Below are 92,571 nucleotides of genomic sequence, written 5' to 3'. Positions count from 1 at the left end.
CCCGGTGCAATACCGGACCCAGACCCTCGCGGCCTAGGCTCTTATCCAACCAGTCCAACTTCCGGGGACCAGTTCAATGAGCCGGGGCCTTTCAGGTGGTGCTGGGTCAGTGCTTGGTGATCTGCTCGCGCGCCGTCTCGTCGTCGGTCTCGACGGTGCCGGTGAGGCCGGGGACCTCGGCGCTGTGGCCGAGCTCCTCGTGGTCGTCGTGACCGTGACCGTGCGCGTGGGCCTCCTCGATCTCCGTCGCGGTCGGCTTCTGCACCGAGTCCGCGAAGTAGAAGCGGGACAGCGCCGCGCGGACCCGGGTGAGTCCGCGGTGCGGAGCCGCTACGCCGTTCTCGTCCGTCTCGGGGCCGACCTCGAGGGGCAGCGTCCGGTCGCGGGCGGTCAGGGAGTAGGCCTCGTAGTTCGAGATCGGGGCGTGCTTCTCGGTGTACTCGCCGTCGGGCGACCGCATGATGACGCCGGTCTCCAGGCCGTGCAGCAGCCGGTCGTTGTCGGCGCGCTGCAGCGAGATCGCGATCCGCCGGGTCGCCCAGAAGGCGAACACCGGGCCGAGGAACACCGCGAACCGCAGGAACCAGGTGACCGAGTTGAGCGAGATCCCGAAGTGCGTCGCGACCAGGTCGTTGCCGCCACCGATCCACAGCAGGCCGTAGAAGGTGATGAACGCGGCGCCGATCCCGGTCCGGGTCGGCTGGTTGCGCGGCCGGTCGAGCAGGTGGTGCTCCCGCTTGTCGCCGGTGATCCACTGCTCGATGAACGGGTACAGAGCGACCAGGGTGACGAACGCCGGCGGGATGATCAGCGCCGGTATCAGCAGGTTCCAGCTCAGCGTCACGCCCCAGAAGTGGGACTCGAAGCCGGGCATGATGCGGACCGAGCCTTCCAGCCAGCCCATGTACCAGTCGGGCTGGGAGCCCGCCGTCACCTCGGCGGGGTTGTACGGGCCGTACAGCCAGACCGGGTTGATCTGCAGCAGCGCGCCCATCAGGGCGGTGATGCCGAACACGACGAAGAAGAAGCCGCCCGCCTTGGCCATGTAGACCGGCATCAGCGGGTAGCCGACGACGTTCTTCTCGGTCCGGCCGGGGCCCGGGTACTGGGTGTGCTTGTGGTACACGACGAGCATCAGGTGCGCGGTGACGAGCGCCAGGATCAGACCTGGGATCAGCAGCACGTGCACGGTGAAGAACCGGGAGACGAAGTCGTCGCCGGGGAACTCGCCGCCGAAGATGAAGAAGCTCAGCCAGGTCCCGATCACCGGTGAGGCCTGGATCATGCCCTGGGTGATGCGAAGCCCCGTACCGGACAGCAGGTCGTCGGGCAGGCCGTAGCCGATGAAGCCCTCGATGATGCCGAGGAACAGCATCCCGAAGCCGATCACCCAGTTGAGCTCACGGGGCTTGCGGAACGCGCCGGTGAAGAAGATCCGGAGCAGGTGGACCATCATCGAGGCGACGAACAGCACGGCCGCCCAGTGGTGGATCTGCCGCATCAGCAGACCGCCGCGGATGTCGAACGAGATGTCGAGGGTCGAGGCGTAGGCCTCGGACATGTGCAGGCCCTTGAGCAGGCTGTACGAGCCCTGGTACTCGACCTCGGCCATCGACGGCTTGAACCAGAAGGTCAGGAAGACACCGGTCAGCAGCAGGATGATGAAGCTGTAGAGGGCGATCTCACCGAGCATGAACGACCAGTGGTCGGGGAAGACCTTGCGCAGGTTCTTCTTGCCGAGCTTGGCGATGCCGATCCGGTCGTCGACCCAGGCGACCGGCGGGGGAAGTTCTTTCGTGGCCACTGTTGTCACCCTCGTTCCCAGAAGCTCGGGCCGACCGGTTCGGTGAAGCCGCTCTGCGCGACCAGGTAGCCCTCAGCGTCCACGGCCAAGGGTAGCTGAGGCAGCGGACGGGCGGCGGGGCCGAAGATGACCTTCGCTCCGTCGGCCAGGTCGAACGTCGACTGGTGGCACGGGCAGAGCACGTGGTGCGTGGTCTGCTCGTACAGCGAGATCGGGCACCCGACGTGGGTGCAGATCTTGGAGTAGCACAGGATGCCGTCGATGCCCCAGTTCTCGCGGCCGGCCGGCGGGCGGATCTCGCTCGGTGCGATCCGCACCACGATCACGGCCGCCTTGGCCTTGGCGTTCTGGTACTCGACGCCGCTCTCCTCCTGGATCGGAGCGAGGTTCGCGGGGGCCGCGTTGACCAGCTGACCGACCACCAGGTCGGACGGCTTGATCGGGCGCAGCGTGACGTCGTTGACGACCCGGATGCCCTGGGCCCAGATGGTGTCGTACAGCTTGCGGCCCGGCGAGGGGCCGAGGTCGCGCAGCATCACGATGGCCGGCAGGCCGAGCAGCGCCATCGCGCCGATCAGCGAGCGGCGGATCAGCTTGCGGCGGCCGAAGCCGGACTCCGCGGCGCCGGTCTGGAACCCCTCGATGATGTCCGCGCGCTGCTCCGGGGAGGCGCTTGCGTCGTGGCGCAGCTCGACGATCTCGGTGTCGACCATCAGCTTCTTGGCCCACTGGATCGCGCCGGCGCCGATCAGGAACAGCGCCACGCCCAGGCACAGGCCGAGCGTCATGTTGTTCGCGTTGCCCGACAGCGGGCCGAACTCCAGGACGGCGTCGCGCGGGATCGCGAAGTACCCCACGCAGGACCCGACCGCGAGCAGCCCGGCCAGTGTGAACATCGTCGCGACCTGCCGCTCGACACGGTCGGCGGCCTTCGGGTCGATGTCGGTGATCCGGTGCTCGTGCGGCTCGACGCCCGGATCGGCGATCGGCTCGGCCAGCTCCACGGCTCCGTGGGCGTGCTCGTCCCCGGTTACCGCGGGGAGGTTCTTGTCACTCATTCGGCCTTCGCTCCCTTGGCCCTGACGCCCTTGGCGCCGATCCAGACCGCTACGCAGACCAGCAGGCCGATCCCGACCAGCCAGCCCCACAGACCCTCGGAGACCGGGCCGAGACGGCCGAGCCCGAAGCCACCCGGGTCCTTCTGCTCCTGCAACGCGTTCAGGTACGCGATGACGTCGCGCTTGTCCTCGGCCTGCAGCACCTGGTCGGAGAAGACCGGCATCTGCTGCGGGCCGGTCAGCATCGCCTCGTAGATGTGCTTGGGGTCCACGCCCATCAGCGACGGGGCGTAGCGGCCGTTCGGCAGCGCTCCACCCTTGCCGGCGAAGTTGTGGCAGGCGGTGCAGTTGGTCCGGAACAGCTCGCCACCGCGGGTGACCTGCTCGTCGGTGGCCTTGCTGATGTCGTAGGAGTCCGACGCCGGCACCGCCGGGCCGGGCGCCAGCGACGCGACGTACGCGGCCAGGGCCTCGATCTCCTCCGGCGTGTACGCCGGGGTCTTGCGCGGGATCTGGGCGCCGGGCTGCATGGCCGGCATCCGGCCGGTGCCGACCTGGAAGTCGACGGCGGCCGCGCCGACGCCGATCAGCGACGGGCCGGCGAACTTGCCCTCGCCGTTGCCCGCGCCCTCGGCGTTCAAGCCGTGGCAGCTGGCACAGCCGACCGCGAAGAGCTTCTTGCCCTCTTCGATCTGCTGGGACTGGGCCGAGTTGTCGGCGACCGCGTTGTCAGGGGCGAAGGCGGCGTACGCCGAACCCACTGCCAGGAGGCCGAACAGGAGCACGACGAGGCCGGCTGACCGGTGCCGTCGTCGCGCAGACAAAAAGCGCGCCGGTGACAAGGAAAGTCTCTTCTCACTCATTTGAGCAGGTAGATGGTCGCGAACAGGGCGATCCAGACCACGTCGACGAAGTGCCAGTAGTAGGACACGACGATCGCCGAGACGGCCTGTTCGTGGGTGAACTTACGAGCCATGTACGTCCGTGCGAGCACGTACACGAAAGCGATGAGACCGCCGGTCACGTGCAGACCGTGGAACCCGGTGGTCAGGTAGAAGACCGATCCGTACGGCGACGAGGCGATCGTCACACCCTCGTGGATCAGCGTGGCGTACTCGGTCACCTGGCCGGCGATGAAGACCGCGCCCATCACGTACGTGAGGATGAACCACTCACGCATGCCCCAGGACCGGACGTTCAGCACCGAGCCGGTCCGGCCGACCCGGCCGTGCTCGGCCGCGAAGACGCCGAACTGGCAGGTGAACGACGACAGCACCAGGATCGTGGTGTTGACCGCCGCGAACGGGATGTTCAGAAGCGCTGTGGAGGCGTCCCACAGGGTCTCCGTTCCCGGTGCCGCGGCGGCGGTCGTCACCGACCGGATCGTGAAGTACGCCGCGAACAGGGCGGCGAAGAACATCAGTTCGCTCGAGAGCCAGACGATCGTGCCGACACTGACCATGCTGGGACGGTCGTGGTGTCCGTGTTCACGGGACGCTGGGAGTGCGGTTGCAGTGGCCACGCGGTCATTATGTCGGTCGAGGTTCCTGACAGCACGCCCACCCCCATGCATGTCGGCCCTTTGTTGTTTCTACTGTGGGAGAGTGCTTCCCCTCCACGCCGGACCCGGCGATCAGATCGAGCCGATCACGCCGCTGCGGCTGCTGACCGCCTGGACCTTCGAACCGGTGCTGCTGGCGGTCATCCTGGCCGTCGGCGCCATCTACCTGTACGGCGTGCACCGCCTGCGCGCGCGAGGCGACAAGTGGTCGCGCGGCCGGACGTTCTCGTTCATCGGGGTCGGTCTGGGCAGTGCGGTGATCGCGACGCAGTCGGTGCTCGGTGCCTACGACACCGTGCTGATCAGCGTGCACATGGCCCAGCACATGGTGCTGTCGATGCTCACCCCGCTGGCGATGGCGCTCGGCGCGCCGGTGACGCTTGCTCTGCGCACCCTTCCGCGGAAGCCGCGCGGATGGTTGCTCGCCGTACTGCACTCGCGGTTCGCGAAGGTGATCTGCTTCCCGCTGATCGGGTTCACCCTGTTCGTGCTGAGCCCGTGGGCCCTGTACTTCAGCGGCTGGTACGACGCGACGCTGCGCTCGACGATGCTGCACGACCTGCTGCACCTGCACTTCATCGCGGTCGGCGCCCTGTTCTTCTGGCCGCTGCTCGGCCTCGACCCGGTGCCCGGCCGGGTGATCTACCCGTTCCGGCTGATCCTGACCTTCCTGACGCTGCCGTTCCACGCGTTCCTCGGGATCACGATCATGTCCGCGAACACGCTGATCGCCGAGGACTGGTACACCTCGTTCGCCCGCTCCTGGCCGCCGTCACCGCTGCGTGACCAGTACATCGCGGGCGGCCTGCTCTGGGGCTCCGGCGACATCGTCGGACTGATCTTCTTCGGCGTGCTGTTCGTCCAGTGGGTGCGCCAGTCGCAGCGCGAAGCCAAGCGTGAGGACCGGCGACTCGACCGGTTGGAGGAACAGGCGCGCAGAGCCGGGCAGGCACCCCGGTAGCATGCGCGGTGTTATCTGCCTGTCCACACACAGCTTGGGATGAAGCGATGAGTTCAGAGCGTCCGCTGAAGGTGCTGGTCTACAGCGACGACCGTACGACGCGGGAGTCGGTCCGCCTCGCCCTGGGCAAGCGGCCCGCCGCCGACCTGCCCGAGCTCGAGTACTTCGAGTGCGCGACCGAGCCGGCCGTGATCAAGACCATGGACAAGGGCGGCATCGACCTGGCCATCCTGGACGGCGAGGCCGTCCCGGCCGGCGGCATGGGGATCGCCCGGCAGCTCAAGGACGAGATCTTCCGCTGCCCGCCGGTCCTGGTGATCACCGGCCGTCCGCAGGACGCCTGGCTGGCGACCTGGTCGCGCGCCGAGGCCGCGGTCTCGCACCCGATCGACCCGGTCCGGCTCGCCGAGGTGACCGCCGAGCTGCTGCGGCAGCGGGTCGAGTCGCTGCCCGCGACGACCTGATCCGGCGATGACCGCCGCTTTCACCTGGCCGCAGGTGCTCAACCCGCTGCTGCGGCACGAGAACCTCGACGCCGCCGCCACCGGCTGGGCGATGGAGCAGATCCTGTCCGGCGCGGCCTCACCGGCCCAGCTGGCCGGGTTCGTGATCGCGCTGCGGTCCAAGGGCGAGACGGTCGTCGAGGTCGAGGGACTCGTCACCACGATGCGCGACTTCGCCACCCGGCTGGAGGTGTCCGGCCGCACGCTGGACGTCGTCGGCACCGGAGGTGACCAAGCGCACACGGTGAACATCTCTACCATGTCGGCGATCGTCGCGGCCGGCGCCGGGGCGAAGATCCTCAAGCACGGCAACCGCGCGGCCTCGTCGGCGTGCGGGGCGGCCGACGTACTGGAAGAGCTCGGGATCCCGCTCGACCTGACCGCGGACCAGGTGGCCGCGGTGGGGGAGCGGGCCGGGATCACGTTCTGCTTCGCGCCCGCGTTCCACCCGGCGCTGCGGCACGCGGCCGTGCCGCGGCGCGAGCTCGGCGTACCGACGACGTTCAACTTCCTCGGCCCGCTCGCGAACCCGGGCAACCCGTCGGCCCAGGCCGTCGGCGTCGGGGACTCGCGGGTCGCGGGGCTGATGGCCGGCGTGCTGGCCCGGCGGGGCATCGACGCGCTGGTCTTCCACGGCGACGACGGGCTCGACGAGCTGACCACGATGACGACGTCGCAGGTCTGGTCGGTCGGCGGCGGGTCCGTCGAGGGGCCGGTGACGCTGGACCCGCGGGAGCTGGGGATCGAGCCGGTACCGACCGGGGCGCTGCGGGGCGGCGACGCGCCGTACAACGCGAAGGTCGTGCGGGCGCTGCTGGACGGCGAGACCGGGCCGGTGCGGGACGTCGTACTGCTCAACGCGGGGGCGGCTCTGGCGGCGTACGACGCTCAGCCGGGGACCGTGCCGACGCGGATCCGGGCCGGGATGGACCGGGCCGCCGAGGCGATCGACTCGGGTGCGGCCAAGGACGTGCTGGAGCGGTGGATCACGATCTGCCGGGAAGTCCGCGGCTGACTGCTTTGCAAGGCGCCCGCTTCTCTTGGTGAGGAGCGGGCGCCTTTGCTAGTTGCTGAACTTGATCTGGGAGACGTTGGTGCGCCAGACCGGCAGCCACTGCGCGGTGGAGCCTGAGATGTCGGCGACCGAGACGACCGCCGTACCGTCACCGCGGTCGACCACCGCGACCATCACGGTCGAGAACGTCTCGGGCAGCTTCGGCTTGCGGACGTCGACCTTGATCGTCAGCTCGTGACCCGCGTGCCCGTCGACGGTCAGCGGCCGGTGCGTGGCCTTGCCGATCAGCTTCACGTTCGGGTCGTAGAGGCGGACCAGCGCGGCGGTCGCGGCCTTGATCGTCGCGTCCTTGAGCCCGGCCGGGGTGTTGGTGAACGGGATGTCCTTGCTCAGGCCGCCGAAGGAGACGTAGTTGACCCAGTTCTCCTTGCCGTCGTACTTGGTGTGCACGCTCAGGACGCTGCCCATCCCGGCGTACAGACCGGTACGGTCGGCCTCTGACGACCAGGCCGACGACATCATCGGCATGGTGTCGTTCAGGCCGTTGTAGAACAGCCCGCCGATCACGCGCCCTTCCGGCGTCGGCGTCGGTGACGGCTTCACGGACGGGCTGATCGTCTTCACGTCACCCGCGTTCCCCGCCGGCACGTCGACCGGCGAGACGGCCTGCGCGTTGGTCCAGAGCCAGGACACGCTGAACACGGTCGTCAGCACGGCCACCAGTACGAGCGCCAACGCGCCGATCAGCCGGGCCCGGTGAACGCTGCCGCCGGACGGCCGGTCCACCACGCCGTAGTCGTCGTCCCCGCCGTCATCGGGCGGACTGCCGACCTCTTGGTCCTGCCAGCCGCCACGGGTCGCTGCTCGCCGGGCTTGGGAGCCCTGTGGTGCTTCTTGGCGGGCTTGGGAGCCTTGTGCTTCTTGGCGGGTTTGCGCTGTGGGGCCTAGGGGTTGTTGGCCCTGGGGGCCGGGGCCTGGTGGCACCTGCTCGAGGGAGCCCATCCGCTGCGGCGGGTGGGCTGTGGGACGTGGTGCATCCTGAGGTCCGGGTGTTGGCCGTTGCGTGGTCGGCCCCTGACCATAGGCCGCAGGTCCCTGCGGTCCACTCAGCCCGGGGCCCTGCGGACTACCGGTCCGCGGTCCTTGCGGCCCACTGGCCTCAGATCCGTGCGGCCTGCTGGCCCCTGGGCCTTGCGGTCGACTAGTCCCAGGTCCTTGCGGTCCACTGGCCCCTAGGCCCTGCGGTCCACCGAGTCCGGGTCCCTGCGGCCCGCGCCGCTGGTCCTGCTGTGGGCCCTGCCCATACGGCACAGCAACCCCAGGCGCCGGCGCCCGACCAGGTTCCCCAGGCCCGACAGGCCCACGGGCTCCCTGCGATTCCCCAGACTGCACACTCCATTGCTGCCCAGCCGGCCCCTGCGGGCCTCCAGGCTGAGTGCGCCTCTGCCCGCTCGACCCTTGCCGCCCACCGGATCCTTGCCCGTGTTGCCCTGGCGCCTGCTGCTGAGGCTGTCCGTACGGCGACTGCTGCACCGCAGGACGAACCCCCGGCCCACCCGGCTGCTGAGTCGGAGACGTAGGCCGCCCCGGCTGCTGTTGAGTCGACGGCAGCCCACCCGGGTGCTGCTGAGCCGACGGCAGCCCACCCGGCTGCTGCCCTGCAGGCCTGTCCGGCTGCTGAGCCGGGCCGCCCGCGCGCTGAGCGGGCCCGCCTGGCTGCTGCTGAGGCCGAGCCTCTGGTCCAGCTGGCTGCTGCCCAGCAAACCAACCCGCCTGCTGAGCCGGTCCGCCAGTCTGCTGTGCCGGACCACCAGTGTGCTGCGCCGGGCTGCCCGGGTGTTGTGTCGGCCCGCCAGCCTGCTGAGCCGGACCACCAGTGTGCTGCGCCGGGCTGCCCGAGGGCTGTGTCGGCCCGCCAGCCTGCTGGGCCGGGCCACCGGTCTGCTGCGCTGGCTCTCCCGCGTGCGGTGCGGGCCCGCCCGCGTGCCGCGTCGGCACGCCGGCCTGTTGGGCTGGGCCTCCGGCGTGCTGCGCAGGCCCGCTGGCCTGCCGCGACGCCTCGTTCGGCTGTTGCTGACCGCCAACCGGCGGAGTTTGCTGCGCCGACGGACCATTCGGCGGTTGCTGGTCCGGACGACCAGATGCCTGCTGCTGTTGGCCTCCGCCAACCGGCCCCTGAGCAGTGCGAGGGCGCGGGGGAGGCGGCGGTGGGGGAGCCGGTGCCGGCGACTGACCGAACAACGGATCAGACCCCGCACCCAGCGAATCCGAGCTCCCGCTCAGCGAGTTGGAGGACCCACTCAGCGGACCCGGTTGGTTGCTCGGCACACCGTCTCCTTGAGGTCGTTCGGCGGAACGCTCGCCCGGGGCGTGCCCGGCGGACAGACGGTCGTCCGGCATACGGCCGCCGAGGGGATCCTCGGCGATCCGGCGGTCGTTCGGCGCGCGATCGCCAGGGCCGTTCCCGGCAGACAGACGGTCGTCCGTCGTGCGGTCGCCCGGGGTGTGCCCGATCAGACGGTCGTTCGGCGTGGGCTCGCCGAGGGGGTGTTCGGCGATCCGGCGGTCGTCCGTCGTGCGGTCGCCCGGCTGCTCGCCCAGTGCGTCCGGGGGTAGCCCCGGCCGCCCCGGGGGAGTTGGCGGCGGGGGCGCGCTGTGGCGGGGCGGGTTCTCGTTCTCAGCCAACGTTGATTCCCTTGTAGAGCTGGGCTTCGGCCGTCCTCAGATCCGGCCGGGTGGTCGGGATGTCGCTGATGTAGGCGACGGCGGTGCCGTCGCCCAGATCGAACACCGCGACCGTCAGGGTCAGGGCCCGGGCGGCGATCTTCGGGTTCGCCGCCGTGACGGACTGCTGGTAGTACCAGCCGTTCTTCCCGGAGCGCTTCACCGCGCCGTTGCGCAGATCCGCGAACTTCACCGGGATGTCGCCGTACAGGGTGCTGCGCAGCTGCCCGGACAGGTCCGCGGCGGTCGCCTTCACGTCGCCGTTGAACAGCACCGACGTACCGAGCGAACCGACGAACGCGTCGGCGTACCAGCTGTTCTTGCCGTCGAACTTCTCCTGCAGCAGCACGTACTGCCCGCTGGAGTTCACCAGCTGCGGGACGAGCCGCTTGCGGTCCGACCACGGCGGTCGCTGCCGCGGGAACGAGATCGCTTCGGAGGCGATCCGGCCGCCCTCGTGCAGCTTGGGGTCCTTCGACTGACCGGGCCGTACGGTGCTCTGGCTGCCCGGCGGTGTCGTCGGCTGGCTCGTCGGCGCGGACGGCGTGCCGCTCGGGCTGTTCGTCGGGACGCTACTGGTCGGCTCAGGCTCGGCCTGCTTGTCGTCGCGGTTGACGACGAAGAACACCCCGGCGACGACGATCAGCACGAGTCCGACCGCGCCGGCGACAATCAGCAAGGTCTTCGGCGGACCGCCTGGCTTGTCCCCACCGGGCGACTTCTGCCGGGTGCCACCGCCAGTCGGCCCAGCCGGTGCTCCCTGCCACTGACCCTGGCCGCTTTGCTGAGGTCCCCACCCAGCGGCACCGCTCTGCTCCGCCCCGACCTGCTGGGTCTGGGCCCCGTGCCACGGGTCGTTCTGCTGCCCCTCGGTCTGCCAGCCGGTCGGGCCATGCTGACCGTCAGGCTGCCACTCGGGCTGCTGCCCAGCGGTCTGCCAACTGGCCGCGCCCTCCTGCTGCCCGTTGCTCTGCCATCCGGGCTGCTGGCCGTCGCCCGGCTGCCCGCTGCCCTGCCACCCAGGAGTGCTCTGCTGCTCGCCGGTCTGCCAGTTCGGGCTGGTCTGCTGGTCAGCCCACTGCCCCTGCTCACCAGCCTGCCCCTGCTCGCCAGCTTGCCCCCACTGCGGCGTGGCCGGCTGCTCGTCGTTCGTCCGCCAGTGGTCCGGGAAGTCGTCGTCGCCCGGCGTCTCGTCAGGCACCTGCCACAGCTGAGGCTTCTCGTCCCCCCGCGGACCGCCATCGGCGTCCTCCGCGGCACCGACATCCGCCCCCGGACCAGCGTCCGTCGTACTCGTCGGGTCTGTTGCCAAGGACAACGTCCACTCACCCTGCGCCACCGGCTCGGCGTCGCCGGTGACAGTCGCGGGGTTTGGCCCGGTGGTCTGGTCGCTCGCATCAGGCGCTGCCTGCTGAGTCCAGTGCCCGGAGTTGGTCGGCCCGACGGCCTTCTGCGTCCAGGTCGCCCGGGCCTTCTCCGCAGCACTCAACGCCGCGGTATCAGCAGCACTGTCGCCAGAAACTTCCTGTACGTCGCCCTGCTGGTCACCCGCCGCGACCGCGCCAACCTCACCCCAGCCACCCGTCCCCGAGCCGCCGGCGCTGACCCCACCAGCCGCCGCGCCTCCACCAGAGGCACCAGCCGTGTCCAGGTCGTCAGAACCCCAAGCCCCAGCCCCACTGGCCGTCGGAGTCCACCCACCAGCAGACGCCGTACCGGCTGAAGTTGCACCAGCATCTGCCGCATCAGCAGCTGCGGCCGTACCAGCCGCAGCTCCACCGCCCCATGCCGTACCGCCCGCAGCCCCACCGGCCCCGGCCGAACCGCCGGATCCCGTCGTGCCGTCGGCAGCTCCACCGCCCCATGCCGCGCTGCCCGCAGCCCCACCGGCCCCGGCCGTACCGCCCACAGCCCCACCGGCTCCGGCCGAACCGCCCGCGAAGCCGCCGGCGCCCGCCGTGCCGTCGGTGAAGCCGCCCGCTCCCGCCGTACCGGCGTCAGCTCCGCCGCCCCACGGCGAACCGGTGCTCGGCTCCTCGGCGCGCGGCTCATCGGCGGGCGTGCTCGACCAGCCCGACGTGCTCTCCGGGCTGAACTCCTGGGTCTCGGCCTCCGGCTCGGCGGTGGGCTCGTCCGGCGTCTCGCGCTCGGTCTTGTTGGTCCACTGCGTCCCGTTCCACCAGCGGATGGTGTCCGGCTGGCCGGTGGGGTCCGGATACCAGCCGGCGGGAGGGTTGCTCATGGGTTCACCGTAACTTCAGCGGGGTGTCAGTCAGGCCACGCGATCCAGCCTCAGAGACCGTCCTCCTGGCCCAGGCTGAAGGCCGCCTCGAGGTCGTGCGTCGAGTACGTCCGGAAGGCGATGTGCGTCTCGGTGCTCTGCACCCCCGGGACCCGGTTCACGTGGTCGGGAATGACCGTCGCCAGGTCGTCGTGGTGGGCCACCCGCACCATCGCGATCAGATCCAGCCCGCCGGTCACCGAGTACACCTCGCTGACCCCGTCGATCGCCGCCACCTGCTCGGCCACCTCAGGAATCCGAGCCACATCCGCCTTGATGAACACGATCGCCGTGACCATGACGTCCTCTCCGTAGTCCCCGCAACCCCCTACCGCGCTGAAGCATAGTTCCGCCGGCCCCTCACCCGCCGCCCGGACAGCCACCACCTGTGGACAACCAGCCCCGCACGCCGCCGGTCAACCTGGCACCAACCCTGCAGATCCGCCACCGCGCACCCGCCAGCCCCACGCAGTCGACGTCCGTCCACCCAACGCGCAGCTCGAGCGATCCCAGGGTCGACTGATCCCTAGTACGACGACTGACGCGGTGTACGGCGCTAGTCGACGTATAAGGGAGCAGTCGAGCTGAGCATGAGCGGGGCACCGCGAGTGGATCCGCGGGGGCCACTTTGAGCACGGCCCAGCCGGATTCGTCGCGAGACAACGGCTGGGTGGTGCTCAAGGTGCGAGCGCCGGGCCGCGGCGCGGGAGCCCAGTCGCGCTGGGTGAACATCCATCGCGGGAAGGCGGGAAGGCGGGAAGGCGGGGGCGGGGGTGGGGGTGGGCCGGGTCGAGCACGGGTGGTTCGGCGAGGAGATTTCGTCAGCCGGTCAGCCGGTCAGCGGTCAGTCCGGTCGGCCGGTGAGGACAGCTGGCTCAGAGATCGTCGGCCGGGGCTGCGGCATGGTGCTCGCGCCGAGCCCGGCTTCGGTGATGCTGTACGGCGCCGCGCGGAGCAACAGCTGGATCCGCCGCCAGCTGGGTCGGCTCCAGCGCGGGTCGAGGGCTGGTTGGGTCAAAGGCCGACCCGAGCTGGGTCTACCCGGAACAGCACCCGACGCGAGACCCGGGTCAGCTGGACTCAGGCGGACCCTGCCGGGGCCGGCGCCCGACTGGAGACCGGGGTTCAGCGCTGGACTCAGGCGGGCCCTGCCAGGGCCGGCGCCCGACGCGAGACCGGGGCCACCGCCCGACTCAGGCTGGCCCAACCGAGGTCACAGCCCCACGCGTGCCGGTCCCACCGGGCGCATCGAGCGGCGGCGGCGTTCTGACGGGTGGTGGTGGTCTTCGGAGCGGGGCGGATCCAAGCGCCGCAAATGGCGCCCCGCGCCGCCGATCGGGCAGGTCCAGGTGCCGTTCATCTCGACCAGGCGGATGCCGGGCTCGTCGAGCCAGCGGAGGACGAGCTCGATCTCCTCGGGGGAGGCGGTGGCGACGGGGCCGATGCCGGGGAGGACGGTTTCGGCCGACGCGCGGAGCATGTCGAGGTACTTGCGGGGGTCAGTGCCGCGGGCGGCGATGCCGGCGGCGGCCAGGCGGCCGTGACGGATGACGTGCAGCTCCCAGCCGCCGTCATCGGTACGTCGGGCGGCGCAGATCTCCGGGCAGCTGGTGACCGCGGCCATCCGCTGCATCTTGGCGCTGCTGCGGACGAACGCCCCCAGCCGGTCCCGGTGCACGGCGGCGTCCTCGAAGCGCTCGTCCGCGGACAGTACGTCGATCCGCCGCGTCAGCGCGTCGATCACCGGGCTCGGGTCGGACACCAGCGCCGCGCGCAGCCCTTCCACGAACTCGCCGTACGCGTCCATGTCGATCCGGCCGTCGCACGGCGCGACGCAGCGGCCCATCTCGGCCAGCACGCACGGCGACATCCGCGGCGAGCGCGACATCCGGGGCGTGCACTGCCGGATCGGGAACGCCTCGTGCAGCGCGGCCATCGCGCGCTCGGCGGTCTTGCGCGAGCTGAACGGACCGAGGTACCCCGCGTCGTCGTCCTTGAGCTGCTTGACCAGCGACAGCCGGGGGAACGGCTCGACGGTGACCTTCAGCCAGTGCTGCCTTTCGGGGAACTTCGACCTCCGGTTGTACCGCGGTTTGTGCTCCGCGATCAGCCGCAGCTCCCGCACCTCGGCCTCGAGCGACGTCCCGCACTCGATCCCGCGCACGCCGGACGCGATCCCGATCATCTCGCCGATCCGCGTCCGCGTCTCCGAGGCGGTGAAGTACGACCGGACCCGGGTCCGCAGGTCCTTCGACTTGCCGACGTACAGGACCTCGCCGCGGTCGTCGGTGAACAGGTACACACCAGGGGCGTGCGGCAACGACTCGGCCAGGTGCCGCTTCTTCCGTACGGCGGGCGCGACGCGCGACGAGAACGTCTGCAGGTCCTCCAGCGTCTGCACGCCGAGCGACCCGACCCGCTCGAACAGCCCGTGCAGCACGTCGACCGTCGCGCGCGCGTCGGACAGCGCCCGGTGGTTGGGCGTCGTCGTGGTGCGGAACAGCTTGGCCAGCGTGCCGAGCTTGCAGTTGGGCACCTCGTCCGGTGTGAGCACGCGACGCGCGAGCAGCGCGGTGTCGACGACCGGGAAGTCGGGCCAGTCGTACCCGTGCACCTGGCTGTCGTGCTTGAGGAAACCCACGTCGAACGGCGCGTTGTGCGCGACCAGCACGCAGCCGCGGGCGAACTCCAGGAAGGCCGGCAGCGCCGCGCCGATCCGGGGTGACGAGGCAACCATCCCGTCGGTGATCCCGGTCAGCACGGCGATGAACGGCGGGATCGGCTCGGCCGGGTTGACCAGCGTCTGGAACTCGCCGACCAGCTCGCCGGCCCGGACCTTGACCGCGCCGATCTCGGTGATGCCGGAGCTGCCCGGCGCGCCGCCGGTGGTCTCCAGGTCGACCACGCAGAAGGTGACGTCGCGCAGCGGCGTCCCGAGGTCGTCGAAACTCGGCTGCACGCCACGGATCGGCGCGAGCGGTCCGGGCGCCGGGGCAGCGGCGGGATCCGGCGAGGCGATGGACATGACCACGACGCTAGAAGCCCCCACCGACAATTCCTGCGCTGACACGCGGCCTGACCGACTACGCTGCCCGTATGCGTATCCAAGCGATCACCGCGTTGACGGGCCCCGGGCCCGGCGGCTGTGGTCTGCATCACTGGCTGAGCCAGACCTCCGTCCGGGCCGGACTGCGGACCGGTGACTGAGGCAGGCACCGCCGCCGGCTCCGCTACCACCGCTTTGCCCGAACCGGTCCGGCAACGGGTTCTCGCGCTCGCCGCCCAGGCCCTCGGTCAGCTGCCCGCGACCGACATCCCGGCGCCGCTGCGGCGGTTCGCCAGCTTCGCCCCGGCCAAGCGGGCCAAGCTGTCGGCGTCCGTGCTGGGTCCGATCCTCGCGACCGACGAGCACTTCCGCCGCCTGATCGCCTTCGAGGTACGCCGGGAGCACCCGGAGCTCGGCGACGCGGTCGCCGACGGTGTGCCGGTCCCGGCCGCCGAGCCGGTCGAGGTGGCCGCCCTGGCGTACCTGCTGCGCCCGGACGACTGGGAGGAGCGGGTGAACGCCGCTGCCCAGGTCCAGGCGGAGACACCGGCGGTCGACGAGCAGGTGGTCAGCCGGCTCACCGACCAGCTCGACCAGGCCCGGACCGAGACCCGCCAGGTCCGTGAGCGGCTGCGTGAGCAGGTGACCGAGCTCAAGTCGGAGAACGTCACCCTGCGCCGCAAGCTGAACGAGGCGCGCCAGCGGATCACCGGTCTGCAGAGCGACCTCGAGCAGCGGACCATCGAGGCGACCACCGCCGACGAGCGGGTCGCCGCAGCACGTGCGGAGGTCGAGCGGGAGGTCCGCAAGCTGCGTGCTCGCGTGACGGAGCTGGAAGCTGTGGAGCACGCGGCCCGTCGTACAGCGGGGCAGGAGCGGGAGATGGCGTCCACGCGGACCAGACTGCTGCTCGACACGTTGGTGGAGGCTGCAGGCGGGCTCCGTCGTGAGCTGGCGTTGCCGCCCGGGGGAGACCTGCGGCCGGCTGACACCGTCGCCGGTGTGGAGCCGTCCGCGGCACCAGTCGGCCGTACGGCGCCCGACGACGACCCCGCGCTGTTCGACGAGCTGCTGGCGCTGCCGCAGGTGCACCTGATCGTCGACGGGTACAACGTCACCAAGACCGTCTGGCCGAACTCCCCACTGCACTCGCAGCGGCAGCGACTGGTCACCGCGCTCGGCGCGCTGGTGGCTCAGCGGCGTGTGGAGGTGACGGTGGTGTTCGACGGCGCCGAGCTGTCCGGGCCGGTGCAGCTGAACCCGCCGCGCGGGGTGCGGGTCAGGTTCAGCCCGGCCGGGGTGATCGCCGACGAGGTGATCAGGCAACTGGTCCGCGCCGAGCCGGCGGGCCGCCCGATCGTGGTCGTCTCCTCCGACCGGGAGGTTGCCGAGAGCATCGTCCAGCTCGGTGCCAGGGCGTTGTCAGCGGTCAGCCTGATCGCCCGTATCGCCCGCCCCTGAAGCCGATCCGTCCAACTCGCCTGAAGCCGCCGCGTCCCGCCTGCCCGCAGCGCCGAAATCCGGGCAGTGCGCAACAGATCGCGAAAAACTGTCGGTGGGGCTCTTTAGCGTCCTTCTCAGCCGGACGCAAGTCCGGTCCTTCCCCACTTGGAGGACGTTGTGCTGATCGACTGCGACGCGTGCGTGATGAGAGGCCCGGGCTGCCGGGACTGCGTGGTCACGGTGGTGCTCGGGCTGACGGCCGAGCGGACCGATGAACTGCGGATCGACGACGACGAGCGCGCCGCGCTCGACGTACTGGCCCAGTCCGGTCTGGTGCCCCCGCTGCGGCTGGTGCACGCCGTCAGCAGCGTCGAGCCGGACGCCGCGACGACGGGAGATCCGGCCGCCGACGCCGTCTGACCGGCGTACGGTCGCGCCCTGACCGCGGCCGTACGACGGGCAAGGGTTTGCCGACGTTAATTTTGGATCAAACCCGAGGGGCGAATTGCACCGGTCACGAATCGGTTACTACTGTTACCTCTCGTTGCCTCAGAGTGTCGGTCTACCGGACCGGCCGGGCAGCACAGCCGAAGGGTGACCCGCCGGCTGGCGACGGACCCGCTGCGGTAGGTTCGGCGCCACGAGCGCTGGGTCGACGGGGACGGCGCGAGCAGAGGAAGGGACCGACCGGGCTGTGTCCACCGGACGCTTCAACCGCACCAGGGGAATCGCCCTCGCCGCCATCACCAGCACTGCCGTCGTGGCGGGGCTGCTGTTCTTCCAGGGCGCCGCGGACGCGGACCCGAAGCCCACTTTGGCGCAGGCGAAGGCCCAGGTCGCGGCGCTGCAGCACAAGGCCGAAGAAGCCGGTGAGTCCGCCAACGATCTGCGGGGCCAGATCAAGGCGTCGAACGACCGGGTGAAGGCGTTGCAGGCCGGTATCAAGAAGCAGCAGACGCAGGTCGACTCGGTGAAGCGGCAGATCGGTTCGCTCGCGGTCGCCGGGTACCAGACCTCCGGGATGACGACGACGGCGCAGTTGCTGCTGTCGACGAACCCCGACCAGTTCCTCAGCCAGGCCTCGACCGCCCAGGCGTACGCCGGCCAGCAGAACTCCGCGCTCCGCAAGTTCCAGTCCGCTCAGGGCAAGCTCGCCGACCTCCAGGCCAGCGAGCAGGCCGAGCTGGCCGCGCTGCAGACCGTGCAGTCGCAGCAGGACGGCCTGAAGAAGCAGATCCAGACCAACCTCGACGCCGCCGAGAAGGTGCTCGGCAAGCTGAGCGATGACGAGCGGTCCCGGATCCAGGCCGAGAACGAGAAGGAAGAGGAAGAGGCCCGCGACCAGCGGACCAGCCGCGGCAACGGCCGGATGGACGACGGGGACGAGGACGAGGACCTGCCGAACGTGCCGGCCAGCGGCCGCGCGTCGGCCGCCGTCCAGTACGCGATGGCCCAGCTCGGCGACTCCTACGTCTGGGGCGCCACCGGTCCGAGCTCGTTCGACTGCTCCGGGCTGACGATGAAGGCCTGGGCCCAGGCCGGTGTCTCGCTGTCGCACTCCTCGAAGGCGCAGATCAACGAGGGCCGCCGGGTCAGCAAGAGCCAGCTGCAGCCGGGCGACCTGGTGTTCTTCTACAGCCCGATCAGCCACGTCGGCCTGTACATCGGCGGTGGCCGGATGGTGCACGCCAGCCGCCCCGGCAAGCCGGTCAAGACCGACTCGATCGACCTGATGCCCTACAGCGGCGCGGTCCGCCCGGGCTGAGCAGGCGCGGGAAGAGATTCGTGATCGTGGCTCCGGGGTTCGACCCCCGGGGCCGCGTCGTTTCACCACCGGTGTGGTCTCCTGTCGGGGAGGACGCCTAAAGTGATTCCCCGGACCGGGGCAGGTGATCAGCGAGGGGCTGAGGTGAACGACGACCAGCGCGACACGACGCCGCTGCCTGCCGTCCCGCCTCGTGGCACCCCGGCGGACAAGGCGCCGTCGGACCAGACGACCGTCGTCATCCCCGCCCAGCACGCCGCCCGCCGCCCCGACCGCTCGGCGCCGCCGAAGAAGCAGTCGGAGCCGGGGAAGAAGCAGCAGCCGGTCTCCGGCGGCTGGTGGGACGACGCCCCCGCGGGCGAGCTCAAGACCGAACCGGTCGCGTCCCCGCGCCCCGAGACTCCCCGTACCGAACAGCCGACGCCCGCTACAGCTCAGCGTCGTACAAGCACTCCTACTGCCTTGATGGGCGGCGGCGACAAGCCTCCAGGCGACGGGTCCTGGAAGGGTGTCGTCTGGCCCCTGCCCAAGCCCCTGGTGAAGCGGATCGCTCTCGGAGCCGCGGTCGGGGTGGTCGGTGTCGCCGCGTTCGCGGGTATCCGGCAGCTCGCCGACGCACCCGCCGACCAGGCCGGACCGACCGGCAGCCCCAACCCCGGCCAGACCTCCACGACTCCTGACGAAGCCTCCGAAGGCGTACGACGCGCCGTCGCCGGCGAGGCCGTGCTGCAGAAGATGGCCGACGCGGTCCGCGGCGAGAACCGCACCGAGTTCCTGGCGACGATCGACCCGCAGGCGAAGTCGTTCGACGAGCAGGCCCGCACGATCTACAGCAACCTCGGCAAGCTCCCGCTCGCCACCTTCCAGCTGCGCTACGTCAGCGACGACCCGGCCGCGCTCGAACCGGACCGCACCCGCCAGCTCGGCGGCACCGAGTCCTGGCTCGCCCAGGTCGAGGTCTCCTGGCAGCTCACCGGGTACGACGCGAAGCCGGCCCGCGAGACCCTGCCCGTCACGTTCGTCACCCGCGACGACGGTACGACGTACGCCTCCTCGTTCTCCGAGCGCTTCGTCGCCGGTCAGCGCCGCCCGATCTGGGCGCTCGGCAGCATCGACGTCGCCAAGAGCGAGCACAGCCTGGTGATCAGCCTGGACTCGCAGGCCAACGCCGACGACTACGCCGAGGTCACCGACCGCGCGGTCGACTCGGTCAGCAAGGTCTGGGGCCGCAACTGGCGGCAGAAGGCGGTCATCTACCTGCCGTCCAAGCAGTCCCAGATGGAGAACGTGCTCGGCGCCCAGCAGGGCACCTACACCCAGATCGCGGCCGTCACGATGGCCGAGCTGGACACCCCGCAGGTCGGCGCCCCGGTCCGGATCGTCGCGAACCCGAAGCTGTTCGACGAGCTCGGCAAGCAGGGCCGGCGGATCGTACTGACCCACGAGACCACCCACGTCGCCTCGACCGCTACCGCCTCGCCGGTACCGTTGTGGTTGGCCGAAGGGTTCGCCGACTACGTCGCCTTCACCGCCGTGTCCGTGCAGGACGAATCGGCGGCGAAGGAGCTGTTCAAGGCGATCCGGGCCGGCAAGGTCCCGAAGGGGCTGCCGGCACCGGAGGCGTTCGCCGCGTCGTCGACGGAGCTCCCGCAGGCCTACGAGTCGGGCTGGCTGGCGTGCCGCCTGATCGCCGAGCGGGAAGGACAGAGCAAGTTGGTCAAGTTCTACCGGGCCGTGCACGCGTCGAAGAGCCCGACCGGGCTGGCCGACGCCTTCCGCACCGTGCTGGGCACCACCGAGCAGCAGTTCGTCGCCGACTGGCAGAACTACATCAAGCGGCTAGCCGGTGTCTGACGCGACCACCCGCCGGGCGCCCTGGATCGCCGGTGTGCTGGTCGCCGCGGCGCTGGTCGTGGTGATCGTCACCACCACGCCCTGGCACCTGATCGACCTGCCCGAACCCGACCCGGCGCTGGACTTCACCAGCGCCGAGATCGACCGCCAGCAACGGTTCCGGCACGCTTTGTTGCCGTGGTCAACGATTTCCTGGGTGCTCTCGGTGGTTGTCCCGCTCGCGATCGGGTTCAGTCCACTCGGCAAGCGCCTGTACGACGTACTGAAGATCCGCCGCTGGTGGCTCGCCGTCCCCGTGCTGGTCGCCGGCCTCGGTCTGGTGACCTCGGTGATCACGCTGCCGACCGAGGCGCTGGCCGAGCAGGTCACCCGCGACTACGGCCTGTCGACCGAGAGTTGGGGACTGTGGCTGCGCGACCGCGCGGTGAACTGGCTGCTGATGTCGGTCGCGCTGATCGCGATCGCGCTCGGCCTGATCGCGCTGGCGAAGAAGTGGCGCACGTGGTGGTGGGCGCCCGCGGCGATCGCCGGCGCGGTGCTGGTGCTTGGGGTCTCGTTCGCCTACCCGGTGCTGGTCGAGCCGCGGTTCAACGACTTCACCTCGATGGCTCCGGGGGCGCAGCGCGACGAGTTCATGCAGCTCGCGCGCGAGGACGGCGTACCGGTGAAGGACGTGCTGGTCGCTGACGCGTCGAAGCGGACGACCGCACTCAACGCGTACGTGTCGGGCTTCGGGTCGACCCGGCGGCTGGTCGTCTACGACACGCTGCTCAAGGACGCGACTCCCGCGCAGGTCCGGCTGGTCGTCGCGCACGAGCTCGGCCACGCGGCCGAGGACGACGTGCTGCACGGGACGCTGATCGGCACGCTCGGGGCGGCGTTCGCCGTGGTGCTGCTGCGGTTGCTGCTCGGGGCCCGGATGGGCGACCCACGCCGTACGGCGGTGCTGCTGGCGCTGATCGTCTCCGGGACGACCCTGGCGGCCCCGGTGCAGAACCTGGTCAGCCGCAAGATCGAGGCCCGCGCCGACTACCACTCGCTGCGGCTGACGAACGACCCGAAGGACTTCGTCGAGATGCAGCACGCGCTGTCGGTGACGAACATCTCCGGTCTCGAGCCGAGCGCCTGGCGGTACTGGATGTTCGCCAGCCACCCGACCCCGCCCGAACGCATCGCGATGGGCCGGGCCTGGGGCACCGAGCACGGCGACCCGGTCCCGCCGCTCGTCAGATGACCGTACTGGTCGTCACCAACGACTTCCCTCCCCGGCAGGGTGGCATCGAGACCTTCGTCCGCTCGCTCTGCGACGAGCTCGACGACCTCGTCGTGTACACCTCGCACACTCCCGGCGACACGGCGTACGACCGCACCCTGCCCTTCCCGGTGATCCGCGACCGGACCTCCATGCTGCTGCCGACACCGCGCGTCACCCGCCGGGCGATCCAGTTCCTGCGCGAGTACGACGCCGACCGCGTCCTCTTCGGCGCTGCCGCCCCGCTCGGCCTGATGTCCCCGGCCCTCCGGGCCGCCGGCGCCCAGCGAATCGTTGCCCTCAGCCACGGTCACGAGACCTGGTGGGCAACCCTGCCGGCAACCCGCCAGGCACTGCGAAGGATCGGAGACTCGGCCGACGTCGTCACCACGGTCTCCGCCTGGTGCGAGCAACGGATCGCCCGCGCGTTGTCGCCGAAGGCAACGATCGAGCGCCTGACGCCGGGCGTCGACACCGAGCGCTTCTTTCCGGGCTGCGGGGGAGACGAGGTCCGCCAACGCCTCGACCTGCGAGGCCCTGTGGTCGCCTGCGTCTCCCGCCTGATCGCCCGCAAAGGCCAGGACACGTTGATCCGCGCGTGGCCGAGAGTCCTCGCCGCAGTACCGGACGCCGTCCTCCTGCTCGTCGGCGGCGGTCCCGACCGCGACCGCTTGGAGGCCCTCGCCATGCCGCTCGGCGACGCCGTCCGCTTCACCGGATCCGTGCCCTGGCAGGACATTCCGCCGTACGTCGACGCCGCCGACGTCTTCGCGATGCCCACCCGAACCCGCCGCTTCGGCCTCGAACCGGAGGCCCTGGGCATCGTCACGCTCGAGGCCGCCGCGACCGGGAAGCCGGTCGTCGTCGGCGACTCCGGCGGTACGCCGGACACCGTCCGGCACGGCGAGACCGGCTACCTGGTCGACCCGTACAACCCGGTCGCGACCGCGGTCCGGCTGGTCGAGCTGCTGACCGATCCGGGCCGTGCGCAAGCATTCGGCGCGGCCGGCCGGGAGTGGGCCGAGGCCGAGTGGACCTGGGCCAGGTCGGGCGCCAAGCTGCGGGCCCTCCTCGATCTCTGAACCGGCCGAACCCTGCCGCCTCCTCGACGTCCGGGCACATGTGTGTACTCTGGGTGCATGCATCAGATGTCGCGCCTCGCCGCAGCCGTACGAGCTTCCCGCTCTCCGGCTGCCGCTGCCTGACATCTTCCTCACAGAAACCGGCGACCGGAAACGGTTCGCCGGTTTTCGCGTTTCCGAGGCCAGCATCGTTTCCGGTCCAACCCTCAAAGGACCCGAAATGACCATCACCAAGACCTTCGTCGACTTCTTCACCGAGCACGACCACACCCCGACCACGGGGTCCTCGCTCATCCCGCGCCCCGGTGATCCGGTGCTCTTCACGACCTCGGGCATGCACCCGCTCACGCCGTACCTGGAAGGTGAGCCACATCCGCTGGGCAGACGTCTGGTGGGAGTGCAGCGATGCCTGCGCACGACCGACCTGGACGAGGTGGGCGACCCGACCCACTTGACCGTGTTCGAGATGCTCGGTTCGTGGTCGATGGGCGACTACGGCAGCGAGCAGACGCTGCGCTGGGGGTACGAGCTGCTCACCGAGCGGTTCGGGATCGACCCCGGGCAGCTGTACGTGACCGTCTTCGGCGGCGACGACCAGGTCGAGCTGGACCAGGAGTCGCTGCGCACCTGGCAGTCGATCGGGCTGCCGATCGAGCTGACCACCGACGAGAACTGGTGGTCGAACGGCCCGACCGGTCCGTGCGGCCCGGACTCGGAGATCTTCATCTGGACCGGCGAGGGCTCACCCGAGGGCACCCCGACCACCGACGACCGCTGGGTCGAGCTGTGGAACCACGTGATGATGCGCTACCGCCGCCTCGACGACGGCTCGCTGGAGCCGCTGGAGCAGCGCAACATCGACACCGGTCTCGGGTTGGAGCGGCTGACGATGCTGCTGGAGGGCAAGAAGTCGGTGTACGAGACCAGTCTGTTCGAGCCGTGGACGGAGACGGTGCCGAAGCTGTGGAAGCTCGACGAGACCTCGGAGCGGATCGTCATCGACCACCTGCGCTCCAGCATCGTGATCGTCGGCGACGGCGTGCACCCGTCGAACACCGGCCGCGGCTACGTGCTGCGCCGGCTGATCCGCCGGGTGCTGACGATCCTGTGGCGCGACGACGAGAACCGTTCGCTGTCGGACCTGCCGATCGAGCTGTTCCAGCAGACCCTGGACCACTTCCACCAGGGCGAGCTGGTCACGCTGGTGCGCCGAATCATGATCGACGAGGAGATCCGGTTCACCAACCTGCTCGAGCGCGGCCGCAAGATCCTCAGTCACGACCGCTTCCGCAAGCCGCTCGACGAGAGCGACTTCGAGTACCTCCACGAGACCCACGGCCTGCCACGGGAGTTGGTGGACTCGCTGCTCTAGCTCTAGAAGACCTGGACAGCCCGGGTGGTCGGCTCGTACGGCGACCAGCCCGGGCTCCCGGTCTTCGCGAAGTCCACCCAGGCCTTGTGCACTTGGTCCGCCAGTTCCTGCGGCGGCTCCGACCCGAACAGCGGGGACGTCGCGGTCGCCAGGGTGTCGAACACGAACGGCAGCTCGATCGCGTGGCAGGACCCGAGCCCCTCCAGCGGCGACTCCCAGGTGAACTCGTACACGTACGCCGTACCGCCGGCTGCCTGCTGCGCCTCGGCGAGCCGGATGGTCGGCCGAGTGAAGACGTGGTCGGTCATGATCGCGGTGAAGATCTCGCCAGGCGTGCCGGTGTGCTTCCGCGCCAGCGCCGGGTCGAGGCCGGCTCGTGCGAGCAGCGGCGGCAGCATCTCGGCGGTGATGCCCGCGGCGAGCCCGCTCGGCACGCTGAAGAAGTTGAACTCGTCGCGCGTCGTACCGGTCATCAGCTCGACGTCAGCCGCGGCGCCGGCCTTGATCGCCGCGAGCGGCTGCTCGTGGATCAGCTCGCCGTCGATCACCGGGAACACGGGCATGATGCCGCCGCCACCCTTGATGGTCGTCACACACCAGCGCGCCGGGTCGGGAGCGGCCCGCATCTCGGTCGACACCCGCCGCTGCGCGTCGATCAGTCGGGCGGTCTCCACGGATGAGAATCCGGCGGCGGTCGCTTCCACGCCGAGCCGCTTGGCCACCTCGGCCGACACGAGCGCGAGGTCGCTGTCCAGCGCGGTCACCTCGGCCGACCCGCTCTGCACGATCGCGCGGTGGAACAAGCCCTTCGCTGCCGGGATCGATACCAGGGTCGCCACACTCATCCCACCGGCCGACTGGCCGAAGATCGTCACCTGGCCGGGATCGCCGCCGAAGGCCGCGATGTTGTCGCGCACCCAGCGCAGCGCCGCGAGCTGGTCGAGGATCCCACGGTTGCTGGGCGCATCGGGCAGTACGGCGAAGCCCTGCACCCCGAGCCGGTAGTTGACCCCGACGAGCACGACACCGTCGCGCGCGAACGCGCTCCCGTCGTACCCGGGTGCGGCGTTCGACCCGTTGCGGAACGCGCCGCCGTGGAACCACACCATCACGGGCAGCCCTTCGCCGCCCGGTGTCCACACGTTGACGTTGAGGAACTCGTCGCCGGCCGTGATCGGGTTCGCCAGCAGCCCGTCGAAGGGCGGGTCGTACGGCGGCTGCGGTGCGGTCGGGCCGAGCGTCGTCGCGGCGCGGACGCCGTCCCAGCCGACGACCGGCTTCGGGGCGTCGTACCCGATCGGCGTTCCGGCGTACGGGATGCCCAGGTAGGCGGTCACCCCGTCGGTCGTGGCGCCCTGGATCCGTCCGCCCTCAACTGTCAGCTCCATGGGCCTATCCTCGCACCGACTCCGTACCCCGGACCCAGCCGACTTTGAGCACGGCTCAGCCACGACCGGCCGCCGAAAACGGCTGGTGCGTGCTCAAAGAGGAGCCGATGGGGTCAGGTCCAGCGGGGCGGGCTCGTCCGGGCCGGGGACTTCCGGCGGCGCGACCTTGCCGACCGAGGACTGCGCGACGAACGCCCCGAGCAGCACGATCGCGCCGCCGATGATCTGGCTGGTGCTCAGCGTCTCGTTGAGCAGGATCCACGCGAACAGCGTCGCCGCCACCACCTCGACGTACGCGACGGCACCGCCGATCGCCGCCGAGAGCCGCTGGACCGCGGCCGCGCCGGCCAGGTAGGCGACGACGGTGCTGACCACGATCAGCCAGGCCGCGAACACCCACCCCGGCGCCGACCGCTCGCCGATCGCGATCGTGTCGGTCAGCGCGTTCCACGGGATGCCCCACGGCGCAGCGATCGCGGTCAGCAGGATCGCGCCGACCACGCTGCCCGCGGCCGTCATCACCAGCGGGTCGGCGACGCCGGTCAGCTTGTCGATCAGGATGAAGTACGTCGCCTGGCACGCGGCCGCGCCGAGTCCGGCGAGCAGGCCGACCAGGTCGAGCTGGACGCCGGACCAGACTTCGACCACGGTCGCGAGTCCGACCAGCGCGATGCCGACGCCGAGCGCGGCCGACTTCGGTACGGCGACCTTGCGGCCGAACTTGAGCCAGGCCACCACGAGCACCGGCCCGGAGAACTCGAGCAGGATCGCCACGCCGACCGGCAACCGGCTGGCGGCGATGAAGAACAGCGTCTGGCAGCCGGCGATCCCGGTCAGTCCGTACAGGGCGAGCTGCGGCCAGGAGGCGCGCGCGGCGCGGAGTCCGGCCGCGCCGCGGAAGATCAGCACGAGCGGGACGAGCAGCGCGGCGGCCCCCAGGATGCGCAGCCAGGCGGCCTGCTGCGGCGACATCCCGGCGCCGATCAGCGCCTTGGCGAACGGCCCCGACCCACCGAACGTGATCGCCGAGAAGAGCGCGAATCCGAGCCCGATCGACTTGGTCCGGGCGGCATCCTGTGTCATGGGCGTAATGCTGGCACACCCATTACACGGCGTCGAGGGTGTTTCCAGGCCTTGGTCAGAGCACGTTGACCGCGCGGGCCGCGACCACCGCGATCGTGAGCAGTGCGATCACCGACTGCACCGTCATCAGAGCCTTGACCCGCGCCGACAGCGGCATCGTGTCCGTCGGGCTGAACGCGGTCGCGGCCGTGAACGCCACGAACAGGTAGTCGGTGAACCCGGGCAGCCACTTCTCCCACCCAGGAATCTCGGCCGTCATCTGCGGGAACAGCAGGTCCGCCCGCTCGACCTCGCGCTCGTGCTCAGGCGCCCGGGCGAACGGCCCGCCGCGGTCCACCTCCCAGTACCAGACCGCGAAGGCGACCACGTTCGTCACCCAGATCAGTAGCGCGGCCTTCACCAGCACCGTGCCCTCGACGGCCTTGCCTGAGGCCAGGTAGTCGATCAGCCCGGCCAGGTAGATCCCGTTGAACACCACCAGCGCGCCGAGCAGCACCAGCTCGATCCACCGGAGCCAGGGCTCGTCGCGGCTGAGGTGGAACGGGTTCATCCATACCAGCGGCACCAGCAGCGCCACCCCGAGTGCTGGCAGCAGCCAGCGCGGCAGCGACAGCACCTGGGCCGGCACTGTGAGTTGCAACGCCAGTACGACGAGCACCGCGAGCGAAGCCGGCCACCTGCGCATGTGCTTCTTGCCGAGCGCTGCTGCTTTCGGGACCTTGATCACTCCAGCATTCTGACGGGTGATTGCTCCTAGGGCGTGTCTGGCAATTCTCGCCTACTGCGCGGCACTCGGCACGGCACCTCGGAGCACTGGAGCAAAGCCCACGATGGAAAAACATCGAGGGCTTCACTCCAGCACTCCGAGCTACCGCACCGAGCACCTGCTCGCTACGGCGAGAATTACCAGACACGCCCTAGCCGACGGATGCGTCGACCACGGCCTGCCCGACGTCGGTACGCCGGTAGTGCACCTGGTGTCCCGTCCGGCGCCGCGTCACCAGCCCAGCGCCGTACAGGGCGGCCAGGTGCTCGGCCACTGTCGCCAGTGCGAGCCCGTACTGCGCCGCGAGCGCACTGGTCGTCGCCGGTGGGTCCAGCGCGGTCAGCAGGGTCGCCCTGGTGCGGCCGAGCAGGGTGGCGAGCGGATCGGGGGCGGTCGGTGCGTCGTCCCAGAGCCTCGCTGCGCCGCGCGCGGGGTAGACCAGCGTTGGTTGGTAGCCGGGGGCAACGATCGTGACCAGGTAGGGCCAGGCGAAGGCGCACGGGATCAGCAGCAGGCCTTCACCCGCGAGCTCACGATCCGGCTCGCGGTAGCGCGACGCGACCAGACTCCCGTCCTCCCACGTCAGCGTCGGGTGCAGATCGTCGAACAGCTTCGCCAGGCCGCCGCTGGTCAGTTGCTCGCCGCGATGGGCGATGTCGTCGTCGAGCACCCGGCTGATCACCGGCCAGTCGGGCTCGATCAGTGTTGTCCAGGCGTGCTCGATCTCGTCGGCCAACCGCTCCCGAGTGCCTGCGGGATCTGTCAGCATCCGGTCGATCTCGGCGGCGGCTGGGTTGTTCAACTCGTCCCGGGACCGCTCGAGCTCCGTCCGGACAACTTCCAGTGGCGCTGCTCTGACGCGGGCGATCTCGGTGCTGAACTTGGCGCGGGATGCCTTGGGCGGGGGAGTGAGGAAGTCCGGCGTGAACCCGGTCCGTGGTTGCACCGCGCGCAGTCGCGTGAGATCGAGGTGCGCTGCTGCGTTGGCCTTCGCCGCGACCCAGGGGGAGTAGAGCGGGCGGTGCTTGCTCCCGTGCAGCACTCGTACCGCCGACACGGTCTCCCACAACGGCGACACCCCGAACCGGCAGCGCACGGTGTCGGCCCGGCTGAACCGCAGTACGGTCATCGGCTCGACCTTGTCGCGGCGCCTCCGCTGCGGAGCAAACTTTCGGTCATTCCCGAAACTATAGTGCTGGCGGGTGTCGCGGGATCATCCTCGCCCTGTGATCACTCCGCCTGCCGTTGCCACCGGCTACCTCTCCGTCCTGCGCATCCCCGGCCTCCGCGCCGTCTTCACCGCGCACGCCGTCTCCATGATCGGCACCGTCGCCGCGCAGGTCGCGCTCTCCATCCTGGTCTTCGACCGCACCGGCTCACCCCTGCTCTCGGCGCTGGTCCTGGTCTGCTCGTTCCTCCCGTACGCCCTCGGCGGGACAGTCCTCTCCTCGATCGCCGACCGCTACCCGGCGCGCCCGCTCCTGGTCACCTGCGACCTGCTGAGCGCGCTGGCCATCGCCGCGATGCTGATCCCAGGCCTGCCGGTCGCAGCCCTGCTCGGCCTCCTATTGCTCACCGGCCTGATCGCCCCGATCTTCGCCGGCGCCCGCTCGGCGAGCCTCACCCAACTGCTCCCCGCCGACCTCTTCCCGACGGGCCGATCCCTTCTCCGCACAATCAGCCAAACCACAGTCCTCACGGGCTTCGCCCTCGGCGCGATCGCAGTCGCGGCGGTCGGTCCGACCTGGCTGCTCGCCCTCGACGTCCTGACCTTCGTGCTGTCCGCCGTACTGATCCGCTTCGGCACCCCGTCGACCCCGGCACCAGGCGCCGGCGGCAGCACCCTCCAAGCCTCCCGCGAAGGACTCCGCTACCTCTTCACCACGCCCAAGGTCCGCAACCTGCTCCTCCTCACCTGGGCCGCCCCGGCCTTCTCCGCCGTCCCCGACGGACTGGCCGTCGCGTACGCCGCCCAAACCGGCGCCGCCGCATCCGCCGCCGGAGCCCTCTTCACCGGCTACGCCGCCGGCACCGTCCTGGGCGAACTGGTCGCCACCCGCCTGGCCCCCAACACCCGCCGCCGCCTGCTCGTCCCGCTACTCCTGGCAACCCAACTCCCCGCGATCGCCTTCGTCTTCGCACCCTCGGTCGCGGGCGCGGCTCTGCTCCTCGCCGTCGCAGGCCTCGGCCACGCCTTCAACCAGGCCGTCGACCCGATGATCCTGGCCGCCGCCGACCCGTCGTACCGAGGCCGCCTCTTCACCGTGCAGACCAGCGGCCTGATGACAGTCCAAGGCGTAACGATCGCTCTGGCCGGCGTCGTCGGCACCTTCATCCGCCCCAACCTCACCATCACCTGCGCGGGCGTCCTCGGCGTACTGGTCACGCTGATCTTGGCCAGGAAGGTGCTCAGCGCAGAAGCCGCCGAACCTGCCGTCGCGACCGCAACCGGATGAACCGTGCCTGCGGGAACGCGGACTGGTCCACCGCCTCGTACTCGCGCTTGGTCGGGCCGTACGTTCGCCAGGCCCACACCAGGATCGACCGCGAAGGATCGCGGCTCAGCTGATCCCTGAGTGGCCGCTCACGATTCCCGTTCCACAGTTCCACGCCGGTTGCCGTTCGCCGTACGGTGCGCAGGACCAGCTGCCACATCACCACAGCCCGGGGCAGGTCCACCCAGACCACCAGCTCGGCCCTGCCCCAGGTGAGCTGCCGGATCCGCGCCGAATAGTTGCCGTCGACAACCCACTCACCGGCCGCGGTCGCCGCCTGCACCTGCTCGGCGAACTCGTCCTCCCCGAGCTTCGTCCAGCCGGCCTGCCAGAACAGGGCGTCCAGCTCGACATGCGGTACGCCGAGCCGCTCACTCAACGCCCGAGCCACCGTCGACTTCCCGCCGCCGGCCACGCCGATCACCACCACCCGAGTCGGCACCGTGCGATGGACATCCGCACCAGCGCCCGCGCCCGCGCCCGCACCCGCGTCGGTTCCCGCACCCGCACCCGCGCTCGCGTCCGCACCAGTGCCCGCGCCCGCGTCGGTTCCCGCACCCGCGCTCGCGTCCACGTCCGCGCCTGCACCCGTGCGCGTGCTCGCGTCCGCGCCTGCACCCGCGCGCGCACTCGCACCCGCGCCCGCACTCGCGCCGGCGCCCGTGCTCTCGCTCGCGGTCTCTCGCCGGGCAGCTCCGCAGGCCACGTCCCCCCACCGGGGCACTTCCGTCCAACCCATCCCGCGACCGTACCGGCCTCCGAGCCCGGCGGTTACGGAGCCGCGACCGGCTGGGCGCGGTCCGTGGCGAGCTTGACGGCGAACACGGCCAACGCGGTGCCCGTCACGTAGCGGTGGATCCTGGACCACAGCGGCTTGCGGCTGAAGAAGATCGCGACCGAGCCGGCGGTGATCACGAAGATCGCGTTCACGCCGACGCCGACCGCCGTTTGCGTGAGGCCGAGGATGAGGCTCTGGGCACCGACGTGACCGTGGGACGGGTCCACGAACTGCGGCAGCAGGGAGATGTAGAGGATCGCGATCTTCGGGTTCAGCAGGCAGGTGAGCAGCCCCATGCCGAAGAGCTTGCGCGGGCGATCCGGCTCGAGCGCGTCCGGCGTGAACGCGGAACTACCGCCAGGGCGAAGCGCCTTCCAGGCCAGCCAGAGCAGGTAGGCCGCGCCTGCGAGCTTCAGCGTCACGTAGATCTCAGGCACCAGCGCGAACAACGTCGCCAGCCCAGCAGCCGCCGCGAGCAGGTAGATCACGAACCCGGTACCGACCCCCGCCAGCGAGATGAGCCCAGCCCGACGTCCCTGCACGACCGACCGCGAGACGAGGTAGATCATGTTCGGCCCGGGCATCACCACCAGACCCAGTTCGATCAGTGCGATCCCGACCAGTGCTTCCGTGCTGACAATCATCCGCGTCCCCTCCTGCCGCCACTACCTCGAAGAACCTAACAGCCACCCCGCCCCTCGCCGCGGGATTTTCCCCAGGTGAGACGACGTTCAGGCGCTGGCGCGGATGACCAGGGGAGCGGTGATCAGGCAACCTGGCTGGTCGGGTTCGCCTGCGATTTCATGCAGGGCTCGGTGGAACAGGCTGAGGGCCACGTCGCGGAGAGGGATCCGGGCCGTGGTCAGCGGAGTGTCGAGCATGCTGGCGAAGGGGAAGTCGTTGAAGCCCGTGACAGCGACGTCCTCGCCGACGGTGACGCCGAGGCGTTGCAAGGCCCGGATCGCGACCACGGCCCACGCGTCGTTGTCGGCAACGAACACGTCCGGTGGGCTGTCGCCCTCCATCGCCGCGGTCACGTAGGCACCGACCTCGTCCAGATCGTCGAACGAAGCGGACAGGCGCGGCGCCTCGAACTCCCGCCGGAACCCTTCCTCCCGCTGGTGCACCCACGGCAGCTCGCTCTTCGTCCCCAGGTACGCCGGGCGCGAGCGCCCCCTGGAGCGCAGGTAGCGCCCGATCGTGGCCATCGACTCGACGTTGTCCACGTCGACCCAGCATTGCCGCTGCCCGGGAGCGGTCCGTCCGAAGGCGACGAACGGGAACCCCTTCGTGCTGAGGAACTCGATGCGCGGATCGTGCGGCATCGTCTCCAGCACCACGATCGCGTCGACCTGCCGCGCGGCGATCAGCTGCTCGTACAAGGCGATCTCGGTCTTGCCCTCGGTCGGCGTCGTCACGTGCACGCCGTAGCCGCCGCCCGCCGCCGCCTTCACCAACCCGCCCAGCAGCCCGTGCAGGAACCCCCCGAGCCCCGGATTCTGCTCGTCGACCACGGTGTCGTCCAGGTAGAGCGGCAGGCCGATCACCTGGCTGCGACCCGACGACAACGCGCGGGCGGCGTGGTTCGGCGTGTACCCGAGCTCGTCGATCGCGGCCCGCACCGACGCCACCGTCTGGTCGCTCACCCGGTGCGGCGCGTTCAGCACGTTGGACACGGTCATCGCCGACACTCCGGCCTTGCGCGCCACGTCGGCCACGGTCGTCCGCCGGTTCACGATCGGCCTCTTCTGCTCGGTCGCCATCAAACCCCCTTCGTCACACCGCACCCCAGCACACCCACCGGGCCACCCCTCATCCAACCAGCGTCGGCCGGTCACCGCTCGTCCATTGAGCGTCGGCCGATCACCGCTCGCCTGATCAGCGGTGGCCGATCCGCCGCTCGTTCGACCAGCGGTGGCCGATCCGCCGCTCGTCCGACCAGCCTCGGTCGATCGCCGCTGGTCAGTTCACGATGACCCCCTCGATCCGCTCGATCCTGGCCACCCCGCCGACCGGAACCTCGACCGCCCACAACCCCGCCGGCGGCGTCGTCGTGCTCCGCCGCACCTCGACGCCCGAGCAGTCGGACACCACGACCTCGACCGGCGCATCACCGGCTCCGTCGAGCAGCACCGTCGGCTCGTTGCCGCCGTTCACCAGCACCAGTACGCCGGCCGGCGCCGCCAGCCGCACCACCGGGTTCGAGTACACGGCCACGATCGTCTCCTCGGCCGAGATCGCCGCGACCTGCGTGTACCGGGCATCGGGCCGCACCGGCACCAGCTCACCCCGCAGCAGCGTCGCCGCGTGATCCCGCAGGAACCCGAGCCAGTGCCGCACCACCCGATCGTGTGCCTCCGGCAACGATTCGAGCTCCACCGACACCTGCGCCACGCTGAACAGCACCCCGATGAACTGCTCCGCCACGGCTTCCGGCGACGCCTCGGGGTGCCACATCAGCATGTCCGCGTGCACCGCCCGATCCCCGGCGAGCAACCGCGCGTCGACCGTCCGGACCCGGTTCTCCACCGCGTCCAGCGCGCAGTCGCCCGCGCGCAGGAACGTCCCGTACTGCCACAGTCGCGGATTCACGTAGTCCTGCCGGAACTCGATCAGCAGGTCCGGTCGCAACCGCTGCAACTCGTCCCTGACCGCGGCGAAGAACAGCTCGACGCCTTCGTCCACGGTCGCGCAGTCGCCCTCCGGCGCGGGCGGTGGGTTCTTCCAGGCCCAGCTGTCGATGAAGTCGATCTTCAGCCCGTCCACACCCCAGTCGCGCACCGGCCGGACGCAGCACTCGACCAGGTGCTCGCGGACCTCCGGGTACCGCGGGTCGAGCGCGACCGTGGTCTCCTCGTCGTCGAGGAACCCGAGGGTCCGGTCGCTGAACCGCTCCCACGCCTTCGAGTGCCGGCCCATCAGCGGCGGCGCGATCCACAGCACGTAGTCGACGCCGTGCGCGTGCACCCGGCGTACGTGCTCGGCCATGTCCGGGAAGGTGCTGCTGGTCGGCTCCCAGTCACCGCAGTACGCGTAGCCGCGGGCGGTGTTGTCGGTCTGCCAACCGTCGTCGACGATCACCGCGCTGCATCCGTACTGCGCGCCGGTGGAGGCATGCCGCTCGACGGACTCCTCCGACACGTGCTGGTGGTCTGAGTACCAGGTCGAGTACATCGCGGTCCGCGCGACCTCCGGCACCGGCGCGATCCGGTCGCCGAGCTCGGCCGTCCACGTGTCGGTCACGCCGCGCAGCGCGGCGGCGAAGTGCAGCGCGCGCAGGTCGATCCGGAGCGTGAACCGGTGCTGCCCGTCGACCAGCTCGACGTCGTCGACCACGAGCTCGACGAGGTGCTCGGCGGTCTCCTCGTTCACCCCGACGGCGAAGTCGCAGCCGCGCACACTCGAGGCCAGGGAAACGACCAGCGGGCTCACGTCGTCGGTCCGGATCAAGGCCGCGACCGGCGCCGACCGGACCGAGCGGACGTCGCGCTGGGAACCCCAGTCGGTCGGGAGGTTGCGGTGCGATCCCTGGGTCGCCTGCCACAGCGTCGCCGCGCCCTCGACCGGCCAGGTCCACCGGATCCGCACCGGATCCACCCGCAGGTCGGCGGCGACGATCTCCACCAGTTGCACCCCGGCCGCGGGCGCGCCCAGCTCCCTGACCGAGGCCGCCGACACCGTGGCGGGCCGCGTCGTCGAGCCGTCGGGGGAGCGCACCTCGAACGAGGCCTGGGGCGGGACGGGCATGGGCGACTCCTGTCGTCGTGACGAACTCTCGGCATCGACTATAGCGGTAAAATCGAGCTCGTCCCAAGGTGTTGACGAATGCCCGACCTGTGCTAATTTTACCGCTAAACACGGATTCGTCGAAAGGTGGCCGCGATGCCGGAGCTGACCGTCACGTCGGACAGCGCGTACGTCGAGAACGCCTTCGCCTGGGCGCGTGAGCGGGCGCTGGCGTGGGTGATGACGGACGCGGCACCGGCCAACCTGCCGTCGTATTGGGCCGGATATCCGTCGCGGGAGATGTTCTACTCGCGCGACGTTTGCCACCAAGCCGGCGGCGCGCACCTGCTCGGCCTCGACGCGGAGAACTTCGCGATGCTGCGGCACTTCGCCGCCTCCGCCACCGCGGTCCGCAAGTGGTACCCGGTGTGGGCCTTCCACTTCGACGGCGAGATCGCCGCGCTGGACTACCGCGGCGACGACGAGTTCGTGCGCGAGATCCCCGCGGTCTTCGACGTGACCTGGCGCGCGCTCGAGCAGTACGACTGGACCGGCGACCGGCGCTGGCTCGACGATCCCGACCTCGCGGCGTACTACTTGCGCTCGCTCGGTGAGTTCGTCGCCGTGCACGACCACGACGGCGACGGCGTACCGGAAGCACCCGGGACCGGCGACATCTTCGTCGGCTCCGCGACGTACAACGAGCAGGACGCCGAGCATCCGCTGATCGTCGCCGCCGACGGAATCGCGTTGCAGTACGCCGCCTTGATCGCGATGAGCCGCCGGTACGGCGACGAGTTCCGGCAGCGAGCCCAACAGATCCAGGAGGAGTTCCTGGCCACCTGGTGGGACGAGCAGCAAGGCCGGTTCGCCCGCGGAAGAACCGTCGATCACGGGCTCGACTTCGGCTGGGGGCTGGAGGCGAGCTGGATCGGGCCGATGACCGGGCTCACCGGTGACGGCCCGCGCAACGAGTCGTTCCTGGACTTCGTCGAGCAGCAGCTCGAGCTGTCCCCGCCGAAGAACATCGAGGCCTTCAGCTACCTGCCGGAGGTGTTCTTCCGGCACGGTCGCGACGAGTCCGCCTGGCGCTGGATCCGGCACCTGATCGACAGCCGCGACGACTATCCCGAGGTCTCGTTCACCGTCGTGCACCACCTGGTGGCCGGGCTGCTCGGGCTCCGGCCGGACGCCGCCTCGGCCGTCCTGTCCATCGACTCCCACCTGCCGGCCGACATCGGCCGGCTGACCGCCGACCACGTCCGGGTCGGCGAGTGGGACCTACGCATCGCCCAAGAAGGACGGCACACGACAGAGGTCACCGTGCACAGCGGACCGGGGCCGCTCACGGTGACCGTCGGACCAGCCGGCACCTGCACCATCCAGCCCGGCGGCACCGTCCGGGTGACCACAGAGACGAAGGACCCCTCATGAAACTTCGCAACCGCCTGCTCCCGCTCGGAGCCGGACTCACCGCCCTGCTGATCGCCGCCGGCTGCGCGACCGGCAGCCAGCCGGCCGCCAACAGCGGTGGCGCGGGAGAAAACGGCGACATCACCTTCTCCTTCTGGGGCACCAACTCCGAGGCCGCCTCGCTGAAGGCGATCGCGGCCGCCTTCGAGAAGGCCAACCCGGGCACCAAGGTCACCACCAACTGGATCCAGGCCGACTACGAGCAGAAGCTGCAGACCTCGATCGCGGCCGGCACGCAGTCGACCGTGATCGAGATCAGCAACAACAACCTGGCCGGGTTCGCGCCGAGCTTCGCCGAGCAGCAGGTCGAGCCGGGCAAGTTCGTCCAGCCGAACATCTCCGAAGCGCTGAAGTTCGAGGGCAAGTACTACGCGACCCCGTTCACCGCGAAGCCGAAGGTGATGGCGGTCAACCTCGATGCCTTCAAGGCCGCCGGGCTGCCGGCGCCGAGCCCGACCACGCCGCTGACGCTGGACGAGTTCAAGACGATCACCGCGAAGCTGTCCCACGGCGAGGGCAAGAGCCGCGTGTTCGGGACCAGCAACATGTGGTTCAAGGGCTGGCTCACCGCGGCCGGCGGTGGCTTCTACAACGCCGACGCCACCGCCTGCACGTTCGGCGACAGCCAGGGCATCTCGACCGCGCAGTACATCGTCGACCTGCAGAAGGAGCGCCTCGCGCCGAACTCGATCGACATCGAGGGCCAGGACCAGGCGCAGTGGTTCGCGGCCGGCCGGCTCGGCACCTTCAGCGACTTCGGGCCGTGGACGGTCGCCGACTTCGCCAAGATCAGCAAGCCGAACTGGACCCTGGTGCCGGTGCCGGGCAAGGGGTTCCCGCTGGAGATCGGCGGCCTGGCGATCGCGAAGAACGCGAGCGCCAAGAAGGCCGAGACCGCGAAGAAGTTCGTCGAGTTCGCCAGCACGCAGCAGGTGGCTCAGGACCTGCTGATCCAGGGCAACACCGCCCTCGGCGTACCGATCATCGCCGCCTCGACGCCGACGCTGGAGAAGGTGCTGCCGGCCGCGCGCAACCTGGCCGCCTTCACCACCGCGATGAAGACCGGTCAGATCAGCCCGTCGGTGCCGCGGGAAGGCCAGATCGCCGGTGACGCCGACAAGGGCATCACCAGCTACACGCCGCTCGGCAGCGGCAAGGACGACGTGGCCAAGATCCTGCCCGGCCTCAACGACAAGTGCACCGCGGCCCTGAAGCAGTGAGGTAGACCGTGAACCCGACCATCGGATGGATCCGCCAGCTCGCGGAGTCCTGGGGAGTTCCCGCGGCCCTGGTGCCGCTGGTCCCGTTCCTGGTCCTGCTGATCGTCCTGTACGCCGTGATCGGGCTGGCGGCGTACGGGGCGAAGCGGAAGTGGCCGCGGGCCGACAAGACGATCGCGTTCTGGCTGTTCATCTCGCCCTGGCTGATCGGCTTCCTGATCTTCACCGTCGGCCCGATGCTGTCCTCGGTCTACGTCAGTCTGACCTCGTGGGACCTGATCACGCCGCCGAAGTTCGTCGGCCTGGCCAACTACTCCGAGGCCTTCCAGGACCCGCGCGTCGGTCAGGCGATCAAGGTCACGCTGCTGTACGCCGTGATCAGTGTCCCGCTGCAGACCGCGCTCGCGTTCGCCGTGTCCCTGCTGATGAACGTCGACCTGCCGGGGATCCGCCTGTTCCGCACGATCTGGTACCTGCCGAGCCTGGTGTCCGGCGTGGCCCAGATCGTGCTGTTCCTCTGGGTTTTCAACCCGCAGTACGGGCTGGTCAACGACATGCTGGCCAAGGCCGGGATCCAGGGGCCGGGCTGGTTCAACGACGCGTCCTGGGCGCTGCCGACGGTGATCCTGATGAGCCTGTGGACGGTCGGCGGCGCGATGGTGATCTATCTGGCCGGCCTGAAGGACGTGCCGACCACCCTGTACGAGGCCGCCGCGCTCGACGGCGCCGGACCGCTGCGGCTGTTCTGGCACGTCACGCTGCCGCAATTGAGCCCGATCATCTTGTTCAACGTGCTCACCGGGATCATCGGCGCGCTGCAGATCTTCACCCAGGGCTTCATCGTCAACGGCGGCCCGAAGGACTCGCTGCTGTTCTTCGTCTACTACCTGTACGACAACGCGTTCCAGAACTTCCGGATGGGCTATGCCTCGGCCCTGGCCTGGATCCTGTTCGTCATCATCATGGCGCTGACGGCCGTGACGCTGCGCGGGAGCGCCTTCGCGATCTACTACGAGACCGAGATGGGCGGACGGCGCCGCCGCCCGCGCCTGAGGAAGGGCTGAGCCATGGCCGTACTGGTCGACACCGGCCGCGCTGAGGTCTCCGCGACTGTCCGTCGCGCGGACCGGCCGTACTGGCGGCGCAACCTGCCGGTCACGCTCGTGCTGTACGTCGTACTGGGCCTCGGGTCGCTCGCCTTCGTGTACCCGTTCCTGTGGATGATCGCGACGTCGCTGCGCTCGCTCGCCGGGGTCGGCAGCGCCGGCGCGAGCATCTGGCCGAGCGAGTTCCTCTGGAGCAACTACACGCGGGCGATCACGTCGTTCCCGTTCTGGCGGTACGCGCTGAACTCGCTGCTCACCACGCTGATCCCGATCGTCGGCACGGTGTTCTCGTGCGCGCTGGCCGGGTTCGCGTTCGCGCGGCTGCGGGTGCGGTTCTCCGGGGTGGTGTTCGCCGTCGTGCTGGCGACGATGTTGCTGCCGGGGGAGGTGACGATGGTTCCCCAGTTCATGCTGTTCAACAACCTGGGCATGATCGACACCCTGTACCCGCTGATCCTGCCGGCCTTCTTCGGGTCGCCGTTCTACATCTTCCTGTTCCGGCAGTTCTTCTCCCGGATGCCGTCCGAGCTCGCCGACGCGGCGGTGGTCGACGGGTGCGGCTGGTTCAAGATGTTCCTGCTCGTGTACCTGCCGCTGGCGCGCCCCGCGGTGGTGGCGATCTCGATCCTGCTGTTCATGGGCTACTGGAACAACTTCCTCGGCCCGGCCATCTACATCAACTCCGACCAGTGGAAGACCCTGCCGCTGGCCCTGGCCGGCTTCCAGTCCGTCAACGGCACCGACACCCCGTTGCTGATGGCAACCTCAGTGCTGATCACGCTGCCGTGCCTGGCGATCTTCTTCCTGGCCCAAAAGCAGATCACCAACGGCATCACGTTTACCGGCGGGCGGTGACCTTGGCCGACGGCTTCGGCGGGATGGTTCGGCGGGCCGGCGGCTTCGGGCACGGCGACGGTGCAACGGCTTCGGCGAGGCAAGGGGGTAAAGGGGAGATGGTGGTGCGGCGGTTTCGGCGAGGCGGGGCTCCGGTGGCCGAAACCTGTTTGACCGGTCGGTCGGGCTCGCTGATGATCACCGCATGACCGTGCTGCCTGTTGACGCCCTGGTGATCATCGACGTCCAAGCCGGGCACGTGAGCGGTGCGCACTCCGTACCGGATGCTCGGCAGTTGGTGGAGACGGTCTCGGGGTTGCTGGCGGCGGCGCGGGAGAGTGGGGCGCTGATCGTCCACGTGCAGAACGACGGTGACGCCGGGCAGGTGGATGCGCCGGGGGCTGCCGGGTGGGAGCTGCACTTTGCGCCGTACGAGGGTGAGCCGGTGATCCGCAAGGAGTACGACGACGCGTTCCGGGAGACCTCATTGGGGGAGTTGCTGACGGAGCGGGGCGTGAAGTCGCTGGCGGTCTGCGGGTTGATGTCGGAGATGTGCGTGAGCGCGACCGCCCGTACGGCGCTGGACCGCGGCTATCGGGTCGTCCTGCCGCACGACGCGCACGCGACGACCGGCGTGCCGGCGACGCCCGGTCTCGGCGAGGCGATTCCCGCCGAGGTCGTGTCCCGCGTCGCCGAATGGGCACTGGGCGACCAGGCCGAAATCGTCCCGCACGCGAAGACGGTTGTCTTCACCAACCACGCCTGACGCGGCGATGCCGCGTCCACCGACTGTGCCTTATGCGGCGACGGTTGCTTTCACCGATCGTGCCTGACGTGGCGACCGCCGCTTTCACCGTTCGTGCTGACGCGGCGGCGGTTGCTTTCACCGGCCTCGGCTGAGGCGGCGGCGGTCGCTTTCACCGATCGCGCTGATGCGGCGATCGCCGCCTTCACCAGCCGCGCCTGACGCGGCGACGCCGCCTTCTTCGACTGCGGTTGATCCGGCGGCGGTCGTCTTCACCGGTCGTGGCTGTTGCGGCGACAGTTGCTTTCACCGGCCTCGGCTCTTGCGGCGGCGGTCGCTTTCACCGATCGTGCCGGACGTGGCGACCGCCGCTTTCACCGTTCGCGCTGATGCGGCAGCGGTTGCTTTCACCGATCGCGATTGGCGCGACGACCTTCGGGCGTTGCAGCGCCGACGAACGCGTGCGCCTCCGCGAGCAGCTTGCGCCATTGAGCGCGGTCGGCCGAGTACGGGATGCCTGCCCACTCGCGGGTTGCGTTGCGGCCGACGTGCACCGGCTCTGCTTCGCCTGCAGCCAGTAGCTCGGCGACGCGGGGTGCCGGCAGCTTGACGATCAGCTGGCCCTCGCGGCCGACGAACGCGAACACCTTGGGTGCCGACCTGCCGGACGCGCTCGGTCTGCTGGCGGTGAGGGCCGGCCGTTTCGTCGCCGCGGCCCCGCTCTCGTCACCTGGCGCGCGGAGTGAAGCGCTCGGGCGGCCGGGTTCGCTGGGTGTGACGCGCAGGGCCTCTCGGCCGGGTTCGCCGGGTGTGACGTGCGGGGCTTCGCGGCCGGGTTCACCGGGTGTGACGTGCGGGGCCTTGCGGCCGGGTTCGCCGGGTGTGACGCGCAGCGCCTCGCTGCCGAACATCGGTGCGCGGTCGACGCCCGGGACCTCGTCGTACGCGGTGGCGAGCTCGTCGAGCAGCTGCTGGCCTCGGGCGCGGTCAGCGCGCATCGGCGCGGGCCTCGGTGAAGGGCTGGCGGTCGAAGATGATGCGGAGCTGGGTGATGCGGCCCGACTCGATCGTGAGGAGCTCGGCGGCGGGGGCGCTGGGGACCGGGACCGTGCGGGTGTCGTACATCAGCAGTGCGGTCGACTCGTCGCCGTACGCCGAGAGCAGGGTGGACTCGAGCAGGAGCTTCGAGAACGGTTCCATGAAGGCGCGGAAGCCCTCGGCGCCTTCGATCGGTCCGGCGGGGGCCAGGCAGACGATGCCGTCGGCGACGTACTGCATCGCGGCCTCGAAGTCGTGCCCGGTCCAGGCGCGGTGGTAGGCGAGGGCGATGTCGAGTGCGGTCGGCTGGGTCATCGGGTGGTTCCTTCCGGTCGAACGGGCTGATGACTGTGTTGACACCGCTCGGACCCCGATCGGAACGCTCCGCGCCGAAACTGTCCTGGCGGGCTGGCACGATGTGGCGATGACGAGTCAGTTGCTGGAGCGCGCGCAGGGTGGGGACGAGCGCGCGTTCCAGGAGCTCACCGCGCCGTACGTCCGCGAGCTGCACCTGCACTGCTACCGGATGCTCGGCTCGGTCACCGACGCCGACGACCTGCTGCAGGAGATCCTGCTCGCGGCGTGGACCGGGCTCGACGGGTTCGAGGGCAGGTCGTCGCTGCGTACGTGGCTCTACCGGATCGCCACCAATCGCTGCCTGAACGCGATCCGCGACGGCAAACGCCGCCCACCGACCGAGCCGCTCCCGCCGTTCGACCCACCGGAGCCAACCCGCCGCGGCGACATCACTTGGCTCCAGCCGTACCCCGACACGTGGCTCGAGGACCACGCCGTACGCCGGGAGACCGTCGAACTGGCGTTCGTCACCGCCCTCCAACGCGTCCCACCCCGCCAGGCGGCCACGCTGGTGCTGGTCGACGTCCTCGGCTTCACGATCGCCGAAGTCGCCGACCAGATGGACACCACCCCGACGGCCGTCAAGGGCGCATTGCAACGAGCCCGTGCTTCGCTGAAACAACCGATCTCAGCCGCGCCCGCCGAACCTGAGGGGGAGCGGGCGGTCGATGTGTCAGCGGACCGTGAGGGCGAATGGGTGGTCGCCCGGCGGTTCGCGGCGGCGTTTGTTGCCGATGACATCGAGGCGGTGACGAGTCTGCTCACCGACGACGCGTGGCTGGCGATGCCCCCGGCCCCGCACGAGTACCAGGGTGCCACCGCGATCGCGGCGTTCCTGCGGGCGAGTGCGGACGGGCGCCGCGGTGCGCGGCTGCGGCTCGACGCGTGCGGGTGCAACCACCAGCCGGGTTTCAGCTGCTACTTCATCGGCGACGATCAGATCCCTTGGTACGCGGGCCGCTTCGTGCTCACGGTCGACGGTGAGCGGATCGGCCGGATCACCCGGTTCCTCGAGCCCGCGCTCGAGAAGGTGCTGCCGGGCTAAAAGGCTTCGTCCGTCCGGTGTACACCCTGGCACCATGTCCGGTGTGGACCTGGTGATCATCTTCGGACCCGCCGCTGTCGGGAAAATGACCGTGGGGCACGCGCTGTGCGAGCGGACCGGCTTCAAGCTGTTCCACAACCACGCGATCATCGAGCCGATGCTGGAAATCTTCCCGTTCGGCTCTCCGCCGTTCGGGCGGCTGGTGGCGGAGTTCCGCCGCCGGGTGATCGAGGAGGCCGCGGCCTCGGACCTGCCGGGGCTGGTGTTCACCTTCGTGTGGGATCTCGACGATGCCGACGAGACCGCGGTGATCGCGTCGTACCTCGAGATCGCCGAGTCTCACGGCGGCCATGGCCGGCTGGTCGAGCTGTACACCGAGCAGTCGGAGCGGCTCGCCCGCAACAGCACACCGTTCCGGCTCGAACGCAAGGCCAGCAAGCGCGATCTGGAGTTCTCGCAGGCGAACCTGCTGGAGATGGACGCCGGCTACACACTCAACACCGGCGGCCCCCGCACCAAGGCCGAGGACCTGATCGAGCGGTACGACCACGTCCGGATCGACAACACCCACCTCACCGCGCAGCAGACGGCCGAACGCGTCGTCGAGGCGTTCGGCCGTCCGTGATCAGCGAGACTGACGGGCCTCGACGATCTCCAGGTAGTGCGGGTTGTGCATGATGCCGAGCACGTTGCCGAACGGGTCCACCACCGAGGCGGTGACGAAGTCCTCGCTGCGCTTGGTGATCGACTCGTACTCCTTCGCCCCCAGCGCGAGCAGCCGGTCGAACGTCGCCTGGAGGTCGTCGACGTGCCAGTGCATCACCGCGCCGCCGGGGGCGTTGGCGGCGCCGGGCGGTGCGTACTTGCGGTCGATGAAGCCCAGCTCGTCGGCGTCGTCGCCGACGCGGAACTCGATGTACGCCGGCGGCGCCGGCGCGGCCGGGAACGCGAAGTAGGCCTCCTGGCCGAGCAGCTCGGCGTACCAGTCCCGGGCCGCGGCCAGGTCGTCGGCGTAGAAGCTGATGGTGGCGAATCCTCGGAACATCGGGTACTCCCTGGGTCTGGCCGGGTGGCGTGTCCACCGCGATGAGTCCATCCTTCGCCAGATAAGTGCTCACCCAATGAGCACTTTCCCAGGGTAGTTTCAGCCGACCGCCAGCGCTCCGTCGACCACGACGTACTCGCCGCCGGGGGTGATCGCGGTCGGCGTCAGTACGGCGTACGAGAGCCCGTTCGCGGCCGTGCGCGACTCGACGACGGTGAACGCCGTCGGCGGCAGGCCCTCGGCGAACAGCCGCTTGCCCCGGCCGAGCGTGATCGGGAACGTGATCAGCCGGTACTCGTCGATCAACCCGGCTCGGTGAAGGTCCTGCGCCAGTCCGCAGCTCCCGTGGACCTGCAGCTCGCCGCCCGGCTGCTCCTTCAGCGCGCGGACCTGCTCGACCGACTCCACCACAGTGGTGTTTTCCCACGTGGGCTCCCGCAGCGTGCGTGAGGCGACGTACTTGGGCAGCCCGTTGATCTTGGCCGCGATCAGGTTGTCCGGGTCGGTGACCCGCGGCCAGTAGCCGAGGAACATCTCGTACGTCGACCGCCCGAGCAGGATCGCCTCGGCCCGCGGGAACCAGTTGTCGACAATCTCGTCGAACTCCGGCCCGGCGTACGGCACGACCCAGCCGCCGAGGTCGAACCCGCCGCTGCGGTCCTCGTCGGGGCCGCCCGGGCCCTGCACGACGCCGTCGGAGGTCAGGAAGGTGTGCAAGGTCAGTCGCATCGGTTCGGCTCCTGAGGTGCGCGGCGGTCCCGGCCGGACCGCCTCTCACCCCTGGCGTCGAACGGACCGCCACCGAATCGACAGATTGTCGACGGATGGTTGCCGCCGCCGAATCGGCAGATTGTCGACGGATGGTTCTAGCATCGGCAGATCAGACCTTGTTCGTCCTGGGAGGGCTCATGACCACGCTGACCGATCGACCGAACACGGCGCTGCTCGTCATCGACGTGCAGAACGGCGTGATGGACGGCACCCACGACCGCGATGCCGTGGTCGCCAACATCGCGACCCTGGTCGGCAAGGCCCGCACGGCCGGCGTCGACGTCGTCTGGGTCCAGCACAGCAGCGACAACCTGAAGCGCGACACGGCCGAGTGGCAGTACGTCGCCGAGCTGCGTCACGCCGAGGGGGAGTCGATTGTCCACAAGCAGTACCCCGACTCCTTCGAGGCGACCGACCTGGAGTCGGTCCTCGCCGCGCGCGGGATCGGCCGGCTGCTCGTCTCCGGCGCCCAGACCGACGAGTGCATCCGCTCGACGCTCCACGGCGCCATCACCCGCGGGTACGACGCGACGCTCGTCGCCGACGCCCACACCACCGAAGACCTGTCCGAGTGGGGCGCACCCACCCCGGACCTGGTCATCTCCCACACCAACCTGTACTGGGAAAATCACCAGGCCCCGGGCCGGACGGCAGGTACGACCAGCACAGCCGAAGCCGACTTCAGCAGCTGAACGCAATGCGGCGATGAGCAAGCTCGTCGCCGCGTGGGGGTATGTGGGGGAGCCCCCGGACCTACTTGCTGTACAGCGCTTCCACGTCGGCTTCGTGCTTCTTCATCACGACGTGGCGGCGCAGCGAGAGCTTGAGGGACAGCTCACCGTTCTCCTGCGTCCAGTCGGTCGGCAGGATGGTGAACTTCTTGATGCCCTCCGCCTTGGACACGGCCGTGTTGGCGTCGTCCACCGCGGTCTGGATCTCCGCGATCAGGTCCTTGTCGGTCGAGAGGGACTCCAGATCGCCCGGCTTGCCGTGCTTCGACGCCCAGCTGCCGATCGTCTCGGTGTCGATCGTGATCAGCGCGGCGATGAACGGCTTGCCGTCGCCGACGACCATGCACTGGCTGACCAGCGGGTGCAGGCGAATCCGGTCCTCCAGTACGGCGGGCGCCACGTTCTTGCCACCGGCCGTCACCAGGATCTCCTTCTTGCGGCCGGTGATCCTGATGAACCCGTCGGCGTCGAACTCACCGAGGTCGCCGGTGTGGAACCAGCCGTCGGCGTCGATCGCGGCCTCGGTCGCCTCGTCGTTCTTCCAGTAGCCGAGCATCACCTGGCCACCCTTGAAGCACAGCTCGCCGTCCTCGGCGACACCGACCGAGACCCCCGGCAGTGGGCGCCCGACGGTGCCGATCCGGATGTCGTCGGGCAGGTTCACCGAGACCGCGGCGGTCGTCTCGGTCAGGCCGTAGCCCTCCAGGACCGGTACGCCGATGCCGCGGAAGAAGTGGCCGAGCCGGTCGCCCAGCGGCGCACCGCCGGAGACGGCGTAGTCGACCTGCCCGCCGAGCACGGCGCGCAGCTTGCCGTAGACCAGCTTGTCGAACAGCGCGTGCTTCGCCTTCAGGCCGAGCCCCGGGCCGCCCTTGTCGAGCGCCTGCGAGTACGCGATCGCGGTCTCCGCGGCGGCGTCGAAGATCTTGCCCTTGCCGGCCGCGTGCGCGGTCTGGCTCGCGGTGTTGAACACCTTCTCGAACACCCGTGGCACGCTCAGGATGAACGTCGGCTTGAACTCGCCGAGGTCCGCGACCAGGTTCTTCACGTCCGCGGTGTGGCCGACCTTGACCCGCATCATCACGCAGCCGACCTGGATGATCCGGGCGAACACGTGCGCCAGCGGCAGGAACAGCAGCGTCGACGCGCCCTCGAGCCGGAACAGCGTCGGCAGCACCTTGGTCGCCGTACCGAGCTCGTCCAGGAAGCTGGCGTGGCTGATCTTGCAGCCCTTCGGCCGCCCGGTCGTGCCGGAGGTGTAGATCAGTGTCGCGAGGTCGCCCGGGACGACCGCCGTACGGCGCTTGTCGAGCTCCGCGTCGCTGATCTGCTGGCCGAGCACGGTCAGTTCGTCGACGGCGCCGGACTCGATCTGCCAGACCTCCTGCAGCGTCGGTGCCTCGGTGCGGGCGGACTCGACGACGGCGCCGTGCGCGGCGTTCTCGACGACGGCGACGACGGCCTCGGAGTCGGTCAGGATCCACTGGATCTGCGACGCCGACGAGGTCTCGTAGATCGGTACGGTCGCGGCGCCGATGCTCCAGATCGCGTAGTCGATCAGCGTCCACTCGTACCGCGTCGCGCTGAGCAGGGCGACCCGGTCGCCGTGCTTCACGCCGGCCGCGATCAGGCCCTTGGCCACGCCCGCGACCTGCTCGGCGAACTGGGCGGCGGTGATGTCCAGCCAGCCGCCCTCGACCCGCTTGCTGAAGACCGCCGTACCCGGGTGCGACGACGCGTTCGCCCAGACCGGATCGGCCAGCCCGCCAGTGGTCGGGGCCTCGATCACAGCAGGAACGGTGTACTCACGCATCTCCGCGTCTCCTCAGTCAGGATGGTCGGCTCCGGCGCACGTTACAGTCACTTACCCACAAGTAGCCAGGTGAGTGTGACCCAGGCAACTAAGGTCGACGGCATGCCTTCGCTAGACATCAGCTGCGACGACCTGGTCGTCGCGGATCCAGCCTACGTCGCGCAGCGGCTCGGCTCGGACACCCTGTGGCGCGAGTGGTGGCCGGAGCTCGAGCTCACCCCGTCCGAGCGCCGCGGGCTCGAGGGCGTGCGGTGGGCGGTCACCGGCGCAGCGGTCGGTACGGCGGAGTGGTGGCTGGAGCAGGTCCGCGACGGCGTCGTCGTGCACTGGTACCTGCGGGCCGACCCTGTACGGCGTACCGGCGGGCGCGGTCTGCGACGGCTGCAGGAGTCGTACGTCGCGCGGTACCGGGACCGGATCTGGCGGTTCAAGGACGAAGTCGAAACGGGCCGCGCCGCGGGCGAGCGCAGGTCCGGCTGGGAACCCGCGATAGTCTCCGGGAGGGGCACCGGTGCCCCGCACCCGGCCGTGCCGCAGAACGACCTGCACGCGGACCGGCGACCGTCCCGGCAGCGGAGAGGTGAATCGATGGCAGAGCAGACCACCTCGACCATCGTCGTGAACGCGACCCCGAAGGCGATCATGGCGGTGATCGCGGACTTCGACGCCTACCCGGAGTGGGCGGACTCGATGCGGGAGACGCAGGTGCTGTCGACCGACGAGGCCGGCCGGCCCAAGCAGGTCCGGTTCAAGGTGGACGCCGGGGCGATCTCCGACGAGTACACGCTGGACTACGTCTGGTCCCGCAACGAGGTGACCTGGTCGCTGGTGCAGGCCAAGATGGTCAAGGGCATGGACGGCGCGTACGTACTGCGCGACCTGGGCGCCGACGGCACCGAGGTGACCTACCGGCTGGCGGTCGACGTGGCCATTCCGATGATCGGGATGCTCAAGCGCAAGGCGGAGAAGGTCATCATCGACACGGCCCTCAAGGGGCTGAAGAAGCGCGTCGAGTCCTGATTCCGTGACACGCGTTCTGCTGTACACAGGCAAAGGTGGCGTGGGCAAGACCACGTCCGCGGCCGGCACCGCCACGCTGGCCGCCTTACGGGGACTACGCACTCTGGTGCTGTCGACCGACGCGGCGCACTCGCTGTCGGACGCCTTCGACTCCGAGGTCGGCGGCGAGCCGACCGAGATCGACGACCTGCTGTTCGTGCAGCAGATCGACGCGCAACGGCGGTTCGAGCGTTCCTGGGGTGACATTCAGGCGTACCTGCGGTCGGTGCTGCACGTCGTCGGTGTCGACCCGATGGAGGCCGAGGAGCTGACCGTGCTGCCGGGCGCCGAGGAGGTGCTCGCGCTGCTCGAGGTGCGGGACCACGTGCGGTCCGGGCGGTGGGACGTGGTCGTGGTCGACTGCGCGCCGACGGCGGAGACGCTGCGGCTGCTCGCGCTGCCGGAGGCGCTGAGCTGGTACATGGATCGCATCATCAACGCCGAGCGGAAGGTGCTGCGGTCGTTCCGGCCCCTGCTCGGCAAGGCGTCCGGGTTGCCGATGCCTGATGACACCGTTTTCGATGCGCTGCGGCGGTTGCAGAAGGATCTCGCGGACATTCGCGCGTTGCTGGCCGGGCCGGATGCTTCGGTGCGGTTGGTGCTGACGCCGGAGGCCGTGGTGGTCGCCGAGGCGCGGCGGTCGATGACGACGCTTTCGCTGTACGGGTACCGCGTGGACGGGATCGTGGCGAACCGGGTGTTCCCGGCGGCCGGCGCCGACAACTGGCGGCGGCAGTGGGTCGCCGCGCAGCGGGGGATTCTCGAGGATGTCGCGGATTCCTTCAGCCCGCTGCCGATCTGGGAGTCGCCGTACCGTGCCTGTGAGCCGGTCGGGGTCGAGGAGCTCGCGGCTTTTGCTGTGGAGATGTACGGCGGGGACGATCCGTTCGCGCGGGCGTCCGACGAGACGTCGCTGCTAGTGGATCGGCACATCGACACCGATGGTCGGACGTACATCCTGACGTTGCCGTTGCCGTTGGCATCTGCCGCCGACCTGGAGCTGGCGCGGCACGGGGACGAGCTGATCATCACCGTCGGGTCTTATCGTCGGGTGATTCCGTTGCCGGCTGCGTTGGCGCGCGGGGTTGTCGCCGGGGCGCGGTTGGACGACGGCAAGCTGCAGGTGCGGTTCGCGCCGCGGGATCCGTTGCCGTCTCCGGTGCTCGAGCCGGAGCTGGGCGAGCCGGAGCTGGGCGAGCCGGAGCTGGGCGAGTTCCGCGAACAGATGGAGACCGCGATCCCGGAGGGCACTCGATGACGCCGAAGGAGCCTGTGGGGTCGGTCGCGGAGGAAGCGGCGAAGCTGTTCGCCGTACTGCGGGCTGCTGGTGCTGCGGACTTTGCTGACCCCGCCGCTCGGGCTGAGGCCGGCGCGGATGCGGCCGACGAGGCCGCGGAGGCTGAGGCCGCTGCGGCCGGAAAAGAGCGAGAGAGTGCCGAGGCCGATCAGTCTTGGGCTGGGGAGGATCAGGCGCACCGCACTGCGGCTGGGGAGGATCAGGCGCACCGCACTGCGGCTGGGGAGGATCAGGCGCACCGCACTGCCGGGGCGGACGATCACGAGCACGGGACCAACTGTCAGTGGTGTCCTGTCTGCCAGTTGATCGGGAAGGTTCGGCAGACCAGTCCCGAGACCATTGAGCAGTTGTCGACGGCGGCGGCGGGGGTTCTGGGGGCTGTGCGGAGTTTGGTGGAGGCTGCGGCGGAAGCGGCGCGGCAGGCGAAGGTGGACGCAGAGTCGCGGGCTGCCGGGGAGCAGGACACGGACAGGGACACGGATAGGCCAGCTCGGTCCCGGGTGGACCGGATCGACGTGAGTGAGGACCCCGAACCATGGGACTGACCATCGGCATCGACGTCGGCGGTACGAAGATCGCGGCGGGTGTGGTCGGGCGCGACGGGACGATCGGGGCGCGCGCGCACCGCGACACCCCGGCCGGCTCGGTCGACGAGACCGCGCAGGCGATCTGCGAGGCGGCGGCGGAACTGATCGCGGGGCACGACGTCGAGGCGGTGGGGATCGGCGCGGCCGGGTTCGTGTCGTCCGACCGGTCGACCGTGCTGTTCGCGCCCAACCTGGCCTGGCGCGACGAGCCGCTGGGCCGGCGGGTGGCCGACGTACTGAAGGTTCCGGTCGTGGTCGAGAACGATGCCAACGCCGCGGCGTGGGGCGAGTTCGCGTTCGGTGCGGCGAAGGATGTCGAGCACATGGTCTGCGTGACCGTCGGGACCGGCATCGGTGGCGGCGTGGTGATCGCGGGCGAGCTGCTGCGCGGTGCGCACGGTGTCGCGGCCGAGATGGGGCACATGCGCGTCGTACCGGGTGGTCATCGGTGCGGCTGTGGCGCGCGCGGGTGCTTGGAGCAGTACGCCTCCGGGCGGGCGCTGGTGCGTGAGGGACGGGCGCAGGCCGAGTCCGGTTCGCTGGCGGCGGCGCAGATGATGAGCGTCATCGGCATCACCGACCCGGCCGCGCTGACCGGGCCGATGATCACCAAAGCCGCCGCGGGTGGCGACCCGTGCGCGGTCGAGCTGCTGGACGACCTCGGCCGCTGGCTGGGGGAGGGCCTCGCGAGCTTCGCGACGCTGTTCGACCCGAGCACGATCGTGATCGGCGGTGGAGTGAGCGCGGCGAAGGACCTGCTGCTGAAGTCGGCGCAGGTCGCGTTCGAGAAGAACCTGCCGGCCCGCGCGAACCGCCCGCACCCCGCCATCGAGATGGCCCAGCTCGGTAACGACGCCGGCATCATCGGAGCCGCCGACCTGGCCCGCCGCCCGGTGGAGAAGCAGTAGTGCGGGTACCTGGCAGTACGGCGGGCCGCCGCGGTGCGTCGCACCGGCCTGAGGCTGCCGGATGCGTCGAGTTGGCTGTTGGTGGTTGGCTGGAAGTGATCCAGGGGGCTGTTGGGGGTACGGCGAGGAAGGTCGTGCGATGGCTCTGACACAGGCGCTGACGATCGGGATCGACATCGGTGGCACGAAGGTGGCCGCCGGGGTGGTCGATCCCGAGGGCAACATTCTGGACCGGTTGCGGCGGGACACCCCGACCAAGGACCCGCGCGAGACCGAGGACGCGATCGCGGAGATCGTCCGGGACCTCGAGTCGCGGCACGACGTGATCGCGGTCGGGATCGGAGCGGCCGGGTTCGTCGACGGGACGCGGTCGTCGGTGCTGTTCGCGCCGCACCTCGCCTGGCGGCACGAACCGCTGCGCGACGCGGTCGAGCGCAGGCTCGGACTGCCCGTGGTGGTGGAGAACGACGCGAACGCCGCGGCCTGGTCGGAGTGGCGGTTCGGCGGCGGGCAGGGCGAGAGCCACCTGGTCTGCGTGACGCTCGGGACCGGGATCGGCGGTGCGATCCTGAACGACGGTGCGCTGCAGCGCGGCAAGTTCGGCATCGCCGGAGAGTTCGGGCACATGCAGGTGGTGCCGGGCGGTCATCGGTGCGAGTGCGGGAACCGCGGGTGCTGGGAGCAGTACGCGTCGGGCAACGCGCTGACGCGGGAGGCGCGCGAGCTGGCGTTGTCCGGTTCGCCGGTCGCGCACAACCTGCTGCGCGCCGCCGAGGGCGATCCGCGCAAGATCAACGGGCCGATGGTGACCGAGCTGGCCAAGGACGGCGACCCGGTCGCGGTCGAGCTGCTCGAGGACGTCGGCCGCTGGCTGGGGATCGGCCTGGCCAACCTCGCCGCGGCGCTCGACCCCGGGACGTTCGTGATCGGTGGTGGGGTGTCGGACGCTGGTGAGTTGCTGCTGGCGCCGGCGCGAGAGGCGTTCAAGCGGACGCTGACCGGGCGTGGGTTCCGGCCGGAGGCGCGGATCGTGCGCGCCGTACTGGGGCCGGAGGCCGGCATGGTCGGAGCCGCCGACCTTGCCCGCGAGGAGGCGACCTGGTTGCGGCGGGTCCGGGTGAAGACGACCGCGGTGACGGCGAAGACGACGGCCGGCCGCACTGGTCGCTCGACCCGGCTCGAACGGGCCGCCCGCAAGTCGGCTGCCCGGCGTACCGGCATGCGTGCCGCCGAGAACCTCCAGCCGGGCGAGCTCCAACTCGACAAAACCCCCGAGCTGCAAGGGGATCCGGAGGCATGAGCGGGGGCCCGTCGCTGCGGGTGCTGTCCTACAACGTGCACCGGTGGGGCGACGACCGGGAGGCTTTGGCGCGGGTCGTCAAAGCCTGTGCGCCCGATGTCGCCCTGGTGCAGGAAGCGCCGACCTGGTGGGGGACCCGGCGGAAGCGGCGGGCGATGGCGGCGTCGTTCGGGATGACGTACGTCGCGGCCTCCGCGCGCAACGCGATCTTGGTTGCCGGGAGCACCGAAGTGGTCGAGGCGCTGCACTGGCGGGTCTGGCGTCCGTTCGTTCGCCGGAGGTTCCGGTTGATCGCCACCCAGCTTCCCGGCGGCGCGGTCGGCGGCCGGATCACACTAGGGACGAAGGCTCTGGTCCTCGTCGTCTGCCACCTCGGCCTGCACATCCGCGGCCGTGAGCACGAGATCGAGCAGGTCCTCAAGGGCTGCCGGGCCTTCGACCTCCCGTACCTGCTGGTCGGCGACCTCAACGAAGAACCCGACGGCCCGGTCTGGAAGCGCCTGGCCGACGAAGGCCTCACCGACCTCGGCGTCGACGCCGGCCCGACCTTCCACTCCGACAACCCCGAACGACGCATCGACGGCGCCCACCTGTCACCCGAGCTCCAAGGCCGGGTGATCCCGCTCGACGACGTCGACGGCGTGACCCGCGACGACCTCGCGAAGGGTTCCGACCACCTCCCGCTCCTGATCGAGCTCACCGAATAACAGGTGGCTGCCGGACCGATCAGAACGGCAGGATGAGGGCATGACGAGCAGGCCTGTAGCACTGGTGACCGGAGTCGGGCGCAGGGTCGGGATCGGCGCCGGTCTCGCCGAGGCCTTGGCGGCGAGCGGGTGGGACGTTGCCTTCAGCTACCTCACCGGGTACGACGAGCGGATGCCCTGGGGACCCGACGCGGACGCTCTCGCCGAGACGACGAAGGTCCTGGAAGGGCATGGAGCGCAAGTGCTCGCCGTCGAGGCCGACCTCGAGGAGCCCGCGGCGTCGGCCGAGCTGATCGGCAAGGTGCGGGACGGCCTCGGGCCGGTGCGCGCGCTGGTGATGGCGCACTGCGAGAGCGTCGACAGCAGCATCCTCGACACGACCGTCGAGAGCTTCGACCGGCACTTCGCGGTGAACGCGCGAGCGATCTGGCTGCTGATCAAGGCGTACGCCGAGCAGTTCGACGCGCCGTACGGTACCGGACGGATCGTCGCGCTGACCAGCGACCACACCGCGCACAACCTGCCGTACGGCGCGAGCAAGGGCGCGCTGGACAGGATCGTGCTCGCGGCGGCGTACGAGCTGAAGCACCTCGGGCTGACCGCGAACGTGGTCAACCCGGGGCCGATCGACACCGGCTGGATGTCGCCGGAGATCAAGCAGCTGGGCACTGAAGCCACCGCGCTCGGTCGGCTGGGCACCCCGCAGGACACCGGGGACCTGATCAGCTTCCTCTGCTCCGAGCGCGGCGGCTGGATGAACGGCCAGCTTCTCTACAGCAACGGTGGTTTCAAGCCGTAGCTACTTCTTCTTACGTCGGTTCAAGAACGCCAGCATCGCCTCGCGCGCCGGCTCCGACCCGAACAGGCTCGCCGACAGCTCCGCCAACTCCTTGCCCCGGGCATCGATATCCGCGAGCAGCTCGCGCGTGAGCAGCTTCTTCGTCTCCCGCAGCCCCTGCGGCACACCCTTCAGCAGCGACGCCAGTACGCCGCCGACCGCGTCGTCCAGCTCCTCGTCCGGTACGGCGCGCGAGACCAGCCCGAGCCGCGCGGCCTCGGTCCCGTCGAACCCGTCGCCGGTCAGGAACGTCAACGAGGCGGCCCGATCCGTCAACCGCGGAAGCACCGTCAGCGAGATCGTCGCCGCCGCCAGCCCGAGCCGGACCTCGGTCAGCGCGAACGTGGAACTGGCCCCGGCGACGCTGATGTCCGCCGCCGCCACGATCCCGATCCCACCGGCCCGCACCGGCCCAGCCACCCGAGCAACCACCGGCTTCGGATTGGCCACGATCGCCCGCTGCACGTCGACCATCCGCTGCGCGCCGACACCCATCCCGACCGTCGTCGCCTCGGCCATGTCGGCGCCGGAGCAGAACACGTCAAGCGCCGACCGGATCACGATCACCCGCACCGCGTCGTCCGCCCCGGCCGTCTCCAGCCGCTCCAGCAACTCACCGGTGAGCTGCTGGGAGAGCGCGTTCTTGTTGTGCGGCGAGTCCAGCGTGATCGTCGCAACACCGTCGGCCGACTCGAGGTGCACCAGTTCGCTCATGGCGCCCATCCTGCCCTGCCGACCGGCCCGTACGCCGTAATCAGCCCCACACGCACCTGCCCACCTCCGCCTGCCGCAGCCGCGTCAGTTGACGTACAGGCAGAACGGATGCCCCGCCGGATCCAGCATCACCCGTACGTCGTCCTGCGGCTGGAAGTCCGCCGGCTCCGCGCCCGCCGAGACCGCGTGGGCGACGGCCTCGTCCAGGTCGTCCACCTCGAAGTCCAGGTGCATCGACATCTGCGGCTGTCCCTCGGCAGCCGGCCAGACCGGGCGCTGGTAGTTCGCCTCGGTCTGGAACGCCAGGTTGTAGCCGGCGTCCTTCGACGGCGCGAGCGTGACCCAGTTCGGCTCGTCGCCGAAGATCGTCCAGCCCAGCAGCCGCTGGTAGAACCGGCCCAGCTCGCGGGCGTCCGGCGCGTCGAGTGCGACGCCGAACCAGTGCGCTTTCGTTCGGAGTGCCATGAATCACACCCTGCCAACCAGAAGCGGCTGGGTCCAGCGCAGGGCGCGACCGCGCGTCGTGAAGCCGGCGCGGTCCAGTCAGGCAGGTGGTGCGGTCGGGCTCAGCGGATCCCCGTGCCGGTGGACGATGAACCAGTCGTCGCCCTCCTTGCGGAACACCATCGTGGTCCGCAGGACGTGCTCGTGCTCACCCGGCCGGTCGACGTACCGGACCGTGCAGCGCTCGATCGCGACCGTGTACGCCGTGTCGGAGCCGGCGTGCCTGTCCAGGTACTCGAACTCGACCTTCGCGCCGCTCGGCGCGAACTGCGCCGACGCCCACTCGTACCGGCGCCCGATCTGCGACCAGCCGACCTCCTGACCGCCGAAGCCACCGAAGATCGAGGTCTGCTCGCTGCGCGACACCAATGGCAGCCAGAGCGAGACATCGCCGTTGACAAAGGCGGTGTTGGCGTCCTCGAACCGCCGCAGGAACGCCTCGAAACTCATCAGCTCGTCACTCCCGTTCAAGGTCGGTCGCGCTGGACTCACGCGCCCCTACGATAGGCCCGCGCCGGGCCGCGGCAGGCCCTGGGACAGAGGAGATCTGCAGACGATGGCCATCGATCGGACGAAGCTCGCGAACTCGGACGCCAAGCAGACGGTCGAGTTCGACCGGCCCGTCACCGGGCGGGAGGTCGTCGCCGCGATGAAGGAGCGGTGCGGTTCGAAGTACACCCAGGACGAGAGTTGGGACGACAGGCCGCTGATCGCTCCCGGTTACCGGTCGCGGCACAATCCTTGGCAGAACGTCTACGTGACACCTGACCGGGAGACCGTGCACTTCGATCTCGACCAGCGTTACGAGAAGGTGGTCGTGCAGCGGTACGAAGAAGAGTTCGGGTTCAGCCCGGGCGGCCCCGAGGCTACCGGCGAAGATCTGCGGGACCTGGTCGTGGACTTCGGCGAGTCCCTGAAGGACACCATCGATCGCCTTGCGGAAGCCGCCGGTGCGGAACAGGCCCGCGGCGTCGCCGAACGCGGCGTGGAAGCCGGTTCGCAGCCGGGGGCGGAACAGAGCGCCCAGCCAGTGGGCGGTGGCGGCGGGCCCTCCCACGACCCGGCGCTCGCCCCGGCCGCGCGCAGGCCGTCCGCGTCCCGGCAGAATCCGGCGCAGGATGCCGCCCCTGGCGCGGCCAAGCCGGGCATCCCGCCGTCGGAGCCGGGCAAGACCTGGTGACCCTGAGGCTGGACCGATGATCCAGCCTCAGCGTGGCCTTGCACCTGCCCTCGACGTGCGTACGTGGCCGCTCGGTTACTTCACGTCCGCGTACGTCGGGGACAGCTCGCGGGCCAGGTGCTCGATGAACAACCCGACGTCGGTGACGATGCCGCGGGCCTGGGACGATCCGCGGTCGGCGAGCTTGGTGACCGTCGCCGGGTTGATGTCCACGCAGGTCAGCGGGATCGCGGCGGGGAGGATGTTGCCGGTGGCCACCGAGTGCAGCATGGTCGCGGCCATCAGGCAGTAGCCGACATCCGTCAGCTCGGCCCGCATCGCGCGCTGGCCCTCGAGCACGTCGGTGTAGACGTCGGGCAGCGGGCCGTCGTCGCGGACCGACCCGACCAGCACGTACGTGCCGCCCTTCTTCACCATCGCGTGCATCACGCCGGAGGTGAGCACGCCCTGCTCGACGGCGGCCGCGATCGAGCCGGACTTGCGGATCGTGTTGATCGCGCGGATGTGGTGCTCGTGGCCGTGCTCGACGCCGCGGCCGCGGGCCAGGTCGACCCCGAGCGACGTCCCGTACAGCGAGGACTCGATGTCGTGGGTGGCCAGCGCGTTGCCGGCGAACAGCACGTCGACGTACCCGGCCTCGACGATCGCGACCATCGCCGGGGCCGCGCCGGTGTGCACGATGCCGGGGCCGCCGACCCAGAGCACCTTCTGGCCGTTCGCCTTCGCCTCGCGCATCCCGTCGGCGACCTGCTTGACCAGCACCCGCTGCGGCTTCTCCGAGGAGACCTCGGACTCCATGAAGCCGAACGCCTCCTCGGTGCTGGCGACGATCGGCGGCGCGACCTTGACGCCCTGCGCGCTGGTGACGACCTTCATCCCGGCCTTCACCTCCGACATCGGGATGGTCCGGACGCCGCCGTTCTCGACCAGCAGGCCGCAGTCCATCTCGGGGTTGGTGACCTGGATCCAGTGGCCGTCGAGGCGAACGCTGGTCGGCAGGTTGGTGGTCGAGTAGAACCCGTCGGGGAAGACGCCGTCCTGGTCGACCTCGGTGACCTCGGCGGTGCCGGGGTTGACCAGGTTCGCGCCCTTGGTCTGAATCCGCATCAGCAGCCGCTGCAGGGCTTCCTCGTCCTCGGCGCCGACCGTCATCCGGACCGTCGACGGGTCGTCCTTGTCGTAGCCGAGGTCGAACTTGTCCAGCGTGTACTCGCCGCCGTAGCCGCGGATGTCGTCGAGGACCCGGGACAACAGCCCGGAGTCCATCAGGTGGCCGGTGATCTCGACCGTCTCGGTGACCTGCACGGGATGCCTCCTCCGTCAGCGGGGGTGTCGGATTGTCCGACGATCGGCACTCTAGCCGGTCGCTGTTTCGGGGGCATGTCCTGTCCAGCGGTCAGACCAGCTGATCACCTGGTACGGCGCACGAAGGTCAGACCACGGCGCCGTCGTCCGGGGTGTCCTCGGGAGGAAGCCGGTCGTTCATCCGGATCACCAGCGTGAGGAAGCCGGCCATGAAGCCGACGACGCCGAGCAGCGTGATCCGTCCGGTCCCGAAGTCGAGGACCGCGGCGAGGATCAGCAGCAGCGGACCACCGATCAGGCCGAGCCAGGCGGCGCGGGTGATCCAGTCCAGCCGGGGGCCGCGCGTCGGCTCCGGCGGGACGAAGTGGTCGTGCGGGTCGTCCGTACGCCGCGGCGGTGGTTCCTTCGGCGGCTCGTCGTCGGTGTCACCGACGATCAGACCGGCCGGTACGTCGATGAGCGGCTCGTACGAGTTCTCGTCGACGTCCTCGCTGGCGGGCCAGCGAGGGACCGGCGGTACGTCGTGACCCGGCGCCGACGGCGCGTTGAACTGCTCGACCAGCGAGGCCCACTCGGCGTCCTCGGTACTGCGGTCGATCACCCCACGCGCCTTGTCGGCGGCGTCGGAGTCGACGAAGATCTCCTCGAACCCGGCCGGAACCTGCGCCTTGGCGGGCGCCGGGGTGGAAGGCGTGTCGTCGCCCGCGTCCGGCGTACTGGCCTTCGGCGTCGTCGCCTCGTCGGGAGCGTTCGCCGGAGCGGCTTCCGTGGTGGCACGCGCCTTGGCCGGCCCGGCCTCCGCCGCGGCTCCGCCGTTGTCCGCCTTCGCGGGCGTAGGGGAGGAGGCGTCGTCGCCCGGCGTACTGGCCGTCGGCGTCGTGGCGTCGCCGCTTGCGCTCGCCGAACCGACTGCTCCCGACCCCTTCGGCGTCGTCGCGTCGCCGGCCATCGGCGCCCCGGAGTCCGGCGGGGAGCAGTACGCCGCGATGCCGGCGTCGGCGAGGGCCTTCAGGACGGCGGTCGTGACGAGGGGGTCGATGCCGCCCAGCGACGTGTAGGTCGCGGCGGTCAGGCCGTTGTCACGCATCGGCGCCGATCCGGCGGACGAAGGCGGTCGCGTCGGCGAAGATGCGTGGTGCGTCGTTGTCCAAAGTGGCCACGTGGTAACTGTCCTCGAGCAGGGTCTCGGTGACGTCGCGGGACGAGATCCGGGACAGCACGGTGCGCCCGGAGCTCGGTTCGACGACGTGATCGACAGTACTGCGGAACAGCAGCACCGGCTGCGTCACCTTGGCAAGATCTTCGCGGGTGACCTTCCACAGCTGCGACAGCGAGTGCAGCGCGCGCAGCGGCATCCGGTCGTACGCGCCCTCGTCGACACCCGGCTTCTTGATGTCGTTCGAGATCCCCGGGAACGACGGCAGGAACCGCTGCAGCACCGGCAGCACCGCGAGCCGCTTGTCGTCGGTCTGCACGGACGGGTTCACCAGGACCACGCCCGCGACGTCCGCGCCGTGCTGCTCGGCCAGCCGCAGGACGAGACAACCGCCCATCGACAGCCCGACCAGGAAGACCTGATCGTGCTCCTTGCGCAGCCGCTCGAACTCGTTGTCGAGCACGGCGTACCAGTCCTGCCAGGTCGTGGTGTTCGCCTCGCGCCAGTGCGTGCCGTGCCCGGGCAGCCGCGGTACGGCGACGCCGAACCCCTCGGCGGCCAGGTGCTCCGCGAACGGGCGCATCGACTTCGGCGATCCGGTGAAGCCGTGACTGAGCAGGATCCCGGTGCCGGCGTTCGGGCCGGAGCCAGGGCTGCGGAACTCCTCCGCGTGGGCTTGCACGGGCACAGGTGCTCCTAGAAGTTCGCGTGTTGCCTGAGTCGTAATGGTCGCAGCCTCACCGTCCGTCGCCCACCCCGGCCAGGGTGTCGGTTCGGTGACGTGATCGGTGACACCACACAGTGTGCAACCACAGATCAACACAGAGCGCAACCCCGGAATCCCTGGCGGTGACGTTGCCTGAGGAGGAGGGTGGAACGTAAGGTCCTGCCCGGCGGGTGCTGCGTGCCCGCCGATGCGGGACACTGGAGCTGACCGAACGGTGGAGGTGGCACGTGCTGTACATGTTCATCCGGCGGTTCCTCGTCGCACCGCTCGCGAGGTTGCTGTTCCGGCCCAAGGTGAGCGGCCTGGAGAACATCCCGGAGAGCGGGCCGGCGCTGCTGGTCAGCAACCACCTGGCGTTCTCGGACTCGATCTTCCTGCCGGTCGCCGTACCGCGCCAGATCGTCTTCCCGGCCAAGTCGGAGTACTTCACCGGCCCGGGCCTCAAGGGCAAGCTGGTCGCCACGTTCTTCCGCTCGATCGGCCAGATCCCGATCGACCGCTCCGGCGGCCGCGCCTCGCTGGCCGCGCTGAACACCGGCCTGGAGATCCTGAACAAGGGCGAGCTGTTCGGCATCTACCCCGAGGGCACCCGTTCGCCCGACGGCCGGCTCTACAAAGGCAAGACCGGGGTCGCCCGGATGGCGATCGTGGCCGGCGTACCGGTCATCCCGGTCGCGATGATCGACACCGAGAAGGTCAACCCGCCCGGCACGATGATGCCGAAGTGGTTCGTCAAGGAGCCCGGCCGCCGGTTCCCGCGCCTGGTCCGCCCCGGTGTCGCGATCGGCAAGCCGCTGGACTTCTCCCGGTACGAGGGGATGGAGCGCGATCGGTTCGTGCTGCGCTCGGTCACCGACGAGATCATGTACGCGATGATGGAGCTGTCCGGCCAGGAGTACGTCGACATGTACGCCGAGAAGGCCAAGGACCTGCTCAAGGCCGGCGAGAAGATCGACGACCACCTCAAGCCGCGGCTGGACGACACCAAGGCGTCCTGAGCCTCACCCGGGGGTCGGCTCGCCTTCGAAGTAGGTCTCGCCGAACTCGACGACGACCGCCCACCGGTCTCCGTCCCGCGCCGAGGCCAGCCCGCCGGCCAGGTCCAGGATCTGTGTCGCGCAGTACCGCTTGTGCAGGCAGTCGCTGTCGAGCTGGGTCCTGATCCGCTCGAGCTGGCCGGTGGTCGGGGAGACGTGCGACCAGGCCAGCAGGCTCGCCCGCGGCGTGGGGTACGGGGAGTCGGGGCAGTCCGACCCGACCGGCTCGATCGACGTGACGTCGCGGACCTGGGTGAGTTGCGGCTCCAGCTCCCGCGCGAGGTCGACGGAGCAGGAGGTCGCGTCCAGCGCGGCGGCGATCCTGCGGGCCTGCGTCCGGAACTCGCCGGCGAACGTGAGGACCGTGTACGACGTCGTGACGCACCCGTACGGCCAGTAGTACTTGTCCTCGTCGAACCACTGGCCGCCGTCGCACTCGTCGTGGCGGGACGAGGCGACCTCGTGCAGGATCGGCGCCGCCCTCCACACCATGGCCAGCTTCACGGCGTTGCGGCGCTCGCCTTCCGCGCGCGCCGCCGACAGCTGAGCGCCGTCGTACTCGACCTCGAGCGGCGCCCGGCCCTTGTAGCAGGCAGCGAGCGGCAGCAGGCAGGCCAGGGCGAGTGCCCCTCGGAGCAGTTTCATCGTGTGATTCTGGGTGACGACGGGGTCGTGGATGACGACGTGGAGCCGTGCGTGGGTGAGGATGATCCCTGTGGAGAGCGAGCTGAACGTGCTGGGCGCCCAGCTGGAGGAGTGCGGGACCGACCCGGTGACCGGGTTCTTCCGCGACGGCTGCTGCAGCACCGGTCCCGAGGACCTGGGCAGCCACACCGTCTGCGCGGTGATGACGACCGAGTTCCTCGCGCACCAGGCGTCGGTCGGCAACGACCTGGGGACGCCGCGGCCGGAGTTCGGGTTCGCCGGGCTGGCGCCGGGGGACCGGTGGTGCGTCGTCGCGGCGCGGTGGCTGCAGGCGTACCACGCCGGGGTCGCGGCTCCGGTCGTACTGGCTTCGACGCACCGGCGGGCGCTGGACACGATCCCGCTGACGGTGCTGCGCGAGCACGCGGTCGACGTACCGGCTGATCCGAGCTCGCTGGCCTGAGCGCTCGGGGTGAGACGGCTGCGCAGCGGTTCGAGGGCCTCGAATATGGTTGGCGTATGCAATTCGCGACGTTGAACGAGGGCGTGGTGCCGGGTGTCCCCAGCCTGGACGAGCTGCGGGGACTCAAGCCGCTCCAGCAGCCCGAGTGGCCGGACCAGGTAGCGCTGGAGCAGGTGATCGGCCAGCTGCGCAAGCTGCCGCCGCTCGTCTTCGCCGGTGAGTGCGACGACCTGACCGACAAGGTCGGGGCGGTCGCCCGCGGCGAGGCGTTCCTGCTCCAGGGCGGCGACTGCGCCGAGACGTTCGACGGCGTCACCGCCGAGAACATCCGGGCCAAGCTCCGGGTGCTGCTGCAGATGTCGGTCGTGCTCCAGTACGCCGCGAGCGTGCCGGTGGTGAAGGTCGGCCGGATCGCCGGCCAGTACGCCAAGCCGCGCAGCTCCGGCGACGAGACCCGCGACGGCGTCACGCTGCCGTCGTACCGGGGTGATGCTGTCAACGGCATCGACTTCACCTCCGAGTCGCGCATCCCGAACCCGCAGCGCCTGCGCGAGGTCTACAACGCCGCCGCCGCGACGCTGAACCTGACCCGCGCGTTCACCACCGGTGGGTACGCCGACCTGCACCAGGTGCACGCCTGGAACACCGACTTCGTCCGCTCCTCGCCGGTCGGGCGCCGCTACGAGCAGCTGGCCTCGGAGATCGAGCGCGCGCTCGCGTTCATGCGCGCCTGCGGTGCGACCGCGGACGAGTTCCGGACCGTCGACTTCTACGCCTCGCACGAAGCGCTGATCCTCGAGTACGAGCACGCGCTGACCCGGATCGACTCGCGCACCGAGCAGCCGTACGACGTCTCGGGGCACCTGCTCTGGGTCGGCGAGCGGACCCGGCAGCTCGACGGCGCGCACGTGGAGTTCCTCGCTTCGCTGTCGAACCCGCTCGGCGTGAAGATCGGGCCGACGACGACGCCGGAGTACATCCGCGCGCTGATCGACAAGCTCAACCCGAAGGGCATCGAGGGACGGCTCACGTTCATCACCCGGATGGGCGCGGGCAAGATCCGCGAGGCGCTGCCGCCGCTGCTGGAGGCCGTCCGCGACCACGGTTCGCCGATCGCGTGGGTCTGCGACCCGATGCACGGCAACACCTACGAGACCCCGAACGGCTACAAGACCCGCAACTTCGACGACGTCGTCAACGAGGTCGAGGGCTTCTTCGACGCCCACGAGCAGGTCGGGACGTGGCCGGGCGGTCTGCACGTGGAGCTCACGGGCGACGACGTGACCGAGTGCCTTGGTGGTGGTGAGGCGCTGGTCGCCGAGGACCTGGTCAACCGGTACGAGACGGCCTGCGACCCGCGGCTGAACCGGCACCAGTCCCTGGAGCTCGCGTTCCTGGTCGCGGAGCGGCTGCGGGGGGCGCGGGCGTGAGTGGCGCGGGACCGGCGGGCTCGGTGATGTGCCGCGCGGATGGGGGTGTCCGGGAGCTAGGGCCCCGAGAGGCGAGTTGACGGTGACGAGCCGCGGCTGGTCCGCCTGCGGGAGCAGCGAGATCAGGCGCTAGCCGAGCGCAGCGAAGGCCCGGGGGCGGCACTGCCCTTCCCTCCCATGGGGTGTTGGGTGCAGTCGCGGATGGGATGGGCCTGGGCGTGCGGCGTTCGGGTGGGATCGAGGCGCGCGGATGCGCGTCGTACGGGGAGGTTTGTTGTGATTGATCTGCGGTCCGACACGGTCACGCGGCCGTCGGCGGGGATGCTGGCGGCGATGACGAGCGCGCCGGTCGGGGACGACGTGTACGGCGAGGATCCGACGATCAACGCGCTCGAGGAGCGGGTCGCGGGGTTGCTCGGGCACGAGGCGGCGCTGTTCGTCGTCACTGGCTCGCTAGCGAACATTCTCGGCGTCCGCGCGCTCGTTCCGCCGGGGTCCGAGGTGCTGTGCGAAGCGCGGGCGCACATCGCGCGCGCCGAGCTCGGTGCGCACGCGGCCGTCAGCGGTGTGACCACGCGGACATGGAGCACGCCGGACGGGCAGATCGATCTCGGCCAGATCCGCGAGCTGATCGCGCCGAATCTCGGACCGTACTTCGTGCAGACTGCCGCGGTGTCGGTCGAGAACACGCACAACTTCGGCGGCGGTTCGATCCAGCACTCGTACGACGCTCTTGCGGACCTGCTCGACGAGGCGCAGCTGCCGTTGCACCTGGACGGCGCTCGCCTGTGGAACGCCTCGGTGGCGACCGGTGTGCCGATGGCGGCGTACGGATCGCGCGCTGCGGCGGTCAGCGTCTGCCTGTCCAAGGGCCTCGGCGCCCCCGTCGGATCGGTGGTGGCCGGCTCGGCCGAGCTGATCCGTGAGGCCCGAGTCTGGCGAAAGCGCCTCGGCGCCGGCTGGCGTCAGGCGGGTGTGCTCGCGGCCGCCGGTCTGTACGCCGTCGAGAACAACGTCGAACGCCTCGCCGACGACCACGCCAACGCCCGCCGGATCGCCGAGATCCTCGCCGACGCGGCCCCCGGCTCGGTCAAGCCGGACCAGGTCGAGACCAACATCGTCGTCGCCGACCTGGCCGCCACCGGCCGCACGGTGGCGGAGGTGGTCGCCGGCGCGAAGGAAGCCGGCATCCTCGTCGGCGGCGTAGGCGCTACCCAGCTCCGTCTGGTCACGCACTTGGACGCCTCAGCCGACGACTGCCGCAAGGCTGCAGAAACCATCGCCGCGCTGCTCGTCTGACAACAGCCGGACCCGCCCACCCGGTACGCGACCCGCAACGCGCGCCGGTACTCGGAAGCCCCGCGCCTGCAGCGCCTTCAAGTGCCGGCCCGCGCCCGGCGCTGGTGCCTGGCAGCCGCGCGCCTGCCGCGCCTTCAAGTGCCGGCCCGCGTCGCGCGCTGGTACTTGGGAGCCCACGCCCGCGGCGCCTTCATGTACCAGCGCGCGCCGCGGGCACGTACTCCACGGGTGTACGTCGCGAGGTCAGATCTGCGCGGCCCCGCCGTCGACGAAGTACTCGGTGCCGGTGACGAAGCTGGCGTCGTCGGAGGCCAGGAAGGCGGCGACGGCGGCGATTTCGTCTGGTTCGCCGATGCGGCCCAGGGGGAACTCCGGGCCCAGTTGCTCGACGACGTCGGCGCCCAGGTACTCGGTCAGGCCCGGGGTCCTCGTCGCGCCGGGGCTCAGCACGTTGACGCGGATCCCTCGGCCGGCGAGGTCGACGACCCAGCCGCGGGCCAGCGCGCGGATGGCCGCCTTCGATGCGCCGTACACGCTCTGGCCGGGTGCCATGCGGATCGACGCGGTGGACCCGGTGAGGATGACTGAGGCATGCTCGCTCAGGAGCGGTAGCGCCTTCTGCATCGTGAAGATCGTGCCCTTCACGTTCGTTCCGTAGACCCGGTCGACTTCCGCCTCGGTGATCTCGCCGATCGGCGCCAGCGTGCCGGTGCCGGTGTTCACGGCCAGTACGTCGATGCTGCCGTGCCGTTCCCGGACCGTCTCGAACACCGCGTCCAGATCGGCGATCTCAGCGGAGTCCGCGCGGACTCCGACGACGGACGCACTCCGGTAGGCGCCGGATTCCAGACCGCGCTCGAGTTCGGCGACCGCGGCGTCCAACGCCGTCCCGTCTCGCCCCGTGATCACCACATTGGCGCCCTCGGCAACAAAACGACGGGCGATCGCGAACCCGATGCCACGGCTCGCACCGGTGACAACTGCCGTCCGACCTGCAAGTTTCCCGCTCACTACAACTCCCCAGGAGGTTATTTGACTAAGTAGTCTAAAACGTAGCTCGTTCTGGACTGAATAGTCAAGAAAGCCCTCAAGGTAGGGTGGTGCAACGTCGAGTCACAGCGTTCGGGGAGAGCCGTGCGAGAGATCGTCGTGTTCAGCGGTAGTGCTCATTCCGGCCTTGCCGAGCAGATCTGCGCCGATCTCGGCGTCGACCTCTCGCCGGTCGAGATCCACCGCTTCAGCAATGACTGCCTACAGGTTCAGCTGCAGGTGAACTGCCGCCAGCGCGACGTCTACATCGTCCAGCCGCTGGTCCCACCGACGCAGGAGCACCTGATGGAGCTGCTGCTGATGATCGACGCGGCCCGTGGTGCGTCGGCGGCGCAGATCACCGCCGTGATGCCGCACTACGCGTACGCGCGGTCGGACAAGAAGGACGCCTCCCGCATCTCGATCGGCGGCCGGCTGGTCGCCGACCTGCTGGTCGCGGCCGGCGCGGACCGGGTGCTGACGATGGCGCTGCACGCGCCGCAGGTGCACGGGTTCTTCTCGGTGCCGGTCGACCATCTGACCGCGATCGGCGTGCTGGCCGACCACTTCCGCGGCACCGACCTGACCAACACGGTCGTGGTCAGCCCGGACCTCGGCAACGCGAAGACCGCGACGCAGTTCGCCCGGCTGCTCGGGCTGCCGGTCGCGGCGGGCAGCAAGCAGCGGCTGGCCGACGACCGGGTCGTGATCGACGCGATCGTCGGCGACGTGGCCGGCAAGAAGGCGATCGTGCTCGACGACGAGATCGCGACCGGCGGCTCGATCATCGAACTGCTCGACCGTCTGAAGGACCTCGGCTGCACCCAGGCCGCGGTCGCCTGCACCCACGGCCTGTTCGCCGGCAAGGCGGTCGAGCGGCTGCGGTCGCACCCGTCGATCACCGAGGTGATCAGCACCGACACGGTCCCGCGCCCCGACGGCTTCCCCGAGCTGCAGGTCAGCTCGGTCTCCAAACTGTTCGCCGCCGCGATCCAACGCATCCACGACGGCGAATCAGTCAGCAGCCTCTTCGACGGCGTCGACCCGACCCACGGACCGCCCCAGCCCAAGCTCCCGTTCTGACGGTCGTCCCGGGGCGGTCGCGGCGCGACCTTGAGCCCGCCGACGCACCGCCGCAGCCCAGCCCCGCTCTGACATGCGCTCCGGGACCTCCTGGCCCCGGAGCGCCTTCGGTCAGCCTTCGCAGCAGGCTCGGTGCAGCCACTCCGGCTCGTGCCACCAGTACTCGCTGTCGTGCGCGTGCGCCTGGTCGCGGCGTAGGGGCTGCGGGCCGGCGCTGGCTCTTGCTGTCGTCGCGAACGGCTCCAGTAGATCGTCAACAATGTGCAATTTCCCGCCGACCATCACCCGCTCGACGTCGGCCGCGTGCCGGATGTCCGCCAGTGGGTTCCCCTGGACGAACGACAGATCCGCCTGCGCACCCGGCTGCACGACGGCCAGCTTGTCTTCCAGGTTCAGCCAGCGCGCTGGATTGCGCGTCGCCGTCGTCAGAGCCTCGTACGGCGTGAAGCCGCCCGCGACCATCGAGCGCAGGTTCGCGTGCAGCGACACCGCGACGTTGTCCAGCGGCGCGTCCGTGCCGGCGATCACCAGGCCGCCGCCGCGGTGGATCCGCAGCACCATGTCGACGTTGCCACGCAGAAGTTCGCGCGTGGTGGCGCCGGCCGGACCCGCCGCCGTGTCCACCTCGGCCTTCAGAGCGGCGTACTCCCACGCCGGGTACAGCGTCGTCGTCCGTCGGTCGGTGAGCAGCGACGGATCGTCGACATGCGCCATCGTCGAGTTGAACAGCGTCGGCGTGACCGACAACCCGGCCCGCGTGAACAGCGTGATCACGTCGGCGTACGCGCGCCCGAGCCGGCTGACCGTGTGCGAGTAGCCGAGCCGGTTCGTCGCGCCGGTGTGCTCCATCCCGTCCATGCCGAGGTGCTCGGCGGGGTAGAGGTAGTGCGACGACAACTGCAGCCCGAGCTGGTGCACGGCCGCGATCGCCCGGCGCTGGTACTCGATCGGCAGCCGCACGTACGTCTTCACCATGTCGTAGCCGACGCCCGCGACCCGGTCGAGCTCCAGCCCGAGCTGCCGCAGCGACACGGTCGGCCGCATGAAGTTGTAGTAGACCCGCGAACCGTCGATCGCCTCACCGGTCGCGAAGTACCGAGGCCCGGTCAGAGAACCGTGCGAGAGCGCTTCCCGTGTTTCCTGCATCTGGTACACGGGATCGCCAGGAGAGCGCGTACTGGTGATCCCGTACGACAGCCAGAGGTTGCCCTGCCGCGCACCCCACGCCCGGCCGCGCAGGTGCCAGTGGTTGTGCGCGTCGATCAGCCCGGGCATCACGGTCAGCTCGGACGCGTCGACGTCCGCGCGTCCCCGGTGCGGCCGGACGGCGGCGATCTTCGACCCGTCGACAATCACGTCGACGTTCTTCCGCAGCTCCTGCGCGCGGCCGTCCCACAGTGCACCGGCGTGGATTGTGACGTGCTGGTTGATCTTGGCGCGCTGCCAGGTGAGGTCGAGCCGAATCGTCCGCGGCCGCGAACCGTCGACATCTGTACGACGCAAGCGGCCGTTGTTCAGGTAGAGCAGGGTCCTGTTGTCCAGCCAGGCCGGCGAGTCCGTGACCTCGCTGGTCACCGCTCGCGGCTTGCCGGTGAAGCGGCCGCGCCGATCGACCGGTACGACGTACAGCAGACTTTCGACAACGAACGCGAGCCGACGGCCGTCGGGTGAGAAGGCCGGGCCGTCGTCGCCGCGGGTCGCGAGCGAGCGGAAGGGCATCGGCTCGACGTACTCGAAAGCGGTTGTTGCCACGTCGACGTACATCAGCTGGCTGGTGCCCTCGCGGAACCGCTTCGAGAACGGTTTGACCGCGCCGAGCACGATCGTCCGGCCGTCGGCGGACCAGCTGACCCGGCCGGGCTGGAACAGCGTCGGGGTCAGTTGGCGGACCTGCTGCGAGGCGACATCGAGAACCCAGGCGATGCCGTCCTGGTCCTGGTAGGCGATCTGCTTGCCGTCCGGGGAGAACCGCGGCGCGGTCTGTGCCCCGGGCAACGACGACAGCTTGGTATTGGTGCCCTGGGCGATGTTGTGCAGCCAGAGATCCGCCGTACCGTCGCGGTCGCTTGCGTAGAGCAACTGACGGCCGTCGGGGGAGAAGTCCGGGTCGGAGTTGAAGTAGCCGTCGGCAACGACCTTGCGCGGGCTGCCACTGCCGTCGGTCCGGGCGAGCCAGAGCGCGTTGAGGGCGCGGAAGCTGAGCCATCGGCCGTCGGGGGAGACCGTCGGGCTCGCGATTCCCTTGACCGCTTGGGGTTTGGTCGACTCGATGTCCGGGCGCTTCGGGCGTGGTCGCTTCGACGTGACTGGCACGACTGCCGTGAACGGGACCACGGAGGACGAGCCGCCGGAGTGCTTCATCACGTGGCCGTCGGCCGTGTAGAAGAGGTTGCCGGAAGCCCACGACGGCGGTACGGCGAAGACGTCCTTCCCGGTGGTGACGGTCGCGTCGCCGATCACCAGGTCGCACGTCGGGCCGGTGAGGCGGACGTAAGCGAGCTGGCCGGTCGGCGAGTACGACGGGCCGAAGACGGTGATCCCAGTCTTCGCCGGTACGACGGTACGCCGTACGCCAGTGGTCAGATCGAGTTCGACGATCGCGGTCGTGTCCGTGGTGAACGCGAGCTTGCGGCCGTCGGCGGAGACGGCCGGCTCGGCCTCCTCGGTCGGGTCGTCGGTGAGCGCGACGATCGCGCCGGTGCGCAGATCGAGCCGGTGGATGCCGTAGGTCCCGCTGCCACCGCGGTCGGAGGAGAACACGAGCGCGCGGCCGTCCGGGGTGAAGTGCGGCTCGCGGTGGTCGTACCGGCCGGTGGTGAGTTGCCTGAGCGCGCGACCATCTGGTCGGATTGTCCACAAATGGTAGTTGCCGTCGCGGTAGGACTGGAAGACGATCTCCTTCCCGTCCGGCGACCAGCGCGGGCGGGTGGCGTCCTGCAGATCGTCGGTGAGGCGCGTCGCGCGACCGCCGCCGGCCGGGGTCACCCAGATCGCGGTGACCAGGTCGAAGGCCAGGCGGCGTCCGTCGGGGGAGACCGCGACCATGAAGTTGGTGCCTTCGGTCAGGGTCGCCTGGTTGCCGGACTCGGTCTTTGCCGACGGGCTCGAGATTGTTGACGGCGAGGCGGCGGCTTCAGCGACCGGGAGCGAACCGGCCGCGGCGACGCCGCCGGTGAGTTGCAGAGCGCGACGGCGGGAGATGCTCCAGGCAGGGGTTTCGTCGGGGTTCACGGGCAGATCCAATCCCTGAGGGCGGTGGGACGAGACCGAATCTGCCAGCAGTGTCGAGGTCAGTTGAGCCTGTACGACGATCCCCGCGACGAACGGATCATTCGCTGCGACGAACGGCGCCAGCCGTTCGGCATGTCCGCCGGGCCGTTCCACCTGCCGGAAGAGGTGATGGACCGTGGACAGGACAGCCCGTCAGATCCCGCCTGTCGATCCATTCCGGGCTCACCTGTCCGCTGGTCACAACAACCCACCTGCCGATCCGTTCCGTCCCCGGCCGACCCGTTCCGACCCATTTGCTGATCCGTTCCGCCCACCTGCCGACCCGTTTCCCCCCGACCCTGGCGATACGTTCCCACCATCTGCCGACTCGTTCTGGCCTGCCTGTCGACTCGCGCTGGCGTGCCGGGCAAGCTCATCGATCGGATAACGCGTACGGCCGACCGACCTGCCGACTCACGCTGGCGTGCCGGGCAACGCCGTCGACCGGATGATGCGGCCAGCCTGCCCACTCACGCTGGCCTGCCGACTCACGCTGGCGTGGGGGCCAATCGTCGATCGGATGAGGCGTGCGGCCTGCCGGCCGACTGACGCCGGCCACGCCGGCCACCCCGCCCGCAACGCCCACCCGCATGCGGGCGTGCTGGTCGAGGAGTTCTGTCGTCGACTGCCTGCGGACTCGCTTCGGTCTGCCTGCCGGCCCTCGCCGGTCGGCCGGGTGAGGTGCTCTATCGTCGGCCGCATGAGTTCGCCCGACGCCTCCAAGTCCTCAGCCCCGACGCCCGATCCCAGCGCCGACGGATCTGCCGCCGAGTCGCACCGGGTCGAGGGATCCGGAGTCGTGGGATCGGGAGCCGAGGAGGCGAGGGGCGTGGGGTCCGGAGCTGAGGGCCCGGGTGCCGAGGCGCCCAGGGGCGAGGGTTCGGGGGGCGAGGGAGTCGGGGGCGAAGGATCGGGAGTCGCGGGGGCGAGGGGCGACCGATCCGGAGCTGAGGGTCCGGGCGTCGAGGCGCCCAGGGTTGAGGGGTCCGGGGTCGAGGAGTTCGCCGCCGCGGGGTCGAACGGCGTGGGCTCCAGGACCGACGCGTTCGGCGGCGCGGGGTCGGCGGGCAGAGCGTCCACGGCTGCGGGATCTGCGCCCGGTATCGGCTTTCTCGTGTCGCCTCGGGTTCGGGGTGGGGTGGCTGCGGTTGCTTGTGTGGTGGTGGCGTTGGGCGCGGCGCTGGCGGTGGACGGCCGGCTCGATCGGCAGTGGGTGACGCGGGGGATCACGCTGCTGCTCGCGCTCGGATGTGCGGCGGTGCTGACGGTGGATAACGGGCGGCGGGCGCGGCGGATCATCGCGGTGGTCGGGCTGCTGATGTTCGGGTTCGTGTTCCCGGTGAGCTCGACGACGTGGTCGACTCCGCCGGAGATCGACTTCGCTCTGGCTGTCGCAGATGATGCGGAGGCGGCGGCCAACAAGAGCGCGCAGAGTGTGGTCACCGTCGAGGACGTCAAGCGCGCCGCCGAGGCTCGCGGTGGCGCGATCGGCTCGCCGATCACCGACAAGACTCCCGAGGCCCGCGGCGCCACGGCGTACCCGCTCATCATCCGCGCCGACAAGGACCAAGGCCGCCCCTGGGCCTGCCTCACCTTCGAGAACGGCCTGACCGCGAAGGTCCGCGCCTGCTGAAATCCTGTACGACGAACAGCCGGCCGCGCTCGCCGATCAGTACTCGCTCGCCAGCTCCTCAGCCCTCGCGAACGGATCCCACGTGATCGCCATCCCATCAAGCTGAGCGGCGACAACCTCGAGCCCCGCCTCCCATCCAGCCGCCGCAGGCCCAGCCGCCTCGCGGTCGGACAGCACGTTGGTGAACACCAGCCGGCACCCCTCCGCCGTACCAGTGATCTCCCACGTCAGGATCTCGTCCATCCACTCGTACTCGAGCACCGACGGCGGCTCCCGCCGCAGCATCCGGCCGTTCGGTTTGCGCGCGGGTTCGTCCGTCATCCCGTACGTCGCCCGCTGCCGCTCGGTCACCCCGAAGAACAGCTCGTCCTCGCCGGCCAGATCCACCACGGCGGGAAACCAGGCGGCCAGCTGCTCGGGCTCGGTCAGCGCCCGCCACACCTTCTCTGGCGGATGCCCGAACAGCCGGATGAATCGGATCGCCACCCGTCCGTCCTCGGTCGCGTGCACCGTCCCACGCTCAGATGCCATACCCGGAATATAACCACAACGGCATAGAAGCGGAAGGCGCGGGACCGCCGTCCTTGGGCAACTCGAGCAACCTTCGGCAGCTCGGTGATACCAGCCGATCCACCGCGTCCCAGCAGGTGACAACCTGTCCACCAACTGAGAAATCGATTTCCAACCCTCCCCAAAGGGCGACCCCGCGACCTAGGCTCGCGGGCATGACTCTTGGGAACCTGGCCGGAATCAGTGCCGTCGTGGACGTGGAGAGCCGCTCGATCAGCGCGGAGAACCCGACCGGTGAGCCCGGTCAAGGGGGTCGCCGGACCGAAGGCACGGGGGCCAACGCGGCCCGTGATCTCGGGCAGGGGTGGAAGGTCTCGCCGTCGATCGAGATCGGGCCGGGCGAGACCGCGACCCTCGCCGACATCGCCGGCAGCGGGTGCATCACGCACATCTGGCTCACGACGCACAGCGACAACTGGCGGCGGCTGGTACTGCGGTCGTACTGGGACGGCGACGACGCGCCCGCGGTCGAGGCGCCGGTGGGCGACTTCTTCTGCTCCGGCTGGGGACGCTTCGCGCAGGTCAACTCGCTGCCGGTCGCGGTGAACCCGAACGGCGGCTTCAACTGCTACTGGGAGATGCCGTTCCGCGAGCAGGCCCGCGTGACGATCGAGAACACGTCGGACGAGAAGGTGATTGTCTACTTTCAGATCGACTACTGGCTCGGCCAGGTCGCGGAAGGGTCGGCGTACCTGCACACGCAGTGGCGGCGCAGCAACCCGCTCCCGTCGAAGACCGTGCACACGCTGCTCGACGGCGTCGAGGGACCGGGCCACTACGTCGGGACGTACGTCGCCTGGGGTGTGAACAGCACCGGCTGGTGGGGTGAGGGCGAGGTCAAGTTCTACCTCGACGGCGAGGAGTGGCCGACAATCTGCGGAACCGGGACCGAGGACTACTTCGGCGGTGCATGGAACTTCGACCTCGGCCCGGACCGCGGTGGGTACGCGGAGTTCAGTACGCCGTACCTGGGCATGCCGCAGGTGATCCGCCCGGACGGCCAGTACGCGAGCCAGATGCGGTTCGGGATGTACCGCTTCCACCTGCCCGACCCGATCCGCTTCCGCGAGTCGCTGCGCGTCGACGTCCAGGCGCTCGGCTGGCGCTCGGGCGGGCGGTACCTGCCGCTGCAGGACGACATCGCGTCGACCGCGTTCTTCTACTCGACGAAGACGAGCACCGCCCGGCCCGAGGCGCCGACCCACGACGCGATGGAGATCTGCTGACCGCTACTCGGCAGCGTCGAGCCGAGCCCGCTGGTCGGCCGTCAGTTCGAGGTCGACAGCGGCCAGGCTCTCGTCGAGCTGAGCGACCGAGGACGCGCCGACGAGCGGGATGACCGGCACCTCGCCACCGATCAGCCAGGACAGCACGACCTGGTTGGGCGTTGCGCCGGTTTCCGCCGCGACCTCACGCAGCGCCTCGAGGCGGGCCGGCGTACCGGCGTGGTCGTGCTCGTGCCCGAGCGGCCTGTCGTCACGGACGTAGGCGCCGCTGAGCAACGGGCTGTAGGCAACGAGTGTGAGCGCCGGGTCGTGCCGCACGTAGTCGAGAATGTCGCCTGCGGCAACACCGAGCTCGCCGTCGGGCGAGTGCCGGGTCCTCAGATCCGTACGCTGCCGTGCATAGGTGTGGTGGTACTGAAGCACCTCGTACGGCGCAAGCCCGGCCGACGCGGCTAGTTGCCGGGAGCGCTCAACTCGCCAGCTCCAGTGGTTGCTCGCGCCAAGCAGTCCGACGTTGCCCTCGGCCACGAGTGCGCCGAACGCCCCGACAGTCTCCTCCAGCGGCGTCCGCGAGTCCCCGATGTGCGCGTAGAGCAGGTCGAGCTTGGAGACGCCGAGCCGTTCGGCGCTCCGGGCCGACGACTCGCGGATCACCGCGGCCGACAGTCCTTCGGTCTCGGTAGTGAGGGCCGTACGGGGTTGGAGCGGACGGCCGGCGAGCTTGGTCGCGATCACGACCTCGTCGCCGACGCCGTGCGCCCGCCGCCAGCGGCCGAGCAGCGACTCGCTCTCACCGCCTTGGGTGCCGTTGATCCAGTACGCGTAGTTGTTGGCCGTGTCGACGAAGGTCCCACCGGCCTCGACGTACCGGTCGAGGATCGCGTACGACGTGGTCTCGTCGGTGGTGGTGCCGAACAGCATGGCGCCGAGGCTCAGGACGCTGACCTCGCGGCGGGTTTCCGGGTGCGTGCCCAGGGTGCGATATTTCATGGCCGCGAGTGTGGTTGCTAGACCGAGGTCTAGGTCAAGGATGGGCGAGCGGGCGGTCCAGGGCGGCCACGGTGAGGACGACCAGCGCCGAGGTCCAGCCGAGCGGGGCCTCGCCGGCGGGCTCGACGTTGCGGTTGACCTTCTCCGGCAGGGCGCCGCTCGCGGTGCGGTGGGTGTCGAGCCAGGTCAGGAGCTGCTCGGCTGTGGTCCGGTCGCCGCGGGCGGCGGCGCTGAGCGCGAACAGGGCGGTCTGCGGCGTCCAGGCGACGCCGTCGGCGCGCCACTGCTCGCCGGGCGTGACTCCGCCGTTGGGTTGGGTGAGGACCTTACGCGTCCGGTCGATGGCCCGGTCGAGGTCGGCGTCGGCGGGGGCGAAAGGCGGGCCGAGGATCGTGATGATCGCGTCCGCGCCGCCGCCGATGCCGATCGTCATCCCGGGCTCCAGGACGCTGACCGCTGAGGCCGGGGTCCGCGGGTAGTCCGGGCCGAAGTGCCGAGTCGTTGCCTTGGACAACCGATCGAAGGCCGTCTGCCAGCGGTCGGCGTCGGCGGTGTGGTCGAGCTTGCGGGCGATCGCGACGCCGGCGCGCAGGCCGGTCAGCAGGGGCGCGACCGTGCCGAGGGTGACCTCGGACTCCGCGCGTTCCCAGTAGTCGGGGGACGGTGCCGGCAGACCGTTGGCGCCGAGCTCGGCGACGATCTGGTCGGCGGACTCCTTCACCATCGGCCAGTACTGGCTGAGGTCGCGGCCGCAGAACCACGTTGCCCAGAGCACCCACCCGGAGCCGTCCAGCTGCGGTTCGCGACCGTCGGCCGGTACGCCGCCGGTCTCGGCGAAGTAGCGCGCTTCCCACCGGCCGGCCGACGGGTGGACCCGGTCGAGGAAGGAGAGGATGCGGCCGGCTTCGTCGTACTGGCCGATCGCGCAGCGCGCCGCGGCGACGAACGACGCGTCCCGCGGCCAGACGTACCGCCAGGGGCCGTCGTTGCCGGCCAGGGTCGCGCCGTTCGGCATCGTCAGCGCGTCGAGGTCGGCGAGGGCGTGCCGGACCAGTTCGGCGTACGGCGTACTGGTGGTAGCTGGTGGCAACGGTCTGCCGGGGATGCCGTCGGCAACGAGTCGCGGCTGGGGGTTGCGGTCCAGGTTGGAGATGGTGGCCGAGGCAAGGATCGCGAGCAGCGCGGCGATGACGGCGGCCGGGAACCACCGGACCCGTCGCGCGCTGTCGTCCCGCATCACCAGCCTCCTCCGGCTACTGGGCGAGGTGCTGGACCTCGGCCTCGATCTTGCGACGTGGAGCCAGTTCGACCAGGTACATCGCCGACATGACCAGCGCGCCGCCGACCAGCATCCGCGCGGTCACGCTCTCCGACCCGAACAGTACGGCGAACGCCGACGCGAACACCGGTTCCATCGTCATCGCGATCGCCGCGCGCGTCGGCGTCAGGTGCGCCTGTGCCCAGGTCTGCACGATCAGCGCGAGCGCGCCCGCGACCAGCGCCATGTAGACGACGCGGACCCAGTCGCCGCCGCCGGACGGCAGGCTGAACCCGCCAGGGATCGCGCCGATCGCGCACACGACGGTGATCACGACCATCTGCAACGCCGACAGGCCGAAGGCGTTCGACGGCGTCGACCAAGCGCCGAGACCGATGATGTGCAGCGCGTACAGGCAGGCCGAGGCCAGCGTCAGCAGTTCGCCGGTGCCGAGGCTGAAGTCGCGCAGGGACAGGACGCCGAGGCCGATCGTTGCCAGCACGACCGCGATCCAGGCCCAGCGGCCGATCTTGTGGCGCAGAATGACCGCGGCGAGCAGCGGCGTGAACACGACGTACATGCCGGTGACGAAGCCGGAGACGCTCGCCGACGTGTGCCGCAGGCCCTCGGTCTGGACCAGCTGGGCGATGCCGTACGTGATGCCGAGGGCAACACCGCGACCGCGATCGAGGCGGCTGAGCCGGGCGATCGCAGGCGGATGGACCGCGATCAGCGCGACCGCGGCGATCAGGAATCGCAGCGCCAGGTAGTCGGCGACGTCCATCCGGTCGAGCAGGTCCTTGGTCAGGAAGAACGTGGATCCCCAGGCCGCGGCCACCGCGAGCAGGGCGATCACGGCGACGCGCGGGTGATTCACGAGCAAAGCTAACCAGACACCTGACAGGGCGCCAAAACGCTCCCGCTCCTCTTCCTCCTGGTCGCCCTGCCGGGTTGTCGTTGGTGCAGACTCTTGCTAATAGTTAACGAACATGGTAACTATTGCAGTATGACGAACGATCAGGTCGACCGGTTCTTCGAGGTGCTGGCTGATCCGACCCGGCGGCAGGTGGTGCGGCTGCTCGGCGAAGGCCCGCAGCGGGCCGGTCGGCTGGCGGTCGCGACCGGGGTCTCGTCGCCCGCGATGAGCCGGCATCTGCGGATCCTGCTGTCCGCGGGGCTGGTGACCGACGAACGAGTGGCCGAGGACGCGCGCGTGCGGGTGTTCCGGCTGCGGCCCGAGCCGGTGGTCGCCGTACAGGCGTGGCTGGATCAGGTGCAGGCGCACTGGCAGGAAAATCTCGGGTCGTTCAAGAAGCACGTCGAGGACAAGGGGAAGTCATGACGAAGCAGTCCGCCACCGCGACCGTCGAGGTCGCCGCCGATCCGGCGACCGCGTTCGCGGTGTTCACCGACGAGATCGACCTGTGGTGGGTCCGCGGGCCGATCAACTTCTTCGACTCCGCCCGGGCGATCGAGATGCGGATCGAGCCCGGCGTCGGCGGCCGGATCCTGGAGATCTACCAGGTCGGCGACGGCGCCGCGGTCGAGGACGCGCTCGAGCTCGGGCGGATCACGGTCTGGGAGCCGGGCGCGCGGATGGGCTACCGCAGTTCCGTCGACGACACCGAGACGACAATCTCCTTCGAGGCCGTCGATGCCGGCACGCGCGTGACCGTCGAGCAGGTCCTGCTGCCCGGTGGCAAGCAGGCCTTCTACATGTGGCCGAACGTCATCGCATGGCTGCCGAAGTGGATCGACCGGCGCGACTCCTCCCCGCGAACGCCGCGGGATCTCGACCGGATCAGCATGGCCTTGTACTACGAGGATCCGGCGGCCGCCGCGCGCTGGCTGAGCGACGTCTTCGGCCTCGACTCCTGGGACCGTGTCCCGGGCGAAGGTGAACGCGCGCCCTGGCTGGAGCTGCACATCGGCAACTCGGCGCTGATCCTGTTCAAGCTGAAGGACCACGGTGCGCCCCGGCTGGATCACGGGCTCTGGGTGTACGTCGACGATCTCGACGCGCACTTCGCCCGCAGTACCGAGCGCGGCGCCAAGATCCTCTCCGAGATCCACCAGCACGGCTACCGCCGCTACGAGGCCCAGGACCTGGAGGGTCATCACTGGACCTTCGCCCAGGCCCGCCCGACGATGTAGGAATGTCGACGATCTACTACGAGGACTCCGGCAGCGGTGACGCCGTCCTGCTGCTGCCTGGGTGGGCAGGCAGCATCGCCGAGTTCGGCTCATTGCTGGGCGAGCTCAGCGACGGCTTCCGCGTCGTCGCGGCGGACCTGCCCGGCTCGGGCCGGTCCCAGCCGCAGCCGCGGGAGTACTCGGTGGACTTCTACGCCGAAGACGCGCGGGCCTTCCTCACCCTGCTGGACGAGCTTGGGATCGGCGCGGCTCACCTGGTCGGCTTCAGCGACGGGGGAGAGGTCGCGCTGCTGATGGCGGCGCTTGATCCCGGGCGGGTGCTGTCGGTCGTCACCTGGGGTGCGGCCGGTCGCATCGTCGAGCCGGCCGCCGGCCCGACGTTCGACCAGCTGGAACACCTGATCGGCGAGCCAGTTGCCGGTCGGTCGTTCGACGAGCCGGAGCGCCTGATCGGCGAGCCGGTCGCCGGGCCGTCGGCCGACCAGCTGGAGCGGCTGACCGACGCGCCGGTTCGCGAGCTGCTGCCGCTTGCGGCCTATCTGGCGGAGGCGTACGGGGCCGATACAGCGCGAGCGATGGCCAGGAGCTGGGCGCGGGCGCTGCGCGGGATCGCCGACCGAGGTGGTGACGTTGCCCGAGCCCACGCGGCGAGTATTCGGTGCCCGGCCTTGCTGATCGCCGGTAGCGACGACGTGTTCTGCCCGCCGTACCTGGTGAAGGAGATGGCCGACGCGATCGACGGCGCGCGGTACGACGAGTTCGAGGGCGCGGGTCACGACCTGCACCGATCAGCCGCTGGGCGGTTCGGCGGGACGCTCAGCGATTGGCTGAGTCGGCACTAGAACGTGACCTGCGTCATGAGATGTCACAGGGGTTGAGCAGCTGGTGTCTTGAGGCCGAACCCACCAGGGAACGGAGACGAGACGATGACCAAGCAGATCGAGGCCGTGGTGATCGGCGGCGGGTACGCCGGGGTGATGGCGGCGAACCGGCTGACGAAGCGGGCGGACGTGGCGGTGACGTTGATCAACCCGCGGGCATTCTTCGTCGAGCGGATCCGGTTGCACCAGCTGGTCGGCGGATCGGACGACGCGGTGGTGGACTACGAGCACGTGCTGGCCGACGGGGTGCGGCTGGTGGTGGATGCGGCCGATCGGATCGACGCGGATCAGCGCATGGTGACGCTGGTGTCGGGGGCGGCTGTCTCCTACGACTACCTGGTGTACGCCGTGGGGAGTGGGACCGACGAGCAGCAGGTTCCGGGGCTCGAGTTCGCCTACCCGCTCAACTCGCTGGAGGAAGCCGAGCGGCTGCGGTCGATTGTTGACAATGTGCAGTCGGTGATCGTGGTCGGGGCCGGGCCGGCCGGGATCGAGACCGCGGCCGAACTGGCTGGGGCGGGGCGCCCGGTGCCCGCCGGGGGAGGGCGTCCAGTGACGGCAGAGGAAAGGCGGTCGGTGGAGGCCGGAGGAGGGCGTCGGGTGACGCTGGTCTGCGGTGGGGAGCTCGGGCCTTACCTGCACGCGAGTGGACGTCGTACTGTCGCCGCGCGGCTGGAGGAGCTCGGCGTGCAGATTGTTGACGGGCCCGGTACGGCGGTGGCGGCCGTGACGCGTGATGCCGTGCAGCTTGCCGACGGTCGTGAGTTGCCGAGCGAGCTGACGATCTGGACCGCCGGGTTCGGCGTACCGGATCTGGCTGTGCGCAGCGGGCTGAGCACCGACGCACTGGGCCGCCTGCTCACCGACGAGACGCTGACGAGCGTGGACGACGAGCGGATCGTCGCGGCCGGGGATTCGGCGGCGCCGTCGGGGCTGTCGTTCCGGATGGGGTGTCAGTCTGCGGTCCAGCTCGGTCCGCAGGCTGCTGAGACCGTGCTCAATCGGATCGCGGGCAAGAAGCCGGCGGACGTCGGGGTTGGGTTCGCCGGGCAGTGCATCAGCCTCGGGCGGGACAGCGGGATCTTCCAGTTCGCGCACCGCAACGACGTCGCGATCAGCCTGCACCTGCGCGGACGGTTCGGCGCGAAGGTCAAGGAGATGGTCTGCAAGAGCACCGTCTGGCAGCTCAGGACCGAGGGTCGCCACCCTCGTGTGATGAAGTGGTGGACGAAGGACGGCAAGCGCCCGCGGCTGGTTCGTGACGCCCGCGTCGTCAGCCGCCAGGCGTGAGAGGGAGAGATCGATGACCGACCCGGTGGTCCGGCGTGAAGGGGAGAGGTCGGCAGCCGATGCCGTCGAGCCGTCGGTGGGTCGGCGTGAGAGGGAGAGTTCGGTGACCGACCCGGCCACCGAGAGTTTTGTTGCTCACCGCAACCTGCTCTTCACCGTCGCGTACGAGATGCTCGGTTCGGCGGCTGATGCCGAGGACGTGCTGCAGGAGACGTGGTTGCGCTGGGTCGGTGTCGAGCTCGACCAGGTCCGCGACGAGCGGGCGTACTTGGTCCGGATCACCACGAGACAAGCGCTCAATCGGCTGCGGACGATGAAGCGGCGCAAGGAGGCGTACGTCGGGCCGTGGCTGCCCGAGCCGTTGCTGACGGCACCGGATGTTGCTGACGACATCGAGCTAGCCGAGAGTTTGTCGATGGCGTTGATGCTGGTGCTGGAGACGCTGGGGCCGACCGAGCGGGCGGTGTTCGTGCTGCGGGAGGTGTTCGGGGTCGGGTACGACGAGATCGCGGACGCTGTCGACAAGACGCCTGACGCGGTCCGCCAGATCGCGCACCGGGCCCGGAAGCACGTCGACGCCCGACGTCCGCGTGAGGCGGTCTCCGCGAGCCAGACCCGGGTGGTGCTGGAGAAGTTCCAGCGCGCGATCGACACCGGCGACCTGCAGAGTCTGCTCGACGTGATGGCACCCGACATCGTGTTGATCGGCGACGGTGGCGGCGTCAAGCAGGCCGCGCTCCGGCCGATCGTCGGCGCCGACCGGGTGATCCGGATGGTCACCGGCGGCCTCGGCAAGATCGACGCGAAGCTCAGCCTCAGCCCGACCGTCATCAACGGAAACCCGGCCTTGCTGGCGCGGCTCGACGACGAGCTGGACGGCGTGATGGTGTTCCGGATCGAGGGCGCGCTGGTCACCGGCCTGTACTACGTGCGCAACCCCGAGAAGCTGTCCCGCCTCGACGAGGAGACGATGTTCACCCTGAGCTGAGGCGCCACCGATGCCGCGCCGGCGGGAGTCGGCGCGGCGGCAACGCGTGGGGTGCGGCGGCGACGTAGGGGCGCGGGGCGGCAGCGCGTGGGAGGGGCGCAACGCGTGCGTGGGCGCTCAGCCTCGTCGGGCGGCCCGATCTGCTCGGCGGCGCCGAGCGCCGAAGTCGAGGCCGAGCTGGTCGGCGGGGATCGCCCCGGCGGCGACCTGAGCCTCGGGCAACCATTGACCACGCTGTCTGGGGCGCGTGCGCGTGGTGGCGTCCGACGGCGAGCGTCTGCTCAGACGTTCGTCACCAGCGCCCGCTCAGACGATCGTGACGATGATCGTCGTACCGGGCTGGGCCTGCTGGCCGGCCGCTGGGTTCTGGCCGGCTACCAGGTTGAGGCCGAGGTGGAACGGTGCCTGCTCGACCTTCACCTTGAAGCCGGCTTCGGTGAGGATCTTCTGGGCGTCGGCCAGGCCTTTGCGGCGGACGTTGGGGACCTCGACCAGCGGTGGGCCCTTGGAGACCACGACCTGGACCTTGTCCTTGGCGTACAGCGTGCCGTTGTTCGGGGTCTGCGAGATCACCGAGCCGGCCGGGACCTTGGCGTCGTACGCGTCGGAGCGCTCGACCGTGAAGCCGGCCTTGCGGAGGGCGCGGTTGGCGTCCTTGAACGGCTTGCCGGTGGTGTCGGGGACCGTGATCGGACGGCGTCCGAGGCTGATCCACAGGTTGACCGTGTTGCCGGGCTTCATCACCGTGTTGACCTTCGGCGCGAAGGTGATCACCTTCCCGGCCGCGACGGTCTCGTTGTAGGTGGTGGTGATCTTGCCGGTGACGAGGCGGATCGAGTCCAGCGCGAGCTTCGCGGCCTCCTGGTCGAGGCCGGTCAGCTGCGGGACGCGGTACCGCTCGGGGCCCTTCGAGACCGTCAGGCCGACCTGGCCCTCCTTGCGGATCCGGTCGCCGGGCGCGGGGCTGGTCCCCATCACCTGGCCACGCGGCACGCTCTCGGAGAAGTCCTGGTTGGCGATGCTGGTCTTCAGGCCGACCTCGCCGGCCTTGGCCGAGGCGTCGGCGGCGTTGAGGTTCAGCAGCAGTGGGGTCTCGGTGTAGCGGTGGATGCCGTAGTACCAGCCTGCCGTCCCGACGCCGATCGCGAGCGCCAGTACGGCGATCAGCGCGATCAGTCCGCGCCCCTTCCGTGGCACAGCCGCGGCGATCCGGGACGAGGGAGCAGGCTCGAACGGTACGACGATCGTGTCGCTGCGCCGCCCGGAGTCCCCACCCCGCCCGAGCCCGCTCCCGCGGTCAGGCGCCGCGCCACGCCCGGCCCCGCTGCCACGGCCCAGCCCGAGCCCGGTCCCGCGCTCAGGATCAGCGCGCCGTACCGACTCCACCCGCCGGACGGGAGTGTGCTCGACGTACCCGCTGCCGCGCGTGTAACCGTCGTCGTCCCACTCGGTCTCCTCGCGCATCGCCTGCAGCGGGACGGTCAGGTCGCCGGTCAGCTCGGGATCGTCGGGCAGCCCTTCCTCCAGCGCGCTGCGCACCCGCCGGACCTGCCGGCTCATCACCCGTGCGTCGGCCGGCCGCAGGTCGCGGTCACGGGCCGTGGCCCGCTGGACCAGCGCGTCGACGTACGGCGGAATGCTCGGCTCTAGCAGCGACGGCGCCGGTACGTTGGCGTGGACGTGCGCGTACGCGACCTGGATCGGCGTCTCGCCGGTGTGTGGCTTGCTGCCGGTGAGCAGCTCGTACAGCAGGATGCCGGCCGAGTACACGTCGGAGCGGGCGTCGGCGCTGCCGTCGGTGACGAGCTCGGGCGCGAGGTAGGAGACGGTGCCCATCAGCAGGCCCTGCGTCGCGGTCTGGCCGGTCGTGGTGACCGCGCGGGCGAGCCCGAAGTCGGCCACCTTGACCGTACCGTCGTGCGAGATCAGCACGTTCTCGGGCTTGATGTCGCGGTGCACGATGCCAGCGTCGTGGGCCGCGGAGAGCGCGGACAGCACCGGCGTCAGCAGGTCGAGCGCCCGCGCGGGGGACAGCGGCGAGTGCTCCCGTACGACGTCGCGCAGCGTGCGGCCCGGGACGTACTCCATCGCGAGGAACAGCGTGCCGTCGTCCTCGCCCTGGTCGAACACGGCGACGACGTTCGGGTGGGACAGCTTCGCGGCGGCCCGCGCCTCGGCGACGAACCGGCGGCCGAACTCGGCGTCGTCGCCCATCCCCAGGTGCATCACCTTGAGCGCGACGACGCGGTCCAGCCGCATGTCGAGGGCCTCGTAGACGGTCGCCATCCCGCCCTTGGCCACGCGCGCACCGACGCGGTACCGCCCGTCGAGCACCCGCCCGACCAGGCGGTCGCCGACCTGGGTGTCTACGTCGTCCGTCACGTGCGGTGAGCCGCCTCTCGAAGCCATTCCTGAGAGAGAGTGTAAATAAGGGGTCCCGGCGCAGCTTTACCGCCGCGCCGGAACCCCTCGTGGTCACCCTCCGGAGCCACCGCTCCGGACCGGGCTCAGGCGGGGTTCCACCCGCTCTCCAGCCGGGTCTTGATCTGCAGCACGCTCTTCACGTACTGCTTGGTGTCGGCGTACATCCCGTTCCGCCGGACGCCGCCCAGGCCCTGGTAGTACCCGGCGACGGCGACGTCGAGCTTGGCCGCGCCGGTCAGCATCTCCAGCAGGACGACGCCCGCGGTGATGTTGTCCTGCGGCTTGAGCAGGTCGAGGTCGCGGCCGACGACACCGGAGGAGTACCGCCCGGTCGACGGGATCACCTGCATCGCGCCGATCGCGTTGGCCGGCGAGACGACCCGCTGCTTCCAGCCGGACTCCTGCCAGGAGATCGCCAGCGCCAGCTCAGGGTCGACGCCGTACCGCTTCGAGGTGCTGATGATCGTCGACCGGATCTGACCGCGGCTGGGCAGCTTGCGGCTCTTCAGCGTGGCCCGGTTCTTGTCGGCGGCATCGACCACGTGGTCGGCGTACTTGCGCCCGGCAAAGGTGTCGTTGCGCTTCTTCTTCGACGGCGTTGCCTTCGGCACCGGTACCGGGACCAGGATCGCCTTGCCGACGAAGATCTTGTCGCTGCTCCTCATCGCGTTCACCGTCAGCAGGTAGGCCTGGCTGACGTGGTACCGCCGGGCGATGCCACCGATCGTGTCGCCGGACTTCACGACGTACTTGATCCGGCCGCGGCCCGCGCTCGTCTCGCGCGGTGCGTTCTTGGGCTGCCCGCCGGGCAGCTGGAGGACCTCACCGGTGTAGATCGCGTTGCCGTTGCCGGGCAGGTCGTTGAGGGCGACCAGGGTCTTCACGGTGGTCCCGTAGCGGGCCGCGATGTGACTCAGCGTGTCGCCGTCCTTGACCTTGTACTGGCCGAGGCCGGGCGATCCGGCGGTGATCACACCGGCGGCGATCAGCGGGACCGCGATCCCGGTGAGCACCTTGACGACGGTCCGTCGCCGGTTGCGTCGTTCGGGCTGGACGTCGTTCTCGGGCTCCGGCGCCGTTGCGCTCGTGTTCGTCATCATCCATCTCCCCGTGTCAACGTCCCTTGACCGTAAGTGGTGGTACTGATGTGACAACAGGGACGGACGGGGCGCGGGTTACGGCTGTTACGCAATGTTTACAGTTGACGCCTGAACTACATGGATGTGGTTCACAATCGACGCGCCCGTTGGGGTTTGCGGCCAGGCCGATGCCAGCGGCAACTGGTGCCGAAGGCATCGACCTCCGTACGGCGAACTACAGCGCGGCGCGGCCGTCGAGCGGCGACGAGGCCTGGGCCGCGTGGTATCGGCGGGGGATCCGCCCGGCCAGCAACGCGTTCCGTCCGGCGGTCACCGCGTCGCGCATCGCGGCGGCCATCAGGGCCGGCCGCTCGGCGCGGGTGACGGCCGTTGCCAGTAACACTGCGTCACAACCGAGCTCCATCGCGAGCGCCGCGTCGGACGCCGTACCGATGCCCGCATCCAGGACGACGGGAACGTTCGCGGCCTCGACGATCATGCTGATGTTGTGCGGGTTGCGAATGCCGAGTCCCGAACCGATCGGCGCACCGAGCGGCATCACCGCGGCGCATCCCACCTGCTCCAGCCGGCGGGCGAGGATCGGGTCGTCGTTGGTGTAGGCAAGGACCTGGAACCCGTCTGCAGCAAGGGTTTCCGCAGCGTCCAGCAACTCGACCGGGTCGGGCAGCAGTGTGTGGTCGTCGGCAACGACCTCGAGCTTCACCAGGTCGGTCTCCAGCGCTTCGCGCGCCAGCCGCGCCGTGAGCACGGCCTCGCCCGCGGTGAAACAGCCCGCGGTGTTGGGCAGTACGGCGATGTCGTGCTTGCGCAGCACGTCGAGCACCGACCCCTGCTGGCTCGGATCGAGCCGCCGCAGGGCGACCGTGGTCAGCTGCGTGCCGGACGCGATCAACGCCTCTTCGAGTACCTCGAGGCTGGGCGCACCACCCGTGCCCATCACCAGCCGGGATGTGTACTCACGTCCCGCGATCACCAAGCTGTCATCACTCATGGTTCCTCCTCAACCGCCCTGAACCGCGGTGACGATCTCCACCCGGTCGCCTTCGGTCAATGTCGTTGCGGACCACTCGGTCTTGGTGACCACCGCTTCGTTGACCGCCACCGCGACCCCGATCGGGCTGCGGGCCCACCGGTCCACCACGTCGGCGACGGTCGTCCCGGCGTCGATCTGCTCGGCGGAGCCGTTCACCAGCACGTTCATGACCTCACTCACCCCATCACCTTAGGCACTGCGGCGCCGCTGTCGTGCGCCTGGTCGCCTCGTGAGAACCGGCTCGCCAGGAAAGGCTCCGCCAGCTTCGGCAGTACGCCGGTCCGGATGGTCTCGGCGATCACCTGCGCGGTGATCGGCGTCAGCAGTACGCCGTTGCGGTAGTGGCCGGTCGCCCACAGCAGTCCGTCGATCCCGGACGCACCCAGAACAGGTGCGTTGTCCGGAGTCGCGGGACGGAGGCCGGCGACGGTTTCCACCAGTTCCAGCTCGTCCGTGATCGGCAGGACCGTGCGGGCGTCGCGCAGGAGCGTGAACACGCCGCCCGCGAGGACTCTGGTGTCGTAGCCGAGCTCGGAGGTTGTCGCGCCGACCACCAGTTCACCGTCGGGCCGAGGGACCAGGTAGACCGAGAATCCCCGGGCGGTCGCGCGCACGGTGTGCTGCAGGGCGGGCCGGTAGGCCTTGGGGACGCGGAGGCGGAGGATCTCGCCCTTGAGCGGCCGGACCGGCGGACGCAGTTCGTCGGGGATGCCGTTCAGCTGGGCGGTCCACGGGCCTGCGGCCGCGACGACGTGCTCGGCGCGGATGGTGTCGCCGTTGTCGAGCTCGACGCCGACTGCTGCATTGCCGGCGCACAGAATCCGGCTTACAGACCGTTTGATCAGCCTGACGCCCGACAGCTCGACCGCCCGAAGCAGTGCGGCAACGGTTTGTCGATTGTTGACAGAGTGATCGCCGGGCACCCACACACCGGCTGTCACCCCGGCCGCGAGTAGCGGCTCACGTTTGCGGGTCTCGCGCCCGGTGAGCTCCTCGACCTCGAGCCCGATCCGGCGCTGGTACTCCGCGAGCCGACGGATCGCGGCCGCGTCGTCGGCGTCGTACGCGACGGAGAGCGTGCCGGTCCGGTGCAGCCCGGCCGGGAGACCGGTGAACGCCTCCAGCTCCTCGGCGAACGACGGCCAGGCGGCGTTGCCGGCCAGGTTGAGGGCGAGCAGGGCGTCCTCGCCGTACTCGACTTCGGTGACCGGAGCGAGCATGCCGGCGGCGACCGAAGATGTCTGAATGCCGGGTGTCGGGTCACATACCGTCACCTGGATACCGTCTGCAGCCAGCCGCCAGGCGGTGGACAGCCCGATCAGTCCGCCGCCGATCACCACGACCTCGGACCTCGACTCCGTCATGGAGCTAACAGTACGACGGTATACACATGGCACGCTTAACCTTGTGACTGAGCACACCGCGCCATCCCGCGACCGACTCGACGCCGCCCGGCTCTACCTGTGCACCGACGCCAGACCGCGGCAGGGCGACCTCGAACAGTTCCTCGACGCCGCCCTGAGCGGAGGTGTCGACATCGTCCAGCTCCGGCAGAAGGAGATGGAGGCCGCCGACGAGCTCGAGGCGCTGGAGATCTTCGCCGACGCCTGCAAGCGGCACGGCAAGCTGCTCGCCGTGAACGACCGCGCCGACATCGCGTACGCCGCGGGCGCCGACGTACTGCACCTGGGGCAGCGCGACCTGCCGGTGCCGCACGCCCGGGCGATCACCGGCCCGGACGTGATCGTCGGCCGGTCCACGCACACCTTCAGCCAGGTCAACGCCGCGGTCACCGAGACCGGGTCGGACTACTTCTGCGTCGGCCCGACCTGGGAGACCCCGACCAAGCCGGGCCGGAGCGCCGCCGGCCTGGAGCTCGTCTCGTACGCCGCCAGCCGGCAGCAGGCCAAGCCGTGGTTCGCGATCGGCGGGATCGACCTGGAGCGGCTCGACGAGGTGATCGAGGCGGGCGCGCGCCGGGTGGTCGTCGTACGGGCGATCACCGGCGCCGGCGACCCCGCCGAGGCGGCGGGCGAGTTCGTACGGCGGCTGCGGAGCGCCTGATGATGAACAACCCGAAGGCCGCGCGGATCGTCGCCGCCGTGGTGATCGCGATGCTGGTGATCACGCTGGCGGCGTCGCTGCTCGGCTGCGGGCCGTCGGGCTCGGCGTCGGGTGAGCCGTCGAAGGATCCGGACAGCGGGCTGACCTTCGTCGCGGTGGACGAGCTGCCGAAGGAGGCCCAGCAGACGCTGACGCTGATCGGCAAGGGTGGGCCGTACCCGTACAGCCGCGACGGCGTGACCTTCGGGAACTTCGAGAAGATCCTGCCGAAGCAGGACCGTGGGTACTACCGCGAGTACACGGTGAAGACGCCCGGCGAGAAGGACCGCGGCGCGCGCCGGATCGTGACCGGGAAGGGCGGCGAGCGTTATTACACCGACGACCACTACAAGTCGTTCCGCCGGGTCGCGGCGGACGGGGGGACCGACGGATGACTGAGCTGCACGCACTGCTGGACGCCGGGTTGCGGCCGGGGGTCTACCGCTGGGGCTCGTCGCTGCCCGCCGAGCAGGTCGGCCGGCAGGTGGCGGCGGCCGGGTGGGGGTTCGTCCAGCTCGACACCACCGGGTTGGTCGACAAGGCCGGCTTCCTGGACGTCTGCGCGACGGCGTTCGACCTGCCGCGCTGGTTCGGGCGCAACTGGGACGCCCTGGCCGACTCGTTGAGCGACCGGTCGACGGGGGAGCCGGAGCTCGTCCTGTGGGACGGCTGGCGCGAGCTGCTCGACCACGACCAGGACACTGTCGACGTGGCGTTGCAGATCTTCTCCGAGGACACGTCGGAGTCCGGTCAGTTGCGGGTCTTCCTGCGCGAGGCCGAGGACGCACCGGATCTGGTCAGCAACCTGCCGGTCGTCTAGGCAGCCCGAAGTAGGACCGTACGCCGGGGCTGTGGGCGACGTGATCGGGCGGGTTGACGCTCAGATCGGGCAGGCCGACGGACGCCAGCAGCCCACCGACCTCCAGGTCGAGCAACTCGGCCGAACGCAGATCCCAGGTGGGGTGTTCGTTCGGGAGGTACCAGGTCCTGCCCAGGCGACGGGTGTGCAGTCCCCAGCGGGCGGTGAGAAAGAGTTCGAGATCGCCCACCTCGAGGGGCTCGCCCACCTGAACGGTTACACGACTCGAGAAGGCGAGGCCGGAATCGCTCGGCGCGCCAGCGCCAGAGCCCGGGGCGGCGCTGCTCTTTCCCATCCCGCCCGCCGTCGCGCCGAAGGCGCGGCGGCGGGTTGTTGTGTAGGTGTGGGTGTTCGCGCTGACCTCGTACTGCATCTTCGCCCGGCGGTACGGCAGGCCGAAGCTCGTCCGGGCGACCGCGACCACGTCCCACCGGTTGGCGTCGAGGCTGAGGAAGAAGACACCCCGGCGGCCTGCGTCGTCCACCGAGTACAGGCGGATGTTGGTCTCCAGGAAGTCGCCCAGCAGCGCGGGACCGCGGGCGAGGCCGGTGGCGACCATGCGGAACGGGACCAGCCCGACGTACGCCCGGCCCTCGAACGTGTCCGGCCGAGTGCCGGGCGGGTAGAACCGCGCGATCGACGCCGGGTCGACCGCCCAGTGGATGAACGTCAGGTCGAGCCAGGACTGTCGCAGGAGGCGCGGCCGGGGGAGCGGCGGTGCCTCCGGCATGACAGGTTCGACCATGCGTTCAAACTAGCGCCCGGTCTCCTGCCGCTTCTGCTCCAGCGCCTCGACGTCCGCGACGAACCACAGCTGCCACCCGCGATTGCTCTCCCGCACCCAGTCCCGGAACGGCGTACTGCCCTCCTCGTACGACGAAACGTCGCCGAGCACCGCGAGCCCCATCCCGTACTGCGCGAACTTCTGCACGATCTCCCCGGCCACCCCGCTGCTCAGCACGAAGAACCCCTCCGGCAGATCCTCCACCCGCACGGCGACCCACGAAGCCTGGTGCCAGTACGACGCGTCGCCGATCAAATCGATCGCGTCCTGCAAGGTGCCCAGCGCCTTCGTGCTCACGAACACGCTCATCGCAGGAACTCCAGCACCCGCTCGGTCTGCGGTGGCAACAGGTGCCCGGCGCCCTCGACGATCACGGACCGCCCGGGCAGCCGCCGCGCCGTACCGGCCGCGTCGAACATCCGGTCCTTGCTGCCGACGATCGCCAGCAGGTCCAGCTTCTCCAGCTGCTCGTCGGTGAAGGTCGGCATCGCGCCGGTGCGTGCCGCGAAATGTTTCTGCACCAGCAAAGCGAAACTCAGGTTCTCCCAGTCGAGGCCGGCCGGGAGCGGGCCGATGATCGTCGCGACCGAACGCCGGTGACCCCACTGGCCGAACGGCCGCAGCAGGAGCGCCGGCAGGATCGGCAGCACCTTCATCCGGCTGAACCCGGCCGGCGACAGCAGCGCCAGCCGCTGGACCCGGCCCGGCCGACGGGTCGCGTAGTCCACGGCGAACCAGGCGCCGAGCGAGAAGCCGACGACCGAGAACTGGTCGACCCTCAGCCCGTCGAGCACGTCGTCGAGCCATTCGGCGTACGCCGGTGAGCCGAGCTCGGGGCGCGGCGACGCGCTCAGCCCGGGCTCGCTGATCGTGTCGATCGCGTGCACACGGAACTCCCGGCTCAACGCCGGGACGTCGTTCGACCAGTCGAGCGTCGTACCGGCGGAGCCGTGCAGGAGGATCAGGGGCGGCGCGGCGGCCGGGCCGCTCGACACCACGAACGTCGGGCCCTGGCGGGTGTCGACCAGGCGCTGCTCGCTCGGCACCGGCCAGTCAGCGAGCAGCTCGCGGTAGCGGGCATGCACGATGGACTGGCCGGTGGAGGATCGATACGTCATGTCCCTAAACTACCCTATAGGTCTCTATTGCCGTCTCTATAGGGAATTCTAAGGAAGCCAGATGCGCCAGGAGTTGTACTCGGTCGAGCAGGTCGCCGAGCAGTTGGGCCTGCACGTGCGGACGATCCGCAACTACGTGCGCGACGGCCGGCTGAAGGCGACCCGGATCGGGAAGCAGTACCGGATCACTCGTGAGGACCTCGAGGAGTTCACCGGTACGTCGGTGGTCGCGCCCGGCGCGGTCTCGTCGACGCGGCACGCCGAGGTGTCGAGCATCGTCCAGATCGACGGTGTGGACCGCGCGGGCGCCGACCGGATCACGACGTACGTGACCGCGTCGATCAACCAGGACGGCATGGGCCGGCTGCGGGTGGAGATCGCCTACGACGAGACGCGTGGGGTGCTGAAGATCATCATCCTGGGCGACCTCGCGATCACCGCGGACGTACTGCGGCTGATCGACGTGATCGTCACTTCCTAGGGAAGGAAGGGGGGAGGGAGTGGCGCGTCCCGCGGCCTGGCTTCGCCGGCCGGATCAGAGGTGCCGGGACGTCGCCGCGATCGCGAGGTCCGCCAGCGCCTTGCGGGAGGTCTCGTCCTGGATGGGGGAGCGGTCGACGGCTTCCATCGCCTCGGCCGTGCGCTCGCTGATCAGGTCCTCGCAGGCCTGCACCGACCGGCTGTCCTGCAGGATCTCGCGCAGCAGCTGGACCTCGTCGTCGTTCAGGTCCGGCCGCCCGAACAGCCGCTCGAACTCCGCCAGCTGCACCGGCGACGCGTGGTCGACCGCGTGCGCGACCAGCACCGTCCGCTTGCCCTCGCGCAGGTCGTCGCCGGCCGGCTTGCCCGTCACCGCCGGGTCGCCGAACACCCCGAGCAGGTCGTCCCGCAGCTGGAACGCCTCACCCAGCGGCAGCCCGTACGCCGACAGCGAGTCGACCAGGTGCTGGTCCGCGCCGCCGAGCGCGGCGCCGATGTGGAGCGGCCGCTCGACCGTGTACGTCGCCGCCTTGTACCGCAGGACCCGCAACGCCAGGTCGAGATCCGACGCGCCACTCGCCTGGGCAACGAGGTCCAGGTACTGACCGGCGGTCACCTCGACCCGGACCGCGTCGAAGAACTTCGAGGCACGAGCCAGCGAGGCCGCGTCGAACCCCGACGTGTGCAGCATCTCGTCGGCCCAGATCAGGCACAGGTCGCCGAGCAGGATCGCCGCACCGATGCCGAAGCTGACCGGGTCGCCGCCGACACCGCTCGCCTCGGACCTGGCCTGCTGCAGCGCCTCGAACCGCTTGTGCGCGGCCGGTGCCCCACGGCGGGTGTCGGACGAGTCCATCACGTCGTCGTGCACGAGCGCGCTGACGTGCAGCATCTCCAGGCTCGCCGCGGCGGACAGGATCGGCCGCTCCGGGTCGCCGCCGGCGGCCCGGTAACCCCAGTAGCAGAACGAGGGCCGGAGTCTCTTGCCGCCGCTGGTCGCGTCCCGCGCGGCCTGGACCTGCTCGGCCAGCTCGGGGCCGATCTCGGCCAGCCGCTCCTGCTGGACGTCGAGGAACGCGGTCAGCGTGCGCTGGATCTCGGTCGGGATGTCTGCGTCGGCATGCACGTCTCGGAGGGTAGTCCAGCCTGCCAGGACACGGGTGCCCCGGTAGGCTTGCAGGATGGCCAACGGTTACCCCTCGACGCTTCCCGGCAGCACGCCGACGATCCGTGAACTGCTCGCGACGGGCGACCGGTCCTTCTCGTTCGAGTTCTTCCCACCCAAGACCCCGGAGGCCGAAGAGGTCCTGTGGCGCTCGATCCGTGAGATCGAGAAGCTGCGCCCGTCCTTCGTCTCGATCACGTACGGCGCGGGCGGTACGACGCGCGACGGCACGATCCGGGTCACCGAGCGGGTCGCGCAGGACACGTCGCTGACGCCGCTGGGTCACCTGACCGCGGTCGCGCACTCGCGCGACGAGCTGCGCTCGGTGATCGGCGCGTACGCCGGCTCCGGCATCCGCAACGTGCTGGCCCTGCGCGGCGACCCGCCGGGCGGTCCGCGCCAGCCGTGGGTCGCGCACCCCGAGGGGCTGAACCACGCGATCGAGCTGGTCGAGCTGGTCCGTTCGCTGGGTGACTTCTGCGTCGGCGTCGCGGCGTTCCCGGACAAGCACCCCGAAGCGGCCGACCTGGACTTCGACGCCCGGGTGCTGGCCGAGAAGGCCAAGGCCGGCGCGGACTACGCGATCACGCAGATGTTCTTCGGCGCCGACGACTACTTCCGGCTCGTCGAGCGGGCCTCGGCGCTGGGCTGCGACATCCCGATCCTTCCCGGCATCATGCCGGTGACGAACATCAAGCAGATCCACCGGATGGCCGAGCTCACCGGCATGGCGCTGCCGACCGCCGTCACCGACCGGCTGCACGCGGTCGAGGACGACCCGGCCGCCGTACGAGCGGTCGGCATCGAGATCGCCAGCGAGCTGTCCGACAAGCTGCTCACCGGCGGCGCGCCCGGCATCCACTTCATCACCCTCAACCGGTCGACCGCGACCAGCCAGGTCTACCTGAATCTCCAGGGCACCACGGTCTGACCCGCGGGCAGCGCGACGGCCCCACCGATCGCCCGCCAGCCGTTTTCGCGCGCCAATGATGACCGGCCCGTGCTCAAAAGTGCGCTCGACGCCAGGGCGGCGGTGACGGTGACGCGATCATCGGCGGGCGATGCGGTGTTGGCGATGGGGCCGGGACCGATCGACAGGAGGTGTCGTCCGGGCGCCCGTGGGCGCACGCTGGGGCGGTGAGTTCTGGCGGGCCGTGGAGTGGACACCTCCTGTCGCTCCGTCCGGTTGGCTGGTGTGCTGGATCGGTGCGCGGGCTAGGGTTTGCGGATGGCTGACCCGAGTGACCTGCTGATCGATCGCACGCTGGTGCTGCTGCGGCACGCGAAGGCGGTGCCGCCGGAGACGACGGCCGACATCGACCGGCCGCTGTCCGAGCGCGGCCGGGCCGACGCGGCCGCGGCCGGCCGGTACTTGGTTGCCCAGGGCATCGAAGCTGACCTGGTCCTGTGCTCGCCGTCGATCCGCACCACGGAGACCTGGGAGTACGCCGCCCAGGCCGGCGCGACGACGACGGACCTGTGGTTCGACCGGCGGATCTACAACGCCGACACCGACGGCCTGCTGGACGTCGTCCAGGAGGCTTCGCCGGAGGCGCGCACGGTGATCCTGATCGGCCACGCCCCCGGCATCCCGTGGCTGGCCGACGAACTCGCCCTCGACGGCACCAGCCCGGAACGCGTCGAGCTGACGAAGAAGTACCCGACCAGCGGCCTCACGGTCTTCCACCACACATCCCGCTGGTCGGACCTGGCCCCGGACGACTGCGACCTGGTCTCGTACGTCGTCCCCCGGGGCTAACAGAAGAACAGAAGAACAGAAGAACAGAAGAACAGAAGAACAGAAGAACAGAAGAACAGAAGAACAGAAGAACAGAAGAACAG

At 70.0% G+C, this 92,571-nt stretch carries 88 protein-coding genes; 45 read left to right on the top strand and 43 right to left on the bottom strand.

The features are described 5' to 3' along the window. Nucleotides 1-106: 106 nt before the first annotated feature. Genes ACLQ2O_RS40040 through ACLQ2O_RS40025 form a run of 4 tightly spaced genes read right to left on the bottom strand, consistent with a single transcriptional unit; the run spans nt 107 to nt 4,384 of the window. Nucleotides 107-1,804 carry a cytochrome b gene (locus tag ACLQ2O_RS40040; protein ID WP_425842758.1) on the bottom strand — a complete coding sequence of 566 codons (1,698 nt, stop codon included), beginning with the start codon at nt 1,802-1,804 and terminating at the stop codon, nt 107-109. Nucleotides 1,805-1,809: 5 nt separating this feature from the next. Continuing rightward, on the bottom strand, nt 1,810-2,862 hold the full coding sequence (locus ACLQ2O_RS40035) for a Rieske 2Fe-2S domain-containing protein (RefSeq protein ID WP_425842756.1): 1,053 nt from the start codon (nt 2,860-2,862) through the stop codon (nt 1,810-1,812). Beyond that, entirely contained in the window at nt 2,859-3,725 is an 867-nt protein-coding gene (locus ACLQ2O_RS40030; protein WP_425842754.1) for a c-type cytochrome, read from the bottom strand. The genes ACLQ2O_RS40035 and ACLQ2O_RS40030 overlap by 4 nt, the downstream gene beginning before the upstream one ends. After that, complete coding sequence (locus ACLQ2O_RS40025; protein ID WP_344169199.1) at nt 3,722-4,384, bottom strand: aa3-type cytochrome oxidase subunit III; 663 nt, start codon at nt 4,382-4,384, stop codon at nt 3,722-3,724. Before ACLQ2O_RS40025 ends, ACLQ2O_RS40030 begins: the two co-directional genes overlap by 4 nt. Before the next feature lie 82 nt (nt 4,385-4,466). Between ACLQ2O_RS40025 and ACLQ2O_RS40020 the strand changes: the two genes are divergently transcribed. The 3 genes from ACLQ2O_RS40020 to trpD are packed head-to-tail and all read left to right on the top strand — an operon-like array spanning nt 4,467 to nt 6,902. Further along, the gene (locus tag ACLQ2O_RS40020) at nt 4,467-5,384 is read left to right on the top strand and encodes a cytochrome c oxidase assembly protein (RefSeq protein ID WP_425842752.1); all 918 of its coding nucleotides are present in this window, start codon (nt 4,467-4,469) and stop codon (nt 5,382-5,384) included. Nucleotides 5,385-5,431: 47 nt separating this feature from the next. Beyond that, nucleotides 5,432-5,848 carry a hypothetical protein gene (locus tag ACLQ2O_RS40015; protein WP_425842750.1) on the top strand — a complete coding sequence of 139 codons (417 nt, stop codon included), beginning with the start codon at nt 5,432-5,434 and terminating at the stop codon, nt 5,846-5,848. Between the two features lie 7 nt (nt 5,849-5,855). Continuing rightward, complete coding sequence (gene trpD / locus ACLQ2O_RS40010) at nt 5,856-6,902, top strand: anthranilate phosphoribosyltransferase (protein WP_425842748.1); 1,047 nt, start codon at nt 5,856-5,858, stop codon at nt 6,900-6,902. A gap of 48 nt (nt 6,903-6,950) precedes the next feature. Here trpD and ACLQ2O_RS40005 read toward each other — a convergent pair whose 3' ends face one another. The 4 genes from ACLQ2O_RS40005 to ACLQ2O_RS39990 form a co-directional block, all read right to left on the bottom strand. Continuing rightward, complete coding sequence (locus tag ACLQ2O_RS40005; RefSeq protein WP_425842746.1) at nt 6,951-7,691, bottom strand: hypothetical protein; 741 nt, start codon at nt 7,689-7,691, stop codon at nt 6,951-6,953. A gap of 1,888 nt (nt 7,692-9,579) precedes the next feature. Next, nucleotides 9,580-11,868, bottom strand: a complete 2,289-nt coding sequence (locus tag ACLQ2O_RS40000; protein WP_425842744.1) for a DUF2510 domain-containing protein — start codon at nt 11,866-11,868, stop codon at nt 9,580-9,582. 50 nt (nt 11,869-11,918) lie between these two features. Beyond that, entirely contained in the window at nt 11,919-12,206 is a 288-nt protein-coding gene (locus tag ACLQ2O_RS39995; RefSeq protein WP_425842742.1) for an Lrp/AsnC family transcriptional regulator, read from the bottom strand. A 914-nt stretch (nt 12,207-13,120) separates the two neighbouring features. Beyond that, a complete protein-coding gene (locus ACLQ2O_RS39990) occupies nt 13,121-14,932 on the bottom strand; it encodes a DEDD exonuclease domain-containing protein (RefSeq protein ID WP_425842740.1) in 1,812 nt (603 codons plus the stop codon). A 174-nt stretch (nt 14,933-15,106) separates the two neighbouring features. Between ACLQ2O_RS39990 and ACLQ2O_RS39985 the strand changes: the two genes are divergently transcribed. From ACLQ2O_RS39985 to ACLQ2O_RS39955, 7 genes are all read left to right on the top strand, one after another. Beyond that, complete coding sequence (locus ACLQ2O_RS39985; protein ID WP_425842738.1) at nt 15,107-16,414, top strand: NYN domain-containing protein; 1,308 nt, start codon at nt 15,107-15,109, stop codon at nt 16,412-16,414. A gap of 159 nt (nt 16,415-16,573) precedes the next feature. Next, nucleotides 16,574-16,816 (top strand): hypothetical protein, encoded by a 243-nt coding sequence (locus ACLQ2O_RS39980; protein WP_425842736.1) that lies wholly within the window; start codon nt 16,574-16,576, stop codon nt 16,814-16,816. Between the two features lie 274 nt (nt 16,817-17,090). Then, complete coding sequence (locus tag ACLQ2O_RS39975; protein ID WP_425842734.1) at nt 17,091-18,161, top strand: NlpC/P60 family protein; 1,071 nt, start codon at nt 17,091-17,093, stop codon at nt 18,159-18,161. A 144-nt stretch (nt 18,162-18,305) separates the two neighbouring features. Next, a complete protein-coding gene (locus ACLQ2O_RS39970) occupies nt 18,306-20,015 on the top strand; it encodes a hypothetical protein (protein WP_425842732.1) in 1,710 nt (569 codons plus the stop codon). Further along, a complete protein-coding gene (locus tag ACLQ2O_RS39965; RefSeq protein ID WP_425842730.1) occupies nt 20,008-21,249 on the top strand; it encodes a M48 family metallopeptidase in 1,242 nt (413 codons plus the stop codon). Before ACLQ2O_RS39970 ends, ACLQ2O_RS39965 begins: the two co-directional genes overlap by 8 nt. Continuing rightward, on the top strand, nt 21,246-22,349 hold the full coding sequence (locus ACLQ2O_RS39960) for a glycosyltransferase family 4 protein (RefSeq protein ID WP_425842728.1): 1,104 nt from the start codon (nt 21,246-21,248) through the stop codon (nt 22,347-22,349). The genes ACLQ2O_RS39965 and ACLQ2O_RS39960 overlap by 4 nt, the downstream gene beginning before the upstream one ends. A gap of 220 nt (nt 22,350-22,569) precedes the next feature. Continuing rightward, nucleotides 22,570-23,721 (top strand): alanine--tRNA ligase-related protein, encoded by a 1,152-nt coding sequence (locus ACLQ2O_RS39955; protein ID WP_425842726.1) that lies wholly within the window; start codon nt 22,570-22,572, stop codon nt 23,719-23,721. Between the two features lie 2 nt (nt 23,722-23,723). Here ACLQ2O_RS39955 and ACLQ2O_RS39950 read toward each other — a convergent pair whose 3' ends face one another. The 4 genes from ACLQ2O_RS39950 to ACLQ2O_RS39935 all read right to left on the bottom strand — a co-directional run bounded on the left by ACLQ2O_RS39950 (nt 23,724) and on the right by ACLQ2O_RS39935 (nt 28,087). Next, nucleotides 23,724-25,109, bottom strand: a complete 1,386-nt coding sequence (locus tag ACLQ2O_RS39950) for a carboxylesterase/lipase family protein (RefSeq protein WP_425842724.1) — start codon at nt 25,107-25,109, stop codon at nt 23,724-23,726. Between the two features lie 93 nt (nt 25,110-25,202). Next, the gene (locus ACLQ2O_RS39945; RefSeq protein ID WP_425842722.1) at nt 25,203-26,192 is read right to left on the bottom strand and encodes an EamA family transporter; all 990 of its coding nucleotides are present in this window, start codon (nt 26,190-26,192) and stop codon (nt 25,203-25,205) included. Nucleotides 26,193-26,247: 55 nt separating this feature from the next. Further along, complete coding sequence (locus tag ACLQ2O_RS39940; RefSeq protein ID WP_425842720.1) at nt 26,248-26,919, bottom strand: hypothetical protein; 672 nt, start codon at nt 26,917-26,919, stop codon at nt 26,248-26,250. Nucleotides 26,920-27,109: 190 nt separating this feature from the next. Further along, nucleotides 27,110-28,087 (bottom strand): DUF5937 family protein, encoded by a 978-nt coding sequence (locus tag ACLQ2O_RS39935; protein WP_425842718.1) that lies wholly within the window; start codon nt 28,085-28,087, stop codon nt 27,110-27,112. A 97-nt stretch (nt 28,088-28,184) separates the two neighbouring features. Here ACLQ2O_RS39935 and ACLQ2O_RS39930 point away from each other — a divergent pair, with 97 nt between their 5' ends. Then, nucleotides 28,185-29,414 carry an MFS transporter gene (locus ACLQ2O_RS39930; protein WP_425842716.1) on the top strand — a complete coding sequence of 410 codons (1,230 nt, stop codon included), beginning with the start codon at nt 28,185-28,187 and terminating at the stop codon, nt 29,412-29,414. Here the strand turns inward: ACLQ2O_RS39930 and ACLQ2O_RS39925 are convergent. The 4 genes from ACLQ2O_RS39925 to ACLQ2O_RS39910 form a co-directional block, all read right to left on the bottom strand. Beyond that, on the bottom strand, nt 29,368-29,895 hold the full coding sequence (locus ACLQ2O_RS39925; protein ID WP_425842714.1) for an AAA family ATPase: 528 nt from the start codon (nt 29,893-29,895) through the stop codon (nt 29,368-29,370). The two genes, ACLQ2O_RS39930 and ACLQ2O_RS39925, sit on opposite strands and share 47 nt — an antisense overlap. Nucleotides 29,896-30,224: 329 nt before the next feature. Next, on the bottom strand, nt 30,225-30,875 hold the full coding sequence (locus ACLQ2O_RS39920) for a LysE family translocator (RefSeq protein ID WP_425842712.1): 651 nt from the start codon (nt 30,873-30,875) through the stop codon (nt 30,225-30,227). An 87-nt stretch (nt 30,876-30,962) separates the two neighbouring features. Then, complete coding sequence (locus ACLQ2O_RS39915; protein ID WP_425842710.1) at nt 30,963-31,994, bottom strand: LacI family DNA-binding transcriptional regulator; 1,032 nt, start codon at nt 31,992-31,994, stop codon at nt 30,963-30,965. A gap of 199 nt (nt 31,995-32,193) precedes the next feature. Continuing rightward, nucleotides 32,194-33,978, bottom strand: coding sequence for a glycoside hydrolase family 36 protein (locus ACLQ2O_RS39910; RefSeq protein ID WP_425842708.1), 1,785 nt, complete (start codon nt 33,976-33,978; stop codon nt 32,194-32,196). 135 nt (nt 33,979-34,113) lie between these two features. On the opposite strand from ACLQ2O_RS39910, the gene ACLQ2O_RS39905 reads away from it, so the two are divergent. From ACLQ2O_RS39905 to ACLQ2O_RS39885, 5 genes are all read left to right on the top strand, one after another. Continuing rightward, a complete protein-coding gene (locus tag ACLQ2O_RS39905) occupies nt 34,114-35,391 on the top strand; it encodes a hypothetical protein (RefSeq protein ID WP_425842706.1) in 1,278 nt (425 codons plus the stop codon). Then, nucleotides 35,388-36,650 (top strand): extracellular solute-binding protein, encoded by a 1,263-nt coding sequence (locus ACLQ2O_RS39900; RefSeq protein WP_425842704.1) that lies wholly within the window; start codon nt 35,388-35,390, stop codon nt 36,648-36,650. The genes ACLQ2O_RS39905 and ACLQ2O_RS39900 overlap by 4 nt, the downstream gene beginning before the upstream one ends. A gap of 8 nt (nt 36,651-36,658) precedes the next feature. After that, nucleotides 36,659-37,714, top strand: coding sequence for a carbohydrate ABC transporter permease (locus ACLQ2O_RS39895; protein ID WP_425842702.1), 1,056 nt, complete (start codon nt 36,659-36,661; stop codon nt 37,712-37,714). 3 nt (nt 37,715-37,717) lie between these two features. Beyond that, nucleotides 37,718-38,611 (top strand): carbohydrate ABC transporter permease, encoded by an 894-nt coding sequence (locus ACLQ2O_RS39890; RefSeq protein ID WP_425842700.1) that lies wholly within the window; start codon nt 37,718-37,720, stop codon nt 38,609-38,611. A 184-nt stretch (nt 38,612-38,795) separates the two neighbouring features. After that, complete coding sequence (locus ACLQ2O_RS39885; RefSeq protein WP_425842698.1) at nt 38,796-39,356, top strand: cysteine hydrolase family protein; 561 nt, start codon at nt 38,796-38,798, stop codon at nt 39,354-39,356. 386 nt (nt 39,357-39,742) lie between these two features. Here ACLQ2O_RS39885 and ACLQ2O_RS39880 read toward each other — a convergent pair whose 3' ends face one another. Together ACLQ2O_RS39880 and ACLQ2O_RS39875 are read right to left on the bottom strand one after the other, a co-directional pair. After that, nucleotides 39,743-40,333: a hypothetical protein gene (locus ACLQ2O_RS39880; protein ID WP_425842696.1), complete on the bottom strand. Its 591-nt coding sequence runs from the start codon at nt 40,331-40,333 to the stop codon at nt 39,743-39,745. Further along, on the bottom strand, nt 40,323-40,688 hold the full coding sequence (locus tag ACLQ2O_RS39875; RefSeq protein ID WP_425842694.1) for a nuclear transport factor 2 family protein: 366 nt from the start codon (nt 40,686-40,688) through the stop codon (nt 40,323-40,325). Before ACLQ2O_RS39875 ends, ACLQ2O_RS39880 begins: the two co-directional genes overlap by 11 nt. Nucleotides 40,689-40,797: 109 nt before the next feature. Here ACLQ2O_RS39875 and ACLQ2O_RS39870 point away from each other — a divergent pair, with 109 nt between their 5' ends. Next, entirely contained in the window at nt 40,798-41,775 is a 978-nt protein-coding gene (locus ACLQ2O_RS39870; protein WP_425842692.1) for an RNA polymerase subunit sigma-70, read from the top strand. 34 nt (nt 41,776-41,809) lie between these two features. Then, nucleotides 41,810-42,400, top strand: coding sequence for an AAA family ATPase (locus tag ACLQ2O_RS39865; protein ID WP_425842690.1), 591 nt, complete (start codon nt 41,810-41,812; stop codon nt 42,398-42,400). On the opposite strand, the gene ACLQ2O_RS39860 is transcribed toward ACLQ2O_RS39865, so the two are convergent. Together ACLQ2O_RS39860 and ACLQ2O_RS39855 are read right to left on the bottom strand one after the other, a co-directional pair. Beyond that, a complete protein-coding gene (locus tag ACLQ2O_RS39860) occupies nt 42,401-42,820 on the bottom strand; it encodes a VOC family protein (RefSeq protein ID WP_425842688.1) in 420 nt (139 codons plus the stop codon). Nucleotides 42,821-42,919: 99 nt separating this feature from the next. Continuing rightward, complete coding sequence (locus tag ACLQ2O_RS39855) at nt 42,920-43,549, bottom strand: dihydrofolate reductase family protein (protein WP_425842686.1); 630 nt, start codon at nt 43,547-43,549, stop codon at nt 42,920-42,922. 179 nt (nt 43,550-43,728) lie between these two features. Between ACLQ2O_RS39855 and ACLQ2O_RS39850 the strand changes: the two genes are divergently transcribed. Next, the gene (locus tag ACLQ2O_RS39850) at nt 43,729-44,283 is read left to right on the top strand and encodes an isochorismatase family protein (protein WP_425842685.1); all 555 of its coding nucleotides are present in this window, start codon (nt 43,729-43,731) and stop codon (nt 44,281-44,283) included. A gap of 61 nt (nt 44,284-44,344) precedes the next feature. Here the strand turns inward: ACLQ2O_RS39850 and ACLQ2O_RS39845 are convergent, their stop codons facing one another. Further along, on the bottom strand, nt 44,345-46,135 hold the full coding sequence (locus ACLQ2O_RS39845) for an AMP-dependent synthetase/ligase (RefSeq protein ID WP_425842684.1): 1,791 nt from the start codon (nt 46,133-46,135) through the stop codon (nt 44,345-44,347). A gap of 102 nt (nt 46,136-46,237) precedes the next feature. Here ACLQ2O_RS39845 and ACLQ2O_RS39840 point away from each other — a divergent pair, with 102 nt between their 5' ends. From ACLQ2O_RS39840 to ACLQ2O_RS39810, 7 genes are all read left to right on the top strand, one after another. Beyond that, a complete protein-coding gene (locus tag ACLQ2O_RS39840) occupies nt 46,238-47,155 on the top strand; it encodes an SRPBCC family protein (RefSeq protein ID WP_425842683.1) in 918 nt (305 codons plus the stop codon). A 4-nt stretch (nt 47,156-47,159) separates the two neighbouring features. Further along, on the top strand, nt 47,160-48,452 hold the full coding sequence (locus ACLQ2O_RS39835) for an ArsA family ATPase (protein ID WP_425842682.1): 1,293 nt from the start codon (nt 47,160-47,162) through the stop codon (nt 48,450-48,452). After that, complete coding sequence (locus ACLQ2O_RS39830) at nt 48,449-49,036, top strand: hypothetical protein (protein ID WP_425842681.1); 588 nt, start codon at nt 48,449-48,451, stop codon at nt 49,034-49,036. The genes ACLQ2O_RS39835 and ACLQ2O_RS39830 overlap by 4 nt, the downstream gene beginning before the upstream one ends. Beyond that, nucleotides 49,027-49,986, top strand: a complete 960-nt coding sequence (locus ACLQ2O_RS39825) for an ROK family glucokinase (RefSeq protein ID WP_425842680.1) — start codon at nt 49,027-49,029, stop codon at nt 49,984-49,986. The genes ACLQ2O_RS39830 and ACLQ2O_RS39825 overlap by 10 nt, the downstream gene beginning before the upstream one ends. Nucleotides 49,987-50,125: 139 nt before the next feature. Next, entirely contained in the window at nt 50,126-51,286 is a 1,161-nt protein-coding gene (locus ACLQ2O_RS39820) for an ROK family glucokinase (protein ID WP_425842679.1), read from the top strand. Further along, entirely contained in the window at nt 51,283-51,993 is a 711-nt protein-coding gene (locus ACLQ2O_RS39815) for an endonuclease/exonuclease/phosphatase family protein (RefSeq protein ID WP_425842678.1), read from the top strand. Before ACLQ2O_RS39820 ends, ACLQ2O_RS39815 begins: the two co-directional genes overlap by 4 nt. A 40-nt stretch (nt 51,994-52,033) precedes the next feature. Further along, entirely contained in the window at nt 52,034-52,792 is a 759-nt protein-coding gene (locus tag ACLQ2O_RS39810) for an SDR family oxidoreductase (protein WP_425842677.1), read from the top strand. On the opposite strand, the gene ACLQ2O_RS39805 is transcribed toward ACLQ2O_RS39810, so the two are convergent. From ACLQ2O_RS39805 to ACLQ2O_RS39795, 3 genes are all read right to left on the bottom strand, one after another. Continuing rightward, nucleotides 52,793-53,545 carry an enoyl-CoA hydratase-related protein gene (locus ACLQ2O_RS39805; RefSeq protein WP_425842676.1) on the bottom strand — a complete coding sequence of 251 codons (753 nt, stop codon included), beginning with the start codon at nt 53,543-53,545 and terminating at the stop codon, nt 52,793-52,795. Nucleotides 53,546-53,629: 84 nt separating this feature from the next. After that, the gene (locus ACLQ2O_RS39800) at nt 53,630-54,010 is read right to left on the bottom strand and encodes a VOC family protein (protein WP_425842675.1); all 381 of its coding nucleotides are present in this window, start codon (nt 54,008-54,010) and stop codon (nt 53,630-53,632) included. Nucleotides 54,011-54,088: 78 nt separating this feature from the next. Continuing rightward, nucleotides 54,089-54,541 carry a YybH family protein gene (locus tag ACLQ2O_RS39795; protein WP_425842674.1) on the bottom strand — a complete coding sequence of 151 codons (453 nt, stop codon included), beginning with the start codon at nt 54,539-54,541 and terminating at the stop codon, nt 54,089-54,091. 64 nt (nt 54,542-54,605) lie between these two features. Between ACLQ2O_RS39795 and ACLQ2O_RS39790 the strand changes: the two genes are divergently transcribed. Beyond that, entirely contained in the window at nt 54,606-55,229 is a 624-nt protein-coding gene (locus ACLQ2O_RS39790) for a hypothetical protein (RefSeq protein ID WP_425842673.1), read from the top strand. Nucleotides 55,230-55,304: 75 nt separating this feature from the next. Here ACLQ2O_RS39790 and ACLQ2O_RS39785 read toward each other — a convergent pair whose 3' ends face one another. From ACLQ2O_RS39785 to ACLQ2O_RS39775, 3 genes are all read right to left on the bottom strand, one after another. Next, nucleotides 55,305-56,534: a TIGR00300 family protein gene (locus ACLQ2O_RS39785; RefSeq protein WP_425842672.1), complete on the bottom strand. Its 1,230-nt coding sequence runs from the start codon at nt 56,532-56,534 to the stop codon at nt 55,305-55,307. Nucleotides 56,535-56,661: 127 nt separating this feature from the next. Further along, the gene (locus ACLQ2O_RS39780; protein WP_425842671.1) at nt 56,662-57,621 is read right to left on the bottom strand and encodes a hypothetical protein; all 960 of its coding nucleotides are present in this window, start codon (nt 57,619-57,621) and stop codon (nt 56,662-56,664) included. Next, nucleotides 57,614-58,378 (bottom strand): alpha/beta hydrolase, encoded by a 765-nt coding sequence (locus ACLQ2O_RS39775; RefSeq protein ID WP_425842670.1) that lies wholly within the window; start codon nt 58,376-58,378, stop codon nt 57,614-57,616. Before ACLQ2O_RS39775 ends, ACLQ2O_RS39780 begins: the two co-directional genes overlap by 8 nt. Nucleotides 58,379-58,653: 275 nt before the next feature. Here ACLQ2O_RS39775 and ACLQ2O_RS39770 point away from each other — a divergent pair, with 275 nt between their 5' ends. Beyond that, nucleotides 58,654-59,415: a lysophospholipid acyltransferase family protein gene (locus tag ACLQ2O_RS39770; RefSeq protein WP_425842762.1), complete on the top strand. Its 762-nt coding sequence runs from the start codon at nt 58,654-58,656 to the stop codon at nt 59,413-59,415. A 3-nt stretch (nt 59,416-59,418) separates the two neighbouring features. Here the strand turns inward: ACLQ2O_RS39770 and ACLQ2O_RS39765 are convergent, their stop codons facing one another. Beyond that, nucleotides 59,419-60,099 carry a hypothetical protein gene (locus ACLQ2O_RS39765; protein WP_425842669.1) on the bottom strand — a complete coding sequence of 227 codons (681 nt, stop codon included), beginning with the start codon at nt 60,097-60,099 and terminating at the stop codon, nt 59,419-59,421. Nucleotides 60,100-60,160: 61 nt separating this feature from the next. Between ACLQ2O_RS39765 and ACLQ2O_RS39760 the strand changes: the two genes are divergently transcribed. The 3 genes from ACLQ2O_RS39760 to ACLQ2O_RS39750 all read left to right on the top strand — a co-directional run bounded on the left by ACLQ2O_RS39760 (nt 60,161) and on the right by ACLQ2O_RS39750 (nt 63,291). After that, nucleotides 60,161-60,562 (top strand): DUF2237 family protein, encoded by a 402-nt coding sequence (locus ACLQ2O_RS39760; RefSeq protein ID WP_425842760.1) that lies wholly within the window; start codon nt 60,161-60,163, stop codon nt 60,560-60,562. A 56-nt stretch (nt 60,563-60,618) separates the two neighbouring features. After that, a complete protein-coding gene (locus ACLQ2O_RS39755; protein WP_425842668.1) occupies nt 60,619-61,992 on the top strand; it encodes a class II 3-deoxy-7-phosphoheptulonate synthase in 1,374 nt (457 codons plus the stop codon). 276 nt (nt 61,993-62,268) lie between these two features. Next, nucleotides 62,269-63,291 (top strand): threonine aldolase family protein, encoded by a 1,023-nt coding sequence (locus ACLQ2O_RS39750; protein ID WP_425842667.1) that lies wholly within the window; start codon nt 62,269-62,271, stop codon nt 63,289-63,291. A gap of 243 nt (nt 63,292-63,534) precedes the next feature. Here ACLQ2O_RS39750 and ACLQ2O_RS39745 read toward each other — a convergent pair whose 3' ends face one another. Further along, the gene (locus ACLQ2O_RS39745) at nt 63,535-64,302 is read right to left on the bottom strand and encodes an SDR family NAD(P)-dependent oxidoreductase (protein WP_425842666.1); all 768 of its coding nucleotides are present in this window, start codon (nt 64,300-64,302) and stop codon (nt 63,535-63,537) included. Between the two features lie 123 nt (nt 64,303-64,425). Between ACLQ2O_RS39745 and ACLQ2O_RS39740 the strand changes: the two genes are divergently transcribed. Continuing rightward, a complete protein-coding gene (locus tag ACLQ2O_RS39740; RefSeq protein WP_425842665.1) occupies nt 64,426-65,403 on the top strand; it encodes a ribose-phosphate diphosphokinase in 978 nt (325 codons plus the stop codon). Nucleotides 65,404-65,514: 111 nt separating this feature from the next. Here ACLQ2O_RS39740 and ACLQ2O_RS39735 read toward each other — a convergent pair whose 3' ends face one another. Beyond that, nucleotides 65,515-68,634: a DPP IV N-terminal domain-containing protein gene (locus ACLQ2O_RS39735; protein WP_425842664.1), complete on the bottom strand. Its 3,120-nt coding sequence runs from the start codon at nt 68,632-68,634 to the stop codon at nt 65,515-65,517. Between the two features lie 1,195 nt (nt 68,635-69,829). On the opposite strand from ACLQ2O_RS39735, the gene ACLQ2O_RS39730 reads away from it, so the two are divergent. Beyond that, entirely contained in the window at nt 69,830-70,306 is a 477-nt protein-coding gene (locus tag ACLQ2O_RS39730; protein WP_425842663.1) for a hypothetical protein, read from the top strand. Nucleotides 70,307-70,342: 36 nt separating this feature from the next. On the opposite strand, the gene ACLQ2O_RS39725 is transcribed toward ACLQ2O_RS39730, so the two are convergent. Continuing rightward, on the bottom strand, nt 70,343-70,837 hold the full coding sequence (locus tag ACLQ2O_RS39725) for an SRPBCC domain-containing protein (protein ID WP_425842662.1): 495 nt from the start codon (nt 70,835-70,837) through the stop codon (nt 70,343-70,345). Between the two features lie 194 nt (nt 70,838-71,031). Between ACLQ2O_RS39725 and ACLQ2O_RS39720 the strand changes: the two genes are divergently transcribed. After that, nucleotides 71,032-72,102 carry a glycoside hydrolase family 172 protein gene (locus ACLQ2O_RS39720; protein WP_425842661.1) on the top strand — a complete coding sequence of 357 codons (1,071 nt, stop codon included), beginning with the start codon at nt 71,032-71,034 and terminating at the stop codon, nt 72,100-72,102. Between the two features lie 3 nt (nt 72,103-72,105). Here ACLQ2O_RS39720 and ACLQ2O_RS39715 read toward each other — a convergent pair whose 3' ends face one another. Genes ACLQ2O_RS39715 through ACLQ2O_RS39705 form a run of 3 tightly spaced genes read right to left on the bottom strand, consistent with a single transcriptional unit; the run spans nt 72,106 to nt 75,227 of the window. Next, nucleotides 72,106-73,092 (bottom strand): aldo/keto reductase, encoded by a 987-nt coding sequence (locus ACLQ2O_RS39715; RefSeq protein ID WP_425842660.1) that lies wholly within the window; start codon nt 73,090-73,092, stop codon nt 72,106-72,108. A 34-nt stretch (nt 73,093-73,126) separates the two neighbouring features. After that, the gene (locus tag ACLQ2O_RS39710) at nt 73,127-74,329 is read right to left on the bottom strand and encodes a glucoamylase (RefSeq protein ID WP_425842659.1); all 1,203 of its coding nucleotides are present in this window, start codon (nt 74,327-74,329) and stop codon (nt 73,127-73,129) included. 16 nt (nt 74,330-74,345) lie between these two features. Further along, on the bottom strand, nt 74,346-75,227 hold the full coding sequence (locus tag ACLQ2O_RS39705) for a DMT family transporter (protein ID WP_425842658.1): 882 nt from the start codon (nt 75,225-75,227) through the stop codon (nt 74,346-74,348). Nucleotides 75,228-75,356: 129 nt separating this feature from the next. Between ACLQ2O_RS39705 and ACLQ2O_RS39700 the strand changes: the two genes are divergently transcribed. From ACLQ2O_RS39700 to ACLQ2O_RS39680, 5 genes are all read left to right on the top strand, one after another. After that, a complete protein-coding gene (locus ACLQ2O_RS39700) occupies nt 75,357-75,692 on the top strand; it encodes an ArsR/SmtB family transcription factor (RefSeq protein ID WP_425842657.1) in 336 nt (111 codons plus the stop codon). Then, a complete protein-coding gene (locus tag ACLQ2O_RS39695) occupies nt 75,689-76,504 on the top strand; it encodes a VOC family protein (RefSeq protein WP_425842656.1) in 816 nt (271 codons plus the stop codon). The genes ACLQ2O_RS39700 and ACLQ2O_RS39695 overlap by 4 nt, the downstream gene beginning before the upstream one ends. A gap of 2 nt (nt 76,505-76,506) precedes the next feature. Continuing rightward, nucleotides 76,507-77,346 (top strand): alpha/beta fold hydrolase, encoded by an 840-nt coding sequence (locus ACLQ2O_RS39690; protein ID WP_425842655.1) that lies wholly within the window; start codon nt 76,507-76,509, stop codon nt 77,344-77,346. 84 nt (nt 77,347-77,430) lie between these two features. Further along, nucleotides 77,431-78,675, top strand: coding sequence for an NAD(P)/FAD-dependent oxidoreductase (locus ACLQ2O_RS39685; protein ID WP_425842654.1), 1,245 nt, complete (start codon nt 77,431-77,433; stop codon nt 78,673-78,675). Nucleotides 78,676-78,688: 13 nt separating this feature from the next. Further along, nucleotides 78,689-79,663 (top strand): RNA polymerase sigma-70 factor, encoded by a 975-nt coding sequence (locus tag ACLQ2O_RS39680; protein WP_425842653.1) that lies wholly within the window; start codon nt 78,689-78,691, stop codon nt 79,661-79,663. Between the two features lie 306 nt (nt 79,664-79,969). Here the strand turns inward: ACLQ2O_RS39680 and pknB are convergent, their stop codons facing one another. From pknB to thiO, 5 genes are all read right to left on the bottom strand, one after another. After that, the gene (gene pknB / locus ACLQ2O_RS39675; protein WP_425842652.1) at nt 79,970-82,045 is read right to left on the bottom strand and encodes a Stk1 family PASTA domain-containing Ser/Thr kinase; all 2,076 of its coding nucleotides are present in this window, start codon (nt 82,043-82,045) and stop codon (nt 79,970-79,972) included. 125 nt (nt 82,046-82,170) lie between these two features. Continuing rightward, nucleotides 82,171-83,184, bottom strand: coding sequence for a LysM peptidoglycan-binding domain-containing protein (locus ACLQ2O_RS39670; protein ID WP_425842651.1), 1,014 nt, complete (start codon nt 83,182-83,184; stop codon nt 82,171-82,173). A gap of 217 nt (nt 83,185-83,401) precedes the next feature. Next, nucleotides 83,402-84,178 (bottom strand): thiazole synthase, encoded by a 777-nt coding sequence (locus ACLQ2O_RS39665; protein ID WP_425842650.1) that lies wholly within the window; start codon nt 84,176-84,178, stop codon nt 83,402-83,404. Between the two features lie 9 nt (nt 84,179-84,187). Beyond that, nucleotides 84,188-84,400 carry a sulfur carrier protein ThiS gene (gene thiS, locus ACLQ2O_RS39660; protein WP_425842649.1) on the bottom strand — a complete coding sequence of 71 codons (213 nt, stop codon included), beginning with the start codon at nt 84,398-84,400 and terminating at the stop codon, nt 84,188-84,190. Then, a complete protein-coding gene (gene thiO, locus ACLQ2O_RS39655) occupies nt 84,397-85,584 on the bottom strand; it encodes a glycine oxidase ThiO (protein WP_425842648.1) in 1,188 nt (395 codons plus the stop codon). Before thiO ends, thiS begins: the two co-directional genes overlap by 4 nt. Nucleotides 85,585-85,627: 43 nt before the next feature. On the opposite strand from thiO, the gene thiE reads away from it, so the two are divergent. From thiE to ACLQ2O_RS39640, 3 genes are read left to right on the top strand one after another with little or no spacing between them, the layout of a single operon-like run. Further along, nucleotides 85,628-86,284, top strand: coding sequence for a thiamine phosphate synthase (thiE, locus tag ACLQ2O_RS39650; protein ID WP_425842647.1), 657 nt, complete (start codon nt 85,628-85,630; stop codon nt 86,282-86,284). Beyond that, nucleotides 86,284-86,718: a ribonuclease domain-containing protein gene (locus ACLQ2O_RS39645; RefSeq protein ID WP_425842646.1), complete on the top strand. Its 435-nt coding sequence runs from the start codon at nt 86,284-86,286 to the stop codon at nt 86,716-86,718. The genes thiE and ACLQ2O_RS39645 overlap by 1 nt, the downstream gene beginning before the upstream one ends. Next, nucleotides 86,715-87,143 carry a barstar family protein gene (locus ACLQ2O_RS39640; RefSeq protein WP_425842645.1) on the top strand — a complete coding sequence of 143 codons (429 nt, stop codon included), beginning with the start codon at nt 86,715-86,717 and terminating at the stop codon, nt 87,141-87,143. The genes ACLQ2O_RS39645 and ACLQ2O_RS39640 overlap by 4 nt, the downstream gene beginning before the upstream one ends. Here the strand turns inward: ACLQ2O_RS39640 and ACLQ2O_RS39635 are convergent. The 3 genes from ACLQ2O_RS39635 to ACLQ2O_RS39625 are packed head-to-tail and all read right to left on the bottom strand — an operon-like array spanning nt 87,121 to nt 89,084. Beyond that, nucleotides 87,121-87,927, bottom strand: a complete 807-nt coding sequence (locus tag ACLQ2O_RS39635; protein ID WP_425842644.1) for a YqjF family protein — start codon at nt 87,925-87,927, stop codon at nt 87,121-87,123. The two genes, ACLQ2O_RS39640 and ACLQ2O_RS39635, sit on opposite strands and share 23 nt — an antisense overlap. 9 nt (nt 87,928-87,936) lie before the next feature. Next, nucleotides 87,937-88,275 (bottom strand): DUF4180 domain-containing protein, encoded by a 339-nt coding sequence (locus ACLQ2O_RS39630; RefSeq protein WP_425842643.1) that lies wholly within the window; start codon nt 88,273-88,275, stop codon nt 87,937-87,939. Beyond that, nucleotides 88,272-89,084 carry an alpha/beta fold hydrolase gene (locus tag ACLQ2O_RS39625; protein ID WP_425842642.1) on the bottom strand — a complete coding sequence of 271 codons (813 nt, stop codon included), beginning with the start codon at nt 89,082-89,084 and terminating at the stop codon, nt 88,272-88,274. Before ACLQ2O_RS39625 ends, ACLQ2O_RS39630 begins: the two co-directional genes overlap by 4 nt. Before the next feature lie 61 nt (nt 89,085-89,145). On the opposite strand from ACLQ2O_RS39625, the gene ACLQ2O_RS39620 reads away from it, so the two are divergent. Then, nucleotides 89,146-89,565 (top strand): helix-turn-helix domain-containing protein, encoded by a 420-nt coding sequence (locus ACLQ2O_RS39620; protein ID WP_425842641.1) that lies wholly within the window; start codon nt 89,146-89,148, stop codon nt 89,563-89,565. Nucleotides 89,566-89,619: 54 nt separating this feature from the next. Here the strand turns inward: ACLQ2O_RS39620 and ACLQ2O_RS39615 are convergent, their stop codons facing one another. Further along, complete coding sequence (locus tag ACLQ2O_RS39615; RefSeq protein ID WP_425842640.1) at nt 89,620-90,690, bottom strand: polyprenyl synthetase family protein; 1,071 nt, start codon at nt 90,688-90,690, stop codon at nt 89,620-89,622. 55 nt (nt 90,691-90,745) lie between these two features. Between ACLQ2O_RS39615 and metF the strand changes: the two genes are divergently transcribed. Both metF and ACLQ2O_RS39605 read left to right on the top strand, forming a co-directional pair. Beyond that, the gene (metF, locus tag ACLQ2O_RS39610; RefSeq protein WP_425842639.1) at nt 90,746-91,660 is read left to right on the top strand and encodes a methylenetetrahydrofolate reductase [NAD(P)H]; all 915 of its coding nucleotides are present in this window, start codon (nt 90,746-90,748) and stop codon (nt 91,658-91,660) included. 297 nt (nt 91,661-91,957) lie between these two features. Next, the gene (locus ACLQ2O_RS39605) at nt 91,958-92,488 is read left to right on the top strand and encodes a SixA phosphatase family protein (protein WP_425842638.1); all 531 of its coding nucleotides are present in this window, start codon (nt 91,958-91,960) and stop codon (nt 92,486-92,488) included. The last annotated feature ends 83 nt before the right edge of the window (nt 92,489-92,571 follow it).

The organism is Kribbella sp. DT2, from assembly GCF_049844575.1.
GTDB lineage: Bacteria > Actinomycetota > Actinomycetes > Propionibacteriales > Kribbellaceae > Kribbella.
The sequence above is the reverse complement of the archived record's forward strand: the minus strand, read 5'-3'. Positions and strand labels throughout refer to the sequence as shown.

Bases quoted from the DNA above. Each gene is read 5' to 3' on its own strand.
- ACLQ2O_RS39680 (WP_425842653.1), top strand. From the start codon at position 78,689: ATGACCGACCCGGTGGTCCGGCGTGAAGGGGAGAGGTCGGCAGCCGAT.
- ACLQ2O_RS39790 (WP_425842673.1), top strand. From the start codon at position 54,606: ATGGCCATCGATCGGACGAAGCTCGCGAACTCGGACGCCAAGCAGACG.
- ACLQ2O_RS39905 (WP_425842706.1), top strand. From the start codon at position 34,114: ATGCCGGAGCTGACCGTCACGTCGGACAGCGCGTACGTCGAGAACGCC.
- ACLQ2O_RS39725 (WP_425842662.1), bottom strand. From the start codon at position 70,837: ATGGCATCTGAGCGTGGGACGGTGCACGCGACCGAGGACGGACGGGTG.
- ACLQ2O_RS39800 (WP_425842675.1), bottom strand. From the start codon at position 54,010: ATGGCACTCCGAACGAAAGCGCACTGGTTCGGCGTCGCACTCGACGCG.
- ACLQ2O_RS39755 (WP_425842668.1), top strand. From the start codon at position 60,619: ATGCAATTCGCGACGTTGAACGAGGGCGTGGTGCCGGGTGTCCCCAGC.
- ACLQ2O_RS39960 (WP_425842728.1), top strand. From the start codon at position 21,246: ATGACCGTACTGGTCGTCACCAACGACTTCCCTCCCCGGCAGGGTGGC.
- ACLQ2O_RS40000 (WP_425842744.1), bottom strand. From the start codon at position 11,868: ATGAGCAACCCTCCCGCCGGCTGGTATCCGGACCCCACCGGCCAGCCG.
- ACLQ2O_RS39990 (WP_425842740.1), bottom strand. From the start codon at position 14,932: ATGTCCATCGCCTCGCCGGATCCCGCCGCTGCCCCGGCGCCCGGACCG.
- ACLQ2O_RS39810 (WP_425842677.1), top strand. From the start codon at position 52,034: ATGACGAGCAGGCCTGTAGCACTGGTGACCGGAGTCGGGCGCAGGGTC.
- ACLQ2O_RS39780 (WP_425842671.1), bottom strand. From the start codon at position 57,621: ATGCGTGACAACGGCCTGACCGCCGCGACCTACACGTCGCTGGGCGGC.
- ACLQ2O_RS39850 (WP_425842685.1), top strand. From the start codon at position 43,729: ATGACCACGCTGACCGATCGACCGAACACGGCGCTGCTCGTCATCGAC.
- ACLQ2O_RS39620 (WP_425842641.1), top strand. From the start codon at position 89,146: ATGCGCCAGGAGTTGTACTCGGTCGAGCAGGTCGCCGAGCAGTTGGGC.
- ACLQ2O_RS39830 (WP_425842681.1), top strand. From the start codon at position 48,449: ATGACGCCGAAGGAGCCTGTGGGGTCGGTCGCGGAGGAAGCGGCGAAG.
- ACLQ2O_RS39860 (WP_425842688.1), bottom strand. From the start codon at position 42,820: ATGTTCCGAGGATTCGCCACCATCAGCTTCTACGCCGACGACCTGGCC.
- ACLQ2O_RS39885 (WP_425842698.1), top strand. From the start codon at position 38,796: ATGACCGTGCTGCCTGTTGACGCCCTGGTGATCATCGACGTCCAAGCC.
- ACLQ2O_RS39910 (WP_425842708.1), bottom strand. From the start codon at position 33,978: ATGCCCGTCCCGCCCCAGGCCTCGTTCGAGGTGCGCTCCCCCGACGGC.
- ACLQ2O_RS39685 (WP_425842654.1), top strand. From the start codon at position 77,431: ATGACCAAGCAGATCGAGGCCGTGGTGATCGGCGGCGGGTACGCCGGG.
- ACLQ2O_RS39625 (WP_425842642.1), bottom strand. From the start codon at position 89,084: ATGACGTATCGATCCTCCACCGGCCAGTCCATCGTGCATGCCCGCTAC.
- ACLQ2O_RS39635 (WP_425842644.1), bottom strand. From the start codon at position 87,927: ATGGTCGAACCTGTCATGCCGGAGGCACCGCCGCTCCCCCGGCCGCGC.
- ACLQ2O_RS39770 (WP_425842762.1), top strand. From the start codon at position 58,654: ATGTTCATCCGGCGGTTCCTCGTCGCACCGCTCGCGAGGTTGCTGTTC.
- ACLQ2O_RS39890 (WP_425842700.1), top strand. From the start codon at position 37,718: ATGGCCGTACTGGTCGACACCGGCCGCGCTGAGGTCTCCGCGACTGTC.
- ACLQ2O_RS39715 (WP_425842660.1), bottom strand. From the start codon at position 73,092: ATGAAATATCGCACCCTGGGCACGCACCCGGAAACCCGCCGCGAGGTC.
- ACLQ2O_RS39900 (WP_425842704.1), top strand. From the start codon at position 35,388: ATGAAACTTCGCAACCGCCTGCTCCCGCTCGGAGCCGGACTCACCGCC.
- ACLQ2O_RS39915 (WP_425842710.1), bottom strand. From the start codon at position 31,994: ATGGCGACCGAGCAGAAGAGGCCGATCGTGAACCGGCGGACGACCGTG.
- ACLQ2O_RS39935 (WP_425842718.1), bottom strand. From the start codon at position 28,087: ATGACCGTACTGCGGTTCAGCCGGGCCGACACCGTGCGCTGCCGGTTC.
- ACLQ2O_RS39720 (WP_425842661.1), top strand. From the start codon at position 71,032: ATGACTCTTGGGAACCTGGCCGGAATCAGTGCCGTCGTGGACGTGGAG.
- ACLQ2O_RS39670 (WP_425842651.1), bottom strand. From the start codon at position 83,184: ATGACGAACACGAGCGCAACGGCGCCGGAGCCCGAGAACGACGTCCAG.
- ACLQ2O_RS39640 (WP_425842645.1), top strand. From the start codon at position 86,715: ATGACTGAGCTGCACGCACTGCTGGACGCCGGGTTGCGGCCGGGGGTC.
- ACLQ2O_RS39825 (WP_425842680.1), top strand. From the start codon at position 49,027: ATGGGACTGACCATCGGCATCGACGTCGGCGGTACGAAGATCGCGGCG.
- ACLQ2O_RS39855 (WP_425842686.1), bottom strand. From the start codon at position 43,549: ATGCGACTGACCTTGCACACCTTCCTGACCTCCGACGGCGTCGTGCAG.
- ACLQ2O_RS39760 (WP_425842760.1), top strand. From the start codon at position 60,161: ATGATCCCTGTGGAGAGCGAGCTGAACGTGCTGGGCGCCCAGCTGGAG.
- ACLQ2O_RS39645 (WP_425842646.1), top strand. From the start codon at position 86,284: ATGATGAACAACCCGAAGGCCGCGCGGATCGTCGCCGCCGTGGTGATC.
- ACLQ2O_RS39845 (WP_425842684.1), bottom strand. From the start codon at position 46,135: ATGCGTGAGTACACCGTTCCTGCTGTGATCGAGGCCCCGACCACTGGC.
- ACLQ2O_RS39840 (WP_425842683.1), top strand. From the start codon at position 46,238: ATGCCTTCGCTAGACATCAGCTGCGACGACCTGGTCGTCGCGGATCCA.
- ACLQ2O_RS40030 (WP_425842754.1), bottom strand. From the start codon at position 3,725: ATGAGTGAGAAGAGACTTTCCTTGTCACCGGCGCGCTTTTTGTCTGCG.
- ACLQ2O_RS39805 (WP_425842676.1), bottom strand. From the start codon at position 53,545: ATGAGCGAACTGGTGCACCTCGAGTCGGCCGACGGTGTTGCGACGATC.
- ACLQ2O_RS39950 (WP_425842724.1), bottom strand. From the start codon at position 25,109: ATGGAGCTGACAGTTGAGGGCGGACGGATCCAGGGCGCCACGACCGAC.
- ACLQ2O_RS39690 (WP_425842655.1), top strand. From the start codon at position 76,507: ATGTCGACGATCTACTACGAGGACTCCGGCAGCGGTGACGCCGTCCTG.
- ACLQ2O_RS39870 (WP_425842692.1), top strand. From the start codon at position 40,798: ATGACGAGTCAGTTGCTGGAGCGCGCGCAGGGTGGGGACGAGCGCGCG.
- ACLQ2O_RS39880 (WP_425842696.1), bottom strand. From the start codon at position 40,333: ATGCGCGCTGACCGCGCCCGAGGCCAGCAGCTGCTCGACGAGCTCGCC.
- ACLQ2O_RS39605 (WP_425842638.1), top strand. From the start codon at position 91,958: ATGGCTGACCCGAGTGACCTGCTGATCGATCGCACGCTGGTGCTGCTG.
- ACLQ2O_RS39700 (WP_425842657.1), top strand. From the start codon at position 75,357: ATGACGAACGATCAGGTCGACCGGTTCTTCGAGGTGCTGGCTGATCCG.
- ACLQ2O_RS40015 (WP_425842750.1), top strand. From the start codon at position 5,432: ATGAGTTCAGAGCGTCCGCTGAAGGTGCTGGTCTACAGCGACGACCGT.
- thiO (WP_425842648.1), bottom strand. From the start codon at position 85,584: ATGACGGAGTCGAGGTCCGAGGTCGTGGTGATCGGCGGCGGACTGATC.
- ACLQ2O_RS39695 (WP_425842656.1), top strand. From the start codon at position 75,689: ATGACGAAGCAGTCCGCCACCGCGACCGTCGAGGTCGCCGCCGATCCG.
- ACLQ2O_RS39630 (WP_425842643.1), bottom strand. From the start codon at position 88,275: ATGAGCGTGTTCGTGAGCACGAAGGCGCTGGGCACCTTGCAGGACGCG.
- ACLQ2O_RS40035 (WP_425842756.1), bottom strand. From the start codon at position 2,862: ATGAGTGACAAGAACCTCCCCGCGGTAACCGGGGACGAGCACGCCCAC.
- ACLQ2O_RS39875 (WP_425842694.1), bottom strand. From the start codon at position 40,688: ATGACCCAGCCGACCGCACTCGACATCGCCCTCGCCTACCACCGCGCC.
- ACLQ2O_RS39765 (WP_425842669.1), bottom strand. From the start codon at position 60,099: ATGAAACTGCTCCGAGGGGCACTCGCCCTGGCCTGCCTGCTGCCGCTC.
- ACLQ2O_RS39710 (WP_425842659.1), bottom strand. From the start codon at position 74,329: ATGCGGGACGACAGCGCGCGACGGGTCCGGTGGTTCCCGGCCGCCGTC.
- ACLQ2O_RS39945 (WP_425842722.1), bottom strand. From the start codon at position 26,192: ATGACACAGGATGCCGCCCGGACCAAGTCGATCGGGCTCGGATTCGCG.
- ACLQ2O_RS39815 (WP_425842678.1), top strand. From the start codon at position 51,283: ATGAGCGGGGGCCCGTCGCTGCGGGTGCTGTCCTACAACGTGCACCGG.
- ACLQ2O_RS39955 (WP_425842726.1), top strand. From the start codon at position 22,570: ATGACCATCACCAAGACCTTCGTCGACTTCTTCACCGAGCACGACCAC.
- ACLQ2O_RS39920 (WP_425842712.1), bottom strand. From the start codon at position 30,875: ATGATTGTCAGCACGGAAGCACTGGTCGGGATCGCACTGATCGAACTG.
- ACLQ2O_RS39995 (WP_425842742.1), bottom strand. From the start codon at position 12,206: ATGGTCACGGCGATCGTGTTCATCAAGGCGGATGTGGCTCGGATTCCT.
- ACLQ2O_RS39820 (WP_425842679.1), top strand. From the start codon at position 50,126: ATGGCTCTGACACAGGCGCTGACGATCGGGATCGACATCGGTGGCACG.
- ACLQ2O_RS39665 (WP_425842650.1), bottom strand. From the start codon at position 84,178: ATGAGTGATGACAGCTTGGTGATCGCGGGACGTGAGTACACATCCCGG.
- metF (WP_425842639.1), top strand. From the start codon at position 90,746: ATGGCCAACGGTTACCCCTCGACGCTTCCCGGCAGCACGCCGACGATC.
- trpD (WP_425842748.1), top strand. From the start codon at position 5,856: ATGACCGCCGCTTTCACCTGGCCGCAGGTGCTCAACCCGCTGCTGCGG.
- ACLQ2O_RS39865 (WP_425842690.1), top strand. From the start codon at position 41,810: ATGTCCGGTGTGGACCTGGTGATCATCTTCGGACCCGCCGCTGTCGGG.